Source organism: Pseudoxanthomonas sp. CCNWLW251 (assembly GCF_037402255.1).
In the GTDB taxonomy this organism is placed as follows: Bacteria; Pseudomonadota; Gammaproteobacteria; order Xanthomonadales; family Xanthomonadaceae; genus Pseudoxanthomonas_A.
Genome location: NZ_JBBEGA010000002.1, coordinates 393,054 through 506,143 on the forward strand (window position 1 = coordinate 393,054; position 113,090 = coordinate 506,143).

General features: G+C 67.1%; 105 protein-coding genes and 2 pseudogenes (2 of these 107 cut by a window edge). 45 read left to right on the forward strand and 62 right to left on the reverse strand.

The genetic code is table 11. The features are described from left to right. Positions 1-666: the 5' portion of a sterol desaturase family protein gene (locus tag WBN46_RS08780; RefSeq protein ID WP_337731190.1), read on the reverse strand. Its footprint begins 93 nt before the window's first position; only the first 666 of its 759 coding nucleotides appear in the window; its start codon is at positions 664-666; its stop codon lies off the left edge, out of view. Positions 667-765: 99 nt separating this feature from the next. Here WBN46_RS08780 and WBN46_RS08785 point away from each other — a divergent pair, with 99 nt between their 5' ends. After that, entirely contained in the window at positions 766-1,803 is a 1,038-nt protein-coding gene (locus WBN46_RS08785; RefSeq protein ID WP_337731191.1) for a helix-turn-helix domain-containing protein, read from the forward strand. Positions 1,804-1,823: 20 nt separating this feature from the next. Here the strand turns inward: WBN46_RS08785 and WBN46_RS08790 are convergent, their stop codons facing one another. Beyond that, the gene (locus WBN46_RS08790) at positions 1,824-2,498 is read right to left on the reverse strand and encodes a GNAT family N-acetyltransferase (protein ID WP_337731192.1); all 675 of its coding nucleotides are present in this window, start codon (positions 2,496-2,498) and stop codon (positions 1,824-1,826) included. Positions 2,499-2,603: 105 nt separating this feature from the next. Between WBN46_RS08790 and WBN46_RS08795 the strand changes: the two genes are divergently transcribed. Beyond that, positions 2,604-3,704, forward strand: a complete 1,101-nt coding sequence (locus WBN46_RS08795) for a DUF1615 domain-containing protein (RefSeq protein WP_337731193.1) — start codon at positions 2,604-2,606, stop codon at positions 3,702-3,704. 9 nt (positions 3,705-3,713) lie between these two features. Here WBN46_RS08795 and WBN46_RS08800 read toward each other — a convergent pair whose 3' ends face one another. Beyond that, complete coding sequence (locus WBN46_RS08800; protein WP_337731194.1) at positions 3,714-4,442, reverse strand: hypothetical protein; 729 nt, start codon at positions 4,440-4,442, stop codon at positions 3,714-3,716. Positions 4,443-4,581: 139 nt separating this feature from the next. Here WBN46_RS08800 and WBN46_RS08805 point away from each other — a divergent pair. Next, a pseudogene (locus WBN46_RS08805) lies at positions 4,582-4,935 on the forward strand (DUF1428 domain-containing protein); the annotation flags it as partial. After that, positions 4,930-5,319, forward strand: coding sequence for a DUF1428 domain-containing protein (locus tag WBN46_RS08810; protein ID WP_337731904.1), 390 nt, complete (start codon positions 4,930-4,932; stop codon positions 5,317-5,319). The pseudogene WBN46_RS08805 and the gene WBN46_RS08810, both read left to right, overlap by 6 nt. Here WBN46_RS08810 and WBN46_RS08815 read toward each other — a convergent pair. After that, entirely contained in the window at positions 5,280-6,209 is a 930-nt protein-coding gene (locus WBN46_RS08815) for a hypothetical protein (RefSeq protein WP_337731195.1), read from the reverse strand. The genes WBN46_RS08810 and WBN46_RS08815 overlap by 40 nt on opposite strands. A gap of 649 nt (positions 6,210-6,858) precedes the next feature. On the opposite strand from WBN46_RS08815, the gene WBN46_RS08820 reads away from it, so the two are divergent. Beyond that, complete coding sequence (locus WBN46_RS08820) at positions 6,859-9,429, forward strand: TonB-dependent receptor (protein WP_337731196.1); 2,571 nt, start codon at positions 6,859-6,861, stop codon at positions 9,427-9,429. Positions 9,430-9,531: 102 nt separating this feature from the next. On the opposite strand, the pseudogene WBN46_RS08825 reads toward WBN46_RS08820, so the two are convergent. The 9 genes and pseudogenes from WBN46_RS08825 to WBN46_RS08865 all read right to left on the reverse strand — a co-directional run. Continuing rightward, positions 9,532-10,329: pseudogene (locus tag WBN46_RS08825) on the reverse strand (TIGR03915 family putative DNA repair protein); the annotation flags it as partial. Positions 10,330-10,338: 9 nt separating this feature from the next. After that, entirely contained in the window at positions 10,339-11,589 is a 1,251-nt protein-coding gene (locus tag WBN46_RS08830; protein ID WP_337731197.1) for a putative DNA modification/repair radical SAM protein, read from the reverse strand. Positions 11,590-11,809: 220 nt separating this feature from the next. Further along, positions 11,810-12,592, reverse strand: coding sequence for a hypothetical protein (locus WBN46_RS08835; protein WP_337731198.1), 783 nt, complete (start codon positions 12,590-12,592; stop codon positions 11,810-11,812). A gap of 263 nt (positions 12,593-12,855) precedes the next feature. Beyond that, complete coding sequence (locus tag WBN46_RS08840) at positions 12,856-13,185, reverse strand: DUF3325 domain-containing protein (RefSeq protein WP_337731199.1); 330 nt, start codon at positions 13,183-13,185, stop codon at positions 12,856-12,858. Next, positions 13,178-14,845 (reverse strand): PepSY-associated TM helix domain-containing protein, encoded by a 1,668-nt coding sequence (locus WBN46_RS08845; RefSeq protein ID WP_337731200.1) that lies wholly within the window; start codon positions 14,843-14,845, stop codon positions 13,178-13,180. The genes WBN46_RS08840 and WBN46_RS08845 overlap by 8 nt, the downstream gene beginning before the upstream one ends. Positions 14,846-14,855: 10 nt before the next feature. Continuing rightward, positions 14,856-15,167 (reverse strand): iron uptake protein, encoded by a 312-nt coding sequence (locus WBN46_RS08850; protein ID WP_337731201.1) that lies wholly within the window; start codon positions 15,165-15,167, stop codon positions 14,856-14,858. Positions 15,168-15,204: 37 nt separating this feature from the next. Then, positions 15,205-17,412: a TonB-dependent siderophore receptor gene (locus WBN46_RS08855; RefSeq protein ID WP_337731202.1), complete on the reverse strand. Its 2,208-nt coding sequence runs from the start codon at positions 17,410-17,412 to the stop codon at positions 15,205-15,207. A 262-nt stretch (positions 17,413-17,674) separates the two neighbouring features. Continuing rightward, positions 17,675-18,349 (reverse strand): ChrR family anti-sigma-E factor, encoded by a 675-nt coding sequence (locus WBN46_RS08860; RefSeq protein WP_337731203.1) that lies wholly within the window; start codon positions 18,347-18,349, stop codon positions 17,675-17,677. Beyond that, positions 18,346-18,870, reverse strand: coding sequence for a sigma-70 family RNA polymerase sigma factor (locus WBN46_RS08865; RefSeq protein ID WP_337731905.1), 525 nt, complete (start codon positions 18,868-18,870; stop codon positions 18,346-18,348). Before WBN46_RS08865 ends, WBN46_RS08860 begins: the two co-directional genes overlap by 4 nt. Positions 18,871-19,118: 248 nt before the next feature. Between WBN46_RS08865 and WBN46_RS08870 the strand changes: the two genes are divergently transcribed. The 9 genes from WBN46_RS08870 (at position 19,119) to WBN46_RS08910 (ending at position 27,397) form a co-directional block, all read left to right on the forward strand. Then, positions 19,119-19,910, forward strand: a complete 792-nt coding sequence (locus WBN46_RS08870) for a hypothetical protein (RefSeq protein WP_337731204.1) — start codon at positions 19,119-19,121, stop codon at positions 19,908-19,910. Positions 19,911-19,979: 69 nt separating this feature from the next. After that, a complete protein-coding gene (locus WBN46_RS08875; protein ID WP_337731205.1) occupies positions 19,980-20,933 on the forward strand; it encodes a fatty acid desaturase in 954 nt (317 codons plus the stop codon). Positions 20,934-20,935: 2 nt separating this feature from the next. After that, on the forward strand, positions 20,936-22,219 hold the full coding sequence (locus WBN46_RS08880) for an FAD-dependent oxidoreductase (protein ID WP_337731206.1): 1,284 nt from the start codon (positions 20,936-20,938) through the stop codon (positions 22,217-22,219). Continuing rightward, the gene (locus WBN46_RS08885; RefSeq protein WP_337731207.1) at positions 22,216-22,992 is read left to right on the forward strand and encodes a DUF1365 domain-containing protein; all 777 of its coding nucleotides are present in this window, start codon (positions 22,216-22,218) and stop codon (positions 22,990-22,992) included. The genes WBN46_RS08880 and WBN46_RS08885 overlap by 4 nt, the downstream gene beginning before the upstream one ends. Then, positions 22,989-24,239: a cyclopropane-fatty-acyl-phospholipid synthase family protein gene (locus tag WBN46_RS08890; RefSeq protein WP_337731208.1), complete on the forward strand. Its 1,251-nt coding sequence runs from the start codon at positions 22,989-22,991 to the stop codon at positions 24,237-24,239. Before WBN46_RS08885 ends, WBN46_RS08890 begins: the two co-directional genes overlap by 4 nt. Then, positions 24,236-25,033, forward strand: a complete 798-nt coding sequence (locus WBN46_RS08895) for a DUF1295 domain-containing protein (protein ID WP_337731209.1) — start codon at positions 24,236-24,238, stop codon at positions 25,031-25,033. The genes WBN46_RS08890 and WBN46_RS08895 overlap by 4 nt, the downstream gene beginning before the upstream one ends. Beyond that, entirely contained in the window at positions 25,030-26,112 is a 1,083-nt protein-coding gene (locus WBN46_RS08900) for a cyclopropane-fatty-acyl-phospholipid synthase family protein (RefSeq protein ID WP_337731210.1), read from the forward strand. The genes WBN46_RS08895 and WBN46_RS08900 overlap by 4 nt, the downstream gene beginning before the upstream one ends. Position 26,113: 1 nt before the next feature. Next, positions 26,114-26,644, forward strand: a complete 531-nt coding sequence (locus WBN46_RS08905) for a lipocalin family protein (protein ID WP_337731211.1) — start codon at positions 26,114-26,116, stop codon at positions 26,642-26,644. A 78-nt stretch (positions 26,645-26,722) separates the two neighbouring features. Continuing rightward, positions 26,723-27,397 (forward strand): methyltransferase, encoded by a 675-nt coding sequence (locus WBN46_RS08910; RefSeq protein WP_337731212.1) that lies wholly within the window; start codon positions 26,723-26,725, stop codon positions 27,395-27,397. 358 nt (positions 27,398-27,755) lie between these two features. Here the strand turns inward: WBN46_RS08910 and WBN46_RS08915 are convergent, their stop codons facing one another. From WBN46_RS08915 to WBN46_RS08925, 3 genes are all read right to left on the reverse strand, one after another. Next, a complete protein-coding gene (locus tag WBN46_RS08915; RefSeq protein ID WP_337731213.1) occupies positions 27,756-28,769 on the reverse strand; it encodes a DUF2268 domain-containing putative Zn-dependent protease in 1,014 nt (337 codons plus the stop codon). Between the two features lie 91 nt (positions 28,770-28,860). Then, positions 28,861-29,016, reverse strand: a complete 156-nt coding sequence (locus WBN46_RS08920) for a hypothetical protein (RefSeq protein ID WP_337731214.1) — start codon at positions 29,014-29,016, stop codon at positions 28,861-28,863. Between the two features lie 264 nt (positions 29,017-29,280). Continuing rightward, positions 29,281-30,021, reverse strand: coding sequence for an SDR family oxidoreductase (locus WBN46_RS08925; RefSeq protein WP_337731215.1), 741 nt, complete (start codon positions 30,019-30,021; stop codon positions 29,281-29,283). A gap of 99 nt (positions 30,022-30,120) precedes the next feature. Here WBN46_RS08925 and WBN46_RS08930 point away from each other — a divergent pair, with 99 nt between their 5' ends. After that, positions 30,121-31,017 carry an AraC family transcriptional regulator gene (locus tag WBN46_RS08930; RefSeq protein WP_337731216.1) on the forward strand — a complete coding sequence of 299 codons (897 nt, stop codon included), beginning with the start codon at positions 30,121-30,123 and terminating at the stop codon, positions 31,015-31,017. Between the two features lie 66 nt (positions 31,018-31,083). On the opposite strand, the gene gcvA is transcribed toward WBN46_RS08930, so the two are convergent. Continuing rightward, on the reverse strand, positions 31,084-32,004 hold the full coding sequence (gene gcvA / locus WBN46_RS08935) for a transcriptional regulator GcvA (protein WP_337731217.1): 921 nt from the start codon (positions 32,002-32,004) through the stop codon (positions 31,084-31,086). A 132-nt stretch (positions 32,005-32,136) separates the two neighbouring features. Here gcvA and WBN46_RS08940 point away from each other — a divergent pair, with 132 nt between their 5' ends. Beyond that, a complete protein-coding gene (locus WBN46_RS08940; RefSeq protein WP_337731218.1) occupies positions 32,137-32,958 on the forward strand; it encodes an MBL fold metallo-hydrolase in 822 nt (273 codons plus the stop codon). Beyond that, positions 32,955-33,821, forward strand: a complete 867-nt coding sequence (locus WBN46_RS08945; RefSeq protein WP_337731219.1) for an MBL fold metallo-hydrolase — start codon at positions 32,955-32,957, stop codon at positions 33,819-33,821. Before WBN46_RS08940 ends, WBN46_RS08945 begins: the two co-directional genes overlap by 4 nt. A gap of 692 nt (positions 33,822-34,513) precedes the next feature. Here WBN46_RS08945 and WBN46_RS08950 read toward each other — a convergent pair. Continuing rightward, entirely contained in the window at positions 34,514-35,095 is a 582-nt protein-coding gene (locus WBN46_RS08950; RefSeq protein ID WP_337731906.1) for a TetR family transcriptional regulator, read from the reverse strand. Positions 35,096-35,278: 183 nt separating this feature from the next. Here WBN46_RS08950 and WBN46_RS08955 point away from each other — a divergent pair, with 183 nt between their 5' ends. From WBN46_RS08955 to WBN46_RS08970, 4 genes are all read left to right on the forward strand, one after another. Continuing rightward, complete coding sequence (locus WBN46_RS08955) at positions 35,279-36,370, forward strand: alkene reductase (RefSeq protein WP_337731220.1); 1,092 nt, start codon at positions 35,279-35,281, stop codon at positions 36,368-36,370. A gap of 89 nt (positions 36,371-36,459) precedes the next feature. Continuing rightward, positions 36,460-37,248 (forward strand): SDR family oxidoreductase, encoded by a 789-nt coding sequence (locus WBN46_RS08960; RefSeq protein ID WP_337731221.1) that lies wholly within the window; start codon positions 36,460-36,462, stop codon positions 37,246-37,248. Between the two features lie 45 nt (positions 37,249-37,293). Then, entirely contained in the window at positions 37,294-37,434 is a 141-nt protein-coding gene (locus WBN46_RS08965) for an alpha/beta hydrolase (RefSeq protein ID WP_337731222.1), read from the forward strand. 69 nt (positions 37,435-37,503) lie between these two features. Continuing rightward, positions 37,504-38,505: an NADP-dependent oxidoreductase gene (locus tag WBN46_RS08970; protein ID WP_337731223.1), complete on the forward strand. Its 1,002-nt coding sequence runs from the start codon at positions 37,504-37,506 to the stop codon at positions 38,503-38,505. 231 nt (positions 38,506-38,736) lie between these two features. On the opposite strand, the gene WBN46_RS08975 is transcribed toward WBN46_RS08970, so the two are convergent. Further along, positions 38,737-39,666: an AraC family transcriptional regulator gene (locus WBN46_RS08975; protein ID WP_337731224.1), complete on the reverse strand. Its 930-nt coding sequence runs from the start codon at positions 39,664-39,666 to the stop codon at positions 38,737-38,739. A 317-nt stretch (positions 39,667-39,983) separates the two neighbouring features. On the opposite strand from WBN46_RS08975, the gene WBN46_RS08980 reads away from it, so the two are divergent. Further along, on the forward strand, positions 39,984-40,976 hold the full coding sequence (locus WBN46_RS08980) for an aldo/keto reductase (protein WP_337731907.1): 993 nt from the start codon (positions 39,984-39,986) through the stop codon (positions 40,974-40,976). Positions 40,977-41,004: 28 nt separating this feature from the next. Then, positions 41,005-41,844, forward strand: a complete 840-nt coding sequence (locus tag WBN46_RS08985) for an SDR family oxidoreductase (RefSeq protein WP_337731225.1) — start codon at positions 41,005-41,007, stop codon at positions 41,842-41,844. 333 nt (positions 41,845-42,177) lie between these two features. Here the strand turns inward: WBN46_RS08985 and WBN46_RS08990 are convergent, their stop codons facing one another. From WBN46_RS08990 to hutU, 8 genes are all read right to left on the reverse strand, one after another. Beyond that, on the reverse strand, positions 42,178-43,734 hold the full coding sequence (locus tag WBN46_RS08990) for a beta-xylosidase (protein ID WP_337731226.1): 1,557 nt from the start codon (positions 43,732-43,734) through the stop codon (positions 42,178-42,180). Between the two features lie 94 nt (positions 43,735-43,828). After that, positions 43,829-44,476 carry a TetR/AcrR family transcriptional regulator gene (locus tag WBN46_RS08995; protein WP_337731227.1) on the reverse strand — a complete coding sequence of 216 codons (648 nt, stop codon included), beginning with the start codon at positions 44,474-44,476 and terminating at the stop codon, positions 43,829-43,831. A 77-nt stretch (positions 44,477-44,553) separates the two neighbouring features. Beyond that, a complete protein-coding gene (locus tag WBN46_RS09000) occupies positions 44,554-45,357 on the reverse strand; it encodes an oxidoreductase (protein ID WP_337731228.1) in 804 nt (267 codons plus the stop codon). A gap of 43 nt (positions 45,358-45,400) precedes the next feature. Further along, on the reverse strand, positions 45,401-48,499 hold the full coding sequence (locus WBN46_RS09005) for an efflux RND transporter permease subunit (RefSeq protein ID WP_337731229.1): 3,099 nt from the start codon (positions 48,497-48,499) through the stop codon (positions 45,401-45,403). Then, positions 48,496-49,599, reverse strand: coding sequence for an efflux RND transporter periplasmic adaptor subunit (locus WBN46_RS09010; RefSeq protein WP_337731230.1), 1,104 nt, complete (start codon positions 49,597-49,599; stop codon positions 48,496-48,498). The genes WBN46_RS09005 and WBN46_RS09010 overlap by 4 nt, the downstream gene beginning before the upstream one ends. Before the next feature lie 68 nt (positions 49,600-49,667). Then, a complete protein-coding gene (locus WBN46_RS09015; RefSeq protein WP_337731231.1) occupies positions 49,668-50,285 on the reverse strand; it encodes a TetR/AcrR family transcriptional regulator in 618 nt (205 codons plus the stop codon). 243 nt (positions 50,286-50,528) lie between these two features. Next, positions 50,529-50,900, reverse strand: coding sequence for a YciI family protein (locus WBN46_RS09020; RefSeq protein WP_337731232.1), 372 nt, complete (start codon positions 50,898-50,900; stop codon positions 50,529-50,531). Between the two features lie 193 nt (positions 50,901-51,093). Next, positions 51,094-52,761, reverse strand: a complete 1,668-nt coding sequence (gene hutU, locus WBN46_RS09025) for a urocanate hydratase (RefSeq protein WP_337731233.1) — start codon at positions 52,759-52,761, stop codon at positions 51,094-51,096. Positions 52,762-52,869: 108 nt separating this feature from the next. On the opposite strand from hutU, the gene WBN46_RS09030 reads away from it, so the two are divergent. After that, positions 52,870-53,604: a ThuA domain-containing protein gene (locus WBN46_RS09030; protein WP_337731234.1), complete on the forward strand. Its 735-nt coding sequence runs from the start codon at positions 52,870-52,872 to the stop codon at positions 53,602-53,604. 93 nt (positions 53,605-53,697) lie between these two features. On the opposite strand, the gene WBN46_RS09035 is transcribed toward WBN46_RS09030, so the two are convergent. Both WBN46_RS09035 and WBN46_RS09040 read right to left on the reverse strand, forming a co-directional pair. Then, positions 53,698-54,048, reverse strand: coding sequence for a hypothetical protein (locus WBN46_RS09035; RefSeq protein ID WP_337731235.1), 351 nt, complete (start codon positions 54,046-54,048; stop codon positions 53,698-53,700). An 89-nt stretch (positions 54,049-54,137) separates the two neighbouring features. Next, a complete protein-coding gene (locus WBN46_RS09040) occupies positions 54,138-54,659 on the reverse strand; it encodes a nuclear transport factor 2 family protein (RefSeq protein ID WP_337731236.1) in 522 nt (173 codons plus the stop codon). A gap of 57 nt (positions 54,660-54,716) precedes the next feature. Here WBN46_RS09040 and WBN46_RS09045 point away from each other — a divergent pair, with 57 nt between their 5' ends. The 3 genes from WBN46_RS09045 (at position 54,717) to WBN46_RS09055 (ending at position 58,126) form a co-directional block, all read left to right on the forward strand. After that, complete coding sequence (locus tag WBN46_RS09045) at positions 54,717-55,979, forward strand: ectonucleotide pyrophosphatase/phosphodiesterase (protein ID WP_337731237.1); 1,263 nt, start codon at positions 54,717-54,719, stop codon at positions 55,977-55,979. Between the two features lie 49 nt (positions 55,980-56,028). Next, positions 56,029-57,531 carry an AlkA N-terminal domain-containing protein gene (locus WBN46_RS09050; protein ID WP_337731238.1) on the forward strand — a complete coding sequence of 501 codons (1,503 nt, stop codon included), beginning with the start codon at positions 56,029-56,031 and terminating at the stop codon, positions 57,529-57,531. Between the two features lie 97 nt (positions 57,532-57,628). Further along, entirely contained in the window at positions 57,629-58,126 is a 498-nt protein-coding gene (locus WBN46_RS09055; protein WP_337731239.1) for a methylated-DNA--[protein]-cysteine S-methyltransferase, read from the forward strand. A 6-nt stretch (positions 58,127-58,132) separates the two neighbouring features. Here the strand turns inward: WBN46_RS09055 and WBN46_RS09060 are convergent, their stop codons facing one another. From WBN46_RS09060 to WBN46_RS09075, 4 genes are all read right to left on the reverse strand, one after another. Further along, positions 58,133-58,894, reverse strand: coding sequence for a LytTR family DNA-binding domain-containing protein (locus WBN46_RS09060; protein WP_337731240.1), 762 nt, complete (start codon positions 58,892-58,894; stop codon positions 58,133-58,135). Continuing rightward, the gene (locus WBN46_RS09065) at positions 58,891-60,108 is read right to left on the reverse strand and encodes a histidine kinase (protein WP_337731241.1); all 1,218 of its coding nucleotides are present in this window, start codon (positions 60,106-60,108) and stop codon (positions 58,891-58,893) included. Before WBN46_RS09065 ends, WBN46_RS09060 begins: the two co-directional genes overlap by 4 nt. A gap of 2 nt (positions 60,109-60,110) precedes the next feature. Next, entirely contained in the window at positions 60,111-61,742 is a 1,632-nt protein-coding gene (locus WBN46_RS09070; protein WP_337731242.1) for a serine hydrolase, read from the reverse strand. Between the two features lie 145 nt (positions 61,743-61,887). Next, on the reverse strand, positions 61,888-63,144 hold the full coding sequence (locus tag WBN46_RS09075; protein WP_337731243.1) for a formimidoylglutamate deiminase: 1,257 nt from the start codon (positions 63,142-63,144) through the stop codon (positions 61,888-61,890). Between WBN46_RS09075 and WBN46_RS09080 the strand changes: the two genes are divergently transcribed. After that, positions 63,143-63,373, forward strand: coding sequence for a hypothetical protein (locus WBN46_RS09080; protein WP_337731244.1), 231 nt, complete (start codon positions 63,143-63,145; stop codon positions 63,371-63,373). The genes WBN46_RS09075 and WBN46_RS09080 overlap by 2 nt on opposite strands. A 4-nt stretch (positions 63,374-63,377) precedes the next feature. Continuing rightward, positions 63,378-64,604 carry an imidazolonepropionase gene (hutI, locus tag WBN46_RS09085; RefSeq protein ID WP_337731245.1) on the forward strand — a complete coding sequence of 409 codons (1,227 nt, stop codon included), beginning with the start codon at positions 63,378-63,380 and terminating at the stop codon, positions 64,602-64,604. A 66-nt stretch (positions 64,605-64,670) separates the two neighbouring features. Here hutI and WBN46_RS09090 read toward each other — a convergent pair whose 3' ends face one another. Then, on the reverse strand, positions 64,671-64,847 hold the full coding sequence (locus tag WBN46_RS09090; protein ID WP_142124535.1) for a 30S ribosomal protein THX: 177 nt from the start codon (positions 64,845-64,847) through the stop codon (positions 64,671-64,673). Between the two features lie 143 nt (positions 64,848-64,990). Continuing rightward, a complete protein-coding gene (locus WBN46_RS09095) occupies positions 64,991-65,398 on the reverse strand; it encodes a MerC domain-containing protein (protein ID WP_337731246.1) in 408 nt (135 codons plus the stop codon). Positions 65,399-65,489: 91 nt separating this feature from the next. On the opposite strand from WBN46_RS09095, the gene WBN46_RS09100 reads away from it, so the two are divergent. The 3 genes from WBN46_RS09100 to WBN46_RS09110 all read left to right on the forward strand — a co-directional run bounded on the left by WBN46_RS09100 (position 65,490) and on the right by WBN46_RS09110 (position 69,467). Then, positions 65,490-67,661 (forward strand): TonB-dependent receptor, encoded by a 2,172-nt coding sequence (locus tag WBN46_RS09100; protein ID WP_337731247.1) that lies wholly within the window; start codon positions 65,490-65,492, stop codon positions 67,659-67,661. A 118-nt stretch (positions 67,662-67,779) separates the two neighbouring features. After that, positions 67,780-68,235, forward strand: coding sequence for a MarR family winged helix-turn-helix transcriptional regulator (locus tag WBN46_RS09105; RefSeq protein ID WP_337731248.1), 456 nt, complete (start codon positions 67,780-67,782; stop codon positions 68,233-68,235). After that, positions 68,232-69,467: an MFS transporter gene (locus WBN46_RS09110; RefSeq protein ID WP_337731249.1), complete on the forward strand. Its 1,236-nt coding sequence runs from the start codon at positions 68,232-68,234 to the stop codon at positions 69,465-69,467. The genes WBN46_RS09105 and WBN46_RS09110 overlap by 4 nt, the downstream gene beginning before the upstream one ends. A 179-nt stretch (positions 69,468-69,646) precedes the next feature. Here WBN46_RS09110 and WBN46_RS09115 read toward each other — a convergent pair whose 3' ends face one another. Further along, positions 69,647-70,129, reverse strand: coding sequence for a Fur family transcriptional regulator (locus WBN46_RS09115; RefSeq protein WP_192201682.1), 483 nt, complete (start codon positions 70,127-70,129; stop codon positions 69,647-69,649). 13 nt (positions 70,130-70,142) lie between these two features. Then, positions 70,143-71,549 (reverse strand): glutamate--tRNA ligase, encoded by a 1,407-nt coding sequence (gene gltX / locus WBN46_RS09120; RefSeq protein WP_337731250.1) that lies wholly within the window; start codon positions 71,547-71,549, stop codon positions 70,143-70,145. A gap of 156 nt (positions 71,550-71,705) precedes the next feature. Between gltX and lpxH the strand changes: the two genes are divergently transcribed. Continuing rightward, the gene (gene lpxH, locus WBN46_RS09125) at positions 71,706-72,443 is read left to right on the forward strand and encodes a UDP-2,3-diacylglucosamine diphosphatase (protein ID WP_337731251.1); all 738 of its coding nucleotides are present in this window, start codon (positions 71,706-71,708) and stop codon (positions 72,441-72,443) included. Positions 72,444-72,556: 113 nt separating this feature from the next. Here the strand turns inward: lpxH and WBN46_RS09130 are convergent, their stop codons facing one another. The 8 genes from WBN46_RS09130 to WBN46_RS09165 form a co-directional block, all read right to left on the reverse strand. Further along, on the reverse strand, positions 72,557-73,354 hold the full coding sequence (locus tag WBN46_RS09130; RefSeq protein WP_337731252.1) for a ferritin-like domain-containing protein: 798 nt from the start codon (positions 73,352-73,354) through the stop codon (positions 72,557-72,559). 16 nt (positions 73,355-73,370) lie between these two features. Continuing rightward, positions 73,371-74,840: an amidophosphoribosyltransferase gene (gene purF, locus WBN46_RS09135; protein ID WP_192201690.1), complete on the reverse strand. Its 1,470-nt coding sequence runs from the start codon at positions 74,838-74,840 to the stop codon at positions 73,371-73,373. Positions 74,841-74,847: 7 nt separating this feature from the next. Further along, positions 74,848-75,456, reverse strand: a complete 609-nt coding sequence (locus tag WBN46_RS09140; RefSeq protein ID WP_337731253.1) for a CvpA family protein — start codon at positions 75,454-75,456, stop codon at positions 74,848-74,850. A gap of 46 nt (positions 75,457-75,502) precedes the next feature. Beyond that, on the reverse strand, positions 75,503-76,510 hold the full coding sequence (locus WBN46_RS09145) for an SPOR domain-containing protein (protein WP_337731254.1): 1,008 nt from the start codon (positions 76,508-76,510) through the stop codon (positions 75,503-75,505). Between the two features lie 67 nt (positions 76,511-76,577). Then, on the reverse strand, positions 76,578-77,984 hold the full coding sequence (locus WBN46_RS09150; RefSeq protein WP_337731255.1) for a folylpolyglutamate synthase/dihydrofolate synthase family protein: 1,407 nt from the start codon (positions 77,982-77,984) through the stop codon (positions 76,578-76,580). Between the two features lies 1 nt (position 77,985). Continuing rightward, a complete protein-coding gene (locus tag WBN46_RS09155; protein ID WP_337731256.1) occupies positions 77,986-78,564 on the reverse strand; it encodes a hypothetical protein in 579 nt (192 codons plus the stop codon). 35 nt (positions 78,565-78,599) lie between these two features. Then, the gene (locus WBN46_RS09160) at positions 78,600-79,244 is read right to left on the reverse strand and encodes a histidine phosphatase family protein (RefSeq protein WP_337731257.1); all 645 of its coding nucleotides are present in this window, start codon (positions 79,242-79,244) and stop codon (positions 78,600-78,602) included. 110 nt (positions 79,245-79,354) lie between these two features. Next, positions 79,355-81,523: a S46 family peptidase gene (locus WBN46_RS09165; RefSeq protein WP_337731258.1), complete on the reverse strand. Its 2,169-nt coding sequence runs from the start codon at positions 81,521-81,523 to the stop codon at positions 79,355-79,357. Positions 81,524-81,704: 181 nt separating this feature from the next. On the opposite strand from WBN46_RS09165, the gene tdh reads away from it, so the two are divergent. Continuing rightward, positions 81,705-82,739 (forward strand): L-threonine 3-dehydrogenase, encoded by a 1,035-nt coding sequence (gene tdh, locus WBN46_RS09170; protein WP_298125269.1) that lies wholly within the window; start codon positions 81,705-81,707, stop codon positions 82,737-82,739. Between the two features lie 66 nt (positions 82,740-82,805). Here tdh and WBN46_RS09175 read toward each other — a convergent pair whose 3' ends face one another. The 6 genes from WBN46_RS09175 to WBN46_RS09200 form a co-directional block, all read right to left on the reverse strand. Further along, on the reverse strand, positions 82,806-83,552 hold the full coding sequence (locus tag WBN46_RS09175; RefSeq protein WP_192201705.1) for a TorF family putative porin: 747 nt from the start codon (positions 83,550-83,552) through the stop codon (positions 82,806-82,808). Between the two features lie 195 nt (positions 83,553-83,747). Then, complete coding sequence (locus WBN46_RS09180) at positions 83,748-84,809, reverse strand: TOBE-like domain-containing protein (protein WP_337731259.1); 1,062 nt, start codon at positions 84,807-84,809, stop codon at positions 83,748-83,750. A 9-nt stretch (positions 84,810-84,818) separates the two neighbouring features. Further along, positions 84,819-85,778, reverse strand: coding sequence for a sulfate ABC transporter permease subunit CysW (gene cysW, locus WBN46_RS09185; RefSeq protein WP_337731260.1), 960 nt, complete (start codon positions 85,776-85,778; stop codon positions 84,819-84,821). A gap of 1 nt (position 85,779) precedes the next feature. Next, entirely contained in the window at positions 85,780-86,631 is an 852-nt protein-coding gene (gene cysT / locus WBN46_RS09190; RefSeq protein ID WP_337731261.1) for a sulfate ABC transporter permease subunit CysT, read from the reverse strand. A gap of 10 nt (positions 86,632-86,641) precedes the next feature. Next, positions 86,642-87,661 carry a sulfate ABC transporter substrate-binding protein gene (locus WBN46_RS09195; RefSeq protein ID WP_337731262.1) on the reverse strand — a complete coding sequence of 340 codons (1,020 nt, stop codon included), beginning with the start codon at positions 87,659-87,661 and terminating at the stop codon, positions 86,642-86,644. Between the two features lie 16 nt (positions 87,662-87,677). After that, on the reverse strand, positions 87,678-89,132 hold the full coding sequence (locus WBN46_RS09200; RefSeq protein ID WP_337731263.1) for a porin: 1,455 nt from the start codon (positions 89,130-89,132) through the stop codon (positions 87,678-87,680). 170 nt (positions 89,133-89,302) lie between these two features. Between WBN46_RS09200 and kbl the strand changes: the two genes are divergently transcribed. After that, positions 89,303-90,502 (forward strand): glycine C-acetyltransferase, encoded by a 1,200-nt coding sequence (gene kbl / locus WBN46_RS09205; RefSeq protein ID WP_337731264.1) that lies wholly within the window; start codon positions 89,303-89,305, stop codon positions 90,500-90,502. Between the two features lie 21 nt (positions 90,503-90,523). Here the strand turns inward: kbl and WBN46_RS09210 are convergent, their stop codons facing one another. From WBN46_RS09210 to WBN46_RS09225, 4 genes are all read right to left on the reverse strand, one after another. Next, complete coding sequence (locus WBN46_RS09210; RefSeq protein ID WP_337731265.1) at positions 90,524-90,811, reverse strand: hypothetical protein; 288 nt, start codon at positions 90,809-90,811, stop codon at positions 90,524-90,526. Positions 90,812-90,886: 75 nt separating this feature from the next. Next, complete coding sequence (locus WBN46_RS09215) at positions 90,887-91,627, reverse strand: pseudouridine synthase (RefSeq protein WP_337731908.1); 741 nt, start codon at positions 91,625-91,627, stop codon at positions 90,887-90,889. Between the two features lie 98 nt (positions 91,628-91,725). Beyond that, positions 91,726-92,235 carry a hypothetical protein gene (locus WBN46_RS09220; protein WP_337731266.1) on the reverse strand — a complete coding sequence of 170 codons (510 nt, stop codon included), beginning with the start codon at positions 92,233-92,235 and terminating at the stop codon, positions 91,726-91,728. A 195-nt stretch (positions 92,236-92,430) separates the two neighbouring features. Continuing rightward, complete coding sequence (locus WBN46_RS09225; RefSeq protein ID WP_337731267.1) at positions 92,431-93,504, reverse strand: OmpA family protein; 1,074 nt, start codon at positions 93,502-93,504, stop codon at positions 92,431-92,433. 328 nt (positions 93,505-93,832) lie between these two features. On the opposite strand from WBN46_RS09225, the gene WBN46_RS09230 reads away from it, so the two are divergent. Further along, positions 93,833-94,636 (forward strand): class III extradiol ring-cleavage dioxygenase, encoded by an 804-nt coding sequence (locus WBN46_RS09230; protein WP_337731268.1) that lies wholly within the window; start codon positions 93,833-93,835, stop codon positions 94,634-94,636. A gap of 6 nt (positions 94,637-94,642) precedes the next feature. Here the strand turns inward: WBN46_RS09230 and WBN46_RS09235 are convergent, their stop codons facing one another. Beyond that, a complete protein-coding gene (locus WBN46_RS09235; RefSeq protein WP_337731269.1) occupies positions 94,643-95,557 on the reverse strand; it encodes a LysR family transcriptional regulator in 915 nt (304 codons plus the stop codon). Between the two features lie 97 nt (positions 95,558-95,654). On the opposite strand from WBN46_RS09235, the gene WBN46_RS09240 reads away from it, so the two are divergent. From WBN46_RS09240 to WBN46_RS09255, 4 genes are read left to right on the forward strand one after another with little or no spacing between them, the layout of a single operon-like run. Further along, entirely contained in the window at positions 95,655-96,869 is a 1,215-nt protein-coding gene (locus WBN46_RS09240) for an MFS transporter (protein WP_337731270.1), read from the forward strand. A 31-nt stretch (positions 96,870-96,900) separates the two neighbouring features. Beyond that, the gene (locus WBN46_RS09245) at positions 96,901-97,965 is read left to right on the forward strand and encodes an aldo/keto reductase (protein ID WP_337731271.1); all 1,065 of its coding nucleotides are present in this window, start codon (positions 96,901-96,903) and stop codon (positions 97,963-97,965) included. Continuing rightward, positions 97,962-98,978, forward strand: coding sequence for a zinc-binding alcohol dehydrogenase family protein (locus WBN46_RS09250; RefSeq protein ID WP_337731272.1), 1,017 nt, complete (start codon positions 97,962-97,964; stop codon positions 98,976-98,978). Before WBN46_RS09245 ends, WBN46_RS09250 begins: the two co-directional genes overlap by 4 nt. Before the next feature lie 22 nt (positions 98,979-99,000). Further along, positions 99,001-99,630: a LysE family translocator gene (locus WBN46_RS09255; protein WP_337731273.1), complete on the forward strand. Its 630-nt coding sequence runs from the start codon at positions 99,001-99,003 to the stop codon at positions 99,628-99,630. A gap of 16 nt (positions 99,631-99,646) precedes the next feature. On the opposite strand, the gene WBN46_RS09260 is transcribed toward WBN46_RS09255, so the two are convergent. Genes WBN46_RS09260 through WBN46_RS09270 form a run of 3 tightly spaced genes read right to left on the reverse strand, consistent with a single transcriptional unit; the run spans position 99,647 to position 104,470 of the window. Further along, complete coding sequence (locus WBN46_RS09260; protein ID WP_337731274.1) at positions 99,647-102,454, reverse strand: AAA family ATPase; 2,808 nt, start codon at positions 102,452-102,454, stop codon at positions 99,647-99,649. After that, the gene (locus WBN46_RS09265) at positions 102,447-103,154 is read right to left on the reverse strand and encodes a hypothetical protein (RefSeq protein WP_337731275.1); all 708 of its coding nucleotides are present in this window, start codon (positions 103,152-103,154) and stop codon (positions 102,447-102,449) included. Before WBN46_RS09265 ends, WBN46_RS09260 begins: the two co-directional genes overlap by 8 nt. After that, complete coding sequence (locus WBN46_RS09270) at positions 103,151-104,470, reverse strand: hypothetical protein (protein WP_337731276.1); 1,320 nt, start codon at positions 104,468-104,470, stop codon at positions 103,151-103,153. Before WBN46_RS09270 ends, WBN46_RS09265 begins: the two co-directional genes overlap by 4 nt. A gap of 190 nt (positions 104,471-104,660) precedes the next feature. On the opposite strand from WBN46_RS09270, the gene WBN46_RS09275 reads away from it, so the two are divergent. The 3 genes from WBN46_RS09275 to WBN46_RS09285 all read left to right on the forward strand — a co-directional run bounded on the left by WBN46_RS09275 (position 104,661) and on the right by WBN46_RS09285 (position 108,402). Then, positions 104,661-106,697 carry an NADPH-dependent 2,4-dienoyl-CoA reductase gene (locus WBN46_RS09275; protein ID WP_337731277.1) on the forward strand — a complete coding sequence of 679 codons (2,037 nt, stop codon included), beginning with the start codon at positions 104,661-104,663 and terminating at the stop codon, positions 106,695-106,697. A gap of 415 nt (positions 106,698-107,112) precedes the next feature. Beyond that, a complete protein-coding gene (locus tag WBN46_RS09280) occupies positions 107,113-107,568 on the forward strand; it encodes a cell wall hydrolase (protein WP_337731278.1) in 456 nt (151 codons plus the stop codon). 222 nt (positions 107,569-107,790) lie between these two features. Then, a complete protein-coding gene (locus WBN46_RS09285) occupies positions 107,791-108,402 on the forward strand; it encodes a glutathione binding-like protein (RefSeq protein WP_337731279.1) in 612 nt (203 codons plus the stop codon). Between the two features lie 16 nt (positions 108,403-108,418). Here WBN46_RS09285 and WBN46_RS09290 read toward each other — a convergent pair whose 3' ends face one another. The 3 genes from WBN46_RS09290 to prpB form a co-directional block, all read right to left on the reverse strand. Further along, positions 108,419-108,916, reverse strand: a complete 498-nt coding sequence (locus WBN46_RS09290) for a hypothetical protein (RefSeq protein ID WP_337731280.1) — start codon at positions 108,914-108,916, stop codon at positions 108,419-108,421. A gap of 291 nt (positions 108,917-109,207) precedes the next feature. Next, positions 109,208-110,353, reverse strand: a complete 1,146-nt coding sequence (gene prpC / locus WBN46_RS09295; RefSeq protein WP_337731281.1) for a 2-methylcitrate synthase — start codon at positions 110,351-110,353, stop codon at positions 109,208-109,210. 157 nt (positions 110,354-110,510) lie between these two features. After that, complete coding sequence (gene prpB / locus WBN46_RS09300; protein ID WP_337731282.1) at positions 110,511-111,395, reverse strand: methylisocitrate lyase; 885 nt, start codon at positions 111,393-111,395, stop codon at positions 110,511-110,513. Positions 111,396-111,542: 147 nt separating this feature from the next. Between prpB and WBN46_RS09305 the strand changes: the two genes are divergently transcribed. After that, positions 111,543-112,769, forward strand: a complete 1,227-nt coding sequence (locus WBN46_RS09305; protein ID WP_337731283.1) for a citrate synthase family protein — start codon at positions 111,543-111,545, stop codon at positions 112,767-112,769. A gap of 87 nt (positions 112,770-112,856) precedes the next feature. Then, positions 112,857-113,090 carry the 5' portion of a M14 family zinc carboxypeptidase gene (locus WBN46_RS09310; RefSeq protein ID WP_337731284.1) on the forward strand. The gene runs 1,164 nt beyond the window's last position, so 234 of the gene's 1,398 nt are visible here — the first part of the coding sequence; the start codon lies at positions 112,857-112,859; its stop codon lies beyond the right edge, outside the window.

Here is a 113,090-nt window from a genome sequence, read left to right on the forward strand (position 1 = left end):
GCCGCGGGGATTGTGGAAGGTGCCGAACAGCAGATCGAACACCGGCAATTCGGAATAGTTCTGCCGGTGCAGGCCGCGCGCGTGATGCCAGGAGTGCATCTCGGGGCGCTCGACGAACCAGCCCAGCCAGCGCGGCGTGCGTACGTTGGCATGGGTCAGCATCGCCAGCAGTGTGGCTGCCAGCAGTGCAAACGTGGTCGCCTCCGGACTCAGCCCGACGACCAGCGTCAGCGCGAGACTGCCGACAGCGGTCCAGCCCAGCGTATCGAGCGGACTGAACCAGAACGTGCTGAACGTATCCAGCCGCTCCGCACTGTGATGCAGCTGGTGGCCGAAGCGCCACAGCACGTCGTTGGCATGCAATGCACGGTGCCACGCGTACGCGAGCGCCTGGTACACCAGCAGGCCGACCAGTCCACCGACCGGCCACGCGAGATGGCTCAGGTCGACCAGCTGCAGGGGCAGCAGGTACTGCGTCCACAGCATCGGCAGATAGGACGACAGCAGGAAGTAGAACACCGCCGCCAGCAGGCCCCGCGTGCGCCAGCGCGCGACGCGGGGGAGTACGCGCGCGGGGGCGATCGCCTCCCACAGCATCAGCACGGCATACATGCCGAAGAAGGCGAACGACAGGGGGTGAAGCAGGAGTTCGAGGGGCGATGGCATGACGGCAGCAGCTCTGTTCTACTACGGGGAGGCGGCACGATACGGGCCGCCACGCCCTGGCACCGCAGCCATTTCCGCCGCCAACCTGACATTTCCGTCATGCCGCGCCGCGATCCCCCCACCATCGCCCTGCTCGCCACCCACGGTGCCGCCGCGTCGGTGCTGTACGGCATGTACGACCTGTTCAATTCCGCTGGTCGCGACTGGCCGGCGATGATCGGGGAGCCACCGGGTGCTTCGGTGTTCCGTCCCATCGTGGTGGCCCGCGACACCACGCCCATGCCGGTCATCAACGGCATCGTGGTGACCCCGGAAGTCGCGATGCGCGACCTGCCCGCCCCGGATTTCATCTGCATCCCCGACCTGGCCATCTATCCGGGCGACATCGCCCTGCACGGCTACGAAGAGGAAGCTCACTGGCTGCGGGACTGCCATGCCCGCGGCAGCGTGATCGCCGCCGCCTGCACCGGCGCGATGCTGCTGGCGGAAACCGGCCTGCTCGACGGCAGCGATGCGACCACGCATTGGGCGTACTGCGACGCGATGGCCGAGCGGCACCCCCGCGTGAAGGTCCATCCGCAACGCGTGGTCGTCACCGCCGGCCCGGACCAGCGCCTGGTGATGGGGGGCGGGGGTTCCAGCTGGCAGGACCTGTCGCTGTACCTGATCGCACGCGTGGCCGGCATCGAATGCGCCATGCAGACGGCGCGCGTGTTCCTGATCGACTGGCACCAGACCGGCCAGCAGCCCTTCGCCAACCTGGCGCGTACGCGCACCAATTCGGACACCGCGGTCACCCGGTCGCAGGTGTGGATCGCGCAGCACTACGACACGTCGGCGCCCGTCGCGGGCATGTTGCAGGCCAGCGGCCTGGCCGAGCGCACGTTCGCGCGCCGGTTCCAGCAGGCGACGGGCCTGTCACCGCTCGAATATGTGCACACGCTGCGGCTGGAAGAAGCCAAGCAGCAGCTGGAAACCGGTGACGACGCCGTCGAAGCCATTGCGCAGGCCGTGGGCTACGAGGACGCGGCCTACTTCAGCCGCCTGTTCCGGCGCAAGGTCGGCCTGTCGCCCGCGCAGTACCGCCGGCGCTTCGGCGGCATGCGCCGCATGCTGCAGCAGGCGGGCGCACCCTAGCGCCCGCTGCGCATCCCTCCTCACGCGCGCCGCAACGACCAGAAGCCGATGTCGCGTCGCACGCGATAGCCAAGCTGCTCGTACAACTGCTTGGCCCGCGGATTTTCATGGCTGACATGCAGGAACGGCTGCACACCACGCGCGAGCGTGTCGTTGGTCAGCCATACGGTCAGGCGACGCGCGTAGCCACGGCCATTGAAATCCGGGTGCGTGCAGATCGCGCTCATCTCGCGGGTGGCGTCGCTGCCCAGACGTTCCCCGATCATCGCGGCCAGCCGGCCATGTTCGTAGATGCCGAAGTAACGTCCCATGTCCATCGTGCACGGCCTGAAGTAGTGCGGATACACCAGGGCCGTCAACGCCAGCACGTCGGCCCGCTGGGCTTCGCCCAACGGCATGATCTCCGGCCCGTCCACAGACGCCAGCGGCGCATCGCAGACCATCTGGGCCAGCGGCCGGAACGCCTGCAGCGCCCAGCCCGCCGGCATCGTGGGCGCGACGCCGAGCAGATAGACCGATTCGCCCGGCGCGACCAGGCGTTCGAAGGCATCGCCCACGCGGACCGCAGGGGACGCGACCCCGAGGAACGGCGCGTGGTCGGCGGGATACCGGGCTACCTCGCCCGCACGCAAGGCGATGTCGCGGTGGATCGAATCCAGCGCGGCCCAGAATGGATTGTCGAGTGTGTCGGTCATCGGCGGGCACGAGGTGCGGAACCGTGATTATCCATGCCGGACACGCAAGGTCATGACGCGGCGAACCATGGTGCATCCCACCGCCGCGCTACGTATGCTGCGCGCATGACGACCCCTGCCCTCCGCTTCCTGCTGCGCGTGCTCCCGATTGCGTCTGCGCTCCTTGTGGCGGCCTGCGCCACCGCACCCCCCACCCCTATACGCCCGCCGGCCGACACGCGCAGCGAAATCGTGCGGCGCATGCCGGCCAAGGTCGCCGACCGCGAACGCTGGGCCGCCGACATCGAGACCGCGTTCGCGGCCCAGCGCATCGAGCCCAACAGCGAGAACATCTGCGCGGTGCTGGCGGTGACCGAACAGGAATCCGGCTATGTCGCCAATCCGGCGGTCGCCAACCTGCCGAAGATCGCACGCGGCGAGATCGACCGTCGCGCGTCGGCCCTGCACGTACCGGGGTTCATGGTGGATGCCGCGCTCGCGTTGCGTTCACCCGACGGGCGCAGCTACGCCGAGCGGCTGCGCGCGGTACGCACGGAGCGCGACCTCAGCGACATCTACCAGGACTTGATCGGCAGCGTGCCGCTGGGCAGACGGCTGTTCTCCGACTACAACCCGGTGCAGACCGGCGGGCCGATGCAGGTGGGCATTCCGTTCGCAGAATCGAACGCATCGGACTATCCGTATCCCGTCGAGGGCAGCATCCGCGACGAAGTATTCACCCGTCGCGGCGGCCTGTATTTCGGCATCGCCCACCTGCTGGGATACCAGACGCCGTACACGCGCAAGGTGCATCGCTTCGCCGACTACAACGCCGGCTGGTACGCCAGCCGGAATGCGGCATTCCAGAACGCCGTCGGCATCGCGGCCGGGGTGCCGCTCGCCCTGGACGGCGACCTGCTGAATCCCGGCGCACCGCTGGACACGCCGGGCCAGACCGAACGCGCGGTCCGCAGGTTGGCCGACGCGCTGCGGATGGACGATCGTGCGATCCGCGCCGCACTCCAGCGCGGCAACCGGCTCGACTTCGGCGATACCGATCTGTACGCGCGCGTGTATGCCCTGGCCGAGGCCCGCGCCGGCAAGCCGCTGCCGCGCGCGATGATCCCCGGCATCAAGCTGGAAAGCCCCAAGATCACCCGCGACCTCACCACCGCGTGGTTCGCCACGCGTGTGGACGAGCGCTACCGGCATTGCCTGCAGCGCTGAGCACGCGCGTCAGCCGGCCAGCCCGCCCCACCAGCGCGCGAACGCCTGCCACGGCTGCGTGCCCGGCACCACGTGCATCAGCACGAAGTTGACCACGAACACCAGCGTGACGAAACGGAACACGCCGCGGCCACGCGGGGCGCCACGTTCGCACCACATGAGCAGCCCCAGCACGGCGAAGGTCAGCGCATAGCCGACCCACGACGGATTGATGCGCACGCCTTCGGGCAACAGCGCCAGCACCAGGCGCGCCATCGCCGGATCGATCATCACCAGCGCCGTGGCCACCATGTAGCGCGCGTGCAGCGCGGAATCGCGACGATGGCGGATGGCCAGGCCCCAGAACAACGCCAGCATCACCGACGCCGCCGTGCCCAGGTACAGCAACATCGCCTGCAGGCCGAACATCTCCGGCGGTGCCGCGGCCATGCGCAGCTGCGACAGCCACAGCGCCGTCACCAGCACACCCGGCATCACGCCGTACGAGAACTGCCCCACCTGCCGGTGGAGCGACATGCGCCGCGTCCGCACCAGCCAGGGCTGTACCAGCAGCATCGCCATCCATGCCAGCATGAGGCCGGCATGCAGGTGCGTGACCAGATCGGCCAGGCTCAACCGGCTGAAGTACGTCTTCCAGAATCCCGCCAGCACCAGTGCCGCCAGCGCCAGGATCCACGCCGCGCTGCCGATGCCCCATGGGCCAGCCCGGCGCGGCACCGCGCCCGTTGCAGAAACCATCACACCACCTTTGTCCGGATCGTGGCAGGTTGAACGCCCCGCCCGGCCGGTACCGGCCAGCCGTCTGTCGAATTCCGCCCACCCCACTCGTCGCATCCATGAAGGCGCCATTCCGGCGTCGCATTCCCGGAGGTTTCCCATGCCTTACATCGATGGTTTCGTGGCCGCCGTGCCGACCGCCAACAAACAGAAGTTCATCGACCATGCCAACCATGGTGACCCCGTGTTCATCGAACAGGGCGCCACCCGTGTCATCGAGTGCTGGGGCGACGACGTGCCCGACGGCACCGTCACCGACTTCCGCAAGGCCGTGCAGGCGAAGGAAGACGAAAGCGTGGTGTTTTCATGGATCGAGTGGCCCGACAAGCCCACCCGCGACGCCGGCATGAAGAAGATGATGGAAGACCCGCGCATGTCGCCGGAGAACAATCCGATGCCGTTCGACGGCAAGCGACTGATCTATGGCGGCTTCACCCCGGCACTGGAACTGGGCAGCCCGGATGCACCTTCGTCCTATGTCGACGGATTCATCCTTGCGGCACCCACGGCGAAGAAGGCCGCCTTCACCGACTACGCCAACACCTTCGACAGCATCTTCATGGGCTTCGGCGCCACCCGGATCATCGAAGGCTGGGGCGACGACGTGCCACGCGGCACGCAGACCGATTTCTTCCGTGCAGTGCAGGCGAAGGACGACGAAACCGTGGCGTTCTCGTGGGTGGAGTGGCCGGACAAGGCCACGCGCGATGCCGGCATGCAGAAGATGATGGAAGACCCGCGCATGGACCCGTCCAATCCGGACAATCCGCCGATGCCGTTCGACGGCCAGCGCATGGTCTATGGCGGATTCTCGCCGGTGGTCGAATTGCGCGGCTGACTTGCGCGCGCATCACCGCACGCCGGGGGCCATGCCAAGTCGGCCCCCGGCGCGAGATCGACCAGGAAGAACTCGCCCGATGCGTCGCCATCGGCCTGGGCGAACAGCAGCCGCCTTCCATCCGGCGACAGCAGCGGCCCCACCTGGAAGACATCATCGCGCGCCGGAACGCGGCCGCGTTCGCGCCACGCGTCGCCGTCGTGATCGTAGACATACAGGTGCGAGCGGGTGCCGCGGTTGGCGACCACCACCAGTACCCGGCCATCGCGCGCGAGATCGGCCTCGTATTCATCGGCCGCGGTGTTGACCGGCGCCGGCAGCGGTGCGACATCCCAGCGACCGTCGGCACGCAGCGTGGCGATGTAAAGATCACGTCCGCCGATGCCTCCCGGCCGGTGCGATCCGAACAGCAGGCGGCCATCCGGCAGTGGCCGTGGCAGCAGTTCGGTCTGCGGCGAATTCACCGGCGCTGGCAGCCGCTCGGGTTCACCGAAGCGGCCGTCGGCGTGGCGCGGCACGCGCCAGATGTCCAGATCGTCCTTGTTCGCGCGGTCACTGGCGTAATACAGCCAGGTGCCATCGTGGCTGTAGGCGGGATCGGTTTCCAGCGCGTCGGCTGCGCCGGCGAAGGTCGGCTCGCGTGGCGCACGCCATCGCCCGCCTTCGCACCGCGAAGACAGCAGGCGATAACGGTCGAACGACGGCGGTGCGCGGAAGAAGAACACCTCGCGACCATCCGGGGAGAATACGGGCGACGATTCATACTGGTCACTGCTCAGCGCAGGCGGCGTCCATCGCTGCGGGACAGGGATGGGGAGATTCCCGGGTTCGCCCGCCATGCCGCTGATGGCGAGACCGGAAAGCAGCAACAGACCCGTGGCACGCAACATGTCGGTTCCTCATCGCAGGGCTGGCGCGACGCTACGCGGCACGCTGCGCTGGGCGAAGCGAACATTCCGCAAGCCAGCCTTGAGCCCCGCTCAACATGCGACGCCGTCGATCCGCGCTGGCACGCGTCGCGATTCCTGCGGCCTGAAGTCGACGGCCCCCACTCGATGATGTCCATGCAGACCCGGGCGAACCCGCATGGTGCGAAGGCTTGATCGCGAGTGCACGCATGCGGTGCATCTCGCGTCCCTGGCGGACTTCGACGTTTTCCACGCGCACGTATACGCATGCGCGCGGCGTCGCTGCACAACACTGGCGCAACGCGCACCGTTCGCGTGCATGGGACTGCGTGAAAAGCGTGCGAAGAGTGCAAAAAACGGAACGATGATTACTTTCGTTGTGCACCGCGCCATCGTGTGATCCATGCCTCGTTTCGAGCTGTTTGCTGCCGCCTAAGGTGCAGGCGGTAGCACGGCGATGACAGCAATGTGTAACGCCCACTACCCGGAGTGCGGGCGGTATCCGCGTGGCCGCTGACGGCACTCGCGCAAGAACAACTTCGACACCACACAGCACATTCAAGGGGCGCACCGCATGGGCAACAGAGAGAAGCCGCACGTACGTGTTTCGAGCACGCCATTGGCATCCGCAGTGAAATGGGCCCTCGCCGCCGCCACCCTGGTCGGCAGCAGCACCGCCGTCGCGCAGACGACGGAACCTTCACCCGCACCGGCGGCGACGCCGCCGGCAGAGGAGGCCACCACGCTCGACACCGTCTCGGTGCTGGGCAGTCGCGGCCAGCCGCGCACCGTCTCCTCCTCCGCCGTTCCGATCGACATCATCAGTGCCGAGGAGTTCCGCAACCAGGGCGCCACCGATGCGCTCGACCAGCTGCGCGTGCTGGTGCCTTCATTCAATGTCAGCACCATCCCGATCGATGACGCCGCCAGCCTGATCCGTCCCGCCAACCTGCGTGGCCTGCCGCCGGACAACACGCTGGTGCTGGTCAACGGCAAGCGCTTCCATCGCTCCGCCGTGATCACCTTCCTGGGCCATGGCTTGTCCGATGGCTCGCAAGGCCCCGACCTCTCGGTGTTTCCGTCGCTGGCGCTGGAGCAGGTGGAAGTGCTGCGCGACGGCGCGGCCGCGCAATACGGCTCGGACGCCATCGCGGGCGTCGTGAACTTCGGGTTGAAGAAGATCAGCGAAGGCGGGGCTTTCGAAGCCTTCGCCGGCCAATACTACGAAGGCGATGGCTTCACCACCCAGTACTCCGCGCAGATCGGCCTGCCTCTGACCGAGCGCGGCTACGCCACGCTGACCGCCGAATGGCGCCAGGCCGATGACACCTCGCGCAGCGTGCAGCGCAACGACGCCGCAGCGGCGATCGCGGCCGGCTATCCCGGCGTGCCGGTGCCGGCACAGATCTGGGGCTCGCCGAAGGTGGACGACGACCTCAAGTTCGTCGCCAACCTCGGCATCACCGGCGACAGCGTCGATGTTTACCTGTTCGGGAATTACGCGCAGCGCGAGGTCGATGGCGGCTTCTACTTCCGTGACCCCACCGCGCGCTCCGGCGTGTACTCCAACGACGGGGGCGAGACCCTGCTGATCGGCGACACCACCGGTGCTGGCGGCTGTCCGACCATCGCCCTGCGCGACGCGAACGGCAACCTCATCCCGTACAGCACGGTCAGCACCGCAGTGGCCGCATTGCCGGCCAACTGCTTCACCTTCCTGTCCACGTTGCCCGGGGGCTTCACGCCGCGCTTCGGCGGCAGCCTGGAAGACATGTCCGTGGTCGGCGGCGTCAAGGGCACCTGGGGCAGCGCATGGCACTGGGATGTCAGTGCGACCTACGGCCGCAACGATATCGACTTCGTCATCTACAACACGGTCAACGCGTCGCTCGGCGCAGCGCAGCCCGCGGGCCTGCGCTTCAGTCCCGGCGGCAATACCCAGACCGAGAAGGGCGTGAACTTCGACGTCGGCCGCGACATCGAGACCTCGTTCACCGCCGAAGCCCTGCGCCTGTCCGCAGGTGCGGAATGGCGCGAGGAGAGTTTCGAGGTGAAGGCCGGTGACGATGCCTCCACCGGTATCGGCCCGTTGACCGAACAGGGTTTCGCACTGGGCTCGAACGGCTTCAACGGCTTCAGCCCGCGCACCGCAGGCGAATGGGATCGGCGCAACTGGGCGGTCTACCTGGACCTGGAGGCGCAGTTCACCGAACAGTTGCTGCTGGCCGCCGCCGTGCGCCACGAGGATTTCGACGACTTCGGCAGCACCACCAACGGCAAGCTGACCGCGCGCTTCGACGTGTCCGACACCTTCGCCCTGCGCGGCGCGTACAACACCGGCTTCCGTGCGCCCACCCCGGGCCAGGCCAACATCAGCCAGATCAGTACCGCGTTCAACGGCAGCGTGCTGGAAGACATCGCCACGCTGCCACCGACCAATCCCATCGCCATCCTGAAGGGTGCCCGGGCGCTGACGCCGGAAGAGTCCAAGAACCTCTCGCTGGGCATGGTGTGGAGCAGTGGCGACTGGCTGGTCACCCTGGACGGCTACCGCATCGAGGTGGAAGACCGCATCGCCCTGAGCACCAGCTTCGCGCTGACGCCCGAGGAACGCGATGCGCTGGTGGCCTCCGGCAATCCGGAAGCGGCATCGCTGAGTTCGGTGACCTACTTCGGCAACGCGTTCGACACCACCACCACCGGCGTGGACCTGGTCACCAGCGTGGAAACGGACCACTTCGGCGGCACGACCACCTATTCGCTCGCCGCCAACTGGAACAAGACCGAGGTGGACCGCTACGACCCCAACTTCATCAACGAAGCCCGCGTCTACAAGATCGAGGAATCGCTGCCGAAGACCAAGGGCTATTTCAGCATCAACCACAAGCGCGAGGTCTTCCACGCGAACCTGCGCCTGGGCTACTACGGCTCCTGGTACGAGGATCACCTGGACAGCGGCGCCATCAGCATCGACGACGGCGGCCTGCCTATCTACGAGGACAGCAAGGTGATCGTGGATGCCGAAGTGGGCTGGACGTTCCCCTCCGGCCTGTACGTCAACGTCGGTGCGCAGAACCTGTTCGACGAAACCCCGGACGACAACCCGTGGGGTGCGTCCGCGGCGGGCGCGGCCTATCCCGTGCACTCGCCCTACGGCTTCAACGGCGGTTTCTACTACGCACGCGTGGGCTGGAAGTTCTGACCGCGCGGACCGGTGCCCCGCACGGGGCACCGGTGGCGTGCCGCGCCAGGTGCGGCCGCGTGCCAGCGGTGCGCGCCTTCATTCGGACGGCGTCGCCCGGCAGGGAATGCGGCGGCGCGGTGCCTGTGCCTCGCGTTCGTCCATCTCGCGCACACGCCGGCCAGCCTCGCGGACGAGATCCGGCAGCAGGTGGGTCTCTGGCAGGTGTTTCCAGTATTTCTGCGGCATTTCCTGCCGCATCATCCGCGTGTTGAGGCGTGCGGGATTGAAGATGTTGGCGTAGTAAGTGCGCCACAGCGCATCCTCCGCATCGTCTGCCGGCGCATCGGATCGTTGCGCGCCCTCGCCCGCCCACAGCTGCGCGCCATCCCATTGCACGCTGCGATACGGCGTGAGGATGGCCCAGCGCATGCCGGCGAAGCGGCGCATGAAGAACGGTGCGACGCGATCGACGATGAAATGGTCCGGCTCGAACCAGGCGAGATAGTGGTTGTCCTCGTCGTCGACCTGGCGGAAGCGCACGAACGCCTTCATCTTGTGCGTGTCGCGCCGTACCGCCTGCGCCCAGCGGGTCGCGCGGTGCACGTCGGCATCGGTGGCACGGTCGAGCAACGCGCGCTCGCCATTGCCGATGCGCCACAGCAGGCGGTACAGCAGCGCATGCCGGCCGGCATCGCGGTGGCACAGCACCGCGGCGGCGAACGCCATGAAGTCCGCCGGTACCGACAATCCCGTCCGCTGCACCGGCTGGTCCATCACGGCTGCACCCCCCAGCAGTTCGCCCTGCGCATCGGCCTGCCAGTCCACTGCGTCCGGCGGCAGGGCCGCCTCCCACGCATGCCGTGCCTGCACGCGCCAGGCGTCCAGATCCCACGCAGGCGTCACCGTGGCACGGAACATTCCCGCGACTCAGCCGAAAAGATCGGCCTGGCGCGGTGCGGGCGCCAGTTCGCGTCGCAGGCGCGCCGGATCGTCCAGGCGCTGGCGCGGGTGGTGGTCCAGCAGCACCACGAAGGGCAGCACCTTCTGCAACGGCGCGCGTAACCGTGCCAGGTCCGCGACGCGCAGCCGGCCCTGCCGGCGCGAATCGACGATGCGCTGCACGTTTCGTGCACCCAGGCCGGGCACGCGCAGCAGCATCTCGCGCGGTGCGGCGTTGAGGTCGACAGGGAACCGGTCCGGATGCCGCAATGCCCACGCCAGCTTGGGGTCGACATCCAGGTCCAGCATGCCGCCCTGCGCGCCGGTGTCGCCGACGATCTCCTGCACGTCGAAACCGTAGAACCGCAACAGCCAGTCCGCCTGGTACAGGCGGTGCTCGCGGAGCAGTGGCGGCGCGCGCAGCGGCAGCTGCACGGAGGCATCGGGAATGGGACTGAAAGCGGAGTAATACACGCGACGCATGCGGAACCGGTTGTACAGGGCATCGCTGGCGACCAGGATCGCGCGGTCATCCGCAGCGTCGGCGCCCACGATCATCTGGGTACTCTGCCCGGCGGGCGCGAACTTCGGCGGACGCCTGCGCCTGGGTTGCGCTTCCTGCTTCGTCGGCCTGGCAGCCAGGATGCGCGTGTGCAGTTCGCCCATCGCATCGCGGATGCCCTGCGCCTGCTTCTGCGGCGCCAACTGCTTCAAGCTCTCTTCCGTCGGCAGCTCCACGTTGATGCTGAGCCGGTCCGCGTAGCGGCCGGCGGCGGCAAGCAGTTCCGGAGACGCTTCCGGGATGGTCTTCAGGTGGATGTAACCGGCGAAGCGATGGTCTTCGCGCAGGCTGCGCGCCACTTCCACCAGTTGCTCCATGGTGTAGTCGCCGTTGCGGATGATGCCGCTGGAGAGGAACAGGCCTTCGATGTAGTTGCGCTTGTAGAACTCCAGTGTCAACCGCACCACCTCGGCCGTGGCGAAGCGCGCACGTGGCACGTTGCTGGAGACGCGGTTGACGCAATAGGCGCAGTCGTAGATGCAGAAGTTGGTCAGCAGGATCTTCAGCAACGACACGCAGCGCCCGTCCGGCGTGTACGAATGGCAGATCCCCATGCCCTCGGTGCTGCCGATGCCACCGTTGCCCAGCGAGTGACGCTTGCCTGCACCGCTGGAGGCACACGACGCGTCGTACTTCGCCGCGTCGGCCAGGATCGCGAGCTTGTCCTTCAGTTGCATGGCGTCATGGTATCCGGCGCACGCTCATGCGATGAGACGATGCGGGCCATCGGCGCACGCAATCGCGGCCCCGCCCCCACCCTGCGGACAGCGCCATGCGCTGCCCGCCCTGAATGAGGGCGATGGCCTTGGACATGACGGGCATCCGAGCGCGGGCACATGCGCAGCGACGGTTCCGGTTTCCGGCCCCACCGGGAGACCGGAAACCTCGGAACGCCCGTCAGAAGTCGAAGCGTGCGGCGATGGAGAGCGGCACCGATACCCGCTTGCCGGTATCGTTGATCGAACCCAGGCCCAGGCCGCCGATGGCGCTGTCATCGCCTTCCATGTCGGCGATGTAGCGCACGCCCGCCTGCGCGGTGATGCTGAAGGTCTCGTTGACTGGAATCAGCACGCCGATATCCACGCCGGCGCTGGCCGCCCACTTCTTTTCGGTGAAGGGCGCGTTCTCGATGGTAATGGCCGCATCAGGGATGTCGAACGTGGCGCGGATGTCGTCGGTCTGCGTGGCGCCCAGGCGGCCGGCGATGAACGGGCGCGTGTAGCCCGGTTGCATGAAGTAGTACCGGTATCCGGCTTCGACCGTCAGCGCCTTGTAGTCGCTGAAGGTCCCGTAGACCGGCAGTTCGGTATTGAGCGCCGGCACGAAGGCTCCGCCCACGCGCACGGTGCCCGGATCGGTCTCGGTGCGCCGCAACTGGCCGAAGATCTCCGCCCGATCACTCAGTCCGTACGAGAATTCGAGACCGTACGTCATCGCCTGGTCGTAGATATCTTCATGCGTGCGCGGCTGGATGCGCAACTCCGCACCGATGCCGGCCAGATCCGGATTGAGCGGCCCGAGGTCGGGCACCGGCGCCACCGCGCCATCATGCACATCGCCACTGACGGGCGTATCCGCACCACCAAACAACGACATCGAGAACCTGCCCTGCTCGGGGCCGGACGCGAACGCGGGAGTGGAAACAGCGAGCAACACCAAGCCAGCCAACCTTGTGTTCATGACGGTATCCAGGACGAAGGGTGGGATGCCGTGGCGTGATGCACACGACGCCTCCCTTACGCGTATACGCGCGGGTTGGATTCACTTCTTGATGCGGCGAGGTTTCAATGTGGTTTTCTTCACCCACCCTGCACGCGCGTGAACGGGTGACGCATCACCTGTTCGTCCTGCGCGCAACGACTGCAGGCACTGCCGCGTTTCGTCACCACGGGATGGGATGGATGCAATCCGTCGGCAGAATGACTGTGCGGTGTCCCGCGACACTAATGGACAGCGCGCACCCACGGCGCGAGGACGCGCAACCAGTGCGCACGCCAGGTGAGCACGAACGCGGTGGTGAGCGCGCCCGCCGCGAGGCTCATCACCCACACCAGCACCGCCATGGAAGCGTGGTCGACCACCAGACACAGGGCCAGCGCGACGACCAGGCCGGCGACACCCAGCAGGCGCAACAAGCCCGGCGTATGACGGGAACATCCGCGCACCCATACCTGCTGCGCGTGGGGCTGCATCGACAGGGCCAGCCAGCCCATGCCGGCGAGGCTGGAGAGCAACGCCGCCAGCAAAAGGCATCCCGCCATGGAGTCAGGCATGCGACGCCTCCACACCGGTCACGCGTATCCCGGCGGCAACGGCACGCCGCTTGAGGATGCGCGTCGTGATGCACGCCACCACGGCGGTCACCAGCAATGACAGGTCAACGCCCGCGACAGGCCAATAGCCCGCGCGCAACGTGGCGAGCAGGTGGTCACCGGTCGTCACCCAGTTCAGCACGACGGCGGCCACTGCCAGCACCGCTATCGCCCCGGATTGCTCGCGCCATGCGGGATTGGCCAGCCCACGCGCGACCGGTGCGCTGCGCCAGCCGGCATGCAGCAACGCCAGCACCCAGGTTCCCCAGAAAGCGTAGCGCTCCCAGTCACCGCGTGCCGGCAGCTCCTCGGGCAGCAGACGGTTGGCGACCAGTATCCCGAGTGCGGCCAACACCATGCCCGTCACCGTGGTGACGGCCAGGGCATCGACCACCCTCGCGCCCTGGCTGCCTCGCTGGGCATGCTGGCGCTTGCGCTTCTCGACGAAGAACACGAACCCGGTCGCGATGCACACCGCACCCGCCAGCCCGCCCAGCACGTAGAACCAGCGCAGCAACCAGTGGCGGAAGTGCTGCAGGTGCAGGCCGGTGAGGAATTCGCTGACGCGACCCACCGGGGTGGCGGCAGGATCCTCGCGGATCAGTTCGCCCGTCGATGCCTTGTAGTGGATACCATCGCCCACCAGCGCGATGCGGTCGGTACCCGCGCGGTAGACGCTGACGTAGCCATTGGCATCGCCCACGTGCTGCAGCACCAGGAAGCCGACATCACCCGCCTTGTCCTTCGCCTCCCAGCGGCGTTGCGCATCGGCCACCATCGCGTCGACATTGGCCAGGCCCGCAGGCACGCCCGCGCGCTCATGCGGCAGGCCGGTCTCGCGCGCTTCCACTTCCGCGTGCAGGTCATGCAGTCCGTGCAGCTGCGTGTGGCCGAGGGGGAAGTAGTACGTGGCGGCGAAGATCAGCAGGCCGGTGAACGCGAAGAAGAAATGGAACGGCAGTGCGACGACGCCGGTCAGGTTGTGCAGGTCCAGCACGCTGCGCAGGCGCGCCTTGTCGGGACGGAAGGTGAAGAACTCGCGGAAGATCTTGCGGTGCATCACCACGCCGCTGACCAGCGCGGCCAGCATCACCAGCGCGGAGAAGCCGACGATCCAGATGCCCAGGTTCTTCCAGTCCAGGGTCAGACCGTAATGCATGGGATAGAAGAAGCCGCTGCCGACCTTGAGCCTGTCGTTGGGCAAGGGCGTGCCGTCGCGCGGATCGAGTGTACCGTCGGCCCAGAGGGTTTCCTCCGGATCCTTCGCATTCGGCACTTCGTACCCCGCGAACACCTGCAGCACCGGGTCGCGGTGGGTGGTGTAGGCGCTCCAGCTGACCACGGTATCGAAGCGGGCCGGCATCTCGCCGTTGACACGGGAACGCATCGCGTCCACGGCCGCCGGCAGCGGTTGCATGCGCTCGAAGGCCGGACGCAGCACCTTTTCGTACGAAGGCATCGGTTGCGGCTCGAAACGCGTGGACGGAATCGCCCAGCGATCGATCTCGCGGTCGAACACCGACAGCGCGCCGAAGAAGAACGCGGCCATCAGCACGAAACCCAGCACTAGGCCGAACCAGGTGTGCAGCCATGCCATGGCCTGACGGAAGCTCGGGAACATGTCGGCCTCCTCAGACCAGCAGCGATTGCACGAACGAACCCGTGCCCGCCAGCAATGCACCGCCGCCGGCCAGTACCGACCACACCACCCACACCCGGCGCGTCGCGAACGCCCAGAGGAACGCCACCAGGAACGCCAGCACGCCCAGCAGGCTGGCGAGGAACTCGGCGTCGTGGAAATCCATGCCGGCGGCGAACATCAGGCTCGCGCCGGTGGCGACGATGCCCCAGGCGAAGGCATAGCCGCCGAACACGGCGGCGGTGATGCGCGCCGCCAGGTGCAGGCGCGGCGCGTGGGAGGAAGCGGCGATGGTGCGGGACATGGCGATGGCTCGTGTCTCGGTGCGGGGAAGCGGCGGTTCAGAACCGCCAGTTCAGGCTGAGCGTGTAGTTGCGCGGCGCGCCGTAGTAGCCGCTGTAACGCAACGTGTTGATGTACTTCTCGTCGCCGAGGTTGTTGACGTTGAGCCGCAGCGTGGCGTTGGGCAGGAAGTCCCACGCGGCGAACGCATTGAGCACCGCATAGCTGTCCTGGCGAACGGTGAAGCCGCTGGATTCCACGTTCGAAATGCTGCTCTGCCAGCGCCCGCCAATGCCGAAGGACAGTGCCGTGTAGGTCGGCAAGCGCGCGCTCAGCAACAGGTTGGCCGTCCGGCGCGGCACCCAGCGATAGGTATCGTCTCCGTCCTGCCCGGTCAGCTTCAGCGCGGTATAGCCGAACACCATGTCGACGTTGTCGCTCAGCTTGCCGGTGGCTTCGAATTCGACGCCCTTGGACTCGACGTCCACGCCTTCGTAGTAGAACTGGCCAAGGTCGTTGTAACCGGCACCGGTTGCCAGGCCATCCTGCTCGGCCCGGAACATGGCCAGCGTGGTCAGCAGGCGCTTGTCCAACCAATCGGCTTTCACACCCAATTCGTAGTTCGACCCCTTGGTCGGATCCAGGTAACGCCCGTCAGCGTCCGACTGGCTCTGCGGCTGGTAGATGTCCGAGTAGCTGACGTAGCCCAATACGTTGGGAGTGAAGTCGAAGGTCAGACCCGCGTAAGGACTGGTCTCGCTCTCGGTCTGATCGAATACCACGCCGTAGTTGACGCCTTCGCGGTGGTACTCGGCATAGTTGAATCCGACCACGGCCTTAAGCCTGTCCGTCAGCGACAGTCGGGTCGCGCCGTAGGCGCGCTTGAGCCGCTCATCCAGCGTGCTGTAGACCGACAAATCGCCCCACACCGGCTCGGGGATCACGTCACCCGCCCACGGAAAGCCGGGCATCTCGATGTAACCGCAAAGCTCGGTGCCGCACATGGCGCCCGCGTACTGGCTGCTGACGCTTTCGCTCTTGGACCAGCTCACGCCAAGCATGACTTCCTGATCGCGGCCGAACATGGGGAAGTGACCATTGAGCGTCGCCGAGCCCAGGTCGGCAGTGAATTTGTCGGCTCCGCCCCACGGATAACCATACAGCCCCAGATTGGTGCCCGGCTCCAGGCCAGTGGCCGCGAAATCAGTGGCGTAGAACAGCTTGTCGTCGTTGCGGATATCGCGATGGTTGTAGGACAGCTTCAGCTGCCAGTCTGCGCCCAGCTGGTGGGTGTACTCGATGAAACCGGTCTTGGTGGTCGTGTCCCAGTACGTCCAGTCCTGGGTGGTCGAGGCTCCGCGATCCCATTCGGCCTGCGTGCCGTCGCTGTACATGAAGCCGAGCGCGCCCCACATGTTGCCGTTGGTCTTTCCTTCCTGCCAGGAATACCCCAGCGTCAACGTGCCGTTCTCGCCGATCTGGCCGTCCACTACGCCATAGAGGAAGTCGCGCGTGTCGTCCTTGCCGCGCAGCCAGGAATCGCCTTCTTCGTGCGCGGCCACCACCCGTCCGGCCCAGGTGCCGTTCTCGGTGAACGGCGTGGAGTAATCGACCTCCGCCCGCGTCGTGCCCCAGGAGCCATAGCTGGTGCCGACACTACCCTGCGGCTCGTTGGTGGGGCGCTTGCGCACGTAGTTGATCGTGCCGGCGGCATTGCCCACGCCGGTCAGCAGGCCGTTGGCGCCACGGATGACCTCCAGCTTCTCGTAGCCGAAGGTGTCCTGCGCGCCAGTGACGATGCCCCAGCTGTTGGGCAGACCGACACCATCGATCTGGGTGTTGGCGATGTCGAAGCCGCGCGCGGTGAAGTTGGTACGGTTCGTTTCCCACTCCTCCACCTGGATGCCGGTCGCCATGCGCAACGCTTCGTTGAGGCTGTCGGTGCCGAACTGCGCCATCTGCTCGCTGCTCACCACGCTGATCGACTGCGGCGTCTCTTTGATCGCCAGATCGAGGTTGGTGGCGCCGTTGCTGACGCGGCTGGCGCGCTGACCGACGACCATCACCGCATCGAGGTCGGTCGCTGTCGCGGAGGCATCTGCGGCCGCCTGGACAGCAGGCACCGCGTCCTGCGGCGCGGCGATCGCCGTGCCCGCCGTACAGGCCAGCGCGATGCAGATGGCGGTACGCAGTCGCGCCGCCATGGAGGGGGTGGCAAGGGAACGGCGGGCACGGGAAGACAGCAGGATGGGGGACGTGGAGGGCATGGGGGTATCGGGGAGGGGAAAGGAAGCGGCGCGGCCGTGACGGGCAACGACATCCCCGCCCGCGACATCGCGCGATGCGGACATTAAATGCGAATGGTTCTTATTTTGCAAGACTGAGGTGTACCGGTTACCGTGCAACATGCACGCAATACCGGCCCGCGAGCACTTGGGCCCGGAACGCATGCCTGCAGGATGTGCCGCGCTTGTGGCGGGCACGCGCATACCCGGCGCGCAAGGTGCCGGGCAGGCCAGAGGGCCTCGATCAGAGCTTGAACAGCGGCTGCAGGCGTTGCGCCAGCCAGCCCGGGAAGCGCAGCGGCGCATCCAGCGCGGAAACGCAGATGCAGGCGACGCCGGGCACGGTCACCGGCTGGTGCTCGACATCGCTGTCCAGGTCGGCCACGTCACCGGGGGCGAAGTGGCCCAGCGCATCGTGGTAGGCGCCGCGCAGGATCTGGGTGAGTTCCGTGCCGCCATGGCTGTGCACGGGCATGCTGCGGCCGGGGCCGATCTTCAGCATCAGCAGCGTGCCTGTCGGCGTACCCGCCGCCCGGATGCAATGCACGCCGGGCGCCATCCAGCGCCACTTCAAGGCACGGTAGGACGTGCCGAAATAGGGATGCAGCGGTGCCGGCAGGCGATCGTCCGCCTCGTACGGCGCGGCGCGCGGCGGCGGCGCCACCGCGACAGGCTCGTCATCGAGGCGACGCAGCATCGCCTCGCGCAGGACGGCCCGGTGTCCTTCGTCCGGGGCGCCCGGCCCGGGCTGCTGGTGTTCGATCAGCTGCCCGCCGATGCACTCGGCCTCCTCCACGCGCGCGCGGCAATGCGCACAGGTTTCCAGATGCGTGGCGGCGACGATCGCCATCTCGACGGTCAGCGCCCCCGCCGCGTAGCTGAGCAGGGTGGAGGGATCGAGATGATGGTGCGGATTCACGACTGACCTCGTACTTGGCCCTGCAGGCGCAGGAACGCGCGTCGCAGGTGCGACTTCACCGTGCCCAGCGGCATGTCCAGCTCGTCGGCGATTTCCTGGTGGCTCTTGGCTTCGAAATACGACATCCGCATCAACCTCGCCTGCACCGCCGGCAGTTCCTCGATGCGGCGTTGCAGGTGGACGTGCTCGGCGTAGTCCTCCGCCGACGTGAAGGGCCGGGCCAACTCCTCGTCCGTGCACTGGCACGCATCCTCCAGCACCTGCACCCAGCCGGGTTCGCGTCGCACGCGGTCGATGTGCAGGTTGCGGCCGATCCGGAACAGCCAGGTGGACACCGCGCCCTGTTGCGGATCGTACATGGCCGCCCGCTGCCACAGACGCAGCAGCGCCTCCTGCGAGAGCTCTTCCGCCACCGCCTCGGGACTGCCCAGCCCGCGCAGGTACAGGCACAGGCGTGGCATGAAGTGATCGTAGATCCGCATGAAGCTGCCCCGATCGCGCAAGCGCGCGACCGCGATCATCTCGCGGGTCCAGTCATGCGTATCCCGGGTGGAGGGCGTGGGCGTGGACACCGGCCGTGCCGCCCCGCGGGGCGGCGTAATCCTTGTGAAGTCGGACGGCATGGTATGCCAGGCCCCGTTGCTGGTCGTGATGGGCGTATGTACGGGCGGGACCGCCGTTTGGATGCGGCGTCATCCAGTGCCCGGGTGCATCCACCCTGCCCCGCACAGCGTAGGACGAACCGGTCCACCCCCGGGAATCCCGACGCATGTCCGTACGCAGCCACCTGCTCGCGTTGTCGATGGGCGCCATCGGCGCCTGTGTGGCCGATCCCGCCTGTGCGGACACCGATATCCATCAGCAGGAAGCCCGGGCCCATCCCCGCAAGGGCGAAACGCTGCTCTACCGCGAATCGCACTGGCGTTACCGGCAGGAGGGAACGGCGCGCCGGCTGGTGCTGTATCGGTGTCCCGATGGCCGTGCGTTCGCGCGCAAGACCGTGGTCGAACGCGCCATGGCCCAGGCACCGGACTTCGATTTCCAGGATGCCCGCGATGGCTATCGCGAAGGCGTGCGCAGCGGGCCGCAGGGGCGCGTGGTCTACGTCCGGTCGGGTGCGCGCGCTCCTCTGAAGGAACGTGCGCTGGCCGTACCCGCCGATGGCGTGATCGATGCGGGCTTCGATGCCAGCGTGCGCCTGCACTGGGCGACCCTCCACGCCGGTGACGACGTGACCCAACCCTTCCTGCTGCCCAGCCGGATGTCCTTCGTGCCGGTACGCCTGCAGCCCGGGCCCTCCGTGCGATGGCAAGGCATTCCCGCGCAGCGCATGACGATGCGACTGGACCGCTGGTATGGCTTCGTCGCGCCTTCGATGGAACTGACCTACGCGGACGCGGACCGGCGTCTGCTGGAGTTCGCCGGCATCGCCACCATCCGCGACGGCGCCGGGCGGCACCAGGACGTCCGCATCGTGTTTCCCGAACCCGCCAAGCCCGCCGATGCCGGTGCCCTGCAGCGCGCACTCGCCACGCCGCTCGTGCAGCGGTGCACGCCCTGAGTGTCGTGCCGCGTGCATCCAATCATCGTCTGCACACGTATGTGCCATGAATGCAGCGGAGACAGAGCGATGCCGGCCAGCGTTTCATCCCCCTCCACGCTGGCGGCACGCGGTCTGGCGGCTGTACGTCGCTGGTTCGACACGCAGAGGGTGGATGACGAAGACGCAGGCCGCGCCCGGGAGATCGACTGGCTGCGTGCCGCCCCCTTCATCGGCATGCACCTCGCGTGCGTGGCCGTGCTGTGGGTCGGTGTATCGCCTGTCGCGGTGATCGCGGCAGTGGCGCTCTACGCCGTGCGCATGTTCGCGATCACCGCCTTCTACCATCGCTACTTCTCGCACCGCACGTTCCGCACTTCGCGCGTGCTGCAGTTCGTGTTCGCGCTGATCGGTGCCGCCAGCGTGCAGCGCGGGCCGTTGTGGTGGGCCGCGCACCACCGCAACCACCATCGCCATGCCGACACCCCCGCGGACCCGCATTCGCCCGCGGTGCACGGCTTCTGGTGGAGCCACGCGGGCTGGTTCCTGACCCGCGGCGGCTTCCGCACGGACTGGGCGCGCATCCCCGACCTTGCACGCTATCCGGAGTTGCGCTGGCTGGATCGCTACGACACCGTCGTGCCGGTACTGCTGGCCGCCAGCCTGTATGCGGCCGGGGAACTGCTGGAGTACGTGGTGCCGCAGTGGGGCACGAACGGCCCGCAGCTGCTCGTGTGGGGCTTCTTCGTGTCCACCGTGGTGCTGTTCCATGCCACGGTCACCATCAATTCGCTGGCGCACCGCTTCGGCCGCCGCCGTTTCGACACGCACGACGACAGCCGCAACAACGTCTGGCTCGCGCTGCTGACGTTCGGCGAGGGCTGGCACAACAACCACCACTTCTTTCCCGGCACCGCGCGCCAGGGCTTCCGCTGGTGGGAAATCGACCTGACCTGGTACGGACTGCGGCTGCTCGCCATGCTCGGCCTGGTGCGGGAACTCAAGCCGGTGCCCGCCTGGGTGCTGGCGAAGGCGAGGCACTGAGCATGCGCATCGCGATCGTGGGTTCCGGCATCGCCGGACTGGCCTCGGCATGGTGGCTGTCGCGCCGGCACGACGTGGTCCTGTTCGAAGCCAACGACTACCTGGGGGGCCACACGCACACGCACGATGTCGAACAGGCGGGACGGCGCTACGCCATCGACAGCGGCTTCATCGTCTTCAACCCCGACCATTATCCCCTGCTGTGCGGTCTTTTCGACCAGCTTGGCGTGGCCTCGCAACCGACCACGATGAGTTTTTCCGTGCACAGCGCGCGCAGTGGTGTGGAATACAACGCGACCGCGTTCGACACGCTGTTCTGCCAGCGCCGCAACCTGCTGTCGCCGCGCTTCTGGGGCATGCTCCGCGACCTGGCGCGTTTCTACCGCGAGGCGCCCGCATTGCTGGCCGGAGGACAGCCGGGCCCCACGCTCGGCGACTACCTGCAGGCCGGCGGCTACGGCGATGCCTTCCGCGATGAACACCTGGTGCCGATGGCATCGGCCCTGTGGTCGTCGCCGCCGCAGGGCATCCTGGCGTTCCCGGCACGGTACCTGGTGCAGTTCATGGCCAACCACCACATGCTGACGCTGGGAGCGCGATCGCCCTGGCGCGTGGTGACGGGCGGTTCAAGCACCTATGTACAGGCATTGCGTCGTCGCTGGCGCGTTCAGGAGAGACGGTCCACGCCCGTGCGGGCGATCCGCCGCGACGACGAAGGCGTGGAGCTCGACACCCGCCACGGCCGCGAGCGCTTCGACCATGTCGTCCTGGCCTGCCACAGCGACCAGGCACTTGCGCTGCTCCACGACGCGGATGCCAGCGAGCACGCGATCCTCGGCGCCATCCGCTACCAGTCCAACGACACCGTGCTGCACACCGACGCCAGCGTGCTGCCGCGCGAACGCAAAGCCTGGGCGGCATGGAATGCGCATGTGCCACGCGACCCTTCGGCGCCGTGCACGGTGAGCTACTGCATGAACCTGCTGCAGGGCGTCGCGTCGCCGGATCCCTTCGTGGTCACCCTCAACCGCAGCGAGGCGATCGATCCCGCGCGCATCCTCAAGCGCATGCACTACCGCCATCCGGTCTACGACCACGGCATGGTCGCGGCGCAGCAACGCAAGACCGAGATCCAGGGCCGCCGCCGCACGTGGTTCGCCGGCGCCTACTGGGGCTGGGGCTTCCACGAGGACGGCATCCGCAGCGCGCGCGACGTGGTGGATGCCATCGAGGCGCTGACCGCCGGAACGGTTGTCCGGCGCGACGCCGAAGCGGTGAACGCGTGACCGCTCCGCTGGCAAGCGCCGTATACGAGGGCTGGGTGCGGCATCGCCGGCACTCGCCGCGCGCGCACGCCTTCCGCTATCGCATGGCGCAGCTCTACCTGGACCTGGACGAAGTCGATACCGTGTTCGACCGCCGCTGGCTGTGGTCGGCGGATCGCCGCAACCTCGCGGAGTTCCGCCGGTGCGACTACCTGGCGCCGCACGACCGGCCGCTGGTCGAGGCCGTGCGCGACCGCGTCGAACGCGCGCTCGGCCATCGCCCGCAAGGCCCGGTTCGTCTGCTGACGCACCTGCGCTACGCCGGCTACGTCTTCAATCCGGTCAGCTTCTACTACTGCTTCCAGCCGGACGGCACCACGCTGGACGCCGTGCTGGCCGAAATCACCAACACGCCCTGGCACGAACGGCACAGCTACGTATTGCCCATACACGACGGCGTGCCGTACGGCGACGGCTGGGAATGGGGCTTCGACAAGGCCTTCCACGTGTCGCCGTTCCTGCCGATGGACTGCACCTACCGCTGGCGCTTCACGCCGCCCGAAGACGCCCTGCGCGTCCACATGCAGGTCGACCGCGAAGGACGGCGCGCCTTTGACGCCACCCTGACCCTGCTGCGCCGACCCTTGGATGGCGCCTCGCTCGCTCGCGTGCTGTGGCGCTACCCGCTGATGACCACGCAGGTCGTGGCCGGCATCCACTGGCAGGCACTGCGCCTGTGGCTGAAGCGCACGCCGGTGCACGACCATCCTTCACTCGCACGCGAGACCCCATGAACGAGATCGCCGACGTTTCCGCTGTTCCCTCCTACGGCGCGCTCGATCGCCTGCTGCGCTCGCAGCTGCTCGCCCGCCTGGACGCGCTGGACCATGGCGTGCTGGTGGTCCGCGACGCGCTGGGCGAACACCGCTTCGGCCACGCCAGCGAGGGAAGGTTGTCGACCGTGCACCTGTGGATCGACGATCCCGCGTTCTATCGCGCGCTCGCCGCGCAGGGCAGCGTGGGCGCCGGCGAGGCCTACATCGCCGGTCACTGGCGCTGCGACGACCTGGTCGGGCTGGTCCGGCTGCTGGTGCGCAACCGCACACTGCTCGATGGCATGGAGGGCGGCATGGCCCGCATCGGTGGCTGGGCGCTGCGCCGCTGGCACGCACTCCGCCGCAACACGCGCGAGGGCAGCCGCCGCAACATCGCCGCGCACTACGACCTCGGCAACGATTTCTTCGCCCTGTTCCTGTCGTCGGACCTGATGTACTCCTCGGCGATGTTCGCCTCCCCGGACGACGACCTGGAGACAGCCTCCTGCCGCAAGCTCGATGCGGTGTGCCGCAAGCTGGCGCTCGCGCCGGGGGATCGCGTGGTCGAGATCGGCACCGGCTGGGGCGGCTTCGCGCTGCATGCGGCGCGCCACTACGGCGCGCACGTGACCACCACCACGATCTCGCGCGAACAGCATGCACTGGCCAGCCAACGCGTGGTCGACGCCGGCCTGCAGGACCGGGTGACGCTGTTGCTGCAGGACTACCGCGACCTGCAGGGCGCTTACGACAAGCTGGTGTCGATCGAGATGATCGAAGCGATCGGCGCGCAGTACCTCGGCACCTTCTTCGGCAAGCTGGGCAGCCTGCTGCGCCCGGGCGGGCAGGCCTTGCTGCAGGCCATCACCATCGAGGACCACCGCTACCTGCAGGCGCGCGACTCGGTGGACTACATCAAGCGCTTCGTCTTTCCCGGCAGCTTCATCCCCTCGCTCAATGCCATGTATCACGCGAAAACCCGCGCCAGCGACCTGCAGGTCGTCCACCAGGAGGACTTCGGCCTGTCGTATGCGTACACGTTGCGCGCATGGCGGCGGCGTTTCATGACGCGCCTGGCGGATGTACGCGCGCAGGGCTTCGACGAGCGCTTCATCCGCCTGTGGGAGTTCTACCTGGCGTATTGCGAAGGCGGCTTCCTGGAGCGTTCCATCGGCGTGTCGCATCTGCTGATGGCGCGCCCGGCGCACGCCACGGAGGCGGCATGAATCTGCTGCCCACACTCGGGCTGGTCGCCCTGCCGGCCGCAGTCGTGATGATGTACGGCTGGTACTGGCAGCGGCGTCGCGACAACGCCGGGATCGTCGACGTGGTGTGGTCGGCATGCGTGGGTGGCAGCGCCGTACTGCTTGCAGTCCTCGGTGATGGCGCGTGGCAGGCACGCGTGACGCTGGCCGTGCTCGGTGGCCTGTGGGGCGCGCGGCTCGCGCTGCACCTGTGGCGACGCGTGCGCCACGAACCGGAAGACGGCCGCTACCGCCATCTGCGCGACCACTGGCAAGGGCACCAGGGCAAGTTCCTGCTGTTCTTCATGGCGCAGGCGTTGCTGGTGGTGCTGTTCGCGCTTCCGTTCGCTGCCGCGGCGCGCAGCCCCGTGGACTCGGCGTGGCCGTGGATCGTGCTGGCGGTGGCCATATGGATGGGCAGCGTCGCCGGCGAGGCCATCGCCGACCGCCAGCTCGCGCGCTTCCGCGCAGATCCCGCCAACCGCGGGCGCACCTGCCGCGAGGGCCTGTGGCATTACTCGCGACACCCCAACTACTTCTTCGAATGGCTGCACTGGTTCGCGTACGTCGCGCTGGCAGCCGGTTCGCCGTGGTTCTGGCTGGCATGGACGGGCCCGGTGGTGATGTACGTGTTCCTGCGCTGGATCAGCGGCATCCCCTACACCGAAGCGCAGGCGCTGCGCACGCGCGGCGAGGACTACCGCGACTACCAGCGACGCACGCCGATGCTGTTCCCCTGGTTCCCGACACCCCGCGACGAGGAAACGACGCGATGAACACCATGACCGACGAGCTTCCCGTTGACCGCCCCGCCACCGGCCTGCTCGGCCTGGCCGAACGCGGCCTGCTGCCCGACGCGCTCGTTCGCGCCGGCATCCGCCGCCTGTGCGCGCAGCGCCTGCGCGACGAAGGCGAAGGTGGCCAGACGGCGCAGTCCGCACGCCTGGCGCAACGCCTGCGCGACCTCCAGCGCGGCGCACTCGCCCTGCATACCGACGCTGCGAACCGCCAGCACTACGAACTTCCACCCGCCTTCTTCCAGCACTGCCTTGGACACCGGCTGAAATACAGCAGCTGCTTCTATGCCACCGGCACCGAGACGCTGGACCAGGCCGAAGACGCCATGCTGGCCCTGTACGGCGAGCGCGCGGACCTGGCCGACGGACAGGACATTCTGGAACTCGGCTGCGGTTGGGGTTCGCTGACCCTGTGGATGGCGGAGCGTTACCCGAACGCGCGCATCACCGCTGTCTCCAACTCCCATTCGCAGCGCGAGTTCATCGAGGCACGCTGCGCCGAACGCGGGTTGCGCAACGTCCGCGTCCTTACCCGCGACGTCAACCAGCTGCATCTGGAACCGCAGGGCTTCGACCGCTGCGTGTCGGTAGAGATGTTCGAACACGTCAGCAACCATGCCGCGCTGCTGCATCGCATCCATGACGCGTTGCGGCCGGGCGGCAGGCTGTTCGTGCACATCTTCGTGCACCGCCACCTGATGTATCCGTTCGAGACGCAGGGCGAGGACAACTGGATGGGCCGGCACTTCTTCACCGGCGGCATGATGCCGTCGGCCGACCTGCTGCTGTTCTTCCAGGATCATCTGCATCTGCAGGAACGCTGGCTGCTCGACGGCAGCCACTACCAGCGTACCGCCAACCACTGGCTGGCGCGGCACGATGCACATCGCGCGGAGGTGATGGACGTACTGCGCCAGGCCTATGGCGATGCCGCGCCGCTATGGAACCAGCGCTGGCGCATGTTCTGGATGGCCTGCGCCGAACTGTTCGGCTATCGCGACGGGCAGGAATGGCTGGTCGCGCACTATCGCTTCCAGCGACCCGCCAGGGAGCACTGACATGCGTACCCTGCCCTTCGTGCTGCTCGCGCTGATGGTCGCCACCACCACCGCGGCCTGCCGCTCCGGCAACGTCAAGCCGTCCATCCCCACGGCCGCACCGGTCGACGTGGACCGCTTCATGGGCGACTGGTACGTCATCGCGCACATCCCGTCGTTTCCCGAACGCGAGGCCTATGCCGCCGTGGAGTCGTACGCGAAACAGCCGGACGGCCGCATCCAGACCACGTTCCGCTTCCGCAAGGGCGCGCTGGACGGACCGGAGAAGACGATGCACCCCATCGGCACCGTGAAGCCCGACGGTGGCGGTGCAGTGTGGGACATGCAGTTCGTCTGGCCGATCCAGGCCGAGTACGTGATCGCGTACGTGGACGCCGACTACCAGCAGACGATCGTGGGGCGCAGCAAGCGCGACTACGTGTGGCTGATGGCGCGTACGGCGCGGATTCCGGAGACGGACTACCAGGCGCGCGTCCGCCAGATCGAAGCGCTGGGCTACGACGTGTCCAAGCTGCGGCGCGTACCGCACTGAGCAGCCGGCGGCTCCGCTGCAACGATTCGCGAACGGATCGCACGCTAGCATGGAGGCCCCGCCGCAACGGAACACCGCATGTCGTTCTCGGATCCAGACGCCGTCGCCCGCTACGCCCAGGGTCCCATCCGGCAGGTGCCCGGCTTCCAGGGAATGCAACAGATGGCGCGGCTCCTGCTTGCCGAACGCGTGCCCGACGATGGCCACGTACTGGTGCTGGGTGCCGGGGGCGGACTGGAGCTGAAAGCGTTCGCCGACGCGCAGCCCGGCTGGCGTTTCACCGGCGTCGATCCGTCGGCCGAGATGTTGAAGCTGGCCACCACCACCCTCGGACCGCTGGCGTCGCGCGCGGCGCTGGTCGAAGGCTACATCGACGATGCGCCGCCGGGCCCGTTCGATGGCGCGACCTGCCTGCTGACCCTGCACTTCCTGCCAGCGGAACAGCGCCTGCATACGCTGGCCGGAGTGCGTCGACGGCTCGCCCCCGGCGCACCGTTCATCGTCGCCCACCACAGCGTGGACGACGCCACGGACAAACGCGAGCGCTGGCTTTCCCGTTACGCCGCTTTTGCCGTCGCATCCGGCGTGCCTGCCACGAGCATGGTCAGCGCTGCCGCCGCGATCAACGCGCGCCTGCCGCTGCTGTCGCCCGGGCAGGACGAAGCGCTGCTGGGCGAGGCGGGGTTTGTCGATATCGAGCTGTTCTATGCCGGGTTCACGTTCCGCGGCTGGGTCATGCGCAACCCTGGCTAGACATGCCACGCGCGACCCAGGCAGGGATGGCACATGGCCGGCAGGGCTCGCGTTTCCGGAACGTATCCCGGGTTCGCGGCGCTCGCCCGGGATTCACTTGCAGCAACAACAGGCGATCAGGTCGGCGCGAAACCGCGCGTGGCCTTCTTCTCGCTCTTCTCGGCGCGCTTTTCCTTCATCGTCTTCGCCGGCTTTTTCTTCTGCTCTTTCTTCTTGTCCAGGCCCTTGGCCATCACGTGTACTCCCATGGTCGTTGCGACCGCCGGGAGCATGACACATCCGGGGCGCCAGGGAGGTGAGGCTGCATGGGGTCAGCCGACGCAAGGCATAGCGCTCGCGCGGGAACCCTCCTGCCCGCTTACAGCGCCATGCCGGGATGCCAGCCGCTCCGGGCCAGAAAGGCGCGGGCGTCGTCCATCTCCAGGATCTCGCGCAGCGCCTGGCGCTTGTCCGGCGCGTTGCGGTAATAGGCCTTGGCGATCCGGTAACCGACCCAGTAGCCGAGATCGCCCGGCTGCTCCGGGGTGGTGTTGTAGACCCAGTCCTTGAGCTCGGTCTTGTCGATGTCGGCGGCGAAGCGGGTCTCGATTTCCTGCTCGCGACCCGCCGCCATCGCCGCGGTGCGGCCGTAGGCGATCTCGCCCGCCACCAGTTCGCCGACGAATTCGGCGATGCCCTCGAGCAGCGAGACTTCCAGTACCGTCGGCGCGGGCTTGTCGCTCAGTTTGTGCGCGTTGACCTGCTGCACATGGACGTATTCGTGCGCGAGCACGTAGACGATCCTGTCCTCGGGGTCGGCATTGAGCCAGTCCGCGTCGCACAGCGCCTCCAGGCCCACCTGGATGCCGGTATCGGGGGCGCCGATGGCGATCGGCTTGCCGCGACCGATGGCGATGGTCACCGGCGGGAAGCGCGCCTCGCCATACAGCCCGCCGAGGTCGCGCAGGGCCTTCTCGAGCCGCGCGCGCGCCTGCGGCAGCACGGCCAGGCAGCGGCGCGCATCGGCATAGAGCGCGGGATCGCGTGCCACGGCATCCGCGATGCGTTGCCCCGTGGTGTTGCGCAGACGGGCGAACAGGCGCAGTCCTTCCGAACCCTGCTCTAGGTAATCGCGCTGCAGTTGCGCAGCCGTCGGCTTTCCGCCCGCCGCATCGTAGACGCGGTAGAACAGCGCCACGTCATCGGTCTGCACGACGGCGCCTTCCGTGGCGGCAGTCGGTGCATCCATTTCCGCCGCAGCGGAAAGGCCTGCCTGCGTGCCCAGCACTGCGAGCAACAGCATGGCAGCGGCCCGCACACGCGTGGAGGCGAATCCTGGCAATCGACTGCGCTGGATCATCCTGATGAAGTCCCACTGGGGTGCCACACGCATCGGTTCCGGTCCCGTTTCGATTTCGTGTGCCGATTCTGACCGCTGGGCCCGCCTCCGGCCAACGGGTCACCGCGCTGCGATGGCGAAATCCCTAGACGGACAACAACGCAGAGAAGAAGCCCGCTCCCATCCACACGGCGAACGCTGCCATGGCCGCGATGAGCCTGAGTTCGTCGGAGCGGACGACCGCGCCCCCTGCGAGCAGCAGGACGACGACCACGGTGCACGCGCTGTAGGCGACGAGCATGTGCCCACCCCAGACCAGAAGAGCCGGTGGCCCGAGTAGCCCCGCGTGCCAGATGGTCTTGACGGGAAGCCAATCGGGTCGGAAGAAGGCCACAAGACTGAGGCCGCCATACACCGCCAGCAGCACAACGACTGCGACTCGGGCAGCAAGGTGATGGCGTTGTGCTCCTGACGTGAGCAAGCATTCACTCCTTTGGACACTGGCGCAGTCTAGCGTCGGCTCACAGGGCGCTGGATGCGCGTCCGCCTCGCGTGCAGCCCAGCCTCACCGCACGGCCAGTGCCACCGCATCCGCACCCGCCGGGAAATGCAGTTGCCCGGTGATGTCGTTCACGGCGCGCCACACGCCTTCGGCGACGTCGGACTCGGCCGTCACCGCAGTGATGCTCCCCAGTCCGGAAAATACGCTGTGGGCGAAGGGCTCGTATGCCTCGGGGATCAGGCCCTGCATGCGCTGCTGGCCATTGGCGGTGAACCGGGTCGACGGACCATAGCCGGGTTCCACCAGCTTGACCCGCACATCGAAGGCCTTGAGCTCGTGCTCCAGCGATGCGGTGAAACCTTCGACTGCGGTCTTGCTGGCGGTATACGCCGCCACCAGCGGGAACGGCGCCAGCGTCGCGCTGGAGGTGACGTTCACGATGACACCTGCCCTGCGCTGACGGAACTGCGGGATGACGGCCTGGCACATGGCCATCAGTCCGAACGTATTGGTTTCGAATACCTCGCGCACGGTGTCCATGGGCGTGGCCTCGAACGCACCGAACAGACCGATGCCGGCATTGTTGACCAGCGCGTCGATGGGACCCGCGGCCTCCACGGCGCTGGCGATGCTGTCCTGCCGGGTGACATCCAGCGCGAGCACGCGCAGATGGGGTGATGCGGGGAGCAGGTCTTCGCGCGGATGCCGCTGGGTGGCGATGACGCTCCAGCCCTGCGCGAGGAAGTGGCGCGCGGTTTCCAGGCCGTAACCGGACGAGCAGCCGGTGATCAGGATGGTCTTCATTTCGTTCTCCGAGGGTGAGTTGACTCGGCGGGAACGATAGGCCAGCCTTTCCGGATGATCGATAGCGCATCGTCCTGTTTGTTTTAGCCGGAGTCCGGAATGGGGGATCCACTTTCCGACGTCGTCCAGCTGCTGCATCCGCAGGCGGTCTTTGCCAACGTGATCAGCGGCAAGGGCAACTGGGCCGTGCGGTATGCCGACTACGGCCAGCCCGGCTTCTGCATCGTGCTGGAAGGCAGCGCGCGGCTGGCCGTGGATGGGCACGCCCCCATCACCATCAGTGCGGGCGACTTCGTGCTGTTGCCGACCACGCCCGCCTTCACGCTTTCCGGCTTCGTGCCGGCGCCACCGGTCTTCATCGACCCCGACGTCGTACCGGGCGGGCAAGGAGAACTGCGTCATGGCGATCCCGACGGACCGCCGGACATGCGCTCGCTGGGCGGCGCGTTCCTGTTCGACACCCGGGACGCCGCGCTGCTGGTCTCGCTGCTGCCCACGGTCGTCCATGTGCAGGGGTCGCAGCGGCTCATGCAACTGGTGCAGATGGTCGGCGAAGAGTACGCGCAGCAGCAGCCGGGCAATGCATACATGCTGTCCCGGCTGGTGGAGATGCTGCTGGTGGAAGCCATGCGCTCGACCACTGCAGGCAACGCGCCGCCCGGCCTGTTGCGCGGACTGGGCGATGAGCGGCTGGCGATGGCGCTCAAGCAGATCCATGCGCGCATCGCGCATGGGTGGACCGTGGGCGAGCTGGCGAAGGCCGCCGCGCTCTCACGCTCGACGTTCTTCGAACGTTTCACCCGCGCCGTCGGCGTGCCACCGATGGAATACGTGCTGGCGTGGCGCATGGAAGTCGCGAAGGAATTGCTCAGGCGCGACGGCCTCAGCGTGACCGAAGTGGCCGAGCGCGTCGGCTACGGCTCGACCAGCACGTTCAGCGTGGCCTTCAGCCGGCACGTGGGCGAACCGCCCAGCCGGTATGCAGGCGGGCCGTGAAGCGTCTAGGCACAGGGAAATGCATCTGCTTCGGACCGGCGTACGAACCGCGTCGCCGCGACACCCCTACCGACCTGTGCGTCGCGCTTCCCAGAATGCGGCATCGTCGCCCGCTTCCTGTTGCAGCCATTCGCAGAATGCGTTGACGGCGGCGCGTGGGCGCGCATCGTCCCGTCGCAGCAGCCAGAAGGCGTATGCGTTGGGCAGGCTGCGCTCGAAGGGCAGGAGCAGGCGGCCGTGGAGCACGTCTTCCTTCACCAGGGGCGCGATGCCCAGCGCGATGCCGTGGCCGGCGATGGCCGCTTCCTGCGCCAGGTAGATGCTGGCGAAGACCGGGCCGCGACCTGCATCGACACCCTCGACAGCGGCGGCTTCCAGCCAGTCGGTCCACTGGGGCACGCCGGGCCGGCCCAGCGCGCTTTCGTCGTGCAGCAGCGTCTGCTGTCGCAGATCGTCCAACCGCGACAGCGCCAACGATGGCGCACAGACGGGAAATGCCGGCGCTTCCATCAGCCGTTCCGCATGCAGGCCCGCATACCCACCGGGTCCGTAGCGGATGGCGACATCGACACCGCGCGCGAAGTCGGCCGGCTCGTTGCCGGTTTCGATACGCACGCGGATATCGGGGAACGCGTGATGGAAGCGGTGCAGCCGCGGCGCCAGCCACTTGGCGGCGAATGATTCCAGCGTGCTTATGCGCAGATCCGCCGATGCGTGCGATGTCACGCGGTCCAGCGCCAGATCCAGTTGCCCGAAGATGTCGCCCAGCGCGGCCGCCAGCGCCTTGCCTTCGACGGTGAGTTCCACCGAGCGATTGCCGCGATGGAACAGGGTGACGCCCAGATACGTCTCGAGGTGCTTGACCTGATGGCTGACCGCCGCCGGCGTGACGAACAACTGCTGTGCGGCCGTGTTGAAACTCAGGTTCCGTGCCGCCGCTTCGAACGTGCGGAGCGCATTGAGTGGCGCGGGATGACGGGGCTTCACGAGCACCTGGGCGGAGGGGGTCCGGCCGGCATCGTATCGCGTTACTTTTTCTGAAGCGAACGACAAAACAACTCGTTTGTCGCCACCGAGGGCGTTGACCACCATGTCGCCACCCACGGCAAGGCGACCCTCGTGAAGTTCGAAGAAGTGCATACCGATGTGCTGATGTTCGTCGGCGACGACGTGCAATCCGTCGCCACCGCGTTCATCGATGGCGATGACGTGCTGCTGGTCGATTCGCTGGGGAGTGCGCACGACGCAGGCCACCTGCGCGACGTGCTGTGCGGGCAGTTGGGCAAGACCGTGCGCCTGCTCGCTGCCACCCATTTCATGAGCGATCACATCGCCGGCATGTCGCTGTTTCCCGACGCGCTGACGATGGCCCACCGGCACCATCGCCATGCCTACCTGTCGCAGAACCGCCGCGTGGATGCGCTCTACCGGGAGCCGGACATGGTGTTCGACAACATGGCCCTCCGCTGGGGCGCGCATGCGCTGCGCTTCCTCCACAATCCGGGCAAGACGATGGACCACCTGAGCGTGGACGTGCCCACGGCGGACCTGGTCTGTGCGGGCGACAACATCGTCGGCAACATCGTCTACCTGTCGAAGGCCGATCCAGCCCTGCTTCGCGCCGCCATCGGGCGGATGCGCCAGTTCGGCCGCAGAACGGTGATCGGTGGACACATCGGCAGGTTCCACGCAGTGGTGCTCGACAATGCCCTGCACTATCTCGACCAGCTGCGGGATGCCGTGGTCCGCTGCCGCACGCAGGTATCGGCGGTGGAAGCCGACGACCGGATCGCGACGATCCGCATCGAGGATTGCCTCGCACCGGGCGTGGTGCCGACGGCGTTCGAACGCGCGTGGCATGGGCACAATCTCGAGGTCATCACGTCACAGGCGATCTTCGCGCTGGATGCCTCGCTCGCATCCCGGGAGATGCACGCATGAACGGTGATCCGGAAGCACGTCCTCCCATGGAAGGCCGCAGGCGGTTCCTGGCGGGTTGCGTGGGCGCATCCGCCGCTGCGCTGCTGCCGTCGGGCAGCCTGCTGGCGTCAGGCCCCGCGCCTATGCTCCGCGTCCAGCGCCTGGCGTGGGCCGGCATCCGCCTGCAGTTGCCGCAAGCGACCTTGTTCATCGATCCGCTGGTCAACCCGGACGCCTGGGGAACCGCGCTCGGCGACCGGCTGGTGCCGGTGGATGACAGCGTGGGCGAGACCAGCGTGCTGATCACCCATACCCATTCGGACCACTTCGATGCACACGCCGTGGCGGATGCGCTCGGCCGTGGCGGTGTGCTCGCCTATCCAGCGGGGACACAGCCGTTGCCGATGCCGGCCGGCGCACGCGCCAGGCCGAGCACGCTGTGGGAACCCCAGTTGCTGGGTGACTTCACCGCCACGCCGGTACCTGCGTCGGACGGGTATGGCGACACCCAGGTGTCGTGGGTGGTCGCTGCCGGCGGACGCCGCATCTTCCATGGGGGCGACACCCTGTGGCACGGCCACTGGTGGCGCATCGGCCGCCAGTTCGGGCCGTTCGATGCGGTCTTCCTCCCGATCAACGGCGCGCGATTCGGCTGGCGACAGCCCGTCAGCGGCCAGCCGGGCGTGCTGACGCCCGAGCAGGCGGTCGCCGCCGCCACCATCCTGGGTGCACGCACGCTGGTGCCCATCCACTACGGCATCACCGGCATGAAGGAATACGTGGAAGCGGACGATGCGCCGGGTCGACTGCGCGAAGCGGCGCGCGAGAGATCGATGGACGTCCAACAGGTGGCCCCCGGCGACTGGGTGGCCTGGCGTCCCTGACCCGATGCCGACGCGACGATGCAGCACGCCCATGTGCAGCCTGACGCTCGCACTGCTTCCAGCATCGCGACGGCGGCGTTGGCCCTCGGGAAGCCTGATGGCCGTCAGCGACAGCGCAATGCGGTCCGCTTCATCCCTTCGGCAAGCCCGGGAAACTCGCCCGCCAGGTCCGCAGCATGACCACTGGACCGGAAACACCTGCGCGCAAGGCACAAAGACTCGCCGACGCCCCTCGGCGGCTCGCAGGCAAGGTAGAAACACGTGCCGCTGCAAGCCTCGACCCGTCGCCGACGAGGCTCACTGGGTGACGCGCGGATATCCGAAGCCTGCGGCCGAGCCTGCAGATTCTGCGACCGGGTGTTCGAGGCTTGCGCCTCCGACGCTCCCGCACTCGCGCGCACGTCTCTGCATGTCGCGTGCAAGGCGCAGGCAGGTCAGCGTCGGGAAGCGGTAGGTTGCCGGCGACATTCCGTGGGGTGCGGATGGGGTCGGCTCGATCCGCTGTGGGGCTGCGGGCGCTTTCAGCCGGACACGGACGTTCGTCGAAGCGCCCGTGCATGCCGGGGATTGCCTGGAGGCCATGCAGCGACCAGTCGCCCCACAGCAGCATCAGGTTCCTACCGGATCGAGCAAGCGCTCGTAGAGCGCAGTACTGCTCGGTGAGGTTCATGGCACTTCACGAGGGAGGGGGCTCAGGCAGGCCGTTCAGTCGGCAGCCGCGCCAGGACGTGCGCCCGGCAGACCTCCAGGATTTCGTCCGCCAGCGGTGAATCGTCGGGACAGGACCTCGACAACACCACCGCTCCAACGGCCTGGGCCATCAGGACGATCCGGCGCGCACGCGCCTCGTCGCTCTCGTTGTCACCCGGAGCCTGCTCCTGGCGCGCTGGCGCCGACAACTGATGCTCGATGCCTGCCGCAAACGCCGCCTTGACCGATTCCGGCTGGCGCGCGGCATCCGCGCAGAGCGCGGCCATCGTGCAGCCACTGCCCGGGTTGTCCCGGTGTTCCCGGGAAATGTAGTAGCTCATGAAGTCAGCCGGATCGCCGCTCATCGCGGCGTCCGCGGAGCGCGCCAGGCCGCAGGCTGCCGCTTCTGCCATCAGGTCGGTCTTGGAGCCGAAATGCTTGTAGAAGCCGCCATGGGTGAAGCCGGCGGCGGCCATCAGGTCCGCGACGCCCACGCCGTCGTAACCCCGCTCCCTGAACAGAGTGGACGCCGTTTCGACGATGCGCGCCCGATTTGCCTGCGCTTGTTGCTTGGTGACCTTCATGACCCGTGTCTCTGGATGTCCCGCCTGCGGAAGGTCGGCACTATACCACTGATAGATGACGCTCATAATCAAACCATTGACATCAATGATTACGGTCATCATCATTGACGCTTCGACCAGGACGGGATCCGGGAGAGGCGCTCTACCCGGCCATCCAATCCACCTTCACACCTTAGGCACGACATGACCGACACCACGCTGTTCCAACCCTACCCACTCGGCCCGCTGACCCTCGCCAACCGCATCGTCATGGCACCGCTGACGCGCAACCGCGCCGGTGCCGGCCTGGTGCCCGGCGCGCTTGCCGCCACCTACTACGCGCAGCGCGCCTCGGCCGGACTGATCATCACCGAGGCCACCCAGGTCTCGGCGCAGGCCCAGGGTTACCAGGACACCCCCGGCCTGTACACGCAGGACCAGATCGACGGCTGGCGTCAGGTAACGGATGCCGTGCATGCCCAAGGCGGGCGCATCTTCGCGCAGCTGTGGCACGTTGGCCGCATCTCCCATGTCGATCTGCTCGGCGGCGCCGCGCCTGTCGCCCCTTCCGCCATCCGCGCGCAGACCAAGACCTTCGTCAACAACGGCTTTGCCGATGTTTCCGAGCCGCGTGCGCTGGACATCAACGAATTGCCGGGGATCGTCGACGACTTCCGCCAGGCCGCCGCCAACGCGATCGCGGCCGGCTTCGACGGCGTGGAGATCCACGGTGCCAACGGGTACCTGCTGGAACAGTTCATCAAGGACGGCGCCAACCAGCGCACCGACGCCTACGGAGGCTCCATCGAGAATCGCGCGCGCCTGCTGCTGGAAGTCACCGCCGCGGTGGTCGAGCAAATCGGTGCCGACCGCACCGGCGTACGTATCTCGCCGGTGTCGCCGGCCGGCGCCATTTCCAGCAGCGATCCGCAGCCGCAGTACGACTACATCGTCGAACAACTCGATGCACTCGGCATCGTCTATCTGCACGTGGTGGAAGGCGCCACGGGTGGCCCACGCGAGGTGGCGCCGTTCGACTTCGATGGCCTGCGCCGCCGCTTCACGCGCACCTATCTGGCCAACAACGGTTACGACCTGCCACTGGCCAATGCCCGCCTCAGCGAGGGCAAGGCGGACCTGTTTGCGTTTGGCCGTGCCTTCATCAGCAACCCCGATCTGGTCGAGCGTCTGATGACCGGTGCGCCCCTTGCCGCATTGAACCCGGCCACGTTGTACGGCGGCGGCGCCCAGGGCTACATCGACTACCCGACCCTGGCCGACGCACACGCGCAGTGAGGCCGCGCACGCCGCTGCTTTGCCGCCTCATCCGATTAGCCCTGCGCATTGCCCCCTGACCCACATCCCTACCCCCAGAGACAGCCATCATGACCGTGCTTCCCACCACCCTCATCACCGGCGCTTCCAGCGGCATCGGCGCCACCTATGCCGAACGCTTCGCGCGACGCGGCCACGATCTCGTGCTTGTCGCACGCGACAACGCGCGCCTGGAAACACTCGCCGCTCGCCTGCGCCAGGAAACGGGCGTCGCCATCGAGGTGCTGCCGGCCGACCTCACCCGCCGCGATGAACTGGCCGCGGTCGAAGCGCGCCTGCGCGACGATGCCGCCATCGGCATCCTCATCAACAACGCAGGCGTCGCGCAGTCCGGTGGTTTCATCGACCAGTCGGCCGACAGCATCGAGCGGCTGGTGACCTTGAACACGACCGCGCTGACACGCTTGGCCGCCGCCGTCGCTCCGCGGCTGGTGGAGGCCGGCGAAGGTGCGATCGTGAACATCGGCTCCGTCGTGGGCCTGGCACCAGAATTCGGCATGTCCGTCTACGGCGCGACCAAGGCCTTCGTGCTGTTCCTGTCCCAGGGGCTGAGCCTGGAACTGGCGCCCAAAGGGGTTTACGTGCAAGCGGTCCTCCCTGCGGCCACCCGCACCGAAATCTGGGAGCGTGCCGGTATCGACATCAACACATTGCCCGAGGTGATGGATGTGGGCGAACTGGTCGATGCGGCGCTGGTCGGATTCGATCGCCGCGAAGCCGTCACCATTCCTCCCCTGCATGTGGCCACACGCTGGGACACCCTGGACGCCACGCGCCAGGCCTTGCTCACCGACATCCGCCAGGCGCAGGCCGCCGAGCGCTACCGCGTCGCTGTCTGAGGCCGGAATACGACAGGCCGCGCCTTGTCGGCCCGGAACTGAATGGTGCCCACGTCCAACAGTTTCGACATGGCGCGCCGCATTCCCCACTCGCAACTTGTCATCTACGAGGACGCCGGGCACGGCGCCATCTTCCAGTATCACGCCGGGTTCGTGCCCAAGGCGTTAGCGTTCCCCGGCGACTGACGTCTGCCCTGCCAGGTGACGGCACCGCACGTCCACCTGGTCAAACCACCCACTCAGAGACGCAGAACCATGAAAGCCTTCGTGATCGATCGCTACGGGAAAAAAGAGACCGGCCGTATCGGCGATGTACCCGAGCCGGACCTGCGCGACGATGACATCCAGATCAAGGTCCATGCCGCGGGTGTCAACGCGCTGGACTCCAAGATCAAACGTGGCGAGTTCAAGCTGATCCTGCCCTACCGCTTTCCCCTGGCCCTCGGTAACGACGTGGCTGGCACGGTCGTGCGCGTCGGTGCCCGTGTCCACCAGTTCAGGCCGGGCGACGAAGTCTATGCACGCCCCGACGATGACCGCATCGGCACCTTCGCCGAGTTCATTGCCATCAAAGCATCGTCGGTAGCTCTGAAACCCCAGAATCTCGATATGGTCGAGGCCGCCTCCCTGCCATTGGTAGCCCTGACGGCATGGCAGGTGCTGGTCGAGACAGCGAAGCTGCAGAGAGGACAGAAAGTCTTCATCCAGGCCGGCTCTGGAGGCGTTGGCACCATCGCCATCCAGCTTGCCAAACATCTTGGCGCCTTCGTCGCCACGACCACGAGTACGGCCAACGTCGCTTGGGTGAAGACCCTGGGCGCGGATGTCGTCATCGACTACAAGCAGCAGGATTTCGCCGCCGCGCTCCATGACTACGACGTGGTGCTCAACAGCCTCGGCAGCGATGAACTGGACAAATCCCTCCGGATTCTCAAGCCGGGCGGGCATCTCGTCTCGATATCCGGTCCGCCCTCCCCGGCGTTCGCCACTGCGCGCGGACTGGCATGGCCGCTCAAGCAGGTGATGCGCCTGTTGAGCCGAGGCATTCGCAAGAAGTCCAAGCAGAAGAATGTCGAGTACACGTTCGTCTTCATGCGCGCCGATGGGGCTCAGTTGCGCGAGATCTCCGCGCTCATCGAATCTGGCGCGATCCGCCCCGTCGTCGACAAGGTGCTCCCGTTCAAGGACACCAGCGAAGCCCTGGCCTACTCAGAAAGCGGGCGCGCCAAGGGCAAGGTCGTGGTGCAGATGCTGTAGCGGCCCGCGAATAGTCCGGCCCTGGAATTCCCTGTCGCTTCAAACGACAGGGGAGCGATTCAAGCGCCTCCACAGGCGAAAGCACGGGCCTGCGGCCCCACATCACCGCCTTCTGGCTGTCGGTGTAACAGGTCCTCTTCCTGCACGTCATCTGCAACACTCGTGCTGCCTGCGCAGCGTTCCGCATGTTGCATCGATCAGCCGAATCCACGGACAGACGCAGACACTCCATCAAGAAGAACGCATGCGCTTGACATCGCGCTGGGGCGGTTCGCCGAAGAGACGGCTGTATTCGCGACTGAACTGCGACGGGCTCTCGTAGCCCACGAGCCCACTCGCATTGCTGGCGTCGAGGTTCTGGTTGAGCATCAACTGCCGCGCTTCCTGCAGCCGGAGCTGTTTCTGGAACTGCAGCGGGCTGGTACCGGTGATGGCACGGAAGTGCTGGCGAAACGTCGAAGGGCTCATGTGCACCCGGCTCGCTAGCGCGTCGGCCTGCAAGGGCTGCTTGAAGTTGCGCTTCAACCACGCGACGGCCTTGGCGATCTGCTGGTTGGGCGACCCGGTCGCCACCAGATCCTGGAGGTACCCGCCATGAGGGCCGGCCAGCAGCCGGGCGGTGATCTCCTGCTGGATCAGTGGCGAAAGCGCCTGCACCAGCGCAGGCTCATGCAGCAATCCTACGAGGCGAACCAGCGCATCGACCAGGGCCGCCTCCAAGGTTTCGACCGAGATGGACCGGCAGGCGCGCTCTCGCTTGCGCGGCGGCAGCTCCAAATCGGAAGCCAACTGCGTGATGAGCCTGATATCCAGGGTCAGGAACAGACCGAGGAACGGCTCCCGGTTGGAGGCGTGCGCCACGTGCGACACGACGGGTGAATCGATGGTGGTGAGCATCGATTGTCCGGGGGCGTAGTCGATGACCTCGCTGCCCATCAGCACCTGCTTGCTGCCCTGGGCAACGACGCCGACGCCCAGGCCATAGACGCAATGCAGCGGCTCGGTGGGCGCGCTGCGACGGTGCAGCGAAAGACAGGGAATAGCCGTCACGTGGTCGCCATCGCATCGGGCAACCCGCTCGATGGCCCTGGCCAGTCGTGCCGGGTCGGCCAGTGACGCAGAAGTCTCTGCTTCCAGCGTTCTCATGCGGATCTCCGTCATTCGATGCTTCCGCCCAAGCGTACATGCCCTCCGTCGTCCGGATGCCCGTCCTGATCGGGATTCGTCATTCCAGGCAATACCGCCGGCAGATCCGGCAATCCCTCCGGATGGCGGGGGCGGACACTGGCGGCCCTTGTCCAGCATCCGTCAGCAAAGGTGCCCCCATGAGCTATCCCACCTGCAACCTCGACCGCCGGGAATTCCTGGCCCACTCCACCCTGGCTGCCGCTGGTTTGGCGGTTGCGTCCCTCGGAACGGCCTACACCGCCAGCGCCAGTGCCACCAAATCGGAGGCCGCTGCCGCGCATTCCAGGAAGATGCCGAGGAAGCTTGGGACCTTGCACGTCTCGGCGATGGGTGCCGGCGCGATGAGCATCAGCGCCAACTACGGACCGCCCGCGGACCGCACGCAGGGCATTGCGACGCTTCGCGCCGCGCGCGAGCAGGGCGTGACCTTCTTCGATACCGCCGAGGTCTACGGCCCGTACACCAACGAGAGCCTGGTCGGTGAAGCGCTCGCGCCGTTCCGCGACGAAGTGGTCATCGCGACCAAATTCGGCTTCGACCTGGAGAAAGGCGGCGTTACCAGCCGTCCTGAGCATATCCGCAAGGTCGTCGAAGGCTCGTTGGCGCGCCTTCGCACCGATCGCATCGACCTGTACTACCAGCACCGCGTCGACCCGTCGGTGCCGATCGAGGATGTCGCGGGCGCGGTGAAGGATCTGATTGCCGAGGGAAAGGTGCTGCACTTCGGCCTGTCGGAGGCAAGCGCCCCCCATATCCGCCGAGCGCATGCCGTGCAGCCGGTTACCGCGGTGCAGAGCGAGTACGCATTCTGGTTCCGCGGACCGGAGGGCAACGGCGTCCTGAAAGCCTGCGAGGACCTGGGCATCGGCTTCGTACCGTGGAGTCCGCTGGGACAAGGGTACCTGACCGGAAAGTTGGGGGCCGACGTCCGCTTCGATCCTGACAAGGACCTTCGCTCGCTGTTCCCGCGGCTGACGGCGGAGAACCGGGTGAAGAACCTTCCCGTGCTCGCATTGATCCAGCGCGTCGCAACGCGCAAAGGCACGACACCTGCCGCGCTTGCCTTGGCGTGGCTATTGGCCCAGAAGCCGTTCATCGTCCCGATTCCCGGCACTCGTCGCGAGGATCACCTGAAGGAAAACCTGGCGGCTCTGGATGTCAGCCTGTCGCCGGCCGACCTCCACGAACTGGAATCGGCGTACGCCTTGATGACAGTGCATGGGCTCCGGATGGGCGAGGCGCACATGCGAGCGATCGACGGATGGCCCGTCAGCACGATCTGACAACGAAACCCAATCATTGGAGCGCCTCATGACAAGCAGGATCTGGTTCATCACCGGGGCGGGCCGCGGCCTCGGCCTTGAGATCGCCCAGGCGGCACTCGCGCAGGGCGACGCCGTCGTCGCCACGGGCCGTGATGCTGGCAAAGTCGAGGCCGCGATAGGGCCGAACCCGGATCTGCATTGCGTCCGCCTCGACGTGACCAGCGAGGCCGAGGCACGGGACGCAGTAGCCAGTGCAGTGGAGCGATTTGGTCGCATTGACGTGCTGGTCAATAACGCAGGCAATTTCTTTGCGGGCTTCTTCGAGGAACTCAGTTCTGCCCAGGTCCGGAGCCAGATCGAGACCCTGCTGTTCGGCCCGATGAACGTGACCCGTGCGGCGCTGCCCGTGATGCGCAGGCAACGCGCGGGCTTGCTGCTGACGATTTCCTCGACGGCGGGCATCGCCGGTGGTTTGTTCTGCTCGGCGTATGCCGCCGCGAAGTTCGGCGTTGAAGGGTGGATCGAGTCATTGGCGCTGGAGGTGGCACCGTTCGGTATCCGATCGATGCTTGTCGAGCCGGGCTTCTTCCGCACCGAGCTGCTGACGGCGGAGTCGACCACATACGCCGCAGGATCCATCGACGACTACGCAGCGCGCACCGCCGAGACGGTAGCCGCCTGGACCGGCATGAATGGCAAGCAGGGCGGAGACCCGACGAGACTCGCCGAGGCGCTGGTGCAACTCGCTCGTCATGATGACCCTCCGGGAAGGTTTGCGGCGGGCACGGACGCGATCCAGGTATTCGAAGCCAAGGCCAACACGTTGCTCGCGCAGGCCGCGGCCCATCGTGGATTGTCGTCGTCCCTCGGGTTCCCGGATCCCTGACCCGCTGATCCAACGTTCCATGTGGCCGGACACGGACATGGTTCTGCTTTCCCACTGCGAGCGCCCCGGCCTTCCAGCTTCCAGGGGGAGCCGTGCCGGCGCGTTGAAGAAGCGGCGGACTCAAGGAGTCGCGGGCAACTGGCGCCGACTGCATCGCGAAGAGTGACGATTCTCGGGCCAGACCTTGCACGCCGAATGTCTGCTCCTACCGGCGAGCTGACACGGAGCTATGGTCCCTTGCAGCGAATCCTCGATCGCCTTCGTAAGGGCGCCAACGTTGTCATCTGAGCCAACGTCAACATAGGGCGAAGAGCGCATGAACGCAGGGGCAGCCTATCTCTCCAGGGGCTCCAAAGTGACCAGGACTACGTCGTTGCTTCGCATCGCCAGATCGAGGTCGAGAAGTCCGTCGCTGCCTACACGCAACATCGTGTCCTGCTCGGCTTGATCGGAAGTAGCGGACTTCAGGGCGTTCAGCTGCACTGCACTCACGTCCGACGGCAGGCCCATGTCTATATAAGCCGACAGAGGATCGTTCTTGAGGTATCCCGTGCGATGCACCTTCAACCGGTAGCTCCCCGGCTGGATGCTCTTCAGATGGATAGAGAGCGGTACCGCCGGTCTGGCGACCAGCTTGCGGGTATAGAACGGCCTGTTGCTGACGTCCTGGACGGGTTGTTGCCAGTCCCAGGCGAGTATCGCGATCTTCCTTTCATCCACGGATGCCCATGCCAACTCATCGTTCGTGGGAATCTCGCGCCCAGTGAGCTGATTCAAATACTTGTAGGCGAACCACGTGGGCTTTCGCACCCCCTCACGATTCATGAGACCGAATCCCCCGTGGAAGGATGCCGGGGGTGGGCCCGCCTCCTCGAAAAGATCGGTGTAGGCCCAGTAGCTCATGCCCTGGGCCAGCCCCCTCGCCTGCTTCAACTTGGTCAGCGCATAGGGGGCGTTGATGTAGCTGTCATGCACCACGTCCCTGGGGCTGTAGCTGCTGCTCCATTCCGTGAAATAGAGGGGCAGGCCCGGGAAGGCCGACGCATCGATCTCTTTCCGTGCCCTGCGCACATCCGCAACGATCGCATCGGGCGAACTCAGCAGTTTGGTGTCCTGCCCGCCCTGTTCGTCCAGAAAACCGCCATCGACGCCATAGGTATGCGTGGTGACGAAATCGATCGGCACCTCTTTGTCATCGCAGAATGCCAGAAACTCCGGGATCCAAGCCGCGCCCGCCGTGGATGGACCGCCCACACGCAATCGGGAGTCCACCGCCTTCAGGGTTCTGGCCGTATTGGCGTAGAGCTCGAAATATGCATCCCGGTCGGCGCCCTCCCAGAAGTCCTTCAGATTGGGCTCATTCCACACCTCGAAATACCAGCTGCGCACCTCATCGACGCCATACCTGGCGATCACGTGCCGCAGGTATGCGTCGATCAGATGGCGCCACATGGCGGGCTTGGGGTGCGATGTGTTGGCCTTCCAGTAGAAGAGCGACTGATCGGATGTCTTCAGCGCAGCGGGCGTGAAGCCGAGCTCCACGAATGGGCGGACTCCCTTGGCCAGCAGCGCGTCGTACAGCTGATCGATCCTGGTCCAGTCATAGACGATCGCACCGTCAACGTGACGGACCGTACCCAGCGTGTCGTGGAACAGGTCGTGGAAACGCAGGTACTCGAACCCGAGCTCGTCGGCTGCCACCGCCAGGTGGGCCTGTGAGTCCTCGCGGATCAATGTTCCCGGGTAGTCCGAACCCACCGAAAGGGCGAAGAATCGATCCACCGGCTCGACGGCCTTGTCAATATCCAACTCGATCCTGCGTGAAGGCTGGTCGGCAGCCGCGCAGGGCATCGCGATGCCGAGAAACATCGCAAGGAGTACTCGACGCATGTCGAAGGATCCGGAGTCTTCTGGGGCTTTCGAGCATAGCGACGCATCCCATGCGGGAGCTATTCGAATATGTGCCCGAGCTATGCCGGTAACGCTATTGCTCCGTGGCACTGCCTGGCCAGTGGCTGGAGCCTGTGCCAACAACAGACGGATTCGCGCGCACAGGGCGTGTCCGGGAAAACGCCTGGTGAAACAACGTCAACGTTGCGTCTGCGCTCGGCCCGACAGGCTGCGCGACCTGCAGCGAGTTCGCCTGCAGCATGAGCTGCAGATAGAGGTCGGCATGGTGCGCGGCCATTTCGACGCCTTCGCGGACCAGGGCCGCGCAGACGTACGCCCGGTAGGGTGCGAGATACGCGTTCCAGAGTTCGGCATAGAACGCCACCCCGCCAGCGGACCGCTGGAGCGTGGCGCAGAAGCGCCGGCAAGCATTCACCTGGGCCAGCTTCTGAATTTCGAGCGCGACATACGCCAACTCATCCTTCAGCCCGGGCAGTGGCTGGGAAGGAATGATGGACAACGGAAAGTTCGAAGCGTGCAGTTCCATGACGGCCGCGAACAGGCAGGCTTTGTCCCGGTAGTGCGCGTAGACGGTCGCCTTCGTGAACCCTGCAATCTCCGCGACCCGATGCATGCAGGTGTCGTCATAGCCGGACGCTTCGAACGCCTGAGCCGCCGCCTCCAGCAAGCAGGCCCGCGTGTGGGCGCGCACGCGCTCCCAGCGCCTGGACGATGCGCTCATGCCCATCGCCGGATCGATTCGACGACGGGGCCGGTTGCGCCTCCTGCAGCACGGCGTCTCATCTCATGCCCCTGTGCTCAGGCGAGCCCGAACGTCTTGCGCAGGCTTGCGTCGACGGGACCGGAAGGCATGTAGCGGCGCAGCTTCGCCAGCAACGACGCTTGTCCGGCGGGAGCACGCCGCATCTTCCACTTGCCGAGTGCGGCCTCGACGATGGTGTCGGCCACCGGCGCCGCGTCAGCGGCGTCATTGGATGCCCGGATCACTGCAGCAAGCGCAAGGTCACGCTCGCGGTCATAGTCGGACACCGTCGTACGCACCAACTGCGTGTTCGTCTGGAAGCCGGTGTTGGTGAAGGAAGGCTGCACCAGCGTGACCCGCACGCCGAACTGCCGCAGTTCGTGGTCCAGACTCTCGGAAAGGCCTTCCACTGCGTGCTTGCTTGCCGCGTAGGCTCCCATGTAGGGCGCCGGCAGGAACCCCAATACCGAGCTGACGTTGATGATCCGCCCGGCGCGGCGAGCACGCATATGGGGCAGCACGGCACGGATCGTCCTCAGCATGCCGAACACATTGGTGTCGAACAGCGACTCGACTTCCGAGATCGCTGTCTCTTCGACGGACCCGATCAGGTTCTGACCTGCATTGTTCACCAGCACATCGATGCACCCTTCAACCGCAACGATTCCGGCAACGGCATGGTCGATGCTTGCCTGCTCGCGAACGTCCAGCTGTACCAGCGTTACCCCCTTGATGGGCTCCGCGCGCTCGAGTTGGCGTACGCTGCCATACACCTTGCAGCCCGCATCCGCCAGCGCCCTGGCACTGGCACGGCCGATGCCGGACGAAACGCCGGTGACGAGAACGGTCTTCTTTTCCATGCTTGCTTCCTTGGTGGTCTTGATGCGACGTGCTTGGGGTGCGTCAGTGCGCAGCGGCGAGCGCGCGCTCGTCCGTGTCGATGGAGGAGGACGGTTTGATCCTGAACCAGATCGAGTACATGGCCGGCAGGAAAACCAACGTCAGGACGGTTCCCGCCAGGGTGCCGCCGATCAGGGTGTAAGCCAGCGTTCCCCAGAAAACCGAGCTCGTTAGTGGAATGAAGGCCAGGATCGCAGCCAGCGCGGTCAGGATCACCGGCCGCGCCCGCTGTACCGTGGCTTCGACAAGGGCATCAAACGGGCTCAAACCCTCCTGCTCGTTGTGATGGATCTGCCCGATCAGGATCAGCGTGTTGCGCATGAGGATGCCTGACAAGGCGATCAGTCCGACGAGGGCATTGATGCCGAATGGTTGCTGGAAGACGATCAATGTCGGCACCACGCCGATCAGTCCCAGCGGACTGGTGGCAAACACCATGATCATCGCTGCGATGGATCGCACCTGCAGGATGATGATGAGCAACGTGAGCGCGATCATGATCGGGAAAAGCGGCAGCATTGCCGTAGTCGCCTTGCCCGATTCCTCGATCGCACCGGCCTGCTCAAGGCGGTAGCCCGGCGGCAGCCGCTCGACCACCGGTTGCAGTTGTTTCAGGACCGCCGTGGACACATCCGGGGGTTGCAGCCCCTCGGCGATGTCGCCACGCACCGTGATGGTGGGCGTGCGGTCGCGGCGCCGCAGGATCGGGTCTTCCATGCGCACTTCCACGGTGCCCACCTGGGAAAGCGGGATGCGCTGGCCGGCGGCGCCGACCAGCGTGAAGTCCGCGATCTTTTCCGGATCCAGGCGCGTGTCGCCTGCGGCACGGCCGACCACCTGCACCGAGCGGATGTCCTCGCGCACTTCGGTAAGCGGTGCGCCACTGAGCAGGAACTGCAACTGCAGCGCCACCGAGTTGGAGGTCAGGCCCACAGCGTTGAGTCGGTCCTGATCCAGCACGAAATGCAGCGTGGGTACACGAGGGCCCCAATCCGTATTGACCGTGCGCATCATCGGGCTGGCACGCATGACGCCGCTGACCTCTTCAGCGATCTCGCGCAACTTGCCGATTTCCGGCCCCATGACGCGGTATGCCACGGGAAACGGTGAAGGAGGGCCGAACACGATCTGGGTGACACGCACCTGCGCTTCGGGTGCCAGCCCGTCCGCGATCGCCTCGCGCAGCCTGTACTTCAGGGCTTCCCGCTCCCTGTCATCGCAGGCCAGGACGACGATCTTGGCGAACGACGGGTCGGGCAGTTCGGGCGCCATTGCCAGGAAGAAGCGCGGAGCGCCCTGCCCGATGTAGGCCGTGACGATGCGGGCTTCCTCCTGCTTCGCAAGCCAGGCTTCGACCTTCGCCGCCGCGGCACTGGTCTGTTGGATGGAGGTGCCATAGGGCATCTGCACCTCGACCAGCACTTCCGGTCGGTCGGAGGTGGGGAAGAACTGCTTCTTGACCAGGCCCATGCCGACGACAGCCAGCGCGAACAGCCCGACCACTGCACCCGCCACCACCCATTTGCGCGCGATCACCCGCCCCAGCAACGCGCGGAAGCGGTTGTAGTTGCGGGTGTTGTAGATGGCCTGGTGCCCACCTTCGACCTTCCTGATGTCCGGCAACAGCTTCACGCCCAGGTAGGGCGTGAATACCACCGCCACCACCCAGGACACGATCAAGGCGATACCGACGATCCAGAACATGTTGCCGGTGTACTCGCCGGCCGTGGAGCGTGCGAAGCCGTTAGGCATGAACCCGACGGCGGTGACCAGCGTCCCCGACAGCATGGGCGCGGCGGTATGGCTCCAGGCGTACGCCGAGGCGGCGACACGGCTGTATCCCTCCTCCATCTTCACCACCATCATCTCGATGGCGATGATGGCATCGTCCACCAACAGTCCCAATGCCAGGATCAGCGAGCCCAGGGTAATGCGGTCGAAGTTCTTGCCAGTGGCCGCCATGATGACGAACACGGCGGCCAGGGTGAGGGGAACGGCAGCCGCAACCACGATGCCGACGCGCCAACCCATGCTGATGAAGCAGACCACCATCACCACGAGCAACGCGACAAAGAACTTGACCATGAACTCGTCGACCGCTGAACCGATGTTCACGGCCTGATCGGTGACCTTGGTGAGCGAGATACCCAAGGGCAGCTGCGCGTTGATCTTGGCGACCTCCGCTTCCAGTGCCTCGCCCAGATCCAGGCCGTTCCAGTCGTCGCGCATGACGACCCCCAGCAGGAGCGCCGGCTCGCCGTTGTTGCGGACGAGGAAGGTGGCCGGATCCTCGTAACCACGCTCGACGGTGGCCACATCCGAGAGTTTCAGCGTGCGTCCCTGGGCCACGATCGGTGTTTGGCGGATCTTCTCCAAACTGTCGAAAGCACCCTCGACGCGAACGAGGACCTGCGGTCCACGGGTCTCGATGGAGCCCGCGGGGGTCAGCACGTTCTGGCTGTTGAGTGCGGTGAAGATCTCCTGCGGGCTGACGCCCACGGTGGCCAGTCGGTCGTGGGAGAACGAGACGAAGATGCGCTCGGGCTGCTCGCCAATGATGTTGACCTTCTTGACCCCGGACACGTGCAGCAGCTGCTGACGCAGCGCTTCGGCATCACGCACCAGCAGTCGTTGCGGCTCACCCTTCGCCTTGAGGGCGAAGAGTGCGAATGTCACGTCCGCGTATTCATCGTTGAGGATCGGCCCAATGACGCCGGCGGGCAATCTCTTGGCCTCATCGCCCAGCTTCTTGCGCGCCTGATAGAACTCATCCTGTACTTGCGAAGGCGGCGTGGCGTCGCGCAAGGACACCATCGTGAAAGCCAGGCCAGGACGCGTATAGGTCTCGGAGCGGTCGTACCACCTGAGCTCCTGCAGCCGCTTTTCCAGTGGTTCGGCGACCAGGTCCTGCATTTCCTGCGCCGTCGCTCCCGGCCATGCCGTTACGACCGTCATTTGCTTGATCGTAAAGGGCGGATCCTCGGCGCGACCCAGCTGGAAGAACGCAAGGACGCCCGCCGCCGAGATCAGGAACAGAAGGAACACGGTGATCGAACGCTCGCGCACGGCGAGCGACGAAAGATTGAAGCGCCCCTCGCTCATGGCCGGGCTCCGGAGAAGGCTTCCTTTGGCCCAGCCATCGGGACAACGATCTGGCCGTCCTTGAGTAGGTGCGTGCCCAACGACACCACCAAGTGACCTGCCCGGAGGTTGCCCTTGACCTGCGCCGTGTCATCCGAGAGTCCCAGCACCTGGACGGGGCGCCAGACGGCTTTGGCGGGTTTACCCTCCAGCGCCCAGACGCCGGGCCCTTGCCCGGGATCGAACAAGGCGCCGATCGGGACCTGCAACGCTGCCGTGGATTGTGTGCCATCCGCGATGTCGATCGTGACAGTGGCACCCAGGGGTGCCTCTGCGAGCGCACCATCCAGGACATATCTGGCTTCGTAGGTCCGAGTCAGGGGATCGGCTGCATCCGAGAGCTGCCGGAGCCTGGCGGGGACTGGAGCCTGGTGACTGCCATAGAGCATCGCCTGCCCGACCGAGCCCAGCGCCGGGCGTAGCGTCTCAGGCAGATGCACGATGGCTTCGCGCTCTCCTGTACGAGCCAAGCGCACAACAGGCTGGCCGGCGCTCACCACCTGCCCGGGCTCGGCCAGCGTTTCCATCACTACGCCGTCCGCATCGGCGAGAAGCTCGGCGTAGCGCGTGGCGTTGTTGGCTACCTGGGCCTGGGCTTTGGCCGCGCTGAGCTGGGCACGAGCCGCGTCGGCTGCGGCCTTGCTCTGGTCGTATGACGAGGCGGAGATTGCACCGGTACCCCGCAGAGCGCGATACCTCGCCTCATCCGCGATCGCTTGCCTGGCCTGTGCTTGCGCGGCCACGACGGCTTGTTGCTGCGCCTGCGCCGACAGCTGCAGATCGGCCGGGTCGATGCGCATCAGGATCTGACCGCGCCGGACCTTCTGGCCTGCATTCACCAGCCGCTGCGCCACCTTGCCTGGAACGCGAAACCCAAGGTCACTTTGGACCCGAGCTGCCACCGTCCCGGTAAATGCGCGGGAAAGAGCGCGATCTCCGACAACCGTCGCCGTGCGTACCAGGGGAGCCTTTGTTCTCGGATCAGCAGGGGCTTCGGCCCCACAACCTGCCAGACCGCCCACCAGAGCAATCGCTAATGTTTTTTTAACAACGTGGCGCATAGGAGTCCCGTCGATCCAGTCTGGACGGGCACTCTGGGCCTAGTGACTAAAATAGTCAATAGTCACTATCAGGTAGACAGACTCCGAAGCACAAGACTCGAGAGCAGCGCGGGCGCTTGCTCGGTGTAGTCCAGGCTGTGCTGCAGCAGAAGCGGGTTCAGATAGGGGCGCAGCACGAGATAGACGGCGTTGGTGGCCTCGTCCAGAGGCGTCTTCCGCTCGAAATCACCGCACTCCCTGCCCTGCTGGAGAATCTGCTGGAGAAGCGCACGCAACCGCTCTTCGTATGCCAGCACCGATTGCCAGCGCTCGGCCGCTGCGGACTCCGCAATCTCGTAAAGCTTCCGATCCTGGAAGAACAGCCGCTGGCTCGCCTCCACCGAAGCCCTGAAAAGCTTGCGCAGCTTCTCTGCTGGCGGGTCAACGCCCTCAATGGCTTGCAGGATCTCCTGTTCGATCCTGGCCAGGCAATTGGCGCAGATCATCTCCCCAATGGCCTGCTTCGATTCGAAGAACTTGTAGACGTAGGCTTTCGAGAAGCCGATCGCCTTGGCCAGATCCGAAACGGTGGTCTTCTCGTATCCGTAGTGGCTGAAGTGCTCGGTCGCCGCGACCACGATCTGGTCGCGGACATCATGAGTGGCCGGCCCACGACTGGCCGCAGCTGGGGCGATGGAGGTATTCATGCGGCGAGCTTACCGGGGACACTCTGAACCATCAACGCGTAACCCGTTGAGATATTGGTCACGGACGGGAGAGTAGCCTCGTGCGTCTAGCGTCGAACCGTTCCTCATTGGGGACTCCAGAGAACGGTCATGCACCACTGTCCGCTTCCGGTTGGCAGCGGATATCACCGCGACTCTTCGTGAAACGTGGTTGAGCGGATGGAGTTCGGGCGCCAGAACACGCCTGCACGCGCGCCCAGGCCGTCACCGCGCCAGGAAGAAATCCATGGGGATGAGCTCGACGGCCCATCCACCCTCTTCGCCCAACATGGCAGCCGGATGCATGGACGCGATGCGCAACGCCTCGTCACGGCTGTCCGCCTCGATAATGAAAAGACCACCCACCACTTCCTTCGATTCGGTGTAAGGCCCGTCACTGACGAGGGTCTTGCCATCGCGCGGGCGAAGCGTCGCCCAGCCGTCCCTGTCTCCCAGTGACGCGGAAACCAGCACGTTGCCGGTAGCGCGCATCTTCTCGTCCAGTGCCGGGCACTGGCTCACCAGTTCCTCGATGTCGCCTGGGCTCATCGCGGCGAACTTCCCCGGGGTGTAGTAGGCAAGGCCGAGGTATTTCATTGGAGTTCCTTTGGGCAGGGATATGTGGGCGACGAAGCTGATGACCGGAAACAGACCGCACTCTGACACGGTTCTCCCTGGGGTCCGGCCAGCCCGCCAGCCTCATGTCGCAAGCAGACCCGTCGCCGAAGCAGACACATGCCAGACGGCCCGCGATCGCGGGCCGTCTGGTGGCGACATGGGCATCGCGCCATCACGCCATCGGCAGCTTCAATCCCTGCTCTTTCGCGCACTGCACGGCGATGTCGTAGCCCGCATCCGCATGCCGCATCACGCCGGTGCCCGGGTCGTTCCATAGCACGCGCGCGATGCGCTTGTCGGCTTCCTCCGAGCCGTCGCAGACGATGACCACGCCGGAGTGCTGCGAGTAGCCCATGCCCACACCGCCGCCATGGTGCAGCGACACCCAGGTGGCGCCGCCTGCAACGTTGAGCATCGCGTTGAGCAGCGGCCAGTCGCTGACCGCGTCGCTGCCGTCCTTCATTGCCTCGGTCTCGCGGTTGGGCGAGGCCACGCTGCCGGAATCGAGGTGATCGCGCCCGATCACCACCGGCGCCTTCAGTTCGCCATTGCGGACCATCTCGTTGAAGGCCAGGCCCAGCTTGTGGCGCAGGCCCAGGCCGACCCAGCAGATGCGCGCCGGCAGGCCCTGGAAGCTGATGCGCTCGCGCGCCATGTCCAGCCAGCGGTGCAGGTGCGCGTCATCGGGAATCAGCTCCTTCACCTTCGCATCCGTCTTGTAGATGTCCTCCGGATCGCCGCTCAGCGCGACCCAGCGGAACGGGCCCACGCCGCGGCAGAACAGCGGGCGCACGTAGGCCGGGACGAAGCCGGGAAAATCGAACGCGTTCTTCAGACCCTGGTCGAAGGCCATCTGGCGGATGTTGTTGCCGTAGTCGAACGTCGGCACGCCCATCTGCTGGAACGCCAGCATCGCTTCCACGTGGACGCGCATGGACTGCTTGGCGGCATCGCGCACGCGTTCGGGCTCGACTTTCTGTTCGGCCAGCCACTGCTCCACGGTCCAGCCGGTCGGCAGGTAGCCATGCACGGGGTCGTGCGCGCTGGTCTGGTCGGTGACGGCATCCGGACGCACGCCGCGCCTCACCAGCTCCGGCAGGATGTCCGCGGCGTTGCCGAGCAGCGCGATGGACTTCGCTTCGCCCGCCGCGGTGTACTTCGCGATGCGTGCGAGGGCGTCATCGAGGTCGGTGGCCTGTTCGTCCACGTAGCGCGTTCGCAGACGCATGTCGATGCTGGACTGCCGGCATTCGATGTTGAGTGAACTGGCACCGGCCAGTGCCGCAGCCAGCGGCTGCGCACCGCCCATGCCACCGAGGCCGGCGGTGAGGATCCATTTGCCCGTCAGATTGCCGCCGTAATGCTGGCGCCCCATTTCCACGAAGGTCTCGTACGTGCCCTGCACGATGCCCTGGCTGCCGATGTAGATCCACGAACCGGCCGTCATCTGGCCGTACATCATCAGGCCCTTCTTATCGAGTTCGTTGAAGTGCTCCCACGTGGCCCAGTGCGGCACCAGATTGGAATTGGCGATCAGCACACGCGGCGCATCGGCGTGGGTGGGGAAGATGCCTACGGGCTTGCCGGACTGCACCAGCAGCGTTTCGTTGTCGTCCAGTTCGCGCAGCGACTTCAGGATCGCGTCGTAGCAGGCCCAATCGCGCGCGGCGCGGCCGATGCCGCCGTACACCACCAGCGAGGTGGGGTCTTCGGCGACTTCCGCGTCCAGGTTGTTCTGCAGCATCCGGTACGGTGCCTCGCTGAGCCAGGACTTGCAGGTCAGCGTGTTGCCGCGCGGGGCGCGGATGACGCGGGAGGGGTCGTGGCGGGGATCGGACATGGCAGGTTCCAGATGCAGGTATGCGGCCATTATCGGCGGGAGGCGCCGCCCTGCGCGAGCCGCGGCGATGCTGCAGTGCGCGATGGCATGCATGGCAGAATCCGGGCCATGACTGCCTTGCGCCTGCTTCTCTCCGCTTTCCTCTTGGCCGGGCTGCCATGCGCGGCGCCTGTGGCGGCCACGCCACCGGACCGCATCCTGGTGTTCACCAGGACCGCCAAGTTCCGCCACGAATCGATTCCGGTGGCGGTGGCAACGTTGAAGCGGATCGCCGCGGCGGAAGGCATGGTCGCCGACCACACTGAAGATGGCGGTGCCTTCACGGCCGCCCATCTGGCGCGTTACCGCGTGGTGGTGTTCGCCAGCACCACGGGCGATGTGCTGGACGATGCACAGCAGGCGGCACTGGAGGGCTTCGTGCGCAACGGCGGCGGCTTCGTCGGCGTGCACGCCGCGGCCGACACCGAGTACGACTGGCCCTGGTACGGGCAACTGGTGGGCGCGTACTTCCACGATCACCCGCCGGGGCTGCAATCCACGCACGTGCAGCCAGAGCATGGCGGGAAACCCGTGGGTGATCGCTGGCCGATCACCGACGAGCTCTACAACTACCGCGCCAATCCGCGCGGGCGCGTGCAGGTGATCGCCACGGTGGACGAACGCGGATACGACGGCGGCCTGATGGGCGCCGACCATCCCATCGCGTGGTGCCATGCCTTCGATGGCGGGCGCAGCTGGTACACGGGGCTGGGCCACGATGCAGCGGTGTATGCGGATGCGAACGTCATCGCGCAGCTGGTCCGCGGGCTGCGGTATGCCTCGGGGCGTTCGGACGACTGTTGAGGCTCTGCGCTCTCCCCTTGGGCGAGGAGAGCGCATGGGAGCGCTTGCCTCCCGGACGATCCGGGATCGGAAAGGCTGGGCGCTCTTCCGGAATTACCGGATGGAGGAATCCAGCGAGCGCAGCGCGTCAGCCAGGTTGAGGTGACCGGTACGGTCGAGATCTTCCTTGGTGTACGCACGGCCCGGAAGACCGTTGCAGGCCGTCTTGTGATCGCGCGGACGGATGCGGCTGCCGGTCTGGCGCACGCAGTTGGCTTCCGACACGGGCGGCTTTTCGGTGGCTGCGGAGGCGGCCTCGGCATCGGTGGCTGACGTCGCGGCGCGGGTTTCGGCGACAGCCGTCTCCGGAGAAGCTGCGGGTTGCGCTGCGGCGACAGGCGATTCGGCGTGCGCGGCGGTGGCCGCCAGGCAGGCAGCGAAAGCGAAGAGGGTCAGGTGTTTCATGATCGACTCCCGGGCGAGCGTGTGGGACCTACGTTACGCCTCGCCACGGGTGAATGTGAGTCTGGACGTCCTGACCGTTTAGGCGGAACTCAGGCAGGCGGGCACTGCGCCTTGCGCCCTTCGTGGAAGCGTTGCACGGCCGCCGCATCGGCCTTCTGCGGGGACACGCCATCGTCGAACAGGACACGCCATGTGCCGTCATCGCCCCGGTGCCACACCGAGCCGAAGCGGCCGATCCTGTGCTCGCCGGTCGCCGGGTCCTCGTACAGGGCCGGACCGCTGGAATAGGCCGTGCGGCCATCGCCGCCGAGGGTCACGACCGCCGGGTACCAGCGCAGCTTCAGCGTCTTGCCTTCTATCAGCGGTGCCCATTCCAGGGTGATGGCCTCGCGCCCCCGTGTCGGCGCGCGGCTGACACCGAAGGCGGCGTCGGGATGCAGGTGCTCGGCGAATGCGGCGGCATCGTGCTCGGCGACGGACTGGGCGAAGCTGAGTTCGCGCTGCCAGACGGCGCATTCGGCCTGCCGCGTGGTTTCCGGCGGCACGGCCAACGCATCACCGGCCAGCAGTCCCAGCGCCAGCGTGCACGAAAGTCGGAGGAGCGTTGTCATGCGGATTTCCCCGGAGTCTGCCAAGCTGTCGTGGATTCCAGCTCCTCTACGTACCGCATGCGCCTGCCATTGGTCAGGGTGACGGTGCTGGCCGTCCTGCTCTGGACGGCCGGTTGCGCCACCACCCCCTCCGCCGCCCCGACACCCTCCACCCGGCACAGCGTCGTGCTGATTTCCATCGACGGCCTGGCCGCCAGTGCGCTGGCACGCGGCAACACGCCCAACCTGGACCGCCTGGCGGCCGAGGGCGTGCACGCGGCATGGATGAATCCCTCCTACCCGGTGCTGACGTTTCCCAACCACTTCACCCTGGTCACCGGGCTGCGGCCGGACCGCCACGGCATCATCCACAACAGCATGCGCGATGACGCCGTGGGCGGCTTCAAGGTGGCCGACAAAGCAGCGGGCGCGGATGCGCGCTGGTGGCAGGGCGAACCGATCTGGAATACCGCCGAGAAGGCCGGCCTGCGCACTGCGATCTGGGCGTGGCCGGGCAACGCGGCCCCCATCGATGGCCGCCGTCCCACTCGGTGGGTCCCCTATTCCCCGGAGATCAGTTCGCTCGAGCGCGCGGACCAGGTCGCCGACTGGCTGACCGAGCCCGCGGCGACGCGCCCCCACCTGGCGGCGCTGTATTTCGAGCGGGTGGACAACGTGGGCCACGACAAGGGCCCGGATGCGCCGGAAACCCTGGCGGCGATCCGCGAAGTGGATGCCGCCGTGGGCCGCATCGTGCAGGCACTGGATGCACGCGGACTGCGCACGTCCACGGACATCGTGGTGGTCTCCGACCACGGCATGGCGCCGGTGGCGCCGCACCAGTACATCGCGCTGGAAGACATGGCCGCCTTCGAGCAGGCCGAGGCGGTCAGCACGGGACAGGTGATCGGCTTCAATCCGCGCCCAGGCCACGAAGCCGCCGCCGGACACCGCCTGCTCGGTCGGCACGACCACTACCAATGCTGGCGCAAGCAGGATCTGCCGGTCCGCTGGCACTACGGCAGGCATCCGCGCGTGCCCGCGATCGTCTGCCAGTTCGATGAAGGGTGGAATGCCCTGCCAGCCGAGCAACTGCAGCGCGTGCCGAAGGACCGGCTGAACCGCGGTTCGCATGGGTACGACAACACCCTGCCCTCCATGCGCGCGGTGTTCGTGGCGGCAGGGCCCAGTTTCCGCCGTGGCGCAACGCTGCCGGCATTCGACAACGTGGACGTGTACCCGCTGCTGGCGACGTTGCTGGGCCTCGCGCCGGCGCGCAACGACGGCACGGCCGCGACCTTCGCGCCGGTGCTGGCACCGCGGGCGGACATGCCGCATTGATGTCCGGAAACGGGGAGTCCACGCGCGGGGCCGGTGCTAGCCTTCCCGCATGCTTCCCGCCGATGCCACTGCCCTGCCCGACCCGCATGTTTGCGAACAGGCGCGCCTGAGCCGCGATGCGCGCTTCGACGGCCTGTTCTTCACCGCCGTCACCAGCACCCGCATCTACTGCCGGCCGGTGTGCCCGGCCCCGGCACCGAAGCCGGCGAACATCGTCTACTACCGCCAAGCCGCTGCGGCAGAGGCCGCCGGTTTCCGCCCGTGCCTGCGCTGCCGCCCGGAACTCGCCCCCGGCGACGGCACCTGGCGGCGCGGCGACGCGGTGGTGGCACGCGCACTGAAGCTGATCGACCAGGGCGCGCTGGTGGACGCGCCGTTGTCCGCACTGGCCGGGAAAGTCGGTTTGGGCGAACGGCAGCTGCGGCGCCTGTTCACCGAACGCCTGGGTGCGACGCCTGCGGGCGTGCACGGCACGCGGCGCCTGCTGTTCGCCAAGCAACTGCTCACCGATACCGCGCTGCCGATCACGCAGGTGGCCCTGGCGGCGGGGTTCGGCAGCCTGACCCGATTCAACACCGCCTTCCGCGAGGAATACCGCATGGCGCCGCGCGATTTGCGCAAGCGCGATGCGCCGCCTTCGCACGAGGTCATGACGCTCCGCCTGGGCTACCGGCCGCCCTACGACTTTGCCGCGATGCTGGATTTCCTGCGCGGACGCGCCCTGCCCGGCGTGGAAGCCGTGGATGGGCACGGGTATTCACGCGTGATCGGCACGGGGGCTGCGCCGGGCTGGTTGCGGGTAAGCGCATGGGATGGGAAGGACCCGCATGCCCTGAAGCTGGAATTGCACGGTGCGGCACCTGCCGAACTGCTGGGGATCGTGCATCGCCTGCGACGCATGTTCGATCTGGATGCGGATCCGCGAGCCATCGCGCACGCGCTGGAGGGCGACGCGCGCCTGCGCGCCCTGCTGCGCGAACGACCGGGCCTGCGGTTGCCCAGCGGCTGGGAAGGTTTCGAGATCGCGGTGCGGGCCGTCATCGGCCAGCAGGTCAGCGTGGCCGCCGCGCGCACACTGACCGCCCGCCTGGCGCAACGGTATGGAACCACGCTGGCGACACCGTTCGGGGCACTGACGCAGGTGTTTCCGACGCCCGACGCGATCGCCGACGTGGATCTGACCGAGATCGGCCTGACCCGCGCGCGCGCCGCCACGATACGCGGGCTTGCGCGTGCACTGATCGAAGGTCGCGTGGACTTCAACCCGGAGCGCACGCTGGACGATTTCACTGCACGCTGGGTGGCCCTGCCCGGCATCGGCCCGTGGACGGCGCACTACATGGCGCTGCGCGCACTCGGTCATCCGGATGCGTTTCCTGCCGACGATCTGGTCCTGCAGAAGGCGGTGCCGACGGATGGCACGCGGATGACAGCGAAAGCCCTGACGGCACGCGCGGAAGCCTGGCGGCCGTGGCGCGCGTATGCGGTGATCCATGTGTGGAAGGCCAGCATGGCGCCGCAGAAGCCACCCCCTCCTGTAGGAGCGACGTAAGTCGCGACCGCATGAGTGAAATGTTTCCGTCGTCTGAAGGATCCCGGTCGCGACTCACGTCGCTCCTACATACGAGCTCCCTTATCCTGCCCTCACCATGATCCTCTTCCGCCACCTCGCCAGCCCTGTCGGCACGCTCACCCTGGCCGCGACCGACGACGGCCTGCATGCAATCGAATTCCCGCGCAACCGCCACCCCGCGAACCGTGCTGGATGGACCGAGGGGCAGCATCCCGTGCTCGATCTGGCCGCGCGCCAGCTGGATGAGTATTTTGCCGCGACGCGCCGCGCGTTCGATCTGCCGCTGGCACCGCGCGGCACCGACTTCCAGCGCACCGTGTGGCTGGCGCTGGCCGGCATCGCCTACGGGGAAACGGTCAGCTACGCGCAACTGGCGCAGCGCGTCGGAAAGCCCACCGCGATGCGCGCCGTCGGCGCCGCCAACGGACGCAATCCGTTGCCCATCGTGCTGCCCTGTCATCGCGTGATCGGTGCCGACGGTTCGCTGACGGGCTTCGGTGGCGGCCTGCCGACCAAGCAGTTCCTGCTGGAACTGGAAGGCGCGCTGGCGAGGGCGGACGACCTGTTCGGCTGAGGTCGCCTACATGCCGCGGAAACGCTGCTGGAACGCGGCGCTGACCGGCAGTACATCCTTGCGGCCCTTCACGCTGAGCTGGTGTCGGCCGAGTTCGTCCTTGCGCACGCGGTCGATCGCCTGAACGCGCACCAGCACGCCGCGATGCACCTGCCAGAACACATCGTGATCAAGTCCGCCCAGCAGTTCCTTCAGCGGCATGCGGATGATCGCATCGTCAGCGGCGGTCGCCACCCGCACGTATTTGTCCTGTGCCTGGAAGAACAGCACCTCATCGATGGCAATCATGCGCACGCTGTCGCCGACGCTGGCGGTGATCCAGCGGATGAGCCGTTCGCCCTGCGGACGCAGGCGCGCCTCGAGATCGTCGATCAGCGCACGAAGAGCAGGCGCGCGCGGGTCTGCAAGCCGCTCCCTCACGCGCTCCACCGCCTGCGCCAGCCGCGCGTCCTGCACAGGCTTGAGCAGATAGTCTGCGGCGCCCGCCTCGAAGGCGCGGATCGCGTAATCCTCGTAGGCGGTGGTGAAAACCACCAGTCCCTCCTGTTCGACCACCTTCCGGGCCACGTCCAGTCCGTTGACGCCCGGCATGCGGATGTCGAGGAACGCGATCCGGGGACGATGCCGCGCCACGGCCTCCAGTGCGGACACGCCGTCCTCGCATACCGCCACGATTTCGAGTTCCGGCCACGCAGCGTGCAACTGCTGCTGCAGCGCGCGTCGCTGCGGCGCTTCATCCTCGGCGATCATGGCGGTGATGCGGCTCATGCCTGCGACCGTAGCGGCACGCGGATCCCGGCGCAAACACCGCGGCCGTCCGACCGTGGCGACAGCGCGAAGTCCGCCTGCGCGCCGTAGCGTGCGGCGAGTTGCTCCCGCACGTTCGCCAATCCCACGCCGGTGCTCAGGCCAGGCTGCAGGCCGGCCCCATCGTCGATGACCCGGACGCACAACTGCTCGCCTTCAACGACCGCCGCCACCTCGATGCGCCCCGGGCCCGGGCGCGGCTCGATGCCGTGCTTGATCGCGTTCTCCACCAGCGTGATCAGCAATGAGGGTGGGAATGGCAGGGCGCGAAGCGCATCGTCCGCCCGCACCGTGTACGCCAGTCGCCCGCCCATCCGCACCTGCATCAGCGCGAGGTAGCTGGTGGCGATGTCCAGTTGCTGCCCCAGCGTGGCATGCAGCCCGCGGTCGTCGCGCAGCTTGGGGATGGTGGCGCGCAGGAAGGCCACCAGCGCGTCCAGCGTGGCCTCCGCCTGGGCGGGATCCTGTCGCACCAGTGCGCGCACCGAGGCCAGGGTATTGAACAGGAAATGCGGCTCCACCTGGGCCTGCAACACGCCCAGGCGCAGGTCCGCTTCGTGCACGCGATCTTCGAGTGCGCTCAGTTCGCGCAGGTGATGATGGTCTTCCCATCGACGGTGCTCGCTGAAATACGCGCGCAAGGCCAGCCCGCCACCAAACAGGCCGTAGATCACCACCAGTGCGGCGATGTTGATGGCCAGGCCGATCGCCTTCATCACGGGTGAAAGCACAGGCGGCTTCGAGGACAGTCCGGCGGCAGCCAGTTCGGGCCTCACCAACTGGTCGATGTACGAAGACGCCACGCGATCGACGAAGAAGCTGAGCACCATGCCGGCCAAGACGGCGATCACCACGGCCTTGCGCTCCCATGCAACCGGCCAGGCACGATGGCGCACTGCAGTGGCGAGTGCAGGTCCCAGCGTCGCCATCAGGCTGAAGGCGACGAACTGCGTCGCCGCCACCTTCAGCGCGACAGTGAGATCCTGCACCGCCACGCCGACACCGGCCCCTATGAAGGCGGCGACCACCGCGATCACGCCGCAGAACAGCAGACTGCGACCGAGCAACCACTGCCGGCCGAACACCGGGTACTGGCGATAACGGCTCCACACCGCGTTGCCGCCCACCAGCACCTCGGGTGGCAGCTTCTGGCGCAGGGAGTAATCGCTATCCATGGCTACTTCCTCTCGCCGCGCAGCTGCTGGCCGGCCTGCTTCAGCGTCAATGCAACCACCTTGCCCGCCGCATCCCGCTCAAAGCGTATCTCGGCGCCGACAGCGTCCATCACGAACTCGTCCGGCGCCACCGCCTGCACGGGCAGCGCCGGCTGGCCGGTGCCCTGGATGGTCAGCGTCTCGCCCTGCGCCTTCACGGTGAGCGCGAACGCGGGCATGAGCGGGTAGTCGCCTTCGTATTCGCGCAGCACGGCGGCATCGAGCTTCAACGCAGGCTTCGACGCGGTGGCATCCATGCGCCTGGCCGGCAGAGCGGCGCCCATCTGCATCCATGTGAACGACTGTCCCTCCGACGTACGCTGCGGCCGCAGGACGGCATCGAACTCGCGCGGGTAGAAATCGCCCGCACTGTCGTACCCCATCGCATAGGCGCCCTGCCCGGCGGGCTGGATCTCCAGCGCGTCGCCCCTCCGGCGCACGGTCATCTTCATGCCGCCCGCCAGCTGGTACTCACCGGCAAGCGCATCGAGCAGTGCGGCATCGGGCTTGCTCTCGCGGCGCGGCGAGCCGAGCGGAAAGCGGGCGTCGACCAGATGCAGGCCCAGCGAGCCCAGGCTGCCGATCGAATTCCAGGTGGTGTCGGACAGGATCACCACGCCCCGCTGCCCGTCCTTGTCGAACGACACGAAGGACGAGAAGCCACCGGTACCGCCTTCGTGCACGTGCACGATGCGCTCCCCGACCGGCATCAGCATCCAGTTCATCGCCATCGGTGGCGCATCGGAGAGCTTCTGCTGCGACAGCGCCAGGGCGGGCGAGACGGATGTCGCCTCGCCACCAAGCTGGCCCTGCACGTAGCGGACCATGTCCTCGAGCGTGGCGCGCACGCCACCCACGCCCGCGAGGTTGGCATGGAAATGCCAGCCGGAAGCCGGTCGCGCATTCGGCGTATGCCCCACCGCCGCACGCACGCCGGGCGGTGCATGGTCGATGTAAGCGTGCTGCATCCCGAGCGGTGCGAACAGCCGCTGCTTCAGGAGCGTTTCCATGTCCGTGCCGGCGCGGCGGGCGACGGCGTAGGACAGCACCATCGAGGCGAAGTTCGAGTATTCGAATGTCGTGCCGGGCGCGGCCGCCAGGGTGACGTCGCCAAGCGAGGCGAGCAACGCGGCCTCGTCCAGCCTGGCGTAGGGATCGTCCACGTTCGGCGCGGCCATGCGCGACGGCAGTGCGGGCAATCCCGAGCTGTGTGTCACCACGTGGCGGATCAGGATCGGCTTGCCCTGGTAGTCCGGCAGCCTGGTGCCCACCGGCAACCACGCGGACAGCGGGTCATCCAGCGAGCCCTTGCCCTGCAGGATCAGGTCGGCCAGCAGCGCCGCTGTCATGGTCTTGCTGACGGAGCCGATCTCGAAGGCGGTATCGGCGCCGATGCGCGCGATGTCCCGTCCATCCGCGCACTGGAACGTGCGGGCCACGCTGCCGCCTTCGATCACGGCCACTGCCATGCACGCGCCCGTGCGATCGCCCTGCAGGCGCTGGCTGACGACATCGGCCAGTGCGTCGTCGCTCATGGCATGGACGGAACCGCTGACCACTGCCAGCGTCAGGGCGAGGGAATGCGCGAACGTCATGACATGGCTCCGGGTGGGATGGCCGCCATGCTGCCGCGCCTGTCCATGCGCCGTGCAGGCATCGGATGGAGCGGGCACCACCCGCGACGGAACCCCCGATCCGGCGGATGGCATCGGCGACGGTGGCAGCCCGTCCCGCACGCCCTCAATCCCGCAGCAGCTGTCGAAGCGTCCCGGCGTAACGTCGCGCGATGGCCTCGCCTGCCACGTGCCGCCCGCCGGCGACGACCTGGCGCCCCGCTACCCGGACCTCCTCCACCAGCGGACGATTGCCGGCGAACAGCCAGCGGTCGATGACATCGTCCTGCGTGGCACCCGCCAGTGCAGGGGCATGTCCATCCAGGAGGACGGAATCCCCGTGTGTTCCCGCGAAACCGGTGGCATCCGCGGCGCTGGCCAGCACGCCACGCAACAGCGTCTCACCGACACTGGTGGATGCCGGCGTCACCGCGATGTTGCGATGGCGCGTGACCAGGCGCTGGCCATACTCCAACCACCGCAGTTCCTCCACGGGGGACACCGAGACATGCGAATCCGAACCGATGCCCCATTGCCCGCCCGCCTGCAGGTAGTCGCGCAACGGGAACAGGCCATCGCCCAGATTGGCTTCGGTCGTGGGACAGATCGCCACCGTGGCGCCACTGGCGGCGATGCCGCGCGTCTCGTCTTCGGTGAGGTGCGTGGCATGCACCAGCGTCCATCGACGATCGACGGGGCATTCGCCCAGCAGCCATTCGACCGGCCGCGCCTGGCGCAGCGCCAGGCAGTCCTGCACCTCACCCACCTGTTCTGCGATGTGGATGTGCACCGGCGCGTCGGCGGGCAGTGCCGCCAGCACGCGCCGCATGGCCGCTTCCGGCACCGCACGCAGGCTGTGGAACGCGCAGCCCACGCGCAATGCGCCATCCTGCAGGGAGCGCAAACTGTCGAACAGGCGAAGGAAGTCGTCCACGCCGTGACCGAACCGCTGCTGCCGTGGCGAAAGCTCGCGTCCGTCGAAACCACCGGCCATGTACAGCACGGGCAACAGCGTCATGCGGATACCGGTGTCGCGCGCGGCGGCCACCACCGCCTTCGACATCGCGGCCGGGTCGGCATAAGGCGTGCCGTCCGGCTGGTGGTGCACGTAGTGGAATTCGCATACCTGCGTGTAACCGGCTTCCAGCATTTCCGCATACAGCTGCGTCGCCACCGCGTACATGCTGTCGGGCGTCATGCGGGCCGCGAAGCGGTACATGATCTCGCGCCAGGTCCAGAAACTGTCCTCCGGATGCGTCTGTCGCTCCGCCAGGCCGGCCATCGCGCGCTGGAAGGCATGCGAATGCAGGTTGGCGATGCCGGGGACGCGCCATCCGCCGTCGGCGGCGACGGCCAGCGCTTCGTTGGGATCACGCGGGGACATGGCAATGCTCACGGCTGGCGACAAGGGTGCGTTAGGCTACCGCGTCGCTCCCTGCTCTGGCACGCCCATGGATGCTCTTGAAATCGCCCTGCTGTTCGTCGCGGCGGCCCTTTTTGCGGTCTTCGTGTTCCTGAAGGCCGCGAAGACGGATCGGGACGACGGTGGCAACGGCAGCGTCCATGGCTTCGAGGGCGATGCGGACGGCGGCGGCGACGGCGGAGGCGATTGACCTCATGACGCTCCGTTGGGACGGCCTGCTGGTGAATGCGCGACTGGTAACGCTGGCAGGCGACACTGGTTACGGCGTGGTGGAGAACGGCGCGCTGGGCTGGCGCGAAGGCGTGCTGGTGTTCGCAGGCGCAATGGACAGCCTGCCCGCGCCACCGGATGCGCTGGCCGACACCTTCATCGATGCGCGCGGCGACTGGGTGACGCCCGGCCTCGTGGATTGCCACACGCATGTCGTGTTCGGCGGCAACCGCGCAGGCGAGTTCGAACAGCGCCTGCAGGGCGCCAGCTATGAAGACATCGCGCGTGCAGGAGGCGGCATCGTGTCCACGGTGCGAGCCACCCGTGCCGCCAGCGAGGACGACCTGTTCGCACAGTCGCTGCCGCGTGCGCGCGCGTTGCGCGACGACGGCGTGACCACGCTGGAGGTCAAGTCCGGCTACGGACTCGATCTCGAAAACGAGCGCAAGATGCTGCGCGTGGCCCGGCGCATCGGCGCTGCGCTCGGCATCACGGTGCGCACCACGTTCCTGGGTGCGCATGCATTGCCGCCGGAGTACGCAGGACGTGCCGATGATTACATCGGCGCCGTGTGCGACTGGCTGCCGCTGCTGCATGCGGAAGGACTGGTGGATGCGGTGGACGCCTTCTGCGAACGCATCGGCTTCACCGCGGCGCAGACGCAGCGGGTGTTCGAAACCGCGCGCGCCTTGGGGCTCCCCGTGAAACTGCACGCGGACCAGTTGAGCGATGGTGGCGGTGCGGCGCTGGTGGCCGGCTTTGGCGGGCTGTCGGCGGACCACGTGGAGTACACCTCGGAAGCCGGTGTCGCCGCCATGAAGCAGGCAGGCAGCGTTGCCGTGCTGTTGCCGGGCGCATTCCACGTGCTGCGCGAAACCAGATTGCCGCCACTGGATGCCTTCCGTGCACAGGGTGTGCCGATGGCGGTGGCGACGGATTGCAATCCCGGCACGTCACCGCTGCAATCCCTGCGGCTGGCGATGTCGCTGGCGTGCACGCATTTCCGCCTGACGCCCGAGGAAGCCTTGCGCGGCGCCACCGTGCATGCGGCACGGGCATTGGGCCTGCCGGATCGTGGACGCCTGCAGGCCGGCCAACGCGCGGACTTCGTGCGCTGGCGTATCGGCCAGCCCGCGCAGCTCGCCTACTGGCTGGGCGGTGACCTGGTGTCGGCCGTACACGTAGGCGGCCGCCTCGTCACCCCTGGCTAGAAAAACGAAAACCCCGGCATGGGCCGGGGTTTCGCACGCGCTGCCGGGCTTGCCGGCGCGGTTGGCTTACGCCTTGGCGACGGCCTTCTTGGCCACGGCCTTCTTCGCCGGGGTCTTCACGACCGACTTCTTGGCGGTGGCGGTGGCAGCCACGCCCGCCTTGGCGACCGTGTGCTTGCGTGCATTGCCGTAGCTGGACGAATAGCGCTTGCCCTTGGCCGTCTTGCGATCACCCTTGCCCATCTTTGTTCTCCTGATTCACTGAAAAGTACGCCCGGGTCGGGGCGATTGCACGTGCGACCACCGAATCGGGGCGCTGCGCGCGAGGCCGCAAAGCCTACCACAGCGGGGCCTTCCCGGCCCCTGCCGGCGTCACGGGCAGGCGCTCAGTGGGCGCAGCTGGCGTCGTGGATGTGCCAGTGGTTCAGGCGCAGGTTCAGCAGGTGGGCCAGGCCGACCAGCGTGCCGCCCACGGTCATGACGATGGCGTGCGGCACCACGGCTTCGTGCAGGGGTGCATACAGCACACCCGCCCACAGGGCCGCCAGGCCGAACAGGAGCATGCCCAGCGCGCGGAAGGCACGGTGGCGGCGATAGCCCCAGAGCAGGCTGAAAAGGCCCAGCACGGTCACGAACGTCACGAAGCCACGCTCGAACCCGTCGCCCAGCCACACGGACAGGCCCAGCGAGGGAATCGCGGCCAACAGCAGGGGGGTGATCGCGCAATGCAATGCACACACCAGCGATCCGGCAGCGGCGAAGCGATCGATGAAGAAGCGGAGGGAGGACTTCATGGGGACAAGTATGACTTCCGGGAGGGTTATATTGTCACTATTGGTATATTATAACATCTTCAACTTCCCCACCATGAGTGAATCCACGCCCATGCCATCCCCGCGTCGCGCCCCTCCCGCCCCCCACCTGCTCGCCGCCGCCCTCGCCCTGGCGCTGGCCTCCCCCGCCGCGCTGGCGGACGACGCCGGAGCCCCCCAGGCCAAGGATCTGGACGCCGTAGTGGTGACCGCCTCACCGTTGAAGGGCAATGCCGAATCCGTCGCCACCCCGGTGGAGGTCCTGTACGGAGAAGCGCTGGACAAGGCCAAGGCCGGCACCCTGGGCGAGACGGTGGCGAAGCTGCCGGGCGTGCAGACCACCTATTTCGGCACGGGCGTGGGTCGCCCGATCATCCGCGGCCAGGAAGGCCCGCGCGTGCAGGTGCTGTCCGGCGGCATCGGCTCGATGGACGCCTCCACGGTCTCCGCCGACCACGCGGTCAGCATCGAGCCGTTCCTCGCCGACCAGATCGAAGTGCTGAAGGGGCCCGCCACCCTGCTGTTCGGCAGCGGCGCCATCGGTGGTGCCGTCAACGTGGTCGATGGCCGGCTGGCTGAATCGATCCCGGACCAGCCACTGAGCGGACGCGCGGAAGTGCGCGGCAACACCGTCAACGACGAACGCACCGGCATGTTCCGCCTCGACGGCGTCAACGGGAACTGGGTGCTGCATGTCGACGGCCTGGTCCGCGACACCGACGACTACGACATCCCGGGCGTGGCCATCCTGCACGACCACGAGGAAGGCGAAGAACACGAAGAAGAACCGCAGCCCCGCGGCACATTGCCGAACAGCTCGGTGAAGACGCGCGCCGGAGCCATCGGCGCGACCTATCTCGGCGACCGTGGCTACTTCGGCCTGGCCGCCAGCACCTACCGCACCGACTACGGCATTCCTGCCGGCGCGCACGTGCATGGCGAAGAAGATCATGACCACGACCATGACGGCGAGGAAGACCACGACCACGAAGAGCACGAGGAAGGCGCGGTACGGATCGACATGGTGCAGAACCGGCTGGACCTGAAAACCGGCATCTACGACCCGGTGTCTTTCCTGCAGAGCCTCAACCTGCGCGCGGCCTGGAACGATTACGAGCATGTGGAGCTGGAAGGTGGCGAAGTCGGCACCCGTTTCACCAATGAAGGCTACGACGCGCGCCTTGAAGCCGTGCAGAAGGAATGGAATGGCTGGCGCGGCGCCTTCGGCCTGCAGTTCGGCAGCACCGATTTCAGCGCCGTGGGCGATGAAGCCTTCGTGCCGTCGACCGTCACCGACACTCTGGGGTTCTTCGTGGTGCAGGAAAAGGACTTCGGCCCGTGGAAGCTGGAACTTGGTGGCCGCTACGACAAGGTCGAACTGAAGCCGGATGACCGTGCCGCAAGCGACTTCAATGCGGTCAATCTTTCTGCCGCCGCGATCTGGCGCCTGAGCGACGGCTTCGACCTGCGCTTCGGGCTGGACCGTTCCGAGCGTGCGCCCACGAATGAGGAACTGTTCGCCGGCGGCACCCACGTCGCCACGCAATCCATCGAGATCGGTGACGCTTCGCTGGATACCGAGAAGGGCGTGCGCGCGGAAATCGGCGCGCATTGGCACACCGATCGCGTCGACCTGAAGCTGGCGGTCTACCAGACGAAGTTCAAGGACTTCATCTACCTCACCGATACCGGCGTGGAAGAAGAAGGCTATCCGGTGCGCCTGTGGACACAGGACGACGCCACCTTCACCGGCGCCGAGGCCGAAGCGAAGATCCAGCTCGCCGATACCGCCGCCGGCGCATGGGACCTGCGCGTGTACGGCGACTACGTGCGTGCGGAGCTCGATGGCAACGGCATGCGGACGGTGGCCTTCGAGGTACCGCATGGCGACCACACGCATGGTTACGAAGTGGATATCGCACAGGGCGGTTACCTGCCGCGTATCGCACCGATGCGCGTCGGTGCCGACCTGGGCTGGTCGCTGGGTGGCTGGCGCGCATCGCTGGGCACGGTGCGCTACAGCAAGCAGGACGACCTTGCACAGAACGAGGAGCCGAGTGACGGCTACACGCTGGTGGATGCGCACTTGGCATATCGCTGGGATCACACGGCATCAAGCTGGGAAGTGTTCCTGGATGGCAGCAACCTGACCGACGAAGAAGCCCGCCCGCATACCTCGTTGCTGCGCGACTACGCGCCGCTGCCGGGCCGCGGCGTGGCCTTCGGCATCCGCGCGTACTTCTGACCGGCGACTGACGGCCCTCCCCGGGGCGGCTGGCCTGGATGGCAGCCGCCCTTCTTGACAACACTTATGTGCATATACACATAATTCATCCGGCAGCCCCCATCGCGATCAATCCCGCATGCCCGCCCCCTCCGCTACCGCATCGCCCAGCTCATGCACCTGCTTCCGCCTGCGCCGCGCAAGCCGCCGCGTCACCCAGGTGTACGACCATGAACTGGCCGGGGCCGGCCTGAGCCTCAACCAGTACTCCATCCTGCGCCGCAGCGAACGCGAGCCACGTGTGCTGGGCGACCTGGCCGGAGAACTCGGCATGGATCGCACCACCCTGACCCGCAACCTGTCGCCGCTGGTGGATGCAGGCCTGGTGGAAATCGTCCGCGGCCACGACGCGCGCCAGCGCGTGATCGCGCTGACCCCGCCGGGCCGCGACCGACTCGCCGCCGCGAAGCCCCTCTGGCGACATGCGCAGGCGGCCATCGACGCGATGCTCGGCGAGGCCGGCGTCAAACGATTGCACCGCGACCTGGACCACCTCGACGACCTGCTGCGCCAGCGCCTGGGAGAAGCCGCATGAGCCCCGCTACCCCGACGCCCGCTCCGCGCATGCACTGGGGCCTGTTGCTGGCCGCCGCAGCGACGCTGATGATCACCATGGGCGCGCGCCAGACCACCGGGCTGTTCGTTTCACCGATCCACCAGGACACCGGCATCGGTATCGCCACAATCAGCTTCGCGCTGGCGATCGGCCAGTTCACGTGGGGAGCCGTGCAGCCGATCTTCGGCGCCATCGCCGACAAACGCGGTTCCACCGGCGTGCTGGTGCTCGGTGGCATCCTGCTGGCGCTGGGGCTGGCCCTGACGCCGCATCTCACCTCGCCCTGGGGGCTGATGTTCACGCTGGGCCTGTTGACGGCGGCGGGCGCAGGCGCAGGCAGCTTCTCCATCCTGATCGGCGCCACCGCACAACAACTGGCGCCCGAGAAACGCTCGTTCGCCGCGGGCTTCATCAACGCGGGGGGTTCGCTCGGACAGTTCGTCTTCGCGCCGCTGGTGCAGGCCGTCATCGCCGTCGCCGGCTGGGCCAGCGCGATGTACACGCTTGCCATCGCGTCGCTGCTGGCGATTCCGCTGGCCTTCCCGTTGCGCAGGAAGGTGGCGTCTTCGACGGGCTCAGCACCGGCCACCGCGGTCGGCGACATCTCGCTCAAGCAGCAGATCGCCATCGCCCTGCGTGACCGCAGCTACTGGATGCTGCACCTGGGCTTCTTCACGTGCGGCGTGCACATCGCCTTCCTGGTGACGCACCTGCCTGGCGAAATCGCATTGTGCGGCCTGTCGCCCAGCGTGTCGGCGGTGTCGATCGCGCTGATCGGCCTGTTCAACGTGGCCGGCAGCCTGGTGGCCGGTGCACTGGGCCAGCGCGTGCGGATGAAGTGGATCCTCGCGGTGATGTATGCCAGTCGCGCGGTGATGATCGCGCTGTATCTGCTGGCGCCTCCGACGCCGTTGACGTTCTACGTGTTCGCGGCAGCACTCGGTTTCACCTGGCTGGCGACGGTGCCACCCACGGCCGGCCTGGTCGGCAAGCTGTTCGGTCCGCGCTACCTGGGCACCCTGTTCGGACTGACCTTGCTGTCGCACCAGATCGGCGGCTTCTTCGGCGCGTGGCTCGGCGGGCTGGCGCTGGAGCGCTTCGGCGACTACACGTGGATGTGGTACGCGGATATGGCGTTGGCGTTGATCGCGGCAGCAGCGAACCTGCCTATCCGGGAAACGCCACCGAAAGCGGTGCCGGCGGCGGCGTGAGCAAATCCGTTGCAGGAGCAACTGCAGGAGCGACGTAAGTCGCGACCGCACGCCAACACTTGCCGGAAACTTCAGCTGGCGCAGCTTCTTTCTTGCCCGGAAGACCTAGCGCGATGATCAGCTCCCGGCCAGCGGAATCCGCGGTCGCGACTTACGTCGCTCCTACAACAACAAATCCGCTACGCCGCAGCGCAGCGCGCGCACAGGCCATGCACTTCCAGCGTCTGCGCCTGTGGCTGGAAACCCAGTGCCTTGGCGCGCGCGTCCAGCGCCGCCACCACGTCGCGATCCTCCAGTTCCACCGCGCTGTGGCAGCGGTCGCAGATCAGGAACGGCACCGAGTGCTGGGCGCTGTTCGGGTGATGGCAGGCGACGAACGCATTGACGGATTCGAGCTTGTGCACGAAGCCATTGGCCATCAGGAAATCCAGCGCGCGATACACCGTTGGCGGCGCGTCCGCACCCACGCCCTTCGTGGCGCGCACCCACTCGAGCAATTCGTAGGCCTTCACCGGCTTGCCGGCTTCGGCGATCAGCTGCAGAACACGCGCACGGATCGGCGTCAGCCGCAGGCCGCGCTCCTGGCACGCGCGCTCCACTGCGACCACGAACGCCTGCGCGTCATGGACATGGTGGTTCGGGTCGGTGCAGGCGTGTGGCATGGGCGATCCGTGATCAGGCGGCCGTACTTGTCTTGATAAGTGCTGCGTCGATGCGTTTCAAGGCTTCATCGCGACCGGCAAGGTAGACCGTCTGGGAAATGTCCGGGCTGACCTGCGTCCCGGTGATGGCCACGCGCAAAGGCTGCGCCACTTTGCCCATGCCGATTTCGAGCGCCGCTGCGGCCTCGTGCAGGGCGACGGACACACTTTCCGCGCTCCACTCCGCCAGCGCCGCCAGACTTTCGCGGGCCTTGGCCAGCGGGGCATGCGCGGCGGCGCCCAGATGCTTGGCTACTGCAGCATCGTCGTACACCGTCAGCGGCTGGTACCAGACCACCGCCTTCTCGGCCATGTCCTTCAACGTCTGCACGCGATCGCGCAGCGCGACCACCACGTCGGCCGGCGCCGGACCCGCGGCCAGGTCGATGCCCAGCTTCTCCAACTGGTAAACGAGGTGCGGCGCGATGTCCGCAGGCGCATCGGTCTTCAGGTAGTGCTGGTTCACCCAGCCCAGCTTGGCCATGTCCAGGCGCGCGGCCTTGGAATTCACGTCCTTCACGTCGAACAGGTCGATCAGTTCCTGGCGCGAGAAGAGCTCCTGGTCGCCGTGCGACCAGCCCAGCCGCGCCAGGTAGTTGATCAGCGCGTGCGGCAGGTAGCCGGCGTCCTTGTACTGCATCACGTCGGCCGCACCGGTGCGCTTGGACAGCTTGGCGCCCTGCTCGTCCAGGATCATCGGCATGTGCGCGAACTTCGGCACCGGCGCACCCAGTGCTTCGTAGATGTTGATCTGCCGGGGCGTGTTGTTGATGTGGTCGTCGCCGCGGATCACCTCGGTGATGCCCATGTCCCAGTCATCGACCACCACGGCGAAGTTGTAGGTGGGATAGCCGTCCGGACGGAAGATCACCATGTCGTCCAGCTCGCTGTTGGCGATTTCGATGCGGCCCTTGATCAGGTCGTCGAAGGCGACCACGCCGTCGAGGGGGTTCTTGAAGCGGATCACGCGGTTCGGGTCGTCGCGGTGCGGCAGGTTCTGCTCGCGCGCGGCGCCGTTGTAGCGCGGCTTCTCCTGCTTCGCCATCGCGGCTTCGCGCATGGCGTCGAGCTCCTCGCGTGTCTCGTAGGCGTAGTAGGCCTTGCCGGCCGCGACGAGTTGTTCAGCGACCTCGCGATACCGGTCGATGCGCTGGGTCTGGTAGACCGGGCCTTCGTCGTAGTCCAGGCCCAGCCAGTCCATGGCGTCCAGGATCGCGTCGATCGCGGCCTGCGTGCTGCGCTCGCGGTCGGTGTCCTCGATGCGCAGGATGAAGTCGCCGTTGCGATGGCGCGCTTCCAGCCAGCAGTACAGCGCCGTGCGGGCGCCGCCGATGTGCAGGTAGCCGGTGGGACTGGGAGCGAAGCGGGTACGGCAGGCCATGGAGGAGCTCAAGTACGGAGTCCCGCGATTTTACCGCGCCGCGACGGTTCTGCCGCGCTCGCCGGCCCGAACGCGCCGCAGTGAGCCCGCTCGGTGAGGCGCCCGGAAGGCCTTGCCGATAGAGGAAGCCCGGTGGGGAGGGCTTAGAATCGCCGCATGACCACACTCTTCATCTCCGACCTGCACCTGGACGCTGAACGCCCTGCCGTCACCGAGTTGTTCGGCACGTTCATGCAGCGGGAAGCCGTCGCGGCCGACGCCCTGTACATCCTGGGCGACCTGTTCGAGGCCTGGGTGGGCGACGACGATCCATCGGAAACGGGAGCCTACGTCGAGACCCGCATTCGGGAGGTGGCCGATGCCGGCGTGCCGGTGTTCTTCATCCGTGGCAATCGCGATTTCCTGCTCGGTAATGCCTTCGCCCGCCGCGCCGGCATGCGCATCCTGCCCGATCCGGCCGTTGTCATGCTGTACGGAAAGCCGGCGATCCTCATGCATGGCGACCTGCTGTGCACGGGTGACACGACCTACCAGGCGTTCCGCGCGCAGACGCGCAATCCCGCCTGGCAGGCGCAGTTCCTGTCGCAGCCACTGGCGGCCAGGCTCGCCTTCGCCGCGCAGGCGCGTGCCGCCAGTGCCGCTCACCAGGGCGGCATGAAGCAGAGCGACAAGGCGCAGTTCGAAGCATTGACCGACGTGACGCCGGCGGCCGTGGACGCGACACTGGTCCAGTTCGGCATCGACACTCTGATCCATGGTCACACGCACCGCCCTGCCATCCACGAACTGATTGTTGGCGAGCGGGCGTGCCGCCGTGTGGTGCTGGGCGACTGGTACGAGCAGGGCTCGGTGCTGCGGGTGGAACCGCATGGAATGACGCTGGAGCGTCTGTAGGTCTTTGATGTGGGAGCGACACAAGTCGCGATGATGCTTCCGCGGTAGCTCATCGCGACTTGTGTCGCTCCCACACCCTCATGTGTATTCCGTCCACAGGTCGCCCAAGCCCCCTACGGGGCTTCCAGCGCCGCGAGTTCATCTTCGTCGAACCCAGCCAACAGCCGCGCCTCGATATTGAACGGGCCATGCAGGTAGCCGCCGGCGTATTCCCTCAGCAGTTCGCGGAAGCGTGCGCGCGGTTCGATGCCACGCTGCTCGCAGTACCAGCGGTACCAGCGCGAACCGGCGGCGACATGCGCGATTTCCTCGCGCAGGATCAGGTCGAGAATCCCGACGGTGGCTTCGTCTCCCAGATCGCGCAGCTTGACGATCATGCCTGGCGTGACGTCCAGGCCGCGCGCCTCCAGCACGCGCGGTACCAGCGCCATCCGCGCAAGACCATCGTGCGCGGTCTTCTCGGTCATCTCCCAAAGACCGTTGTGCGCATCGAAATCCCCGTAGTCGTAACCCAGTTCGCGCAGGCGGTCGCGCAGCAGGACGAAATGGCGCGACTCATCGTTGGCCACGCTGACCCAGTCGGCCTGGAACGCCGCCGGCATCCCACGGAAGCGATACACCGCATCCCAGGCCAGGTCGATGGCATTCAGTTCGATATGCGCGATGGCGTGGATGAAGGCCGCCCTGCCCGGCACGCTGCCAAGCCCGCGACGCGGCAGCTCGCGCGGATGCACGAGGGCCGGCTTCGCCGGTCGCCCCGGCATGCGGATCGGTTCGGGTGCCGGCGCGTCCGCCGGAATGGCCAGCTCACCGCGCTTGAAGGCGTCAGCGAATCGCTGCGTCAGCGCGACCTTGTCGTCCACGTCCGTTGCGTCCAGGCAGGCACGCGCGGCCTCGAACAGCGTGGCCATGGAGTGCGCGCCGGAATCAGCCGACGCGGCGCTTGCGCTTGGCCTCGTCCGAGCGCATCTGCTCGATGCGCTCGAAATATCCCGGTTCGATGCCGGTGACGTACTTGCCATCGAAGCAGGAGGAGTCGAAATCGGCCAGCTGCGGATTGCCTTCGCGCACAGCCGCCTCGAGATCTTCCAGGTCCTGGTAGATCAGCCAGTCGCAGCCGAGCAGCGTCTCGATCTCTTCGATGCTGCGGTCGTGTGCCACCAGCTCATCGGCAGCCGGCATGTCGATGCCGTAGATGTTGGGATGGCGCACCGGCGGTGCGGCACTGGCCAGGTAGACCTTGCGCGCGCCCGCATCGCGCGCCATCTGCACGATCTGCTTGGACGTGGTGCCGCGCACGATGGAGTCATCCACCAGCAGCACCACGCGGTTGCGGAATTCCAGGTTGATCGGATTGAGCTTGCGGCGCACGGACTTCACCCGCTCGCCCTGCCCCGGCATGATGAAGGTGCGGCCGACATAGCGGTTCTTGATGAACCCCTCGCGGTACTTCACGCCCAGCACGTTGGATATCTCCAGCGCGGCGTCGCGCGAGGTGTCCGGGATCGGGATGATCGTGTCGATGTCGTGGTCCGGGCGCAGGCGCAGGATCTTCTCGCCCAGCTTCACGCCCATGCGCATGCGCGCCTTGTGCACCGACACGTTGTCGATCATCGAATCGGGACGCGCGAAGTACACGTACTCGAAGATGCACGGCGCATGGTGTTGCGGTTCGGCGACGATTTCGCTGAACAGCTCGCCGCGCGCGGTGATCACGATGGCTTCGCCGGGCTGCACGTCGCGCATGCGGGTGAAACCCAGGATGTCGAGCGCGGCGGATTCGGACGCGATGATGTACTCGGTGCCTTCGCTGTGCTCGCGCTTGCCCAGCACCAGCGGACGGATGCCGTGCGGGTCGCGGAACGCCACCAGGCCCAGGCCCAGCACCACGCTGACCACCGCATATCCGCCCTTGACGCGGCGATGGACGCCGGCGACCGCGCGGATGGCGGCTTCCGGACTGAGCGTGCGCTGCAGGTCCAGCTCGTGCGCGAACACGTTCAGCAGCACTTCGCTGTCCGAATCGGTGTTGATGTTGCGACGGTCCTGGGCGAACACGTCCTGGCGCAGGGCCTCGGTGTTGATCAGGTTGCCGTTGTGCGCCAGCGCGATGCCGTAGGGCGAGTTCACGTAGAACGGCTGCGCCTCGTCCATGCCCTCGGAGCCCGCGGTCGGATAGCGGCAATGCGCGATGCCCACGCGGCCTTCCAGCACGCTCATCGCCTTGGCGTTGAACACGTCCCGCACCAGCCCGTTGTCCTTGTGCACGCGCAGTCGCGTGCCGTCGGCGGTGGCGATGCCGGCGGCGTCCTGCCCGCGGTGCTGGAGGACGGTCAGCCCGTCATAAAGCTGGCCGGCAACATTCTGGTTGCCGACGATTGCGACGATGCCGCACATGGTGGACCTACTCCGGTTTCGACTCGGGCGACGCTGGCGGGGAGACGCGCTCCGGCGGGGCGCCGGACTCTTGCAGCGGCAGGGGCAAGTTTTGCAGGCGCGCATTATCGCCCGCCGGACGCCCATTGCCAAAGTCCAGTTCCTGCACAGTCCATTCCGGCAACCACTGCGCAAGCCATTCCGCGCCGGGCAGGAGCAGCGGCACGATGGATGACCGCTGCCATTCAGGTTCGCGCGGCAGGTCGGTGAAGGCCACCAGCAACAGCAGTACGCAGGCCACGAAGGCACCACGCAATACGCCCAGGCCGAGCCCCAGCACACGATCGAGCCCCGACAGGCCCACGGTCTTCACGAGTTGCCGCACGATCCAGCCGGTCACGCCGACCACGAGCATGACGCCGACGAAGCTGAGCGCGTACCCCCCCAGCAATTCGCTGGCGGTGGGCGGCCCATCGTCGGAAAGCCAGACGGCGACCTGCGCGCCGTAGTGGAAGGCGACCCAGCCGGCCAGCACCCAGGCGACCATCGATGCTGCGGCGCTGACGAGCCCGCGCATCAGCCCGAACAGCGCCGAGACGGTGATGATGCCCAGCAGTGTCAGGTCGAGCGCACTCATGCGCGCGCCTGCCCGCACCCGGATTCAGTGGCGATGCCGATGCCGGTCAAGGATGCGGGCGCACCATGCCATCGACACCGACCTTCGCCGCTACCTGCGCCTTCAGCCGGTCCGCATCGGCACGGCTTGCCACCGGCCCCACGCGCACGCGACTGAGCGTGCCCTTGTCGGTGCGGACCTGTTCGACGAACGCACTGAAACCGGCAGCGCGGGCGCGATCACGCAATGCGTTGGCGTCCGCCGCGCTGGAGAATGCCCCCAGCTGCACGGCGAAGCCCACGCCGGACGCGGCAGGCTTTGCTGCTTCGGCTGGCTTGGGTGCGGGCGCGGCGGGCTTGCTCGCGGCGACGGTCGGCTTGGGTTCGGCGGGCGGCGGCGTGGTGGCCGGCTTCGGCGCCGGTGCCGCGGGCTTGGGTTCCGGCGGCAGCGCCTGCGCGGTGATCGCCGGCGTGGGAGCGGCGGCGGCCACCGATGAAGGCGTCGGTGCCACAGGCGTGGCGGACGGGGTGGGCGCAGTGGTCGCCGCAGCGTCCAGCGTGACGACCTGGGCGTTCACATCACCCCGGATCCTGATGGCCTCCAGACGCGCGGATTCGGCCTGCGGGCGATCGGCATAGGGACCGACGCGCACGCGGAATGCCTGCTTGCCATTGATCGTCGCCGGCTCGACAAAGCCCGGCAGCGCAGCCTGCTTCACGCGGGCCAGCACGGCATCGGCATCGGCCTGCGTGGCATAGGCGCCGAAGCTGACGGCGAAGTTGCCGGCAGCAGTGGCGGCGGACTGCGGCACGCCGGCCGCCGGGAGCGGTTCCGCAGCGGGCGCGGCCACCTGGCCCTGCATGCCGACCGCACCATTCGCGGGGGGGCTGCCCGGGGCGACCAAGGGCAGCTCACGTGTTTCGTATTCGCCATCGGCGGCTGGCGGAACATCCAGCGGCACGTCCGACACGCCGCTATCGGGCGCGGGGCCTTTCACCAGCATGGGCAGGAAGATGACGGCCAGCGCCACCAGCACGACGGCGCCGATCAGGCGCTGTTTCAGGGCAGTATCCATCCAGGTCCACGGGAGATGAGGCAGGAGTGCCGGCGCGATTATACGGCGCGTCCCACCGCGCTCCCCCTCATCGACCTGAATGCAGCACGTGCAATGCGTCGGCCACGGTGTGGAACGAACCGAACACCAGCACGCGGTCGCCGGGCGCCGATGCCGCAAGCGCGCCTTGCAGCGCGTCGCCGACATGGCCGTGCAGGACGGCGCCATCCGCATCAGTGCCCTGCAGGCGCGCGGCCAGCTGCCCGGCGGTCTGCGCGCGCGGCCCCACGTCCAGGCCGGCCAGGTGCCATTGCAGGGTCATGCCGGCGAAGGCGTCGACCACGCTTCGCACATCCTTGTCTGCCAGCGCGGCGAATACCACGCGGGTCACGCCACCACTGGCATGGATCTGCAGCCATGCGGCCAGTTCGCGCGCCGCCTGTGGGTTGTGGCCGACGTCAAGCACCACGTGCACGCCATCGCGCTCCAACTGTTGCAATCGGCCCGGGAGCGCAGCCTTGGCCACGCCTTCCGCGAAGGCGCTGTCAGGAATGACGTCTCCTGGCAGCGCGCGAAATGCGGCAATCGCCGTGGCGGCGTTCGCGCGCTGCGAAGGCGCGGACAGCGCCGGCACCGGCAGTTCAAGTTCTGCCCCCACTTCGCGCCAGCGCCAGCGCTGGCTGTCGATGGGCTCGTGGAAGAAGTCACTGCCCAGCCGGAGTGCATTCGCTCCGATGGCATAGGCATGGCGCAACACGCTGGACGGCGAGTCCACCTCGCCAAGCACCAACGGCGTCCACGCCCGCGCGATGCCGGCCTTCTCGGCGCCGATGGCCTCGCGGTCGTTGCCGAGCCAGTCGGTGTGGTCGATGTCGACCGTGGTGATGACGGCGACATCGGGATCGACGATGTTCACCGCATCCAGCCTTCCACCCAGGCCGATCTCGAGTACCGCCAGGTCCAGCCCGCTGCGCTGGAACAGCCACAGTGCGGCCAGCGTGCCGAATTCGAAATAGGTCAGCGGAATTGTGCTTCCTTCTCCCTCCGGGAGAAGGTGGCGCGCAGCGCCGGATGAGGGTACGGCAGATTCGCTGGCGTCCGGACCATCATCGCTGCTCCCTGCCCTCACCCCAACCCCTCTCCCGCCGGGAGAGGGGCTAAAGCGCGCCGCTTCGACGGCTTGGAACGCTTCGATCAGTGAGGCGTCATCCGCGTCCACGCCATCGATGCGCACGCGCTCGTTGTAGCGCAGCAGGTGTGGCGAGGTATACGCCCCGACCTTCCAGCCTGCGGCACGCGCGATGGCCTCGATGAAGGCCACGGTGGAGCCCTTGCCATTGGTGCCGCCGACGGTGATGACACGCGTGGCCGGCTTGCCGAGCGCCAGTCGCATTGCGACTTGGCGCACGCGGTCCAGGCCCATGTCGATGGACTTGGGATGCTGTTGCTCGATGTACTCGAGCCAGTCGTCGAGGGTATGCAGCGCGCGTGACATGTCAGTTGCCGGATTCGATATGCCGGATGCTGGAGCCGAACAGCGATCGTCGGCCGCTCAGCACCACCGACACCTGTTGCTCGGGATGGCGATGATAGAACGCTTCACGGATGCACAAGTAGCTCGGAAAGCCCCGCTCCATCGGGCCGCCTCGCAATCGGTAGTCGCATGCACGACGGCTCGGGGTGTAGTGCGTCTGCATGATGTGGGATTCGCGGAATGCCTCCCCGAACACGCACGTCCACGCCCACGGCAAGGACCTGGCCAGCACCAGCCAGCCGACGAGGCCCAGCATCACGGGCATCCCGCAAAGAAGGAACAGGAACTTGAGGAACCCCTGGTCGAGCAGGAGGGCCATGCGTCCATGGCGGCGGGCATGGCCGATCAACAACGCCGTTCCGATCACGCCACCGACCAGGAACAGCAAGGCGACATGGAGGCCGTGCAAGGCGGGCGCAGGCACGAAGTCGACGAACAGACCCGTCAGCGCCAACGCACAGGTGCCAAGTACCGCCACGGTCGTGGTGACCTGACCAGGCGCAGGCGCGTCGGAGCCGAACCAGACCGCTTTCCAGCCCATGTGCGCTCGCAGAACGTCGCCGCTGCCGCCGGACTCTAGAGCGCCCGATGCTTTGCTTCGCCGAAGAATGGCGTGTGGTGCGCGCAGTCGTTGAGGCGCACGACTTCGAGCTGATCGACCGAGGGGCCTTCCAGCAGGTTGAGCGTGGTCGGCGCCTGGCGGAACGTCCAAAGCTTCGCGATCGGCAGGCCCAGGATGCGGCACAGCAGGACGCGGTTGACCGCATCGTGCGCCACGATCAGCAGGGTGTCCTCATCGCCCAGTCCCTCCGCGGCGCGTGCGAGCCCGCGCCAGGAACGGTCCAGCACCTGGCGCAGCGATTCGCCACCCGGCATGAGGACGGTATCGGGCTCCTCACGCCACGCCAGCAGGCGGGCGGGATCCTTGTCCTGGATCTCGCTGGCCAGAAGGCCTTCCCATTCGCCATGCGCGATTTCCTGCAGATCCGCATCGGTCTGCAGAAGGTCGGCGCGTGCATCGCCCAACGCGAGCTTCGCGGTGAGCTGCGCCCGCGACAGCGGCGAGGCGACTGCACGATCGATGCGTACGTCCTTCAGCCGCTGGCCCAGCGCGGTGGCCTGGCCTTCGCCGACCGGCGACAGCGGGATGTCGATCTGGCCCTGGTAACGGCCTTCGGCGTTCCACGGCGTTTCGCCGTGACGGGCAAGCAGGATGCGCATGCGTCGGTGTGTCCATTCGGGGGAAGCGGCCCCGCTTCCGGAAGCCGGAAACGAAGACGGGAGCGGATCATACCCGCTCCCGTCCCGTGCCTGCCGCTAAGTTGCAGGTGTTACTTGCCGACGCCCATTTCCTTCAGCAACTGCGGCGCCGGATATGCCTCCTGCATGATCCAGCGCAGGTAGCGGCCATCCACGGCGATCATGCGGGTCATCTTGGGGTCGAACACCCAGTTGGAGCTGACCGACTCCCAGTTGCCGTCGAAGGCCAGGCCGACCAGTTTGCCGTGTGCGTCCAGCACCGGCGAGCCGGAGTTGCCGCCGGTGATGTCCAGGTCGGACAGGTAGTTCACCGGCACGGAGCCGATGCGCTTGTCCTCCAGGCCGCCGTAGCGCTTGGCCGCGACCGCATCGAGCAACGCCTTCGGCGAGTCGAACGGATCCTGCCCGGTTTCCTTGGCCACCACACCTTCCAGCGTAGTGAACGGGGTGTACTCCACGCCGTCCTTCGGCGCGTAACCCATCACGTTGCCGAAGGTGATGCGCAGCGACAGATTGGCATCCGGGTAGACGTACTGACCCTGGCTCTTCTTGTAGTCCGCCAGCGCCTGCAGGTAGACGGGGCGCGCGGCCAGATTCTCGCCGGCGCGCGTCTTGCGCTCCTGCTCCAGCTTCAGCAGCGTGGGCATCACCGCCACCGCGTACTGGATCGCCGGATCGCTGCTGGCCTCGAATGTCTTGCGGTCTGCGGCGAACCACTTCAGGCGCTCATCCGTGCTACCGAGCTTCGTGCCCGCCAGACGATCCAATCCCCGCTTCACCGCTGCGGCATCGTTGCCGCCCAGCCATGCGTCCACGGCGTCGACGCGCTGAGCAGCGGGCAGTTTGATGTACTCGTTCAACCAGTACTCCTGCAACTGGCGATCCATCGCGGCCACGTAGCGGCGCTCAAGCTGCTTCAGGCCACCTTCGATGGCAGGCAGGTCGCGTTCCTGGTAACCGGACTCGCGTTCCGCATTGGGCTTCTCGCGCTCGATCGACAGCCGGTACAGCTGCGTGGCCGAACCCACCATCGCGGTGTTGTTGAACATCGCCAGGGTCAGGTCGCGCTCGCGCGTGGCCTTGTTCTGTTCCAGCAGGGCGAGCAGCTGGGCATGCGCGTCCAGCGCCGTCTGGCCCTTGGCGCCCTGCCCCTTCAGCCAGGCCAGGACGGCGGCTTCTTCGCGCTGCTTCTGGCCGGCCGCGTCGATGCGCTTGAAGCCTTCCAGCTGGCCGTCGTAGTTCTTGCTGGTGTTGTTCCAGCCCGCCATGGTGTTGGCGTACTTCACCTGGATGTCGGCGTTCTTCTTGCCGGCGTCCTGCACCATCGCGATCTGGTTCTTGTAGTGGCGCGCGATGGTCGGATAGGTCCACGCGGCGGTGTTGTCGAATTCGGCCGCCAGCGCATAGCGGTTGGTCGAACCCGGATAGCCCGCCACCATGACGAAATCACCGGCACCCAGCGGCTGATCGGCGAACTTCAGCCAATGCTTCGGCTGGTACGGCACGTTGCCCTTGGAGAATGCGGCCGGTTTGCCGTCCTTTCCCACGTAGGCGCGATAGAAGGCGAAGTCGCCGGTGTGGCGCGGCCACATCCAGTTGTCGATGTCGCCACCGTACTTGCCCACGCTGCCCGGCGGTGCGTACGCCAGGCGCACGTCCTTGATTTCCATGTTCTTGAACAGGCGATACGTGTTGCCACCGGAGAAACTGTAGAGGCGGCAGCGGAAGCCGGCCTCGGCCTCGCAGTCGGCGATCCGCTTCTTCTCGAAGGCCTCCAGCGCCTTCGTGCGCGCCAGCGCATCGCCGCCGGCGGAGGCGATGGCGGCCTGCGCGTCCTTCGTCACATCGGTGATCTCGTCCAGCACGAACACGCGCGCATTGGGGCCCGCGCTGACTTCATCGCCCGCCGTCGGTGCGTTGAAGCCGTTCTTGATCAGGTTGTTCTCGGCCGTGGAGTTCAGCTGGATGGCGCCATACGCGCAGTGATGGTTGGTGACCACCAGGCCGTTCGGCGAGACGAAGCTGGCGGTGCAGCCGCCCAGTGCGACCACCGCGCCCATCGGGTCGCCGGTCAGGTTGGAAAGCTGCTGCGGCGACAGTTCCAGGCCGGCCTTCTTCAGCGGTCCGGCGATTTCGGGCAGCTGCTGGGGTACCCACATGCCCTCGCCCGCATGGGCGAACTGGGCGGCGAGCAGGGACAACGGAACCGCAATGGCGGCGGCGAGCAGGTTCGGACGCATGGAAACCCCGGTACGGACAGGAAAGTTCCGATTGTAATGAACCTGTCACCGCCGCCGACCCATGACTTTCGTCCTAGGAAGACGGGCATGCGGACGCTCCGGCGTGTCAAGGCGCCCTGCAACAGGGCGCCACGGAGGCGGCGCGTATAATCCGCGCCCTCAACCCCTGGATCGACGCCCGATGGCACAGACGATGAAGGCGCTGGTGAAGCGCGAGGCCGGCAAAGGCATCTGGATGGAGGAACTGCCCGTCCCGCAGCCCGGCCCCAACGAGGTGCTGATCAAGCTGGAGAAGACCGCCATCTGCGGCACCGACCTGCACATCTACCTGTGGGACGAGTGGAGCCAGCGCACGATCAAGCCCGGCCTGACCATCGGCCATGAATTCGTCGGCCGCATCGCGCAACTGGGGTCCGCCGTCACCGGGTACGAAGTCGGGCAGCGCGTGTCGGCCGAGGGCCACATCGTCTGCGGCCATTGCCGCAACTGCCGCGGCGGCCGCCAGCACCTGTGCCCGAACACCGTGGGCATCGGCGTGAACCGCAACGGCGCCTTCGCCGAGTACATGGTGATGCCGGCCAGCAACCTGTGGCCGATCCCGGACCAGATTCCGTCGGAACTGGCGGCATTCTTCGACCCCTACGGCAACGCGGCGCACTGCGCGCTGGAATTCGACGTGGTCGGCGAAGACGTGCTGATTACCGGCGCGGGCCCCATCGGCATCATCGCCGCCGGCATCTGCAAGCACATCGGCGCCCGCAACGTGGTGGTCACCGACGTGAACGACTTCCGCCTGAAGCTGGCCGCCGACATGGGCGCGACCCGCGTGGTCAACGTGGCCAACCAGTCGCTCAAGGACGTAATGGCCGACCTGCACATGGAAGGCTTCGACGTGGGCTTGGAGATGAGCGGCAATCCGCGCGCCTTCAACGACATGCTCGACTGCATGTACCACGGCGGCAAGATCGCGCTGCTCGGCATCCTGCCCAAGGGCGCCGGTGTGGACTGGGACCGCATCATCTTCAAGGGCTTGACCGTGCAGGGCATCTACGGCCGCAGGATGTACGAGACCTGGTACAAGATGACGCAACTGGTGCTGAGTGGCTTCCCGCTGGGCAAGGTGCTGACGCACCAGCTGCCGATCGACGATTTCCAGAAGGGCTTCGACCTGATGGAACAGGGCAAGGCCGGCAAGGTGGTGTTGAGCTGGAATTGACGCGCACGCTCCCTTCCGCGCAAAGAAAAAGGCGCCTTGCGGCGCCTTTTTCTGTTGCGTGCCCTATCAGGGAACCGCAACGGCGATCGTGAACACCACGCCGGGCTTGTAGATATCCGAGCCGCGACGCAGCTCGGACGCGTCCGAACCGAAGGTATCGTAGTAGCCCAGTGTCGCGGTCGCGGGACCGAAGCCCTTGGAGAGCGTGACGGAGCCATCGTAGAAATCGGCGCGACCATCGCTGCCCGCGTCGATGGAGGTGTAACCCGTGGTGGCGCCCAGCGAGAAGCCCGAATCGCCGATGTCGTAGCTGGCCGACACGCCTGCATAGATCTCTTCCGCGCCGGTGTTGCTGTAGTCGTCGGCGTATGCCAGGATGCCGCCCACGGTGACGGGGCCGCTCCAGGTCACCTTCGCGATGTACTCGTTGTAGTCGATGTCGCCGTACCCGTCGGAAGCACCTTCATAGGTGTAACGGTTCACGCCCAGGTCGAGGTTCCAGCTGTCGCTGAGGTCCTTGTTCCAGCCGACGAAGTAGTCGACTTCGAAGTCGGGGCCACCCTCGCCGAAATCCACATTCGATGCCCATGCACCGGCATACAGGCCGAACGGCGCGGAATACGTCGCACCCGCCTGGAACGCTGGCTCGTTGTCGGTCTGGGAAACGCCGCGGAACACGTAGTCCGTGGTCACCGCGAATGTCGCGCTGAACGGAGAGGATGCTTCTTCCTCGGCATCCTGGGCGAAGGCGGACAGCGGAAGCGCCAGCAACAGGGCAGTGGCAAGGGCGGTGCAGAGCTTGACGGGCTTCATCCGGATTCTCCTGGTCGATGGGCGGACGGTGGCGGCTGGCGTGGCGGGGATTGCCGGTCGTGAGACGGTAATCGCAGCTTCACGGTTTTTTAACTGCGCCCCGATAGTGCGCCGCAACAATCGCCGTCGTCAAGTGCCTGTCCGCATGCCGGATAATTGGTTTCTTTTTCAATTAATTCAGCAGCTTACATCGCATCACGTTGGTGCCTCCGCACCGTTTCGGGGAAACCATCCGAACCGTTTTGGTGCCAAGCGCACCGGCTGTCCGGGCGCCGTTGCAGGACTCTCGTGATCGGCGGGCAAGTCCACGTCGACCTCGATGGCATCGTCCTGGAGCCGCGCCCGCAGGCGCAGCCGCGGACCGTTCCGCTGCGCGACGATGATCGTCGCCGGCCAACCGGGGCCCTCTTCCACCACCTGCAGATCCTCCGGGCGCACGAAGACCTCGGCCTGCCCCTGCCCCGCCTGCTCACGTGACCGCAGCGGCAACCCTGCGGCCTTCAGCGCGCCTGCTTCCCAGTGAGCTGGCAGGCGGTTCACCGCACCGACGAAGGAGTAGACGAAGGGCGAGGCCGGCGCATCGTAGGTATCGGCCGGGCTGCCGAGTTGTTCGATGCACCCGCGGTTGAGGATGGCCACACGGTCGGCCAGCTCGAGCGCTTCTTCCTGGTCGTGCGTCACGAACACGGTGGTCAGACCGGTGCGGTCGTGCAGTTCCCGCAGCCAGCGGCGCAGGTCGCGCCGGACCTGTGCGTCGAGTGCGCCGAACGGCTCGTCCAGCAGCAGCACGCGCGGCTCGATCGCCAGCGCACGCGCCAATGCCACGCGCTGCCGCTGGCCGCCGGACAGCTGCGCCGGATACCGCGTGCCGAATCCCTCCAGTTGCACGAGCGAAAGCAGTTCCGCGACGCGCGCCCGGATGGTGGCATCGGACACGCGCTCGCGACCGCGTCGTACGCGCAGGCCGAAGGCGATGTTCTCCTCCACCGTCAGGTGGCGGAACAGCGCGTAGTGCTGGAAAACGAAGCCCGCACGCCGCGCCTGCACGCTCAATCGGGAAGCGTCCTCGCCATCGAACCAGACCTTGCCTGCATCGGCGTGTTCCAGCCCGGCGATGATGCGCAGCAACGTGGTCTTGCCGGAGCCGGACGGCCCGAGCAGCGCCAGCAGCTCGCCCTGGCGGATGTCCAGTGATACCTCGTCGAGGGCGACGAAGGTGCCGAACCGCTTGCCCAGGTGTTCGATCCTGATACCCATGATGTCTTCTCAGTGACGGTGGTTGGCAGCCAGCGCTTCGCCGTGCCGCCATTCAAGCCAGGTCTTCAACGCCAGCGTCACCAGCGCGGTCAGCGCCAGCAGCGAGGCCGCCGCGAATGCCGCGCTGTATGCATACTCGTTGTAGAGGATCTCCACATGCAGCGGCAGCGTGTTGGTGCGCCCGCGGATGTGGCCAGACACGACCGACACCGCGCCGAACTCGCCCAGTGCGCGCGCACTGCACAGCAACACGCCGTACAGCAGCGCCCAGCGGATGTTCGGCAGCGTCACCCGCCAGAAGGTCTGCCAGCCATTCGCGCCAAGGCTGAGTGCCGCCAGTTCCTCGTCCGTGCCCTGCTGTTCCATCAGTGGCATCAGCTCGCGCGCGATGAACGGGAACGTCACGAAGATCGTCGCCAGCACGATGCCCGGCAGCGCGAAGATGATCTTCGGCAACTGCAGGTGCAGGTCGCCGAGCAGCGGCAGGGAGAAACGCCAGCCTTCGTCGATCAGCGAGTACGCCCAGCCCTGCGCGCCGAAGATCAGCACGTAGATCAGGCCGGCCACCACCGGCGACACCGCGAATGGCAGGTCGATCAGCGTGACCAGCCAGCGTTTCCCACGGAACTCATGCTTGCTGACCACCCATGCTGCAGCTACGCCGAAGGCAAGGTTGAGGGGCACCACGATCGCCGTCACCAGCAGCGTCAACTGCACGGCCGCCAGCGCATCGGCCTCGGTCACCGCAGATGCGAACGCCGCCCAACCGCCGCGCAGCGCTTCCACGAATACCAGCGCCAGCGGCAGCAACAGGAACGACAGCAGGAAGCCAAGCGCGCCCAGCACCAGCAGCACCTGCACCCAGAGGGGTTCGGTGGTGGCCGCATGGCGGCGGACAGGGCGTGCAGGCGCTTCCACGAAGGACGACTCCGGGGGGATGGCGATGACGGCGGAGATGGCGTCGCCCATGTTAGCCCCCAGCCCGCTTGCCGGTGCGCTGCAGCCGCGCCTGCAGCGTGTTGATCAGCAGCAGCAGCGCAAACGACAGCAGCAGCATGGCCGCCGCGATCGCCGTGGCGCCCTCGTAGTCGAACTCCTCCAGCTTGATCGTGATCAGCAGCGGCGCGATCTCGGACACCCCGGGCAGGTTGCCGGCGATGAAGATCACCGAGCCGTATTCGCCCACGCCACGTGCGAACGCCAGCGCGAAGCCGGCCAGTACGGCCGGCCACAGCGTGGGCAGCACCACGTGACGCACCGCCTGCCAGCGGTTGGCACCCAGGGTGGCCGCGGCTTCTTCCAGTTCCGTCTCGATTTCCGCAAGCACCGGCTGCACCACGCGCACCACGAAAGGCAGGCCGATGAACACCAGCGCCACGGTGATGCCGAGTGGCGTGTACGCGACCTTGATGCCGGCGGCTTCCAGCCATTGGCCGATCCAGCCGGTCGGGCCGTACAGCGCCGTCAGCGCAATGCCGGCCACGGCGGTGGGCAGCGCGAATGGCAGGTCGATCATCGCGTCGAATACGCGCTTGCCGGGAAATCGGTAGCGCACGAATACCCAGGCCACCAGGGTGCCCATGACCGCATTGAACGCCGCCGCCGCGAGCGCGGTGCCGAAGCTGATGCGCAACGCCGCCAGTACGCGCGGCTCCGTCCAGATCGCCCAGATGCCCGCCGGACCCAGCCCGCTGGCCTTGGCGAACACACCCACCAGCGGAATCAGGACGATCAGCCCCAACCAGGCCAGCGTATAGCCCAGGCTGAGGCCGAAACCGGGAATGACGCGCCGTGCGCGCACCTTCCCCGGCCAGGATTGCACTGCCGCCACCTTACTTCGCCTGGATCTGGTCGAACACGCCACCGTCCGCGAAATGCGTGGCCTGCGCCTTCGCCCAGGAACCGAAGACGCCATCGATCGTTACCAGCTCCAGCTTCGGGAAGCGCGCGATGTCCGCAGGCGCCGCATGCTGCGGATAACGCGGACGATAGTAGTGCTTGGCCGCGAGCCGCTGCCCCGTTGGCGAGTACAGGTACTTCAGATAGGCCTGTGCCGCTTCGCGCGTGCCGTGCTTGTCGACATTGCGATCCACCAGCGCCACCGGCGGCTCGGCCAGGATCGACAGCGACGGCACCACGATGTCGAACTTGTCGGGGCCCAGCTCCTCGATCGACAGGAAGGCCTCGTTTTCCCACGCCAGCAGCACGTCGCCGATGCCGCGCTGGACGAACGTCGTGGTCGATCCCCGCGCGCCGGTGTCCAGCACCGGCACGTTGCGGAACAGGCCACGCACGAAGTTGCGCGTCTTCGCCTCGTCACCCTTGAAGATCTTCAGACCGTAGGCCCATGCCGCAAGATAGTTCCAGCGCGCGCCACCGGAGGTCTTCGGATTCGGGGTGATGACGGAGATGCCCGGCTTCACCAGGTCGTGCCAGTCGCGGATCTTCTTCGGATTGCCCTTGCGCACCAGGAACACGATGGTCGAGGTGTACGGCGCGCTGTTCTCGGGGAGGCGCGATTGCCAGTTGGCGGGAAAGAGCTTGGCCCGCTGCGCGATGGAATCCACGTCGTAGGCCAGGGCGAGCGTCACCACGTCCGCCTCGAGGCCATCGATCACCGAACGCGCCTGCTTGCCCGAGCCGCCATGCGAGGTCTCGATGCTGACCTTCTGCCCCTTGGTCTTCTGCCACTCGGCGGCGAAGGCGGTGTTGAACTCGCGATAGAACTCGCGCGTCGGGTCGTAGGACACGTTGAGCAGCTTGATGTCCTTGGCGCCGGCCGCTGCGGCCAGCGTCAGGCCGAAGGCGAGCAAGGCGGTGTGGACGTGGCGTCGGATGGATGGTGTCTTCATGCGATGTCTCCGGAAATCAGAAGGCGACCTGCAGTCGCGAGAACACGGCCTTTTCGTCTTCGCGGTCCGCACCTGCGGCGGCCCCGCCCTCGAACTGCGTGTCCAGGTAATTGAAGACCAGCTTCAGGTTGCTGGTGAGGTACCAGTTGACGCCCAGCGTCCATGCCTTGGCGCGTCGCGCGGATACCGACGCATCGGCGAACAGCGGGAACGCACCCTCATCGATCTCCAGTTCGCCATAGCGGCCGACCAGTTCCCACGCACCCCAACCACCCTTGCCGGGACTGAAGGGGTTCGATGGCTTCACGACGCCGCGATAGCTGGCGTCTTCGCCGGTCAGCACGTAGCTGGCCGTGGCCTGCCAGGCGGTGTTTTCCAGTTCGGCGGCATTGCCCGCCACCACCAGTTCCTGCTTCGACGCGATGTACTCGGCCAGCAGCCCGAACCCATTGCGATAGAAGTAGCCCTGTGGCGACCAGCGCGTGCGCCTGCCGTCGGCGGCGACCGCACTGCGATAGTTGAAGAACTGCACCTGCCCGGGCGTACGATAGCGCGGGAGGATGTTGTTCCCCGTGCCCACGGTATCGCCGGCGCTGCCGCCGATGCCGAAGCCGAGGCCGGACCAGAAACCCGCGCCGTCCTTGAATGGCTCGACGAAGAGGCGGCCGGCGACCTCGAACTCGTCGTCCGGATTGGTGGTCGCCGCATCGCGACCATCGACCGTGCCGTTGAACACACCGATCGCGTAGCTCAGCTTGCTGCCGGCCAACTCGCCCTGCAGTTGCACGCCGATGTCGCGATTGGGCGCCAGTTCGCTGGGCAGCGCACGTTCCACGTCGGACAAGGCAGACGACGACTGCAGGCGTTCCAGTCCCACCGGTGAGGTGAACTTGCCCAGACGCACCGTCGCGGCGGGCGAGAACTTCAGGTCGGCGTAGGCATCCACGATGCTGGCGCTGTCACCGGCGAACTCCGGCGTGAAGCGGAAGCCGATCCATTTGCCCAGCGTGCCTTCGATGGTCGGGCGTGCCGTACGCAGCAGGAAGGTATCGTAGGTGCCCGACGGCACGCCGCTGCTGAAGAAGCGCCCGTCGCCCTGGATCAGGCCGCGGATCTTGACCTCGTAATCGCCATTGGCCGATTTCAGCGACGCACCCTTGTCGTTCACCGCGATGACGGGGGCCTCCTTGGCCTTGGCGGCGGTCTCTTCCTGCTGCAGTTCCAGGCGGCGCTCCAGGACGCGCAGGCGCTGGTCCAGGTCACCCAACGTGGCGGGCGCGGATTCGCCTTCAGCGGCCACGGCCGCCGGTGCATCACCGACGCGGCGTTCGAGGGCTTCAAGCCGTTGCAGCAGCTCCTGCACGGTGGGCTGGCTCTGTGCGGACACGGGAATGGCCAGCGAACAGGCCAGCGCGCCCACGATGGCGACGCCGCTGCCCTTCCGCTTGCGCTGTCCCGGTGGTATCCGCATGACCCCATATCCCCGTGCGATGGCCGTCGTCGGCCGGAGACGCGATGCTGCGTGTGCACATGCGGGCTGGGAAATGACGAAACGGCGACCGCTTATTCCGCGACAGCATGACGGACGGGGCGTGGCCGACGGGCGGTTAGAATGGCGGCCTCTTCTTCCAATCCGCGCCCATGTCCAGCCCGCTCACCGCTCACTACGCCGCCACCCTCGACGAGATCCGTGCCCAGGGCCTGTTCAAGGCCGAGCGGATCATCACCGGCCCGCAATCGGCCGAGATCACGCTGGCGGACGGGCGCACGGTGCTGAACTTCTGTGCCAACAATTACCTGGGGCTGGCCGACCACCCGGACATTATCCAGGCAGCGAAGGACGCGCTGGATACGCATGGCTTCGGCATGGCGTCGGTGCGCTTCATCTGCGGCACGCAGGACCTGCACAAGCAATTGGAGCAGACGATCGCGGACTTCTTCGGCACCGAGGACACCATCCTCTACGCCGCCTGCTTCGATGCCAACGGCGGCTTGTTCGAACCCTTGCTGGGCGAGGACGACGCGATCATTTCCGATGCGCTGAACCATGCATCGATCATCGACGGCGTACGCCTGTGCAAGGCCAAACGGTTCCGCTACGCCAACTGCGACATGGCCGACCTGGAAAAGCAGCTGCAGGCCGCCGACGCCGCGGGGTGCAAGACCAAGCTGATCACCACCGACGGCGTGTTCTCAATGGACGGCTTCATCGCGCCGCTGGACGAGATCACGGCGCTGGCGAAGAAGTACAACGCGCTGGTGCACATCGACGAATGCCACGCCACCGGCTTCCTCGGCCCGACCGGCCGCGGCTCGGCGGAAGTGAAGGGCGTGTTGGACAGGATCGACATCATCACCGGCACGCTCGGCAAGGCGATGGGCGGCGCACTGGGCGGATTCACGACCGCGCGCAGGGAAGTGATCGAACTGCTGCGCCAGCGCTCCCGGCCTTACCTCTTCTCCAACTCGCTGCCGCCGCACGTGGTGGCCGCGGGCATCAAGGCCTTCGACATGCTGTCCTCCGCCGGCGAACTGCGCGAACGCCTGCAACAGAACACGGCGTATTTCCGCGAACGCATGACGGCTGCCGGCTTCGACATCAGGCCCGGCGTGCACCCCATCAGTCCGGTGATGCTGTACGACGCACCGCTCGCACAGCGCTTCGCCGAGCGACTGCTGGAGGAGGGCATCTATGCGATCGGTTTCTTCTTCCCGGTGGTCGCGAAAGGCCAGGCCCGCATCCGCACGCAGATGAGTGCAGCGCATACACGCGAACACCTGGATCGCGCAATCGACGCCTTCATCCGCATCGGCCGCGAATTGGGCGTGTTGAAGGCGTAGCCGAAGCCTGTGCGCCCGCGATCAGCGGGCGCGCTTGGCGACAGCGGAAGCCTTCGGCCTGGCGGGCGCGCCCTTGGCGACGCGGATGCCGCGCGCCTTCATCCAGGCATCGAATTCTTCCGCCGTCATCTTGCGGCCATTCTGCTGCATGTCGAAGCGGTGGCCATGCGGCCCCGGGCGCACGCTGACGACTTCTTCCTTCACGCCGGCGGTATTGGCGTGTGGCGGCTTCGAGGCGCAGCCCGCCGCCATGCCGATGACAAACAGAACAACGAAACGCGCAGGCAGGCGCGCCGTCAGGTCGAGCATGGCAATTCCCCAGTGGTCAGGCGTGAGCGAGTGTAGGCAAGCACACGACAGCGAACCCTGACCGCGGTCGCGCAATCAGAAGCCGGTCACCGGCGCCAGCGCTTCGCGTTCCGCTGCATCGAGCATGCGCCATGACCCCTTCGCCAGCGTGCCCAGGAGCAACGGACCGATGGCGACCCGGACCAGCCGCAACACGCGGATGTCGAAGGCCTCAAGCAATCGTCGGATCTGCCGGTTGCGGCCTTCGTCGAGAACGATCTCCACCCAGGCATTACGTTCGCCGGCACGCAACAGGCGTGCCTGGCGGGCAGCCAGATGCTCCCCTCCGACGTGGACCCCCGCTTGCAGCGCGCGCAGCAATGCTTCGTCGGGCACCCGATCGACCTGCACGTGGTAGGTCTTGTCGGGCCCGCACGCCGGATCGGTGACGCGTGCGGCCCATTCCGGATCGTTGGTGAAAAGCAGCAGACCCTCGCTGGCTTTGTCCAGCCGCCCCACCGGCGCGGTCCATGGCAGGCCGGCACCTTCTAGGCAACGGTAGACAGTGTCGCGCCCGCGTTCGTCGCGCGTCGTCGTCACCAGTCCGCGAGGCTTGTTGAGCATCAGGTAGTGGCGATCCGCCGCCGCAGCCGCCTGGCCATCCACGCGCACGACAGCACGGCCGGCGACCACCGGGAATTCCGGATCGCGAACGATGCGCCCGTCGACGGACACCCTGCCGTCGGTGATCCAGCGCGCGGCTTCCGTGCGCGAACAGACGCCCTGCTTGGACAGGATGCGCGCCAATCCGTGTCGTACTGCGGGACTGCCGGACATGCTGCGGCGCGCGGTCGTCTGCGTATCGCGAGGCGGTCTACGCTCAGGCATGGCGGTGTCCGGCGGAAAAACGGCCGGGAATGCCGGCCGTTCGTCGATCAGTTCTTCTTGGGCGGCTCGGCGGGAGCCGGCGCGGGTGCAGCGGCCGGCGCACCGGGCGCCTTGACCACGCGCACGCCACGCGACTTCATCCACGCATCGAACTCGTCTGCCGTCATCCGCTTGCCGTTCTGGCTCATGTCGAAACGCCAGGGCGAGTTGTCATGCGCGGTCTTCGGCTGATATGCCGCCGGGCTCGCGGTGGCTGCCGCAGCAGACGTCGTTCCCGGTGCGGGCAACGCCTTGGCAATGTTGCGGCACCCCTCGATGCGCAGGCGCATCAGCACGCGGTCCACCGATTGCGATTCGTCGAAAGCATGCGACGCCAGCACACCGGACGGTGCCCCCAGTTGGGTGGCCGTGGCGGTGAACTCCGGTGCGACCGGCGCGATCACGGTGTTCGATGCCTTCAACGGCGGCGGCACCAGACTGCCCGTGCAGTCGGGTGCGGCATGGGCGGCAGGAATCGCGGCGATGCACAGCAGGCTGGCGAGGACATGGCGGCGCATCGTGACGACTCCTGAGTATTCCTGTTCGTGTGGCGAGTTTAGGCACGCCCTCCAGGCATGGCAAGGAATTGCAAGTCACCCACGCCCTGCGTTGCGCAAGACGGAAACGCGGTCACGCAAATCGCGCCTACGCCTGCCGAAAAAACGAAGCCCGGCACTTGGCCGGGCTTCGTGTGTTGCGGGAAGAGCGTCCGATCAGTTCTGGACGTTCAGTTCCGTACGACGGTTACGCTCGCTCTTGCAGCCCGGCAGCGTCTGCGCGGTCGGCTCCAGCGGACGGCTCTCGCCGTAACCCACCGGGCCCACCAGACGCGAAGCATCCACGCCGTTGCTGGTCAAGTAGTCGTACACGGTCTGCGAACGACGCTGCGACAGCGACTGGTTGTAGGCATCGGCACCGCACAGGTCGGTGTGGCCGGCCACTTCGACGCGCAGGTCGGGGTAACGCTTCAGGATCTCGGCGGCTTCGCTGAGGATCGCGATCGCGTCGGGACGCAGGGTCGACTTGTCGAAGTCGAAGTTCACGCCCTTCAGGTCGATCGAAACCTGCACCGGGCAGCCGTCCGGACCGATGGTCTGGCCAGCCTGCGAACCGGGGCACTTGTCGTCGCAGTTGTTGACGCCGTCACCGTCGTCATCCAGGTCCGCGCAGCTCGGCGCAGCCGGCGGGGCCGGCGGGGCAGCGGCTTCAGCCTTCGGACCCAGCGGGATCACGACGCCAACCGAGGCCAGCACATCGCCGAACCAGTCTTCCTGCGGAGCGGCAGCGCTCTGGTCGTTGAAGTCGGCGCGGTAGGCGAGTTCGGCGCGAACGCCGACGCGCTTGTCCAGCGTGGTCTGCAGGCCGACGCCCAGCTTGGCAGCCAGGTTGTTGTCACGGGTCTGGTTCGACGCGTTGATCAGCGACTCTTCTTCCGAACGCTGCAGGCCCAGGCCGGCGACGATGTACGGGTTCCAGCCGCGGCCTTCCTGCACGAAGTGGCGACGCAGGTCCAGCGAGATGCCGTACTGGCTCCACAGGGCGTCACGGTTGTCTTCGAACTTCGGGTTCTGGTAGTTCAGCTCACCGTCCAGCGACCAGTTGGGGCTGATGAACTTGCCAAGGCCCAGGCCCAGGAACGGGGCGTTGCGGGTGAGGCGATCGTCGTCCTGCAGGTTGAAGCCGGCGGAGCCGGTGAGGTACCAACGGTCGTCGAACTCCTGCGCCATCGCGTGGTTAGCGAGGCTCAGGCCGCCCAGCAGCGCGGCGCAGAGAATCTTCTTGTTCATTTGCAGCTCCTTTCCTTGTAAAAGTTCAGTTGTAGAGAAACCGAAATACGTCTGTTGCGGTGGTTCCGGCGTTTCTAGTTGTTATTCGAGACGACAGGGACCCATCGCCTTGCTGAACAGATTATGCGCGGGTACGTGAAGACTGTGTTAACGGTACCATAACAAGTCGGGCAAGGTTAACACTCCTGAAGGGAACTGGCGCAGATCTTCACGCGGCCGACGCGCAGAGCGCCCGCTCGCTGCTCGCCCGTGACGATACTCCCGTGGGCAACACACCGGTGCACGGATGCCTCTTGGTAAGTCGTCCGGGGCGCCCGATGCTCGCATCATGAACCTGCCCACCTCCGCCGTACACCTCCCCAGCCTCTTCCTCTCGCATGGTTCGCCGATGCTGGCCCTCGAGGATTCACCTACCGGCCGCTTCCTCGACCGCTTGGGGGGCCTGTTGCCGCGGCCCCGCGCGATCGTGGTGGCATCCGCGCACTTCGTCCACGCCCATCCCACGCTTACTGCGGCACCCCGGCCGGGCACGATCCATGACTTCGGCGGCTTCCCCGAGGCGCTCTACGGAATCCAGTATCCGGCGGCCGGGGCACCTGCGCTGGCCGGGGATGTTGCGCGCCGCCTCGCCGAGGCGGGCTTCGAGGCGCAGGTCGACGACCATCACGGCCTGGACCACGGCGTATGGGTGCCGCTGCGCCGGATGTACCCGGCATCGGACATCCCGGTGGTGGCCTTGTCCGTCAATCCGGCACAGAGCGCGGACTGGCATTACCGATTGGGCAGGGCGCTGGCACCGCTGCGCGAGGAAGGCGTCCTGGTGATCGGATCCGGCGGGTTCTCGCACAATCTGCGTGCGCTGGACTGGCAGCACGCGCACGCGACGCCTTATGCCTGGGTCGCCGCATTTACCGATGCGCTGCGCGAGCACCTGCTGGCCGGCAACATCGCGGGAGCGCTCGACTGGACCGCATTGCCCGAGGCACATCGCAATCATCCGACGACCGAGCACCTGTTTCCGCTGTACGTGGCGCTGGGAGCCGGTGGTGTGGGGGCCAAGGGGCGGCTCCTGCATCGCGACGTGGAAATGGGGGGACTGGCCCTGGACGCGTTCGCCTTCGACGCCGCCTGACCCGGTCTACAGTCCGCGCTCCCAGGGCGGGTTGTCGCCGAACTGCTCGATCAGGAAATCCGTGAAGGCCCGCACGCGCGGCGGCACGAGGCGGCGCTGCGGCATCACCGCACTGATGGCAGTCGTGGTCAGCGCGTAATCGGGCAGGACGACCTCCAGCCGGCCGGCACGCAGGTCGTCGGCGACGTGCCACAACGAATGAATGACGATGCCCTCGCCGGCCAGTGAAGCGTCGCGCAGCACTTCGCCGAAGTTGCTCTCGAAGCGCCCTTGCACCCGCACCGCGATCTCGCTGCCCGCCGGAGTGCCCAACCGCCACACATCCTGGCGGCCGCCGCTGCCGAACAGCAACAGGCAATCATGCTGGGCCAGTTCTTCAGGCACGCGCGGTCGACCTCTTCGGCGCAGGTAGTCGGGCGATGCGCACAGCACGCGTCGGTTGGGCGCGATGCGCCGCGCAACCAGGCGCGAATCGTCCAACGCCCCGATGCGGATCGCCAGGTCGAAGCCCTCGCTGACCAGGTCCACCACGTTGTCGCTCAGATGGATGCTCAGCCGCAGCTTCGGATGCCGCGCGAGAAAGGCGGGCAGCAGCGGCGAGACGTACTGGCGCCCGAACGATGCTGACGTGGTCACCCTCAATGTGCCGGCGACTTCGCGCGCAGCCTCGCGCAGGCCGGTGCCCAGCGTCTCCAGTTCCTCCACCAGCACCCTGCCCTGCTCGGCCAGCGCGGCCCCCTCCGGCGTTGGATGCAGTCGACGGGTGGTCCGGTGCAGCAGGCGTACGCCCAGTTCCTTCTCCAGCCGCTTCAGCCGCTGGCTGGCGACGGCCACGGACAGGTCCAGGCTGTGCGCGGCTGCGGTGATCGAGCCCAGGTCGAGGACGCGCAGGAAGAGGGCCAGGTCACCGACTCGATCCATTATCAATATTCTGTTGATAGTGATTCGGCATATTCACGGTTTTTCACAACGAAAGGAAGCCGCAAGCTGCACGCCCCGTTTCCTCCCGTACGCCCCCATGCCTCCCGCCACCTCCCCCGCCCCCCGGATGCCCCTGGGTCTGTATGCGCTCACCGCCGGTGCCTTCGGCATCGGCACCACCGAGTTCGTCATCATGGGCCTGCTGATGCAGGTCGCTGCCGACCTCCACGTATCCATCGCTGCCGCTGGCCTGCTGATCTCCGGCTACGCGCTGGGCGTGTTCGTCGGTGCGCCCCTGCTGACCGCCGCGACCAGCCGGATGCCGCGCAAGGCGGTGCTGGTGGCGCTGATGGTCGTGTTCACGCTGGGCAACCTCGCCTGTGCGCTCGCACCGAGCTATGAGCTGCTGATGGCCGCGCGCGTGGTCACGTCGCTGGCGCATGGCACGTTCTTCGGCGTGGGCGCCGTGGTCGCCACCGGCATGGTCAGCGAAGACCGCAAGGCCTCCGCCATCTCCATCATGTTCACCGGCCTCACGGTCGCCACGCTGCTCGGCGTGCCGGCGGGTGCCTGGCTGGGCCTGCAGTTCGGCTGGCGCGCGACGTTCTGGGCGGTGACCGCGATCGGCGTGCTGGCTACGGTCATCATCGCGACGCTGGTGCCGGCCGACCGCAGCGCGCCGATGCCGCTGCCGTTCCGCGACGAACTGCGCGTGGTCGCGCGCCCGCAGGTGCTGCTGGGCCTGTTGATGACGGTGCTGGGCTTCGGCGGCATGTTCACCGTCTACACGTACATCCAGCCGCTGCTGACGCAGGTGACCGGCTTCACTGATGCGGCGGTATCGCCCATCCTGCTGGTGTTCGGCGTTGGCATGATCGTCGGCAACCTGCTCGGTGGCCGCTTCGCTGACCGCCGCTTGGCACCGGCCCTGCTGGGCACGCTGGCATTGCTGGCGCTGGTGATGGGCGCGATGACGCTTGCGCTGCACAGCCCCTGGGCAATGATCGCGTTCACCGGGCTGCTCGGCGCTGCCGCCTTCGCCACCGTGTCACCGCTGCAACTCTGGGTGCTGCAGAAAGCGAGCGGCGCACAGAGCCTGGCATCCAGCCTCAACATCGGTGCTTTCAACCTCGGCAATGCACTCGGCGCGTGGCTGGGTGGCGTGGTGATCTCGCAAGGCCTGGGCCTGTCGGCGCTGCCGTGGGTGGCCGCGCTGGTGCCGGCAGCTGCCTTCGCCGTTGCGCTGTGGGCGCTGGGGCTGGAACGCCGCAGCCAGCGTCTCTTACTCGTCAGCGATGCCGCCGGCACCTGACCCGCTCCTCCTTCCTCATCAGGACTCCTCCATGGAAACCCGGTTTCTCGGCCGTTCCGGCTTGAAAGTCTCGGCGCTGGGCTTCGGCGCCGGCACGTTCGGCGGCAAGGGGCCGCTGTTCGGCGCCTGGGGCAACACCGATACCGCGCAGGCGCGCCGCATGGTCGACATCAGCCTGGACGCGGGCCTCACGTTCTTCGACACCGCCGATGTCTATTCCGACGGTGCGTCCGAATCGATCCTGGGCGCGGCCCTGAAAGGCCGGCGTGACCAGGTCATCCTGTCCAGCAAGACCGGCCTGCGCCTGGGCGAAGGCCCCAACGATGCCGGCGCGTCGCGCTTCCGCCTGCTGAAGGCGGTGGATGCGTCGCTGCAGCGGCTCGGCACCGACTACCTCGACCTGCTGCAATTGCACGCCTTCGACGCGCTGACGCCGGTCGAGGAAACGCTGTCCACGCTCGATGGCCTGGTCCGTGTCGGCAAGGTGCGGTACCTGGGTGTGTCCAATTACGCCGGCTGGCAATTGATGAAATCCCTGGGCGTCGCCGAACGCTACGGCTACACGCGCTATGTCGCCAACCAGACCTACTACTCGCTGGTCGGCCGAGACTACGAATGGGAACTGATGCCGCTGGCCATCGACCAGGGAGTGGGCGCGGTGGTGTGGAGCCCGCTGGGTTGGGGCCGGCTGACCGGCAAGCTGCGACGCGGGCAACCGCTGCCTGCCACCAGCCGGTTGCACGACACCGCCGACATCGGGCCGCCGATGGAACAGGAGCGCCTGTTCCGCATCATCGATGCGCTGGACGTAGTCGCCGGGGAAACCGGCAAGTCGATCCCGCAGATCGCCATCAACTGGCTGTTGCAGCGCCCCACCGTGTCGACGGTGCTGATCGGCGCACGCACCGAGGAACAGCTGCGACAGAATCTGGGCGCCATCGGCTGGCAGCTGTCGTCCGACCAGATCGCACGCCTGGATGCTGCCAGCGCCGTGGAGACGCCGTATCCCTACTATCCGTACTGGCGCGGGCATTTCTCCGAACGCAGTCCGTTGCCCGTCCAAGCCTTTCCCCCACATGCCGGAGCCGCCCCATGAAAGCTGTCGCGCTTACCCGTTACCTGCCCATCGACGATCCGCAATCGCTTTCCGATGTGGAACTTCCCACGCCCTCGCCCGCCGGCCACGACCTGCTGGTGCGCGTGGAGGCTGTCTCCGTGAATCCGGTGGACACCAAGGTACGCTCGCCGAAACCGCAGGTCGAAGCACAGCCGAAGGTGCTCGGCTACGACGCCGCCGGGGTGGTTGAAGTCGTCGGCGAGGCAGTGACGCGATTCAAGCCCGGCGATGCCGTCTACTACGCGGGCGACATCACCCGGCCCGGCAGCAACGCGCAGTTCCAGCTCGTCGACGAACGCATCGTGGGCCACAAGCCCGCGTCGCTGGACTTCGCACAGGCCGCCGCGCTGCCACTGACCACGATCACCGCGTGGGAGCTGCTGTTCGATCGCATGCCTTACGCGCTGGACGGCGGCGGTGCGGGCAAGTCGTTGCTGGTGATCGCCGGCGCCGGCGGCGTGGGGTCGATCGCGATCCAGTTGGCGAAGCACGCCGGCTTCACCGTCATCGCCACCGCATCGCGACAGGACACGATCGACTGGTGCAAGGCGCTGGGCGCCGACCACGTGATCAACCATCGCGAACCGCTCGGCCCGCAACTCAAGGCGCTGGGTGTGGACACCCTCAACGCTGCGTTGAACCTGGCCGACACCGACCGCTACTGGACCGAACTCGGCGAGCTGCTGGCGCCGCTGGGCCATGTCGGTCTGATCGTCGAACCGCGTGGCGAGCTGCGCATTGGTGATCCCTACAAGGCGAAGAGCATCGGCATCCATTGGGAAATGATGTTCGCCCGCCCGCGCTTCCGCACCGCCGACATGGGCGAACAGGGTGCATTGCTGGACCGCGTGGCGGACCTGGTCGATGCCGGCGTTCTGCGCGGCACGCTGACGCAGACGCTTTCACCGATCAATGCCGCCAGCCTGCGCGAAGCACACCGCCGGCTGGAGTCCGGCACGACCATCGGCAAGCTGGTGGTCGCAGGCTGGTGATGCCCATGCGGGTACCGCAACGATGACGACGAGCGCGTGGTGGTGGTTCTGCACGCTGTGCCTGGCCACGGCATTCAGCCCCGGCCCTGCGGTGCTGCTGGCGGTGTCCAATACGGCGACGCAGGGTGCGCGGCGCGCACTGCTCGGGTCGGCAGGCAATGCCACCGGCGTGTTCCTGGTCGCGCTGGCCGCACTGCTTGGGCTGGGCGCCGTGCTGCGCACCTCCGCAACGGGATTCGCGATACTGAAGATGGCGGGCGCCGCCTACCTGGTCTACCTGGGCGTCCGCCAATGGCGCGCGCCATCCATGCTCGTGACCATGCCGGCTCCCGGCCCGGTGTCGCGCGACGCATGCCAGCTGTATGCGCAGGGACTGATGGTGGCGGTCACCAATCCGAAGAGCATCCTGTTCTTCACCGCGCTGTTGCCGCAGTTCATGCACCAGGCGACATCCCCCTGGCTGCAGGGGCTACTGCTGACCTCCACGTTCGCCGCCTGCACGGTGGCTTCGCACCTGTGTTACGTACTTGCTGCAGGCCGCCTGCGGCGCTGGCTTGCGGGCCGATGGGGCCGATACTGGCAGCGCGCGACCGGCGCGCTGTTTGTCGGAATGGGCATCGCCCTGCTGCGGATGCGGCGACCAGCGCTGTAGGCGACGCGGGGCGGCGTCAGGCCGCCACGGCGTCCCCGCCTCGGTCGCGCTTCAGTACGGCGACCGGCTCCGCCCAGGTACTGGCGGCGCGCCGCTTGCTGGTGGCCAGCACCAGGTCGGACGGTTCGAACACGTTGACGTTGTGCGTGATGGGAGTGGTCAGGATGTACTGCGCGTCGGTCGAGCGCAGGAAGCGTCCGACCTTCTCGATGTTGGCCACGTCCAGATGCGCGAACGGTTCGTCGATGAAGACAAAGCCGCCCGGTTGCTCCTCGTCACGCAGCAAACCAACCAGCAGCAGCAGTGACTTCATCACCTGCTGTCCGCCCGAGGCCTCGCCGTCGTCCAGGCCGATCCAGCCCTTGCGGTCGAAGTCGAAGCGCACGGTCAGGCCGGCCTGCGCCAACGCGGTGTCCTCGTTCACCAGCTCGGGCAGCTCGGCATCCACGCCGATGCCGGCCAGCTCGCCGAGCGCCGCCAGATTGCGCTTGTAGCGACGCACCGTGGCGCGCAGCACATTGATGTAAGCGCCGCGCGCCTCTTCCGTCAGGCGGCGTGCGCGATGCAGGTGCGCCTCGCGCTTGCCGATGGCGGCTTCCAGCCCGGCATGGTCGGCGGCGAACTTGTCGCGCAGCGCAACGCACCCTTCATCCTCCACGTAGCCCCCGCGCGCGATGCGCTCCTCGATCCGCTCCAGTTCGCGACGGACCGAGCTGGCGCTCTCGTACTCCTCGCGCGCCGCACGCAACACCGACGCGCTACGCCACGCGACCGGCATCTGCGCACGGCGACGACGGTAATCGAGAATCCGCTGTACCAGCGCCATGCGCTCCTGGTCGATCTGCTGAACGCGCTCACGCACCTCAATCGCCAGCGCCTTGATCTCGCCAGCACGGCTTGCCGCCGCGATGCCCTCGACCTTGTCCTGTGTTTCCAGGGCATCCAGGCGTGCACGCGCCTCGGCAAGCGAAGCGCCTGCCACGGCCGCTGCGTCCGCGAGCGCGGGCAGGCGCTCGATGGCATCGGCGAACTCCGCCGCACGCGTCACCAGTTCCTGCCCGGCATCCAGCCCCAGCAGGCGCGATTGCGCGGCGTCGAGCTGCTTGCGCAACGTGGCCAGTGCGTCCTCGCGCACCTGCGCACGGTCCAGCAGCATCGCGTGTTCCGCACGCAACGACACGAGTTGCGCCTGCCGTGCACCGGCGCCGAAATGATGCGCGCCGCCGCCGACATGGCGAGCGCCGCGCTGCTCGCGCAGGTAGCCCTTGGCCGTGATCCAGTCCTGGCCCTTCGGCAGGCGATGGCCGGCCTCGACATCGGCAACGCGCTGGATGCGGTCGAGATGCCGGGGCAGCCATGCTGGCGGGTCGCCGGAGAACCGCACGACCTCCAGCAACGAGCCTTTCGTCGCCTTCTCCACCGGCGCGCGATCGGCGACGACGAAGTGGCGATACTGCATCTGTTCACCAAGCCGCCAGGCCTCGCGGGCGTCCTTCGGGTGATCCAGCAGCACCAGGTGGCGGTAGGGTGCCAGCACGGCCTCCACCGCGACCGCCCAGTCCGCATCCACGACATCGACCATCTCGGTGAGCACGCGATGCGCGATGCCCTGGCGATCCAGTGCCGCGCGGAACTCGCGCTCGAACGGTTCGACCACCCGGCCGCCGCCACTGAGCGCGCCGACCTGGGCGGCGATCTCGCCATTGCGCTGGCGGTCGCGTTCGGCTTCGAGCTTCAGTTCGGCCTGGCGACGGCGTCCATCTTCCAGTTCACGGCTCAATGCCTCCACGTCGGCACCGCCGCGCTCGGCCTGCAGCTTCGCCAGTTCGTCATGGCGTCGCCCCAGTGACTCGGCATCGCGCGCGTGGTCGCGCGCCTGGGTGAAGATCGCTTCCGCCTGCCTGAGCTGCGCGCGCGTCCCGGTCAGCTCGGCAGCGGCACGGTCCCGTTGCAGCTGTGCGGCAACCTCCTGGGCAAGCAGGTTCGCGTGGGCGCGTTCGCGCTCGCGCAGCGCGCGGCGCAGGCCGGTCAGGCGTGGCCGTGCGCCTTCGATGGTGGCACGCAGGTCGGCCAGCTCCACCTTGGGGGCGATCTCGGTCTGCAGACGGTTGCGCTGCGAACGCAGGGACAGGCCGTCTTCGAACGACCGTACGTCCGCGCGCGACGACTCCAGCCTGACATGCAGTTCCGCCAGTCCCTGCTGCAACTGGCCGATCTCCTTCTCCACGTCGAACTGTTCGTTGCGGGCACGCTGGTAGTCGTCCAGCACCGCCTTGTCCTCGAACACGTCGAACACCAGTTGCAACAGTTCGCGCGGCGACAGCTGGCACAGCTTGTCGGTCGCGCCCTGCTCCAGCGTCAGCACGCGACAGATCGCGCGGCTCAGGCCGGCACCCGCCAGCCGCACGCGATAGTCGCGCACGCCCAGCCAGTCGCCGCCCTGGTCCAGCGTCTCCACCGGCACGTCGCCCGCGACGATCTGGTAGTCGCGCGACCAGTCACCGCCACGCTTGCGGATGCGGCAGGCGATGGTCACCTGCTCGTCCATGTGCGGAAAGAACGCGCGCTTGCCGCGCCGGTCGACCGGATTGCTCACCACCGCGCGCAACCAGGCATACGGCTTGCCGTTGTGGCGCAGGTAGGTCTTGTAGTCGCGCGCCATGTCGCGATCGTCGATCGCCAGCAGCGTGCGCAGCGCGTCCAGCAGCGTGGTCTTGCCGGAGCCGTTCGGGCCGACGACGGTGATGATGGAGGCATCCAGCGGCAGCGTGTAGCGCTGCCAGTAGTCCCAGTGGACGACTTCCAGGCTGCGGAACTCAAACATCGGCCTGCTCCTCGTTCACTTCATCGACACTCTCGTCCGGCGGCACCTCGGGCGCATTCGCCTGCGAGGCACGCGCCTCCTCGATCACCTGCGCCAGCGCGCCCTCCATCACCCGGCTGGCAATGCGCTCGTAATCGAAAGCCAGGTCGAGCAGCGGCCCTTCGTGGATGCGCTCGCGGCGACGCACGATGAAGCCATGCCGGTGCAGCGTGCCGAGGTTCATCTGCAAGCGGCCCTTGCCACCGAGCCTGTCGGCGAAGTCGGCCAGCAGCGTGCGTTCGTTGACCGGTTCAACCAGCTCCGCACCCACCGGCACCGGCTTGAGCTCGGCGAACATCTGCTCCTGCTCATGCTGGCGCTCGCCTTCCTGCCGCGCGATCTGGCGCTGACGCTTGGGCAGCACCAGCAGCGCCCACAGCACGACCAGCAGCGCGATCGTGTCTCGCCCCAGCGAGAGGTTGCTGGCGGCCCAGGCGTCACCATGGCCGTAGACGTCGCTCTCTTGCGCGCGCGCGACGCCGACGGCGACATGCGCTGCATAGGGATGCTCAAGCAGGCGCAGGCCGGCGGCGGCGAGGCGGCGATCAAGGTCGTCGCGCAGTTCGGCGTCGACCAGCACCTGGCGCACGGCGCGGTCCTCGCGCGGCAGCCAGCGCTCGGCCAGCAGCCGTGCGATCAGGGAAGCGATGGGGTCATTCATGCGGTGCGGGTTTTCTTGTTGCGGAGAGGCCCGGGCTGTGCCGGCACCCCGGGGGTCTGCGGCAGCAGCCGGCCACGGCTCATGTAAGCCACGCCGGCACGCTGGACGGGTTCGAACTCGGTACCTACGTGCCACTGCATCGGCAGCTGCGCCAGCGAAGCGGTGATGCCATGGCGGTTCTCCGCGCCGGCGTCGCCGATCAGGCCAAGCAGGGACAGGCGGTACGCGCTGAGCGCGAAGCCGTCCTGCGGCACCCAGTCCGACAACGGTGCCTCGGCGTCGAGGGCGGCCAACTGGTCGAACCATTGCTCGGCGTGCACGTACTCGTTCTGCGCCACCGGCACGTGGGTATCCACCGGCGCAGCCTGCGAGGGCGGCAGCGTCGCGTCATCCTGCGCGGCGCGTTCGCGCTCGACCAGTTCGTACTCGGCCACGTCCAGCGCGATCGGGCCCAGTGCGAACACCGGCTGGGGCACATGCATGAGCACGTCGTCGGCCAGTGTCGCCAGCGCCTGGGCATCCAGCGCACGCAGGTACCGGTTGACGTCGGACGACGACAGCCCGCTGGCCCCCAGATGCACCCGATGACGATCCAGCTGATTGAGCGCGCGCTGGAACACCGACGCCTGCCGCAGCAGCGCACTCTGCGCGCGGCCGATCTGCTGGGCGACGCGGTGGGTGGCGGTATCCAGTTCGCCGTCGGCGGCGATGTCGCGGATCAGTTCGGTGCCCTTCTCCACCCACTGCCAGACCGACTGCAGCGTGTCGGCGGCGCGCTGGATGCGGTGTTCGGATCCGCTCAGCACCGCCTGGTCGAAGTCCTCGCGCAGTTCATTCAACCGGGACAACAGATGTTGCAGGTCGTCGGCGCCCACCCGGCCCATGGCCTGGCCTGCGGCGAGTTGCGCGGTGACGTAGGCGAGCTCGTCGCCTTCGCGGTTGAACTGCAGCAGCAGGCCGATCGAGGCCAGTGCCTGGCGGCCGATCGGGCTGATGCGGTAGCGCTGGCTGGCCCCGTCCCACAACAGCAGATCGTTCTCGCGCAGGCGTCCGAGCACGGTGTCGAACTTGACCGGATCCAGGTAGGCGAACTGGTCGCGCAATTCCTGCGGCGACCAGTCCGGCGCCTCGCCGCGCTCGCCGAGGGTGCGCAGGACCAGCAGGCGCACCATGACGCTCTCCTCGCCGCCATGGAACAGCGTGGAGAAAGCCCGCAACAGGTCGCGGGCACCGAGCAGGGGATGGAGGTCCGGCAGGTCCACGGCGGCGAAGCCGGCGCGCAGGTAGTCGTGCAGGGGCGGTGTTGCGGCGTCCATGAGGGCCCGGGAACCTGGGGACCCTATGGTCCCCGAGCCTGCGGGGCGGGACAACTCTTGCAAGCCGGCCGGCTCTGTGCCCTGCTTCGCGCCAGGGATGCCGGTCGTGACCTGGCCCGCGCCGTCTTGCGCCGGGCGTCTTGTCGCGGCATCGTTACCTCTTCCATACGCAAGCGTATCCACCGCCCGCATGACCGCCATCGCCAACGCCCCCTCGCCCTACCCCCACCTGTTCACGCCGCTGGACCTGGGTTTCACCACGGTCCGCAACCGGGTGCTGATGGGCTCGATGCATACGGGCCTCGAAGACCGCGCCAAGGACTTCCCGCGCCTGGCGGCGTACTTCGCCGAGCGCGCGGCGGGGGGCGTGGGTCTGATCGTCACCGGTGGTTTCTCGCCCAACCTGGTGGGTTGGCTGAAACCGTTCGGCGGCAAACTGTCGTGGCCTTGGGAGGCGCGCCCCCACAAGTTCGTCACCGCGGCGGTGCACGAGCACGGCGCGAAGATCTGCGCGCAGTTGCTGCATGCGGGCCGCTACGGCTACCACCCGCTCACGGTAGCGCCGTCGAAGCTGAAGGCACCGATCAACCCCTTCACCCCGCGCGCGTTGTCGGCCCGCGGCATCGAGCGGCAGATTTCCGCCTACGCCAATGCGGCGAAGCTGGCGCGCGACGCCGGCTACGACGGCGTGGAGATCATGGGTTCGGAGGGGTACTTCATCAATGAATTCACCGCGCCGCGCACCAACAGGCGCAACGACGCCTGGGGCGGCACGCCGGAGAAGAGGATGCGCTTCGCGGTGGAGATCGTGCGCCGCGTGCGCGAGGCGGTGGGGCCTGACTTCATCCTGATCTATCGCCTGTCGCTGCTGGACCTGGTGGACGACGGCAACCAGTGGGACGAGATCGTCGCGCAGGCCAAGGCAGTGGAAGCCGCCGGCGCCACCATCATCAACTCGGGCATCGGCTGGCACGAGGCGCGCGTGCCGACCATCGTCACGTCGGTGCCGCGCGCGGCCTTCGTGGACGTGACCGCCAAGCTCAAGCCGCACGTGCGCGTGCCACTGGTGGCCACCAACCGCATCAACATGCCGGAGGTCGCCGAAAGCATCCTGGCCGCCGGCAAGGCCGACATGGTGTCGCTGGCACGCCCGCTGCTCGCCGATCCGCAGTGGGCAGCCAAGGCCCGCGCCGGCACGCCGCAGGCCATCAACACCTGCATCGCCTGCAACCAGGCCTGCCTGGACCATGTCTTCGAGAACAAGATGGCCAGCTGCCTGGTCAATCCGCGCGCCTGCGCTGAAACCGAACTCAACTACACCAAGACCTTCGCGCCGAAGAGCATCGCGGTGGTCGGTGCCGGCCCGGCCGGCCTGGCCTGCGCCACGGTCGCGGCCGAACGCGGCCATCGGGTGACCCTGTTCGACGCGGCGGACCAGATCGGCGGACAGTTCAACTACGCCAAGAAGATTCCCGGCAAGGAAGAGTTCCACGAAACGCTGCGCTATTTCCGCCACCGGCTGGAAGAAACCCGGGTGGACGTGAAACTGTCCACGCCGGTCAGCGCCACGGACCTGCACGGCTTCGACGAGGTGGTGCTGGCCACCGGCATCACCCCGCGCCAGGTCGCGCTTCCCGGTGCCGACCACGCCAAGGTGGTCAGCTACGTGGACGTGCTCTCCGGGCGGGTGGAGGTGGGCGCGCGCGCGGCGCTGATCGGCGCCGGGGGCATCGGCTTCGACGTGGCCGAATACCTGACCCACGACGGCCCCTCGCCGTCGCTGGATCCTGCCCGCTGGATGGCCGAATGGGGTGTGGACCCCGCCTTCGAGACCCGCGGCAGCCTGGCCCGACCCCACCCGGAGCCGCCCGCGCGCGAGGTCTGGCTGTTGCAACGCAGCCCCGGCAAGCCCGGTGCGCGCCTGGGCAAGACCAGCGGCTGGGTGCACCGGGCCACGCTGAAGGCCAAGCAGGTGAAGATGCTCGGTGGCGTGGAGTACCTGGGCGTGGACGACGCGGGACTGCGCATCAAGGTGGACGGTGCGGAGCACCTGCTGCCGGTGGACCATGTGGTGGTCTGCGCCGGCCAGGAGCCGCGCCGCGAACTGCAGGCGGACCTCATCGCTGCGGGGCGGGCGCCCCACCTGATCGGCGGTGCCGACGTGGCCGCCGAGCTGGACGCCAAGCGCGCGATCGACCAGGGGAGCCGGCTGGCCGCCAGCCTTTAGCAACGCGCCGGCCGCTGGCCGGCGGAGCACCCACGACGGCACGACATCCCGCAGGCACCCACCTGCGCTGGGCAGCGGGTGATGAGGCCTGGCCGGGCGCATTTCCGCGCCGCCGGGGCCTCGCCGGTGCGACACGCCTCACACTTTCCAGCCAGACCGGCACCCCGTCCGTCAAGCCGACCCGTTCAGGCCGAGTTGGGTCGCCTCCCCCTACCTTGCGCCCACTTTCCGGCCCGCCGCCCAGTTCAAGCGGGCTGAGCCCGGCGCTCGGACCCTTCTGGTCCGGCCTTGCCGGTCCCCGGGCAGCCCGTGTGAAGGCTGCCTCCCCATGACGCCCTAGCCGCCGTCCCATCGATGTCCTTCCCTGCGTAACGGGAGAGGCAGGGGCGCGGGAAAGACGGAGCAAGGAGTTCCCATGAAACTGGCCTGGATCCTATGGCTGTCGCAGATGTTGCCGCAGCCGGCCGCCGATTCGCTTTGCCTCAGCACCACCGTGTACCTGGAAGCCCGCGACCAGACCCTCCGCGGGCAGCAAGCCGTCGCCGAAGTCGCCCTGCGACGCCGTGACAGTGGCCTGTGGGGTGACTCGGTCTGCTCCGTGGTCACCGCCCGCAAGCAGTTCGCCCCGACCATCGTGGGCCCGAACACCCGCCTGAAGAACCCGGACGCCTGGGCCAAGTCGGTCAGCGTGGCCCTGAACGCCGAGCGCAACTGGGCCCTGCCGCCCGGGCAGCGCAAGGAGATCGTGCCGGGCGCCAGCCACTTCATGGCGCACCAGATCGCGAGCCCGAGCTGGCGCAATGCGTATCACGTGGCCACCATCGGTGATCACACGTTCCTGCGCGTGCAGAAGCTCAAGCCCCGCACCTAGCAACAGGCGCTTCCGAAGCATCAACGCCCAACGCGTCGATCTGCTCGCCGAAGCCGAACCCGCATGGCACCTACTTTCCCTCTCTCGAGGAGAGGGCACGGGGAGAGGGCTGACCGCCGCGATACGTCACATCAAACGCGACGATCCGTTGCACCCCACACCACGCTGCATGCATCCGAGGCCCGCGATAATCGCGGGCCTTTCTTTTTCCTGGACACCCGCATGAAGCTCTATACCAAGCCCGGCGCCTGCTCGACCGCCGACCACATCGCGCTGCAGTGGACCGGCCAGCCGTTCGAGGTGCAGGTGATGACGGCCGCCGAGATGAAGGAGCCCGCGTACCTGGTGATCAATCCCACCGGCGCGGTACCGGCGATCGTCGACGGCGACTTCGTGCTGACCCAGAACGCCGCGATCATGGGGTACATCGCCGACACCTATCCGCAGGCACACCTCGCCGGCGATGGCTCGCCGCAGCAGCGGGCGCAGGCGGCGCGCTGGCTCTCGTTCGTCAATTCCGATCTGCACCCGGCCTTCCATCCGCTGTTCGGGCCGGCGCGTTTCATCGGCGACGAGGCACGATTCGACGAAGTAAAGGACGCGGCACGCAAGCGCCTGCGGGGATTGTTCGAAAGCGCGGAGAAACAGCTGGAAGGACGCGACTGGCTGGCCGGCTTCCGCAGCTTCGCCGACCCCTACTTCTACATCACGCTGCGGTGGGCCGCACGCACCGGCGTGGACCTCTCGGGGCTGCCGAACATCGCGGCATTCAAGCAACGGATGGACGCCGATGCCGGCGTGCAGGCCGCTTTGAAGGCCGAAGGCCTGGCGTGACTTCGACGCGCGCGCGTCAAGCCATCGATGCGCGCACATCCTCCAGCCAACGCGTGGCGAAGGTATGGTCGCGTGCCTTCGTCAGCGCCGTGGCCACGTCGGGCAGCAGTGCGGCCAGTTCGTCCGCGTCGGCGCAGCGCTCTACCTTCAGCTGCAGGAAGTAGCCCTTCAGCCCGATGTGCGAACGGATGTCTTCGGTGATCCGCGCGTAGAGCAGGTTGTAGCGCTCGGCGGATGTCATCGTCGTCGCCTGCACCCCGTCGTCGGCCTTCGGCGCGGCAACGGCGGCAAGCAGCGATGCCGCGCCCGAGCGCCGCTCGATCAATCCGTCGGCTGCCAACTGCTGCAGCGCGTCGTCGGGTGCATGCAGCCCGCTCATCATCGCGCGCAGCTCTTCGTCGTTGCGCTGGCCATCCACCAGCAACAGGATGGAACGCAACCCCGCCGGCAGCTTGCGCGTGCGCTGCTGGATCTCGTTGCGTCCGGCGTCGGTCTTGCACCACATGGTCTGCATGGCGTCCCCCAGCATCGTGCGGCGGGCCCCTCCCGCTCGCTGCGACGCACCCCTTGCGACCGCAAGTAGTAACCCGGCCGACCTGTTCCGGGCTGCCACACGGGTCACACAAACGACACGGGGCCGCCCGACCTGCGTCGAAACGGCCCTGCCCTGCGCGCCGGAACGGCTCAGCGCTGGTCGATCGGCACGAAGGCCAGGTCTTCCGGGCCCGTGTAAAGACGCCCTCACCCTTTGCCCTCTCCCGCAAGCGGGAGAGCGGAAGTGGGTGCCACGCGGGTTCGGCTTCGATCAGCGCCGGTCCAGCGGAACGAATTCCAGATCCTCAGGCCCCGTGTAATTGGCGCTGGGGCGGATGATCTTGCCATCGATGCGCTGCTCGATGACATGCGCGCTCCAGCCACTGGTGCGGGCGATGACGAACAGCGGCGTGAACATCGCCGTCGGCACGCCCATCATGTGGTAGCTGACGGCGCTGAACCAGTCCAGGTTGGGGAACATCTTCTTGATGTCCCACATCACCGACTCCAGGCGCTCGGCGATGTCGTACATCTTCATGTTCGACTGCTCGGCCGACAGGTCTTTCGCGACCTGCTTGATCACGCCGTTGCGCGGGTCGCCGACGGTGTAGACCGGGTGACCGAAGCCGATCACCACTTCCTTGCGCTCGACGCGCGCCTTGATGTCGGCTTCGGCTTCATCCGGCGTCTCGTAGCGCTTCTGCACTTCGAACGCGACTTCGTTGGCGCCGCCATGCTTCGGGCCACGCAGCGCGCCGATGCCGCCGGCGATGGCCGAATGCATGTCGCTGCCGGTGCCGGCGATGACGCGGCAGGTGAACGTGGAGGCATTGAATTCATGCTCGGCGTACAGGATCAGCGAGGTATGCATGGCACGCACCCAGCTGTCCTTCGGTTTCTCGCCGTGCAGCAGGTGCAGGAAGTGCCCGCCGATGGAGTCGTCGTCGGTCTCGACATCGATGGCGCGGCCGTTGTGGCTCCAGTGGTACCAGTACAGCAGCATCGAGCCCAGCGAGGCCATCAGCTTGTCGGCGATGTCGCGCGCGCCCGGGTGGTTGTGGTCGTCCTTCTCCGGCGACACGCAGCCCAGCACGGACACGCCCGTGCGCATCACGTCCATCGGGTGCGCGGACGGCGGCAGCTCTTCCAGCGCGGCCTTCACCGCGGCCGGGATGCCGCGCAGCGACTTCAGCTTGGCCTTGTAGCCAGCCAGCTCGGCGCGATTGGGCAGCTTGCCGTGTACCAGCAGGTAGGCAACCTCTTCGAACTCGCTGGTGGTGGCCAGGTCCAGGATGTCGTAACCCCGGTAGTGCAGGTCGTTGCCGGTGCGGCCGACGGTGCACAGCGCGGTGTTGCCGGCAGCGGTGCCGGACAGGGCGACGGACTTCTTGGGCTTGAAGGGAACGCTCTCTGACATCTTCATACTCCTCATCTTGATTTGGAGCCCCTCTCCCATTGGGAGAGGGGTTGGGGCGAGGGTTCGGCAGAGTCCGTGAGGTCGGAGCCATCCGGATTTCGCCGCACCCTCATCCGGCGCTTCGCGCCACCTTCTCCCGGCGGGAGAAGGGCCGGGGCTACTTCTTTGCGGAGAACAGGGTATCGAGCTTCTGCTCGAAGGCGTGGTAACCGATGCGGTCGTACAGTTCCTCGCGGGTCTGCATGGTGTCGACCACGTTCTTCTGGTGACCGTCGCGGCGGATCGCCTCGTAGACGTTTTCCGCCGCCTTGTTCATCGCGCGGAACGCCGACAGCGGATACAGCTGGATCGCAACGCCGACCGAAGCAAGTTCGTCGCGGGTGAACAGCGGCGTCTTGCCGAACTCGGTGATGTTCGCCAGCACCGGCACCTTCACCGCGTCGACGAAGCGCTGATAGGTGGGCAGGTCGTAGGCGGCCTCGGCGAAGATGCCGTCCGCGCCGGCTTCGACGCAGGCGATGGCGCGCTCGATGGCGGCGTCCACGCCCTCGACCTGGATGGCGTCGGTGCGCGCGATCAGGAAGAAGTCCGGATCGGTCTTCGCATCGGCGGCGGCCCTCACCCGGTCGACCATCTCGCCGGCCGACACGATTTCCTTGCCCGGACGATGGCCGCAGCGCTTGGCGCCGACCTGGTCTTCGATGTGGCACGCGGCCGCGCCGGCCTTGATCAGCGACTTCACCGTGCGCTCGATGTTGAACGCGCTGGGACCGAAGCCGGTGTCGATGTCGACCATCAGCGGCAGGTCGCAGACATCGGTGATGCGGCGCACGTCGATCAGCACATCTTCCAGCGTGTTGATGCCCAGGTCGGGCAGGCCCAGCGAACCTGCGGCGACGCCGCCGCCGGACAGGTAGATCGCCTTGTAACCGGCGCGCTTGGCCAGCAGGGCGTGGTTGGCGTTGATGGCACCGATCACCTGCAATGGCGATTCGGCGGCCAGCGCGGCGCGGAACTTGGCGCCTGCGGTCGGGTGGCTCATGCGACGGGACTCCTCTCGATCAGCGTGCCTGCCCGGCGTGATCGCCGGACGCCAGAGGTGCGCGAATGGTACGCCCCTCTTCGGGCCGCAAATCTGGCACCATCCGCCAGGTTGATCAATCTTGATCGAACGAATCAATATTTCCGCATGGCCGCCGCCACCGATCTGCTGTCCGCCCGCGATACCTGCCGCCTGCTCGGCATCAGCCGCGCCACGCTGTACGCCTACGTCAGCCGCGGCCTGCTGGAGTCCCGCCCCGGCAAGGACCATCGCAGCCGCCTGTACCTGCGCCAGGATGTGGAACGGCTGGCCCAGCGCAAGCAGGTGGGGCGTGGCGCGGCCCGTGGCGCCGCCCAGAGCCTGGACCGCGGGCTGCCGGTGCTGGAGACGCGCATCTCGCTGATCCGACCCGATGGCCCCTACTATCGCGGCCGCTCGGCGATCGCGATGGTGCACGAGGGCGCCACGCTGGAAGACGTGGCCCGCCACCTGTGGGACTGCAGCGCGGAGGATCCTTTCGCGGCCCCTTCGTTGACCCGATGGCCCGATGTGGTCGCGCCGCTCGCCGCCAACACCCTGCTGCCTCCACTGGAGCGCGCGATGGCCGCCATCCCGTTGCTCGCGCTGGAGGTACGCCATTCCTTCAGTTCCGCGCCGCTCGTGCGCCACGAGATCGCCGCCGGCCTGCTGCGCCACAACGCCGCGCTGCTGGTCGCGCAGCCGCCGTCGGACGTACCGGTGCACCGCGTACTGGCGCAGGCCTGGCATCCCGGCGATGACGGCTTCGCCGAACTCGTGCGCGCCGCACTGGTGGTCTGCGCGGACCACGAACTCAATGTCTCCGCGTTCGCCGCACGCGTGGTCGCATCCACCGGTGCGCACCTGCACGCGACGGTATGCAGTGGGCTGGCCGCCTTGTCCGGCCCGCGCCACGGCGGTGCCACCGCTCGCGCGTATGCGCTGATAAGCGATGCACATGAGGCAATGTCCGCACGCGCATTCATCGCCGAACGCTGGCAGCGCGGCGACGACCTGCCCGGCTTCGGCCATGCCCTGTATCCGCAGGGCGATCCGCGTGGTGCCGAACTGCTGGCGCGCGCACGCGAGCGCCATGCCGGCACGCGTGAAATGGCCGCACTGGAAAACCTCATCCTCGCCACCGAGGACGTCAGCGGCCTGCGCCCGAACATCGATTTCATGCTCGCCGCGCTTTGCCATCTCAACCGGTTGCCAGCCACGCCGGCCCTGGTGATGTTCGCCGCAGGACGCCTGGCGGGCTGGCTGGCGCATGCACTGGAACAGCAGGCACAGGGGCGCCTGATCCGTCCGCGCGCACGCTATGCAGGCGTGACACCGCCAGCAACGTCGCCATGATCTGCCCGCCATGCATGCACGCCTGCGTTTGACATCACCCGCGCATACGGGGACCCTCCCCTGGCCTGCTTTCCTCCTGTTGCCGCGATGCGCCCTGCCCTTGCCCTGTGCCTGCTGCTGACGATGATGACGCCGAACACCATCGCCCGGAACACCGATCACCCGTCCCCGCCGGCCACGGTGTCCACACCCGTGCCGCCGCCTCCCGCATGGCTGCCCGCACTCGATGCGCTGTACGACGCCGAACTGCGCGTGGCCGGACTGGAGGACCGCACCTTCACTGCGGAACACTGGTGGTCGGTCGCCACACCGTTGCTGGAG

Excerpts from the sequence above, each read along its gene's own strand:
- WBN46_RS09000 (WP_337731228.1), bottom strand. The coding sequence starts at position 45,357 with ATGGAAAAGAAGACCGTTCTCGTCACCGGCGTTTCGTCCGGCATCGGC.
- WBN46_RS09070 (WP_337731242.1), bottom strand. The coding sequence starts at position 61,742 with ATGACGTTCGCGCATTCCCTCGCCCTGACGCTGGCAGTGGTCAGCGGT.
- WBN46_RS09235 (WP_337731269.1), bottom strand. The coding sequence starts at position 95,557 with ATGGATCGAGTCGGTGACCTGGCCCTCTTCCTGCGCGTCCTCGACCTG.
- WBN46_RS08960 (WP_337731221.1), top strand. The coding sequence starts at position 36,460 with ATGACCGTGCTTCCCACCACCCTCATCACCGGCGCTTCCAGCGGCATC.
- WBN46_RS09225 (WP_337731267.1), bottom strand. The coding sequence starts at position 93,504 with ATGAACAAGAAGATTCTCTGCGCCGCGCTGCTGGGCGGCCTGAGCCTC.
- WBN46_RS09195 (WP_337731262.1), bottom strand. The coding sequence starts at position 87,661 with ATGAAGACACCATCCATCCGACGCCACGTCCACACCGCCTTGCTCGCC.
- WBN46_RS08875 (WP_337731205.1), top strand. The coding sequence starts at position 19,980 with ATGCCGGCCAGCGTTTCATCCCCCTCCACGCTGGCGGCACGCGGTCTG.
- WBN46_RS09160 (WP_337731257.1), bottom strand. The coding sequence starts at position 79,244 with ATGCGCATCCTGCTTGCCCGTCACGGCGAAACGCCGTGGAACGCCGAA.
- WBN46_RS09175 (WP_192201705.1), bottom strand. The coding sequence starts at position 83,552 with ATGAAGCCCGTCAAGCTCTGCACCGCCCTTGCCACTGCCCTGTTGCTG.
- WBN46_RS09180 (WP_337731259.1), bottom strand. The coding sequence starts at position 84,809 with ATGGGTATCAGGATCGAACACCTGGGCAAGCGGTTCGGCACCTTCGTC.
- WBN46_RS09055 (WP_337731239.1), top strand. The coding sequence starts at position 57,629 with ATGATCCTCTTCCGCCACCTCGCCAGCCCTGTCGGCACGCTCACCCTG.
- WBN46_RS09075 (WP_337731243.1), bottom strand. The coding sequence starts at position 63,144 with ATGTCCCCGCGTGATCCCAACGAAGCGCTGGCCGTCGCCGCCGACGGC.
- WBN46_RS08830 (WP_337731197.1), bottom strand. The coding sequence starts at position 11,589 with ATGCAACTGAAGGACAAGCTCGCGATCCTGGCCGACGCGGCGAAGTAC.
- WBN46_RS08870 (WP_337731204.1), top strand. The coding sequence starts at position 19,119 with ATGTCCGTACGCAGCCACCTGCTCGCGTTGTCGATGGGCGCCATCGGC.
- WBN46_RS08835 (WP_337731198.1), bottom strand. The coding sequence starts at position 12,592 with ATGAACACAAGGTTGGCTGGCTTGGTGTTGCTCGCTGTTTCCACTCCC.
- WBN46_RS09040 (WP_337731236.1), bottom strand. The coding sequence starts at position 54,659 with ATGACAACGCTCCTCCGACTTTCGTGCACGCTGGCGCTGGGACTGCTG.
- WBN46_RS09285 (WP_337731279.1), top strand. The coding sequence starts at position 107,791 with ATGAAGCTCTATACCAAGCCCGGCGCCTGCTCGACCGCCGACCACATC.
- WBN46_RS09270 (WP_337731276.1), bottom strand. The coding sequence starts at position 104,470 with ATGGACGCCGCAACACCGCCCCTGCACGACTACCTGCGCGCCGGCTTC.
- WBN46_RS09090 (WP_142124535.1), bottom strand. The coding sequence starts at position 64,847 with ATGGGCAAGGGTGATCGCAAGACGGCCAAGGGCAAGCGCTATTCGTCC.
- WBN46_RS08975 (WP_337731224.1), bottom strand. The coding sequence starts at position 39,666 with ATGACGGAGATCCGCATGAGAACGCTGGAAGCAGAGACTTCTGCGTCA.
- WBN46_RS08890 (WP_337731208.1), top strand. The coding sequence starts at position 22,989 with ATGAACGAGATCGCCGACGTTTCCGCTGTTCCCTCCTACGGCGCGCTC.
- WBN46_RS08865 (WP_337731905.1), bottom strand. The coding sequence starts at position 18,870 with ATGATCGCGGTCGCGCGCTTGCGCGATCGGGGCAGCTTCATGCGGATC.
- WBN46_RS08785 (WP_337731191.1), top strand. The coding sequence starts at position 766 with ATGCCGCGCCGCGATCCCCCCACCATCGCCCTGCTCGCCACCCACGGT.
- WBN46_RS09005 (WP_337731229.1), bottom strand. The coding sequence starts at position 48,499 with ATGAGCGAGGGGCGCTTCAATCTTTCGTCGCTCGCCGTGCGCGAGCGT.
- WBN46_RS08945 (WP_337731219.1), top strand. The coding sequence starts at position 32,955 with ATGAACGGTGATCCGGAAGCACGTCCTCCCATGGAAGGCCGCAGGCGG.
- WBN46_RS09240 (WP_337731270.1), top strand. The coding sequence starts at position 95,655 with ATGCCTCCCGCCACCTCCCCCGCCCCCCGGATGCCCCTGGGTCTGTAT.
- WBN46_RS09280 (WP_337731278.1), top strand. The coding sequence starts at position 107,113 with ATGAAACTGGCCTGGATCCTATGGCTGTCGCAGATGTTGCCGCAGCCG.
- WBN46_RS09200 (WP_337731263.1), bottom strand. The coding sequence starts at position 89,132 with ATGCGGATACCACCGGGACAGCGCAAGCGGAAGGGCAGCGGCGTCGCC.
- WBN46_RS09100 (WP_337731247.1), top strand. The coding sequence starts at position 65,490 with ATGCCATCCCCGCGTCGCGCCCCTCCCGCCCCCCACCTGCTCGCCGCC.
- prpC (WP_337731281.1), bottom strand. The coding sequence starts at position 110,353 with ATGTCAGAGAGCGTTCCCTTCAAGCCCAAGAAGTCCGTCGCCCTGTCC.
- prpB (WP_337731282.1), bottom strand. The coding sequence starts at position 111,395 with ATGAGCCACCCGACCGCAGGCGCCAAGTTCCGCGCCGCGCTGGCCGCC.
- lpxH (WP_337731251.1), top strand. The coding sequence starts at position 71,706 with ATGACCACACTCTTCATCTCCGACCTGCACCTGGACGCTGAACGCCCT.
- WBN46_RS08995 (WP_337731227.1), bottom strand. The coding sequence starts at position 44,476 with ATGAGCGCATCGTCCAGGCGCTGGGAGCGCGTGCGCGCCCACACGCGG.
- WBN46_RS09065 (WP_337731241.1), bottom strand. The coding sequence starts at position 60,108 with ATGGATAGCGATTACTCCCTGCGCCAGAAGCTGCCACCCGAGGTGCTG.
- WBN46_RS08815 (WP_337731195.1), bottom strand. The coding sequence starts at position 6,209 with ATGTTGCGTGCCACGGGTCTGTTGCTGCTTTCCGGTCTCGCCATCAGC.
- kbl (WP_337731264.1), top strand. The coding sequence starts at position 89,303 with ATGTCCAGCCCGCTCACCGCTCACTACGCCGCCACCCTCGACGAGATC.
- WBN46_RS09095 (WP_337731246.1), bottom strand. The coding sequence starts at position 65,398 with ATGAAGTCCTCCCTCCGCTTCTTCATCGATCGCTTCGCCGCTGCCGGA.
- WBN46_RS09245 (WP_337731271.1), top strand. The coding sequence starts at position 96,901 with ATGGAAACCCGGTTTCTCGGCCGTTCCGGCTTGAAAGTCTCGGCGCTG.
- WBN46_RS08880 (WP_337731206.1), top strand. The coding sequence starts at position 20,936 with ATGCGCATCGCGATCGTGGGTTCCGGCATCGCCGGACTGGCCTCGGCA.
- WBN46_RS09145 (WP_337731254.1), bottom strand. The coding sequence starts at position 76,510 with ATGGATACTGCCCTGAAACAGCGCCTGATCGGCGCCGTCGTGCTGGTG.
- WBN46_RS09080 (WP_337731244.1), top strand. The coding sequence starts at position 63,143 with ATGGCAATGCTCACGGCTGGCGACAAGGGTGCGTTAGGCTACCGCGTC.
- WBN46_RS08845 (WP_337731200.1), bottom strand. The coding sequence starts at position 14,845 with ATGTTCCCGAGCTTCCGTCAGGCCATGGCATGGCTGCACACCTGGTTC.
- WBN46_RS08985 (WP_337731225.1), top strand. The coding sequence starts at position 41,005 with ATGACAAGCAGGATCTGGTTCATCACCGGGGCGGGCCGCGGCCTCGGC.
- WBN46_RS08915 (WP_337731213.1), bottom strand. The coding sequence starts at position 28,769 with ATGCGTGTGGCACCCCAGTGGGACTTCATCAGGATGATCCAGCGCAGT.
- WBN46_RS08920 (WP_337731214.1), bottom strand. The coding sequence starts at position 29,016 with ATGCTCGTCGCCTACAGCGCGTGCACCGTGGTCGTCGTCCTGCTGCTC.
- WBN46_RS08840 (WP_337731199.1), bottom strand. The coding sequence starts at position 13,185 with ATGCCTGACTCCATGGCGGGATGCCTTTTGCTGGCGGCGTTGCTCTCC.
- WBN46_RS08795 (WP_337731193.1), top strand. The coding sequence starts at position 2,604 with ATGACGACCCCTGCCCTCCGCTTCCTGCTGCGCGTGCTCCCGATTGCG.
- WBN46_RS09255 (WP_337731273.1), top strand. The coding sequence starts at position 99,001 with ATGACGACGAGCGCGTGGTGGTGGTTCTGCACGCTGTGCCTGGCCACG.
- WBN46_RS09060 (WP_337731240.1), bottom strand. The coding sequence starts at position 58,894 with ATGAGCCGCATCACCGCCATGATCGCCGAGGATGAAGCGCCGCAGCGA.
- WBN46_RS09305 (WP_337731283.1), top strand. The coding sequence starts at position 111,543 with ATGGCCGCCGCCACCGATCTGCTGTCCGCCCGCGATACCTGCCGCCTG.
- WBN46_RS09140 (WP_337731253.1), bottom strand. The coding sequence starts at position 75,456 with ATGAGTGCGCTCGACCTGACACTGCTGGGCATCATCACCGTCTCGGCG.
- WBN46_RS09275 (WP_337731277.1), top strand. The coding sequence starts at position 104,661 with ATGACCGCCATCGCCAACGCCCCCTCGCCCTACCCCCACCTGTTCACG.
- WBN46_RS08790 (WP_337731192.1), bottom strand. The coding sequence starts at position 2,498 with ATGACCGACACACTCGACAATCCATTCTGGGCCGCGCTGGATTCGATC.
- WBN46_RS09260 (WP_337731274.1), bottom strand. The coding sequence starts at position 102,454 with ATGTTTGAGTTCCGCAGCCTGGAAGTCGTCCACTGGGACTACTGGCAG.
- hutU (WP_337731233.1), bottom strand. The coding sequence starts at position 52,761 with ATGTCCGATCCCCGCCACGACCCCTCCCGCGTCATCCGCGCCCCGCGC.
- WBN46_RS08990 (WP_337731226.1), bottom strand. The coding sequence starts at position 43,734 with ATGCGTCGAGTACTCCTTGCGATGTTTCTCGGCATCGCGATGCCCTGC.
- WBN46_RS08895 (WP_337731209.1), top strand. The coding sequence starts at position 24,236 with ATGAATCTGCTGCCCACACTCGGGCTGGTCGCCCTGCCGGCCGCAGTC.
- WBN46_RS08925 (WP_337731215.1), bottom strand. The coding sequence starts at position 30,021 with ATGAAGACCATCCTGATCACCGGCTGCTCGTCCGGTTACGGCCTGGAA.
- WBN46_RS09130 (WP_337731252.1), bottom strand. The coding sequence starts at position 73,354 with ATGGCCACGCTGTTCGAGGCCGCGCGTGCCTGCCTGGACGCAACGGAC.
- WBN46_RS09215 (WP_337731908.1), bottom strand. The coding sequence starts at position 91,627 with ATGTCCGGCAGTCCCGCAGTACGACACGGATTGGCGCGCATCCTGTCC.
- WBN46_RS08955 (WP_337731220.1), top strand. The coding sequence starts at position 35,279 with ATGACCGACACCACGCTGTTCCAACCCTACCCACTCGGCCCGCTGACC.
- WBN46_RS09155 (WP_337731256.1), bottom strand. The coding sequence starts at position 78,564 with ATGGGCTGGAAAGCGGTCTGGTTCGGCTCCGACGCGCCTGCGCCTGGT.
- WBN46_RS08855 (WP_337731202.1), bottom strand. The coding sequence starts at position 17,412 with ATGCCCTCCACGTCCCCCATCCTGCTGTCTTCCCGTGCCCGCCGTTCC.
- WBN46_RS09030 (WP_337731234.1), top strand. The coding sequence starts at position 52,870 with ATGACTGCCTTGCGCCTGCTTCTCTCCGCTTTCCTCTTGGCCGGGCTG.
- WBN46_RS09045 (WP_337731237.1), top strand. The coding sequence starts at position 54,717 with ATGCGCCTGCCATTGGTCAGGGTGACGGTGCTGGCCGTCCTGCTCTGG.
- WBN46_RS08910 (WP_337731212.1), top strand. The coding sequence starts at position 26,723 with ATGTCGTTCTCGGATCCAGACGCCGTCGCCCGCTACGCCCAGGGTCCC.
- WBN46_RS09250 (WP_337731272.1), top strand. The coding sequence starts at position 97,962 with ATGAAAGCTGTCGCGCTTACCCGTTACCTGCCCATCGACGATCCGCAA.
- gltX (WP_337731250.1), bottom strand. The coding sequence starts at position 71,549 with ATGGCCTGCCGTACCCGCTTCGCTCCCAGTCCCACCGGCTACCTGCAC.
- WBN46_RS09115 (WP_192201682.1), bottom strand. The coding sequence starts at position 70,129 with ATGCCACACGCCTGCACCGACCCGAACCACCATGTCCATGACGCGCAG.
- WBN46_RS08900 (WP_337731210.1), top strand. The coding sequence starts at position 25,030 with ATGAACACCATGACCGACGAGCTTCCCGTTGACCGCCCCGCCACCGGC.
- WBN46_RS08930 (WP_337731216.1), top strand. The coding sequence starts at position 30,121 with ATGGGGGATCCACTTTCCGACGTCGTCCAGCTGCTGCATCCGCAGGCG.
- WBN46_RS09150 (WP_337731255.1), bottom strand. The coding sequence starts at position 77,984 with ATGTCACGCGCGCTGCATACCCTCGACGACTGGCTCGAGTACATCGAG.
- hutI (WP_337731245.1), top strand. The coding sequence starts at position 63,378 with ATGACGCTCCGTTGGGACGGCCTGCTGGTGAATGCGCGACTGGTAACG.
- WBN46_RS09165 (WP_337731258.1), bottom strand. The coding sequence starts at position 81,523 with ATGCGTCCGAACCTGCTCGCCGCCGCCATTGCGGTTCCGTTGTCCCTG.
- WBN46_RS09265 (WP_337731275.1), bottom strand. The coding sequence starts at position 103,154 with ATGAATGACCCCATCGCTTCCCTGATCGCACGGCTGCTGGCCGAGCGC.
- WBN46_RS08970 (WP_337731223.1), top strand. The coding sequence starts at position 37,504 with ATGAAAGCCTTCGTGATCGATCGCTACGGGAAAAAAGAGACCGGCCGT.
- WBN46_RS09050 (WP_337731238.1), top strand. The coding sequence starts at position 56,029 with ATGCTTCCCGCCGATGCCACTGCCCTGCCCGACCCGCATGTTTGCGAA.
- WBN46_RS08800 (WP_337731194.1), bottom strand. The coding sequence starts at position 4,442 with ATGGTTTCTGCAACGGGCGCGGTGCCGCGCCGGGCTGGCCCATGGGGC.
- purF (WP_192201690.1), bottom strand. The coding sequence starts at position 74,840 with ATGTGCGGCATCGTCGCAATCGTCGGCAACCAGAATGTTGCCGGCCAG.
- WBN46_RS09010 (WP_337731230.1), bottom strand. The coding sequence starts at position 49,599 with ATGCGCCACGTTGTTAAAAAAACATTAGCGATTGCTCTGGTGGGCGGT.
- WBN46_RS08950 (WP_337731906.1), bottom strand. The coding sequence starts at position 35,095 with ATGAAGGTCACCAAGCAACAAGCGCAGGCAAATCGGGCGCGCATCGTC.
- tdh (WP_298125269.1), top strand. The coding sequence starts at position 81,705 with ATGGCACAGACGATGAAGGCGCTGGTGAAGCGCGAGGCCGGCAAAGGC.
- WBN46_RS08850 (WP_337731201.1), bottom strand. The coding sequence starts at position 15,167 with ATGTCCCGCACCATCGCCGCTTCCTCCCACGCGCCGCGCCTGCACCTG.
- WBN46_RS09105 (WP_337731248.1), top strand. The coding sequence starts at position 67,780 with ATGCCCGCCCCCTCCGCTACCGCATCGCCCAGCTCATGCACCTGCTTC.
- WBN46_RS08905 (WP_337731211.1), top strand. The coding sequence starts at position 26,114 with ATGCGTACCCTGCCCTTCGTGCTGCTCGCGCTGATGGTCGCCACCACC.
- WBN46_RS09290 (WP_337731280.1), bottom strand. The coding sequence starts at position 108,916 with ATGCAGACCATGTGGTGCAAGACCGACGCCGGACGCAACGAGATCCAG.
- WBN46_RS09230 (WP_337731268.1), top strand. The coding sequence starts at position 93,833 with ATGAACCTGCCCACCTCCGCCGTACACCTCCCCAGCCTCTTCCTCTCG.
- cysW (WP_337731260.1), bottom strand. The coding sequence starts at position 85,778 with ATGGGCGACGCCATCTCCGCCGTCATCGCCATCCCCCCGGAGTCGTCC.
- WBN46_RS09035 (WP_337731235.1), bottom strand. The coding sequence starts at position 54,048 with ATGAAACACCTGACCCTCTTCGCTTTCGCTGCCTGCCTGGCGGCCACC.
- WBN46_RS09020 (WP_337731232.1), bottom strand. The coding sequence starts at position 50,900 with ATGAAATACCTCGGCCTTGCCTACTACACCCCGGGGAAGTTCGCCGCG.
- WBN46_RS09110 (WP_337731249.1), top strand. The coding sequence starts at position 68,232 with ATGAGCCCCGCTACCCCGACGCCCGCTCCGCGCATGCACTGGGGCCTG.
- WBN46_RS09220 (WP_337731266.1), bottom strand. The coding sequence starts at position 92,235 with ATGCGCCGCCATGTCCTCGCCAGCCTGCTGTGCATCGCCGCGATTCCT.
- WBN46_RS09210 (WP_337731265.1), bottom strand. The coding sequence starts at position 90,811 with ATGCTCGACCTGACGGCGCGCCTGCCTGCGCGTTTCGTTGTTCTGTTT.
- WBN46_RS09015 (WP_337731231.1), bottom strand. The coding sequence starts at position 50,285 with ATGAATACCTCCATCGCCCCAGCTGCGGCCAGTCGTGGGCCGGCCACT.
- WBN46_RS08980 (WP_337731907.1), top strand. The coding sequence starts at position 39,984 with ATGCCGAGGAAGCTTGGGACCTTGCACGTCTCGGCGATGGGTGCCGGC.